Consider the following 115,343-nt stretch of genomic DNA (forward strand, 5'->3'; position numbering starts at 1 on the left):
TGCGATCAGTGCTGCGGTTGAAGATTACCTGAATAAAAAATAAGTTTTTAATTTAACGATTGAATTAAATAGCAAACGAGATAGCAGAAATGGCAGTATCAATCACAGAACAGGGCGCTAAGCGTGTAAATGAATTCCTTGCAAATCGTGGTAGCGGAATGGGTGTTCGTCTGGGTGTTAAAACGACCGGTTGTTCTGGTATGGCATATGTTATCGAGTTTGTTGATGATATTAATGCAGACGAAGATGAAACATTTGAAAGCAATGGTGTAACTATTGTTGTTGATAAAAAAAGTCTGGTTTATATCGATGGTACTGAAATGGACTTTGTTAAAGAAGGTTTAAACGAAGGTTTTGCTTTTAATAATCCGAATGAAAAAGATGCCTGTGGTTGTGGTGAGAGCTTTACCGTTTAAACCATACTTACTGTTTTCCTATTAGTTAATCTAAATGCCACATGTCTGATTCAATTTTTAATCAAAATTATTTTGAAATATTTTCTCAGCCGGTTTCTACGCAGCCGGATGTTAATTTATTGAAAGAAAAAAACCGTGAATTACAGCAGCAGGTTCATCCTGATCGTTTTGCTAATAGTTCAGATGCTGAAAAGCGTCAGGCAATGCAGATAACTTCATTAATTAATGAAGCATTTGATACCTTGAAAAATCCGGTTAGCCGGTTGCAGTATATGCTCACCCTTAAAGGTGTTGATATGAATGGTGAAACGGATACTGCAATGGATGGTATTTTTTTAATGGAGCAGATGGAGTTGCGTGAAGAAATTGCAGATGTTCGAAGTCAGGCTGATCCGCTTGAGGTATTAGATGAAATGACAGTAGAGCTTAAGTCGAGATCACTTAAGTTGATATCTGATTTTGAGCTTGTGTTTCAGAAAGATGAACTCGATAGTGGTAGAGAGATTGTGCGTAAATTACAGTTTTTAAATAAAGCTCAAAAAGAAATAAACGAAATTTCCGAAAAAATAGAAGATGAACTAATTTAATGGCCTTATTACAAATATCTGAACCGGGGCAGTCGACAAAACCTCATGAACATAAGTTTGCCATTGGTATTGATTTAGGTACAACTAATTCTCTGGTTGCTTCTGTTAGAAGCGGTAAGGCTGATACATTTCCGGATGCTTCAGGTAATCATTTATTACCGTCTGTTGTTCGTTATACGGCAGACTCAATTGTGGTCGGTTCTGATGCTAAAAAGAATCAGATAGAAGATCCGCTTAACACTGTATCCTCAATTAAGCGATTAATGGGGCGTGGTTCAGAAGACTTAATAACTCAGTTTGAAAATTTAAGTGCAGTAATGCCTTATGAGTTTGCGGTAACAGACTCTGTTGTACCAAAAATAAAAACCGCTGCTGGTGACAAAACAGCGGTTGAAATTTCTGCAGATATTTTAAAAACATTAAAGTATCGCGGTGAAAAAACATTGGGTGATGAGTTGGAAGGTGCGGTAATAACGGTACCGGCCTATTTTGATGATGCACAGCGTCAGGCAACAAAAGATGCTGCAACACTTGCTGGTATTAATGTACTGCGTTTATTAAATGAACCTACAGCGGCAGCTGTTGCTTATGGCCTTGATACCGGTGCTGAAGGTATTGTTGCTGTTTATGATCTAGGTGGTGGCACATTTGATATTTCAATTATGCAGCTTAAAAAAGGTGTGTTTGAAGTATTATCTACCGGTGGAGACAGTGCATTAGGTGGAGATGATTTTGATCACGCTATTGCCGAATGGATAATAAAACAGTCGGGTGTTAAATCTGAAGATTTGAGCGCCGGGTTATTACGTCTTATCCTGAGTGAATCCTGTAAAGCTAAAGAAGCTTTAAGTGAATCGGATAATGTGCAGATCGAAATAAAGTTTTCAAAAGAAAATATCTGGAATGGCGCTTTAGATCGAGATAGTTTAAATGCACTTATTGATCCATTAATTAAAAAATCACTTATGTCATGCCGGCGAGCATTAAGAGACGCTGGAGTTGAAAAAGATCAGGTTGTTGATGTTGTTATGGTTGGTGGATCAACACGTGCATTACGAGTAAGAGAGCAGGTTGGAAATTTTTTCGAAACAGACCCTAAAGTTGATATCGACCCGGATCGCGTTGTTGCAATAGGCGCTGCGATTCAGGCAAATGCTTTAGTTGGTAATGATTCTGAAGGTAACCTGTTGTTAATGGATGTATTGCCATTATCACTCGGCATAGAAACCATGGGTGGTCTTGCTGAAAAAATTATTTCACGTAATACACCTATCCCGGTTTCAAGAGCACAGGAATTCACTACGTATAAAGATGGACAGACAGCGATGGCTGTTCATGTTGTGCAGGGTGAACGTGAGCTGGTTGATGATTGTCGATCGCTTGCAAAGTTTGAATTACGTGGCTTCCCTTCACATGTTGCGGGAGCTGCACGAATAAGAGTAACATTTCAGGTAGATGCGGATGGTTTGTTAAGTGTATCTGCCAGAGAAGAAGTGTCGGGTATTGAAGCCAGTGTTGAAGTTAAGCCTTCCTATGGATTACAGGATTCAGAAATTGAGTCTATGTTAAAAGCCTCCATGGAGTTTGCAGGTGAAGATAAAGACGCACGTAGCCTTCGTGAGCAACAGGTGGAAGCTGATCGTGTGCTAGAAGCGATAGATTCTGCAATGGCGGATGACGGTGAAGAAATGCTTGGGGCTGATGAGCGAGAAAGAATACAGGCTGTTCGAGTAGAGCTGGAACATGCCAGACATAATGCTACTGAAACACAGGAGCTAAAAGATGCCATGGAAAAACTTGAAAAAGTAAGCGCTGATTATGTTGCTCGCAGAATGAATGCCAGTGTACAGAAATCGATGGCTGGACATCAGGTGGAAGAGTTTAAGTAACCTGATGTATTTTAGTTAAACCAGATAATAGAACATTTTATATTTAAAGAGAGATTATAATGCCGCAGATTATTTTTCTGCCACACGAAACACTCTGTCCTGAAGGTGCTGCATTTGATGCTAAGCCAGGGGAAACGGTTTGTGATGCAGCTTTACGTAATGATATTGAAATTGAGCATGCCTGTGAGAAATCATGTGCCTGTACTACCTGCCATGTTTATATACGTGAAGGTATGGATTCATTAAATGAGAATACAGATGATGAAGACGATATGCTTGATAAGGCATGGGGTCTTGATCCTGACTCTCGATTAAGTTGTCAAACTGTAGTGGGGGATACTGACCTGGTTGTTGAGTTACCCAAGTACACCATTAATATGGTCTCAGAAACGCATTAAGTAATTATCAGGAGTTAAAAATGAGCTTAAAATGGATAGATACCCTGGATATCGTATTAGATCTTGATGAAAAGCACCCTGATGTCGATCCGCAATATATCCGTTTTACTGATCTTCATCAGTGGGTATGTGATTTAGAGGAGTTCGATGATGATCCTGAAAAATCCAGTGAACAGATTCTCGAGGCAATTCAGATGACCTGGATTGATGAGAAGGATTAATCTGGTAGCTGTTTACTACTGTAGGAGTGATCTTTAGCTGAAAAATAAAGGCAGTCCGAATCGAGTCGAAAAGCAGCTTAGGTGCTTCACCATCGGGGATAGAACGATGCTTTTTGGCGCTCTGTCCCCTTATTGATGCCATCAAGAGTTGTTGAAGTTGTTCAAAGCTCTGCTAATTCGATCCGAATTACATCCGGGGTCGGAGCTTAAAAAACAAGGTCCAACCCCGGGCTCTATCAAGCATATGTGCATACCACGTATTATTATCGTTAATATCTTTCATATATCACAGAAAACATCACTAAAATCAGTGTTTTATCTAATTAATCGTTTATAATACTCTATTTATATATTAAACGGCTTAGAATCGCCCGAGAATACTGTGAGCACACCTGTAAATTTCCCGCATATCGAAAAAACCAATCTGATGGGGTTAAACCGTCAGGATATGGGCGAGTTTTTCGAAAAATTAGGTGAAAAGCCTTTCCGTGTTTCTCAGGTTACTAAATGGATTCACCAGTTAAATGTCTCTGATTTTGATCAGATGACAAATCTCAGTAAAAAATTACGCGAACAGTTAAAAGAAAAAGCCTGTATAAAGTCACTGGATATAATTGAAGATCAGATATCTACGGATGGTACGCGTAAATGGGCGCTGGGGCTCGAAGATAATAATCGTATTGAAGTTGTTTATATACCTGAAGATGACCGGGGGACACTTTGTATTTCATCTCAGGTTGGCTGTGCACTGGATTGTAGCTTTTGTTCAACTGCCAGACAGGGCTTTAGTCGAAACCTGACGGTTGCTGAAATTTTATCTCAAATCTGGTTAGCTACTCGTTTACTGGATGAAGAGAAAAAGCCTGGTCGTAAAATAACCAATGTTGTTTTGATGGGCATGGGTGAGCCGCTTTTAAACTTTGATAATGTTATGAAAGCAATAGATGTGATGCTCGATGATTTTGCGTATGGTTTAAGTAAACGTAGAGTTACAGTAAGCACGGCGGGTGTTGTGCCTGCTATGGATAAACTTGCAGAACGTCATGATGTGCAGCTGGCTATCTCATTGCATGCAACTCGTGATGAATTGCGCGATGATCTTGTACCTATTAATAAAAAATATAATTTAGAGAAGTTAATACCGGCATGTCAGCGTTTTATGGAAAAACGTTCACCACGTTCAAGGTTAACGATTGAATACGTTATGCTTGCAGGTGTAAATGATACAAAACAGGATGCTGAAGATCTGATTAAAGTGCTCGACGGTATTTCTGTTTTGATAAACCTGATTCCATTTAACCCGTTTCCGGGCTCGGGTTATAAAACATCATCAAATAATGCAGTACATCGTTTTCAGGATGTATTAATGAAAGCCGGTTTGATTACAGTAATCAGAAAAACACGTGGTGAAGATATCGATGCAGCCTGTGGTCAGTTAGTGGGTAAAGTTGAAGATAAAAGCCGACGAGAGAATAAATTTAAAGTACCTAGAATTGGAATGAATACATGATGCGGATGAAGTTTTGGTTTGTGGTTGTTTTGCTTAGTTCTTTGATGGCGTGTGCTTCAACACCGAAAGAGCTGGAAAAAGAAAAAAACGATAAAGAAGCAGCAAGAATTAATGTGAAACTGGCTTCGGGTTATATAAGGCGTGGTGACCTACAGTTTGCACTTGAAAAATTAAAAAAAGCCATTGAGTATGATGATCAGTATGCACCGGGGTTTACATCATTAGCAGTATTAATGACCATGATGGATCGACCAGTTGAAGCAGAAAACTACTATCTTGAAGCTTTAAATATTGATCCCAGAGATCCAAATTTACATAACAATTACGGTACCTTTTTGTGTGGTATAAAAAAATACGATGAAGCAATTGATGAGTTTGAAGCAACTCTGCGTAATCAGTTTTATAAAACACCAGAAGTGGCTCATGCAAATATTGGTTATTGTATATTACAGAGTGAAAAACCCGATTATAAAAAGGCTGAAAAACATCTGCGTAAAGCATTAAAAAGAAAACCTAATATGCCTACCGCTATGTTAGCCATGGGTGAATTAGGTGTGGCCACGAAAAATTATTTAATGGCCAGGGCATATACACAGCGTTTACACTCAATTCAAAAACCTACGTCTGCTAGTATGTGGGTACAAATTCAGGCTGAACATGCATTAGGTGATAAGAAGTATTTTTTACAGGTCTCACGCAAATTACTTGATCAGTTTCCGGATTCAAAAGAAGCCGATAAGTTAATGGAGTTGTCTAATTTATGACGGATAAAAACACAGCTTCAGATAATGTTGAAAATGAAGTGAATGATTTGTTACAAAAAAAGGATTTTGGTTCAGAGTTAAGAAAAGCAAGAGAAAAATCTGGAATGTCTATTTCTGATGTTGCAGATAGTTTACTTATATCTGTTGATATTATAAAAGCAATTGAAAATTCACAGGCTGAAGCCTTGCCCCCTTTAACGTTTACACAGGGTTATATACGAAGTTATGCTCGTATGTTAAATGTTTCAGCTGACGAAATCATTAGTGATTATGCGCAAGTAGCCCCGGATTCTAAACAGTCGTTAACGCCTAATTCTGTATTGCCAGTACAGAAATCCAGTAATGATGCATTGATGAAAATTATCAGTTTTAGTTTTGTGATTTGTGGGCTTATTGTTCTTGTTTTCTGGTTATCTAAAGCTGATTTTAATAATATTGATACGAACATAAAAGATAGTTTGCCTGTATTTAATTCTCCTGAAAAAGATGTAGAGCAGGAACAGATAATAGATATAAATCTAAAAGAAGATCAGGTTTCAGAAGTGATTGAAGTGCCGGATGAAAATGTTGAAGCCGGGGAAGTATCAAAAGAAGTGGCAGTAGAAACATCAGTGATTCAAGAGCAGGTTGACTCTGAATCGCTTGCAGTCGATATTCAGAAAGAACAGAGTCAGTCAGAACAGCATACCATTACTGAATCTATTACAGATGAATTAGTCTTAAGTGCACTGGGTGAATCATGGTGTGAAATAGAAGATTCAACGGGTAAGAGAATGTTTTATCAGTTGCTTAATAGAGGTCAGGAAATCAGATTATCTGGTGTTGCTCCATTTACTGTCTTTTTGGGGAATGCGCCTAAAGTTCGTGTTGAAATTAATAATAAAATAGTCGATTTCGAGAGTTTAATAAATAAAACTAGTAATATTGCCAGCATAGAGATTAGTAAAAATGCTGCAGTAATTAGTTTATCTAATCGTTAATAATAATTGTATGACAAATAAAACAAAACCCGCAAAAGTAAATAAGATTCAAAGTATCAGGGGTATGCATGATGTACTTCCCGAACAGTCGCCACTTTGGCAATTTTTTGAATCGACTGTAAAAAAACTATTACAAAGTTATGCTTACAGTGAAATTCGTATGCCTGTCGTTGAATCTACGGATCTTTTCTGTCGCTCTATTGGTGAGGTTACCGATATTGTTGAAAAGGAAATGTATACATTTGAGGACCGTAATGGTGATAGCCTCACTTTGCGTCCTGAGGGAACGGCAAGTTGCGTGCGTTCAGGTATACAACATGGCCTGTTTCATAATCAGCAACAACGACTCTGGTATATGGGGCCAATGTTCAGGCATGAACGTCCACAAAAAGGGCGTTATCGCCAGTTCCACCAGGTAGGCATTGAAACATTTGGTATGTCGAGTGCTGATATTGATGCTGAGCTCATATTGATGTCTGCACGGTTATGGAAACTTCTGGGAATTAAAGATGTACGGCTCGAACTCAATACATTGGGTACATCCGAGTCTCGTGCAGCTTATCGTCAGGTTCTTGTTGATTATTTGAATCAGCATAAAGAAATTTTAGATGAAGATTCTCTGCGTCGACTGGAGTCTAATCCATTACGTATCCTGGATAGTAAAAACCCGGCTATGCAGGAGATGATAGACGCTGCTCCTGATCTGATGGATTATCTGGATGAAGAATCTAAGGATCACTTTAAACAGTTAACAACAATGCTGGATAATGCCGGTATTGAATATAATATTAATTCACGGCTTGTAAGAGGGCTTGATTACTATTGCAAAACCGTATTTGAATGGGTGACAGATTCATTGGGTGCCCAGGGTACAATTTGTGCTGGTGGCCGATATGATGGTCTTGTTCAGCAGCTGGGTGGTAGAGAAACACCAGCAGCAGGTTTTGCAATGGGAATAGAGCGTATACTATCGTTACTTGAAGATGCTGGCATGCAGGTAGATAATACGCCAGATATTTATATAGTATTGCAGGGTGATGATGCGCAACTTCAAGGCTTGTCGTTTGTCGAATCACTGCGTGATCAATTACCTGATATTAATATTCAGACAAATTGTGGTGGTGGTGCTTTTAAAGGCCAGATTAAAAAAGCCGATAAGTCAGGTGCAAAAATAGCACTGATAATGGGCGATGATGAGGTGGCTAATAATACCGTAAGTATTAAATTATTACGTGAAAAAGCTGAGCAAATTACTGTTACACACTCTGAGTTGGTAGCAGCAATAAACAAAATTTTATAAATTTAAATATTAGAGATAATTATGGATTACGAAACTGAAGAACAACAACTTGAAGCTATTAAAAAATGGTGGAAAGAAAATTCAAGTACAGTTGTTATGGGGATTGCAGTTGGTGTGGCATCTATATTTGGCTGGCAGTTTTATCAGACTGATAGTATCAACCATACAGAACAGGCCAGTGTACTTTATGAGCAGGTTTTGATTCAGTCTGAAAACCCGTCAAAAATAAATGATCAACTAGCAAGTGTTAATCAGTTAGAAGCTGAATTTAAAGATACACCTTATGCAAGTTTATCTGCGCTGATTATAGCTAAGCAGCATATTGCTGCTGGTCAGGATGATAAAGCACAGCAACAGTACCAGTGGGTTATCGAGAATGCGAATCAGGATGAATTGAAATATCTTGCAAAAATCCGACTGTCACGTTTATTGCTTACAAATCAGCAGCACGACAAAGCTTTAGTCCTGCTAAATGAAACATATCCAGAAAATTTTAATGCAATGGTGATGGAGCTTAAGGGCGATGTGTTATCGACTCAGGGCAATAAAGCTGAAGCAAAGAAAGCATATCTGGAAGCATTGTCATTTAGTAAATCACCTAATCGATGGTTGCAGCTTAAAATTGATGATATTGGTGGTAGCGCCGTAGATTCTAAAGCATCAACAGGTACTGAACCGTCAGCATGATTCGTGTAATTATTGTTTTTCTAAGCGCTTTTCTTGTTTCAGCCTGTGGTGATTCTGATAACTCTGAGCCACCCGCTGAACTTGTTGATTTCGAAGAAACGCTTGATATCAATGAGTTGTGGAGTGTTGATACCGGAAGTGGTGTAGATCAACTGTTTGTTAAGTTATTTCCACTCATACTTGATGATAAAGTTATTGTAACTGACCGAACGGGTTATGTTTCTGCTTACGATTTAAATTCAGGTGATAAACTCTGGGATACAGAGCTTAATCTGACAGTTAGCGGTGGTGTTGGCGGTAATAACACTCATTTAGTTATAACAAGCCGCAATGGTCATGTTATTTTACTCAATTCTAAGGGAGAATTAATCTGGAAGGTCGATGCTTCTTCAGAGGTGTTAATGCCTGCACAGATTGCCGGTAACTTAATAATAATACGTTCTGTTGATGGAAGAATATCTGGATTAAGCCTGGCAGATGGAAGTGAAAAGTGGACTTATAAACGTGATGTTCCAGCATTGAGTTTACGTGGTAATAGTGTACCGATTATTAAACAGGGTTACATATTTAATGGTCTTGATAATGGTCGTCTGGTAACGCTTGATTTATTAGACGGGCATACCGTTTTTGATCTGGCTGTAGCATCTCCTAGTGGACGATCTGAATTAGAGCGCCTTGTTGATATTGATGGGCATGCGGAGATAGTGCGCGATATACTATATATGAGTAGTTATCAGGGGCGTATTGTCTCTATTGATATTAGAAGAGGGCAGTTAAGCTGGAGTCGTAAACTGTCAACTTATAGTGGAGTTAGTCATTCAGGTTCCGGTTTGTTTATTAGTGATGATAAAGATTCTATCTGGAGTCTGGATTCAACAAATGGCGCTACATTATGGAAGCAGGATAAACTAAAAGCACGGGCGATTACCCGTCCGATTGCTATAAAAAACTCTATTGTGGTTGCCGATTATGAAGGTTATCTACATTTTTTATCTCCTTTTGATGGACATTTTCAGGCCAGAATCGAAACCGATGACTCGGGTATCATTATCCCGCCTATAGAGCATAATGGGCGTTTGTATGTTATTACTCGTGATGGAGAGTTATCTGCTTTTGAAATTGAAGCAATACAGGATTGAAGTATAAAAGTCTGACAGCCTTTAGCTAAACCCTGTTAAGGTGATTTGCTATGTAATGGTAAATACTGGCTGCATCAATATTTTTTGCCTATAATCTTTAAAAATCGAAGTATATCCAGTTGAATCAACTTCTAACTGATTTGTTTGTCTGGATTAATAATAATTATAAAAGGATAAATATGAGCACAAAAAAAATCAGTATCTCTGAAATATTATTATGGCTATGTGTCTTAGTTTTAATAATGATCTCTCTTACCCCCTTTGCGCTTGGTTTTAAAATAAAATCAGATTATGCCGCATTAATTAATAACCTTTCTGACGTGTCGCAGCTAGATTTTGAACTGGTTCAATATGAGCAAGGGTTATTTTCATCTGAAGCAATATTGGCGGTCACTATTCCAAATATGCCGGAACAGATTCAGTTTAAAGAGCAGATTATTCATGGGCCTGTTTATTTTGGTTTATTGAGTCAGGGTAAATCTCCACTGGCTGCAGCAGTTGTGAAAGGTCAGTTAGATGTTTCTCCATCTCAACAACCAATGATTGAGAAAATATTCTCTGATAATAACCCGCTTGTATATCAAACTATCATTGATTTTTCTGGTGAGGTTAATGCTCAGTTTTATATTCCTGCTGTAGATACTCAGTTTGAAGATGAATTTGGCCCTGTGAATATTCAGTCTGGTGGTCTTATTATGAATGAACATTTTTCATCTATAACTGGCCAGATCAAGGGTGATATTCAGATTCCAGCATTTAAGGTTAAATCTGAATTATTAACCATGAGCGCTGAATCTATAGCAATGAGTTTTTCAGGTGCTATGGGTGGCAATGACATCATGATGGGTGATTCAGTTGTATCAATGAGTTTACTTGATATGGATTCCGGTGATGATCAATTTGCTTTACGTGATTTGGTTGTACGATCTGTATCTTCTGAGAATGCAGGTTTGATTAATTCTAATAGTCGAATAGAAGCGCGTGAGTTACTGGCATCCAATCAGAAATTTGGGCCTTTAGTGTTAAATATCAGTGTTAATGGTATCAATGCTGAAAGCTTAAATCAGTTACAGGAAATTCAGGCAGACGTTGATGAAAAGCTTCAACAGGGTTTACCGCCTGAGCAGGTTAATGCCATGATGACTGGACAGATTATGGGTATAGTTCCAGACTTAATAAAGCAGGCTGAAGTTAAAATTAATCCATTAAGTGTGAATAGTGAGTTGGGTAAACTGGAAGCAGATCTGGATTTTACTCTCGATGGAATTGATTCAGATACACCGGCCGATCCTGCATTTTTACTGGGCGCAATCAGTCTTGATTTTAATGTATCAATTGATGAGACGTTATTGAAACAGTTTATTACCTGGGAGCTTGAAAATAACCAGCAAACAGATGTCTATCTTGGTTCTGAGTTAAGTAAAAAAACAGAGTCTGAAGTGCCAGTAGATCAGAAAGTATCTGAAAACATTCAGGGTATGTTAGACGAGAACTGGATAGTCATGAATGAAGGTGTTTATCTGACTAAAATTAGCATGCACCAGGGTGAATTGATTATTAATGATAAAGCGGTTGATCCAATGCAACAAATCATGTCTACCATGGGTGGTGGAGCGACTCCTTAATAACATTGATCATTGCTGTGTTGTCAGGATATCTAACGGATTTGATATAATTCTGATTCAGTCACTAATATACGTTAAAATACAAACAAGGGGCCTGTTACAGGCCCCTTGTTGTTTATTGTTATCTTCTGGAAAAATTCTATGTTACCTGTAATTGCGCTTGTTGGACGTCCCAATGTTGGAAAATCCACACTGTTTAATGTATTAACGAAAAGCCGTGATGCGCTGGTTGCAGATTACCCGGGTTTAACACGTGACCGTAAATATGGTCATGGTCAGTACAATGAAAATAGCTATATATTGATTGATACGGGTGGTTTAAGTGGTGAGTCAGAAGAGATTGATGAGCATATGGCTCGTCAGACACTGTTAGCAATAGACGAGGCTAACATCGTCCTGTTTATGGTTGATGGCCGATCAGGTATTACCGCTGCGGATGAGGGTATTGCAAGGCAAATTCGTCGCCTTGGTAAAAATATACATCTGGTAATAAATAAAACAGATGGTATTGATGTTGACACCGCTCAGAATGATTTTGCCAGTCTTGGCTTTCCAGAATCTTATCCTATTGCGGCTGCACACAAAAAGGGTGTAACACAACTGGTTGAGAATTTACTCGCTGACTGGCCTGAATGGGAAGAGGATCTTGATAATAAATATAGTGGCATCCGGGTGGCCATTGCAGGCAAACCGAATGTGGGTAAATCGACTCTAATTAACAGAATGTTAGGTGAAGAGCGTGTTGTTGTGATGGATATGCCCGGCACAACGAGAGACAGTATCTATATTCCTTTTGAGCATGATGGCCAGGAATATACATTGATTGATACAGCAGGTGTAAGGCGTCAGAAGAAAGTTAAAGAAACCGTTGAAAAATTCAGTGTGATAAAAACATTGCAGGCTGTTGATCAGTCAAATGTAACAGTCATTATGATTGATGCAAGAGAGGGCATAACTGATCAGGACTTACATCTTCTTGGTTATGCGATAGATTCTGGTCGAGCACTTTTAATTGTGGTTAATAAGTGGGACGGTATTGAAGATTATAAAAAAGATGAAATAAAGGAAGAGCTGGAGCGCCGCCTTAGTTTTGTTCAGTTTGCGGATATTTATTTTATATCTGCTTTACATGGATCGAATGTAGGTCTTCTTTACCGGGCAATTAATAAAGCGTATGCGTCTGCCTTTAAAGATATGTCTACCTCAGAATTAACTCGTATTCTTGATAACGCGGTACAGGCACATCAGCCACCGACTATGAGGGGGCGACGAATTAAATTACGCTATGCGCATCAGGGGGGTAAAAATCCACCTATCGTAGTCATTCATGGTAATCAGACTGATTTATTACCCAAGTCTTATACCCGATACCTGATGAACCATTTTATTGAAGCTCTAAAGCTTATTGGTACACCAATGAGAATGGAGTTTAAAACCAGTGATAATCCTTATGCGAAGCGATCTAATCCTCGTGCACCTGCTAAAAAACCTGGAAAAACACCTTTTAAGAAAACAATTAAGAAAAAAAATAAGGTAAAAACCAGAGAGCATGCCCGCCATAAATAATTATATTCGAATGTACTAAGTTGTTTTAAATCAACATGTTACCGCTTCTTTGTGTAAAGTATTTTCAATAAAAGCGTTAGTGTTTTGATTTATTATGAATATATATTATGTAATGCTTATTTGACCTATTCTATTTTATTATCTATATTCGGATTAATTCTAATAATTTCAGATGTATACAGACTCTTTTTAAATACTAAATTAGTATTTGATAAATAACAATAACGAGGCTATAGAATGAAAAGAGCAATAATTCCGGTTGCCATCGCGGCAGCATTAAGCTTTTCACAACAGGCTAATGCCCTTGAATGGGATGGATTCTTAACAGCGGGTTTTTCAGTGCATGATCAGGAAGATGCAACTTATCTTGATACCATTACAGATGATGTACGTTTTGATAATGACTCAAAATTCGGTTTACAGGTGACAGCTGATGTTGCTGAGAATATGCAGGTTGTAGCTCAGATTTTAGCTGCAGGTTCAGATGAAAATTTTGATCTTGATGTTGAATGGGCATATCTAGACTGGGTTTTTAACGATACATTTAGTTTGCGAGGCGGTAAGGTAAAAGAACCAGTATTTTTGATATCAGATTATATAGAAGTGGGTTATGCATATCCCTGGATTCGACCACCTCAAGAGGTTTATCGAAACAATCCAATAAACACAATTAATGGCTTAGAAGCGCTTGTGCAAATGGATGTTGCTGGAATGGGATTAACTATTCAGCCATATATTGGTTCAAATACTGAAGGTGTTCCAGGGACTAATGGAGCAGTACAATTCGAGGCTACAAATTTTTATGGTGCTGCTATTCAACTAGCATCTCGTACCTTTACTTTTCAGGTCAGTTTATTACAGACGGACGTAGAAACAATTAATGTAAGCGGTAATCCAGCATTTAATCCTTTTGCAGCTGTTGGTGATGCGCAGTTAATTAGTGCTGGCCTTTCTACAGATATAAACAACTTTGTAGGTTATGCTGAATTTGTTACACGTGATATTTCAGATCAGGCGATGGAAGCTATCTTCCCTGATCAGGATGCCTGGTATGTAACAGTGGGTTATCGTATGGGTAATTTTATGCCTCACTTAACGGTTGCTAATTCTGAAGCCGAGCCTCTAGCTTCACTTGGTGCTAACCCTGGTGTATCTCAGGACTCAGTCACACTAGGATTACGTTACGAAATTAATGACAGTGCTGCATTTAAATTCGAAGTTCAGTCAATTGAGCCTGATCTAGCAGCCGGTAGTGTTGGTTTACTGAGTAATACACCGACTGATTTCGTACCAGGTGACAGTGTGACTTTAATCAGTGCAGCGGTTGATGTTATTTTCTAAATAACATTGATTAAAATAAAAATTATTATAACGAAATACAGTTAAGTAGAACTCTCCATAAATGACTATGGAGAGTTATCACGAAAAGGATTTCAATTGTTTGTGGAATATGTGATATATGCGAACTCTATTTATCTCCATTTTTAAAATAAGCCTGATTTTTGGCTTGTTAGTGCCAGTAACTTCATTTGCTGAAATGCCTATTTATTTCTCTGATGTATCTGCTGGTATCTTTCGGTTTCAGATAAAACTGGCTGAGCAGGGTAACCCTGAAGCACAATATAAAGTCGGTGAAATGTTTGAAATGGGCACGGGTGTTTCTAAAGATGCTCAGAAAGCCCAGGTCTGGTTTGAGAAGGCTGCAGCTCAGGGACATAAAAAGTCCGGCTATAAGTTACTCTATCTTGAAATTCAATCAAACGGTTTAAATGATTTTACCAAGTCTCAATTAGGTAAATTGCGACAGGAAGCTGCTTCTGGTAGTGCTAATGCGCAGTATTTTCTGGGTAAAATGTACTCTGCAGGGGTGGGTGTTCCTAAAAGTCTGAATAATGCCTTAACCTGGTTAAATAAAGCTACGTTTAATGGTGTACCTGAGGCAGAGCACGAAGCAATAAGTGTAGAAGAGGAATTAGCACGCATAAGAGAAAGAGAAGCTAAAAAACGTGCAGGTGCGCTAGAAGCATCTAAAAAACGTAAAGCTGAAGATGCGCGTCTAAAAGCAGTAAAACAAAAAGAAGACGAAAAGAAACGAAAAGCGGCAGCCGCAAAACGTAAATCTAATAAAGATGCTGAAGCAAGACGAACGTCTGAACAACGTAGGCGACTTGAAGAAGACAGAAAAGCGATTGCTGATGAAAAAGCCCAGTTAGAAAGAGATCGTCGGGCTGCAGATGCTGAAAAAGCCAGAAAAGCTAAAAAAGAAAAAGATGCAAAAGCAAAAGAAAAAGCATCATTTGAGTCTGATCCCTGTAAAGGTAAGTCAGCCAGGTTCCTGTCTACCTGTAGGTAGGTAAGCATTTAAAACGTTATAATTAAAAAGGGTATCGTAAGATACCCTTTTTTGTGGCTTGCATAACAAGTTTTAATATCACTCATTTAGAATATGTTACTCATATTAAATTACCTGTATTATGTGCTTTTATCTAAAAAGTCCTTTCAAGACACTCTCCTATGTCAAAAAAGAAACAATCAGTACGTAAAAATAGCCCTAAAAAGAAAAAATCAAAGAAACCCCAGAAAAGAACAGGAATATTAAAGTTAGTTTCAAACAGGTATTCAGTTTCTTTTTTTATAATTCTGCTGCTTGCCTTTGCAAGTTATCTTGTATATCTGAATATTAAAATTACAGATAAAATGTCTGGCCGTATCTGGTCGTTGCCTTCCCATGTATATGCTCGCCCTTTAGAGTTATATCAGGGTAAATCTATATCTATCAAACAATTCAAAACAGAATTAAAGCAAACAGGTTATATACAGGTTAGTAATCGACCTACAAAGGAAGGTCAGTATCGCATTTTAAATAATTCTCACTTTGAATTAATTAGTCGTGATTTTGCATACTGGGATGGTTTACAAAAATCTCAGGGAATTAGATTAAGCATTTATAACGATCAGATAAGTGCTTTACATAAACTTTACTCAGATGAAAGTCTGGCTCTTTTTAGAATGGAACCAGTCAGAATTGCAGGTATATATCCTTCTACCAAACAGGATCGACAGTTAATTAAACTGGATGAGGTTCCTGACGATCTTGTACTTGCTTTATTAGCTGTCGAAGACAGGCGTTTTTACCAGCATTGGGGGCTGGATCCGCGTTCAATCATAAGGGCGATGCTGGCTAATATTATGGCTGGAGGAACAGTGCAGGGTGGAAGCACACTGACACAGCAATTGGTTAAAAATCTTTTTCTATCACCTGAGCGAACACTAACAAGAAAAATTAATGAAGCCTTAATGGCTTTATTGTTAGAAATTAATTATGACAAATCTGTGATTTTAGAAACTTATATAAATGAGGTGTACCTAGGGCAGAATGGTGCACAACAGATTCACGGTTTTGAACTGGCTAGCCAGTATTATTTTGCGAGTTCATTAAAAAAATTAAGACGTGATCAAATGGCTATGCTGGTAGGGCTTGTAAAGGGGCCTTCATGGTATGCACCAAGGAGACATGAGAAAAGAGCCAAAGAAAGGCGTAATCAGGTTTTAAAGTTAATGCTTGAGCAGGGGGCATTAAGTCAGGCTCAATTAAATAAATACGTTGCCTTAAATTTAGACCTTGCCAATAAACCACGTTTTTCAGCTAATAAGTTTCCTGCATTAATTGATCTTGTTAAGCGTCAGTTAAAACGTGATTATGATGATAGTGATTTAAAATCATCTGGTTTGAAAATATTTACCAGTATTGATCCGCTGATACAGGCTAAGGCTGAATCGAGTGTAAGTCGTGTAATCAAACAGTTAGAAAAAGATAACAAATCGGTTTCAAATTTACAGACGTCCCTGATTGTAGCTTCAAGCCAGCAGGGTGAAGTTCAGGCAATGGTTTCAGATAGAAAGCCTGACTATCCCGGTTTTAACCGGTCTTTAGATGCTGTACGTCAAATCGGTTCATTAATTAAACCGGCTATTTATTTAACAGCTTTGCAACAACCGGAAAAGTATACTCTGGCAAGTTCACTCGATGACAGTCCATTACACATAAAAACGTCTAAAGATAAAATATGGTCACCGCAGAATTACGATAAGAAATTCACCGGTGATATTTTGTTAATAGATGCACTTATAAAATCACGAAATGTACCAACAGTACGTCTGGGTCTGGATGTGGGGTTGTCAGATATATCTGATACATTACATAATCTGGGTGTTAATAGAAAAATTCCTGCTTATCCGTCTATGACATTGGGTGCGTTTAGTTTGTCACCTTTTGAAGTGGCTAATATGTATCAGACATATGCTGCAAATGGATTTAATGTTCCATTAAAAGTCATACGTGAGGTGTTGAATAAAGATGCATTGCCTTTAAAACGTTATCCATTAAAATCGAAAAAAGCAATAGATGAGCGAGCTGTTTTTCTGGTTAATCATGCTCTTCATGAAGTTACTCAATCAGGAACAGCAAAGTCTCTTGCAAATACATTACAGCCATCTGTGGCTGGTAAAACAGGCACAACAGATGATTTGCGTGATAGCTGGTTCGCCGGTTTTTCTGATGATAAATTAGCTGTTGTCTGGATAGGTCGAGATGATAATGGTAGTACTGGGTTAACAGGTTCATCTGGAGCGCTTAGAATCTGGGCTGACCTGTTCAGTCATCTGGATACACAAAGCCTGACTCTAAGTCCGCCTGAAGGTATTAATAATCAATGGATTGATGGGATAAGTGGTGGTTTATCTAATAAAAATTGTCTGGGTGCGGTAGAATTGCCCTTTATTCAAGGGTCAGAGCCTACAGAGAAAGCCGAATGCAAATCAGCCGGATTTATCGAGCAAATCAAACGTTTCTTCAATTAAAGTCTATTTTACTGTTTGTATTATTTCAGTCAGCATTGATGTGCTTGCCCGGTTGCAGTCCGGTGTCAACGAATGTGAAATCAGTTAATAGTATTTTGCCAGTATCTGATAGTAGCAATTTGCCAGAAGTGATTAAATCATTACTGTCGCAGTCCGATGTGCAATATACAAAAAATGATTTGTCAGGTGCATTAGTGACCCTTGAAAGAGCGATTCGTATTAATCCTCGTTATGCCGAAGTCTGGTCTCGTATGGCGCAGGTTTATTTAAAACAGGGTGATTATGAACAGGCGAAGCAACATGCTAAACGATCTAATAGCGTTATTAAAAATAATATACGGTTAAAAGACTTTAATAATCAAATTATCATTCAACAATCAAATAACATAATTCAGGAGCAATCTGGTGAGTAAGTCTTCTGATCTATTAAGTGAGCAGGGTGTGTTTGCAGAGCTGCTTGATGGTTTTACTGCTCGTTCTGGACAGCAGGCTTTAAGCTCTGCGATTGAAAAGGTTATTGATAAAAAGAAAGTGCTCATTGCGGAAGCGGGTACGGGTATAGGTAAAACATTTGCTTACCTGGTTCCGGCAATTATTTCGAATCGTAAAGTAATTATTTCTACTGGCACAAGACATTTGCAGGATCAGTTATTTCATACAGATATTCCGCTGGTAAAAAAAGCCTTAAAAATAGATTTACCCTGTTCTTTATTAAAAGGACGTTCAAATTATCTGTGTAAATATCGTCTCAATATTGCGCACCAGCAGGCATTTCTAACGCGTGAAACACAGGATCATTTATCAAGAATTCGACAATGGTCTAAATTAACTTATAGTGGTGATCTGGCAGAAATGTCAGAGATTTCTGAGGATGCCAGAGTCTGGCCTATTGTCACATCGACTCCTGATAATTGTCTGGGGGGCGAATGTACTGATTATTCAGAGTGTTTTGTAGTTAAAGCACGAAAAGATGCTCAGGAAGCAGACGTAGTGGTTGTTAACCATCATCTTTTATTGGCTGATATGGCAATAAAAGAAGAAGGCTTTGGTGAATTATTACCTGCGGCTGAAACTTTTATTATAGATGAAGCGCATCAGTTACCAGAAGTTGCTTCTCGTTTTTTTGGAAAAGGATCAAGTAGCAGACAGATAAATAATTTGATTAGTGACTGTATAGCTGAACAGGTAAAAGACGCACCTGAAGTAACAGAAATTCGTGATGCCTGTGATGAATTAAAAACGAAAATGGCTCAGTTCCGGCTTGCTTTCGGAACAGATAATCAACGCGATAGCTGGGCTAAAATAAGGTATAAACCTGCTCTGCAAAAAGCCAAAGAAAACCTTTTAAGTGATTTTCAGAATCTAACGGATATTCTTCAGGATGTAGCAGATAGAGGAAAAGGCCTGGAGCAGTGCGCTGTTCGATGTCTGGAAATTTTTCAGGCATTTAATGCTTATGGCGAAGAAGCATCTGATGAAATTACATCAATTTTCTGGTACGAAACATACAGCAAAGGTTTTGTTTTACATTCTACTCCTATCGATATAGCTGCATTATTTAAACAACAACGAGATGCTTTACCCGGTAGCTGGATTTTTACTTCTGCAACACTGGAAGTTGGTCATGATTTTGATCACTTTGCTCAGCGTTTAGGGCTTGATTCATATGAGCAAGGTAACTGGAATAGTCCCTTTGATTATCAGCAACAATCATTACTGTTTTTACCTGAAGATTTACCTGAACCTTCGAATTTCGATTACACAGAAAAATTAATACAAAAGGCAATACCGGTATTACAGGCTAGTAAGGGACGCGCATTTTTATTGTTCACCAGTTACCGTGCACTTAATGAAGCCGCTAAACTATTAGAAAGAAAAGTAGATTACCCAATTTTAATTCAGGGTAGTTTACCCAAGCACCAGTTACTCGAAAAATTTAGAGAGCTGGGCAATGCTATTTTACTTGGTACGAGTAGTTTCTGGGAAGGTGTTGATGTTAGAGGTGAGGCATTGTCTTGCGTTATTATAGATAAATTACCTTTTGCATCCCCCGGTGATCCTGTCATGCAGGCGAGGTTAGAAGGTATTCGTAAGCAGGGTGGCAACCCCTTTATGGATTATCAGTTACCTCAGGCTGTGATTTCCCTTAAGCAGGGTGCGGGACGATTAATTAGAGATATGAAAGATTATGGTGTTCTTATGATTGGTGATAACCGTCTTAAAACTAAACGTTACGGAAAAGTGTTTATTGAAAGTTTACCTGATATGCCACGTAGTAATCGATTAGAAGATGTTCAGGCATTTTATCAATCATGGGATGATAGTTAATTGTTATTGAGCCTTTAATAAGTGACTGGTAAATATATTTCATTCCAATTAATGCGTATTAAGAGATATTAAATAAATTATGAAAATTCTGGCAATTGATACTGCAACAGAAGCCTGCTCAGCCGCGCTTTATATTGATGGGGTCATTACTGAAGAATATCAGCTGGCTCCCAGGGATCACACCAAACTCATCCTTAAAATGGTTGAGTCCTTATTAGAGCAGGCAGAGCTTAAACTGACAGATCTGGATGCCCTGGCTTTTGGCCGAGGGCCCGGGTCATTTACAGGTGTGCGAATTTCAACGGGTGTTATTCAAGGGCTCGCTTTCGCCAGTGATCTTCCCGTTTTACCCGTTTCTACTCTAGCTGCTTTAGCACAACTTGCTTACGACAATCATGGTTATAAAGCAGTGCTCTCAGGAATAGACGCAAGAATGGGAGAGATATACTGGGGGAATTACCAGTTAGGCGAAAATGCTTTAATGGCATTAACGGGTGATGAAAAAGTGTCCCCGGCACAAAACATTAAATTACCTGTAGATGTATCGCACAAATGTTGTGGAGCGGGTAGTGCGTGGAAGAGTTACTCCCGCGAGTTAAATGAGACGCTGGGTGATCAAATAAATGATACTTATGCTGATTATTTACCCAGAGCATCTAGCATCACTAAACTTGCTGTAGAGGCATTTAATCAGGGTCTGGCGGTAAAGGCAGCTGAGGCATTGCCGGTATATTTGCGTAATGATGTAGCCAGGAAAAAAGCAGATCAATAAAATGACTGGTTGAGCATCCGTCTATGGATGAAAAAGTCAATATAAGGTAATATACCGCGCTTTCATACCAGCTAAAAATAAATTCGATTTATGCTAGAAATAAACCCGATACAAAACATGATTACTGATCTATCTGCTCGTACAGATGATCTCAGGGGGTATCTTTGACTTTGATACCCGTAAAGAAGAGCTAGACGAAGTAAATCGTGAATTAGAGCAACCTGATGTCTGGAATGATCAGGAACGTGCTCAGTCCTTAGGTAAAGATCGCTCAAGACTAGAAGCAATCGTACTTACTATTGTTAATCTTGATAATGGTCTGTCTGATGCCGCTGAACTTCTGGAAATGTCGGTCGAAGAGAATGATGAAGACAGTATTGAGTCTGTCTCACAAGACCTTGCTCAAATGGAAAAAGACATAGAAAAGCTTGAGTTCAGGCGTATGTTTTCAGGTGAAATGGATCATGCAAATGCTTTTCTCGATATTCAGTCAGGCTCAGGTGGTACTGAGGCTCAGGACTGGGCAGAAATGATTTTACGTATGTATTTACGCTGGGGTGAAGCTCATGGTTTTAAAACAGAATTAATAGAAGTGACAGCAGGTGATGTGGCGGGAATAAAAGGTGCTACTATCAGTTTTCAGGGTGATTATGCATATGGCTGGTTACGTACGGAAACCGGTGTACATCGGTTAGTTAGAAAATCACCATTTGATTCAGGTAGTCGCCGTCATACTTCTTTTGCTGCGGTATTTGTATCACCTGAGGTGGATGATGATATTGAAATAGATATTAATCCGGCTGATTTACGTATCGATGTCTATCGTGCATCAGGTGCGGGAGGTCAGCACATTAATAAAACTGAATCAGCTGTTCGTATCACGCATTTACCGACCAATGTCGTTGTACAATGTCAGAATGACCGATCACAACATAAAAATAAAGCCAGTGCGATGAAACAGCTTAAAGCAAAATTATATGAGCGTGAGTTGCAGATTCGTAGTGGTGATCAACAGGCTATAGAAGATAATAAATCTGATATAGGCTGGGGTAGTCAGATTCGTTCTTACGTTCTTGATTCTTCAAGAATAAAGGATTTACGCACAAACGTTGAAACCGGAAATACACAGGCTGTACTTGATGGTGGAATTGATATGTTTATAGAAGCAAGTTTAAAATCTGGCTTATAAATTTTACGCTATAACAATTAACAGAAAATATTAAATATTATGACTGACGAAAATAAAACCGAAGAAACACAACAAGACGAAAACAAGTTAATTGCTCAGCGTCGTGAAAAATTAACAGAAATGCGTGAAAATGGTAACGCGTTTCCTAATGATTTTCGTCGTGATAATTTAGCCGCAGAATTACATGCTGAATATGACGGTAAAACTAAAGAAGAACTTGAAGCGTTAAATATAAACGTTAAAGTTGCTGGCCGTATGATGGCAAAACGTATTATGGGTAAAGCCAGTTTTGCCCAGTTACAGGATATGTCTGGACGAATTCAGTTGTTCTTACAGCGTGACTCTTTACCTGAAGGACTCTATAACGAAGGTTTTAAGAAATGGGATATCGGCGATATTATTGGCGCTGAAGGTGTATTGTTTAAAACAAAAACAGACGAGCTTTCTGTTAAGTTAACTAACATACAGTTGTTAACAAAATCATTGCGCCCTCTACCTGAAAAATTTCATGGTCTGTCAGATCAGGAAACCCGTTATCGTCAGCGTTATGTTGATTTAATTATGAATCAGGAAGTGCGTGATACTTTTCATATGCGTTCAAAAATTGTAACTTACATACGTCGATTCTTTGAAGATCGAGGTTATATGGATGTAGAGACACCCATGTTACAAGGTATTCCTGGTGGTGCGACGGCAAGACCATTTGAGACACATCATAATGCGCTTGATATGCCTATGTTTATGCGGATTGCGCCTGAATTATATTTAAAGCGTTTAGTGGTTGGTGGCTTTGAGAAAGTTTTTGAAATTAACAGAAACTTTAGAAACGAAGGTGTTTCGACGCGACATAATCCTGAATTTACCATGCTTGAATTTTATCAGTCGTATGCTGATTACAACGATCTGATGGATATAACTGAAGCGTTATTACATGGTCTGGCAAAAGATGTAGTAGGTAAAGCGAAGATAGAGTATCAGGGTGATGTGTATGACTTCGGTAGTAAGTTTACACGTCTCTCAGTTTTTGATTCTATTCTAAAGTATAATCCCGAGCTCAAAGCATCAGATATTGACAATATGGAATCGGCTCGTAAAGTGGCTGAAAATCTCGAAATACCATTAAAAGATATTTATGGTCTGGGCAAGGTTCAAATTGAGATATTTGAAAAAACAGTTGAACACCGTTTAATGGATCCAACGTTTATTACTGAATACCCAACTGAAGTTTCACCACTTGCACGTAGAAATGATGATAATCATTTTATTACAGATCGTTTTGAGTTTTTCGTAGGTGGTCGAGAGATTGCAAATGGCTTCTCGGAATTAAATGATGCAGAAGATCAGGCTGAGCGTTTTAAACAGCAGGTGGCTGAAAAAGATGCGGGTGATAATGAAGCGATGCATTTTGATGCAGATTACATTCGTGCATTAGAACACGGCTTACCTCCAACAGCAGGTGAGGGTATTGGTATTGACAGGTTGGTTATGTTGTTAACTGATTCACCATCAATACGTGATGTTATTTTGTTCCCTCATATGCGAGCAGAAGTATAACGGATTTGTGTAGTGTCTGAATTTGATCTTATCAATCATTTTTTTAAATCCACTACAGTTAATCGTGCTGATGTTTTATTAGGTATAGGTGATGACTGTGCAATACTTTCACCACCTGATAATAAAAAATTAGCTGTTTCCACTGATACATTAATAAGTGGTGTGCACTTTCCAGAATCAGCAAGTGCGGAAGATATCGGTTATAAATCCCTTGCAGTTAATTTAAGTGATTTAGCTGCAATGGGTGCAGAGCCTGCATGGGTGAGTCTTGCAATAAGTTTACCTGAAGCAAATAAAGTCTGGTTAAAAAACTTTATATCAGGTTTTAATGAACTTGCTGAAAAGTTTAATGTTGCTTTAATTGGTGGAGATACAACACAGGGCCCGTTAAGTGTAACGATAAATGTCACTGGCTTTGTAGATCCAGATAAAGCACTAAAAAGAAGTAATGCCAGTCCTGGTGATTTTATTTTCGTAACAGGAGATATAGGTGATGCCCACTTAGGGCTTAAATCGATTTTAAATGATAATTTTAATAATCGACTTACGAATCAGCAGATATCATATTGTGAAAAAAAATTAAATCGACCACAACCAAGATTTGACGCAGGAAACCAGTTAAAGACATTTTCAGCTTCTGCTATTGATATCTCAGATGGTTTATTGGCTGATTTGAGTCATATATGTAAAGCTAGTAATGTGGGGGCGGTGTTAAATATTGATAAAATACCTGTTTCTGACGCTTTATTAAATTATTATCAGGATAAACCGGACTGGCATAGTGTGCTTACTGCGGGTGATGATTATGAGTTATGTTTTACCTGCCCGAAAAGTCAGTCTTTTGAGATGCAAAAAATCATGAAAGAAAATAATGTCACTGTTAGTTGTATAGGTGAGATTTCCGAAAATACTGAAATTATCTGTAAGTTAAATAATCAGAAATTAGATTTTGAACAAACTGGATATAATCATTTTTAATGAAAAATAATATAAAGATTCCGTTTTCATATATGAAAAACCCGGTGCATCTTGTTGCTGTAGGTTTTGGTTCAGGTTTAATGCCAAAAGCGCCAGGTACATTTGGAACGCTTGCAGCAATTCCTTTGTATCTAGTGATTAGCCAGTTTGATTTATGGTTGTATCTGGCACTTACCGTTATCGTAACAGTGTTAGGTGTATTTATTTGTGATTACACAAGTAAAGCCCTTGGTGTTCATGATCATTCAGGAATTGTGATTGATGAAATTGCTGGATATTTTATTACTATGATTGCAGTGCCATTTGACTGGTTATGGATTGTCGTTGGTTTTGTGCTTTTTCGATTTTTTGATATCTTAAAACCCTGGCCTATATCGTGGTTAGATAAAAATCTGCACGGTGGACTTGGTATTATGCTTGATGATGTTCTAGCCGGATTTTTTTCATTATTATGTTTGCATATTATTATTTCTATTAGCTGATGTTAATAAGTATGAAAATAACTAAATTCATTTATTTAATGTGTGTTTTTCTTTTAAGCTTTTCTGTTTTAGCCGCAGATAAGATTGAAGTACAGGCATTAATGCCCGGTATGGTCGTATTATTGATTGATGATAGCCGTGTAACATTAAAAACTGGCGATCAGTCACAGGGTGTAAAACTAATATCTGCAACGTCTAAAATAGCAGAGCTTGATGTTGATGGTGTTAAAAAGTTTTATCAAATGGGTACAACTGTTAGCACTAGCTTTAAACAACGAGAACTAATAACAGAAAGAATAGTGCTTAATAAATACGGTATGTTCAAAAGTTTTGGTACCATTAATGGGCAATCGGTAAAGTTTCTAATAGATACAGGTGCAACTAGTGTAGCTATGAGTGCTAAACAGGCACGTAAACTCGGTATTCAATATCGTATTGAAGGATCTGAAACAAGAGCAAATACGGCTTCAGGTATAGCTAAAGGCTGGTTGGTTACGCTTAAATCAGTTCGATTAGGTAAGTTGCTTGAGCGTAATGTTCAGGGAATGGTGATTGATGGAGATTATCCTCAAGAGGTTTTGCTGGGTATGACTTTCCTAAATAGAATGAAAGTCGAAAATGAGACCGGTATTATGAAAATTACGCGTAAAAAGTAATCGTGAATTTTTTAATTTATTAAGCAGGTTTAGCTTTCAGTTTTAAATCGTAACGTGTTTTTATACCCTGATAAAGTCCGCAATAAATAATGTTCATTGTTGAGATAACAGGAATAGCCACAACCATTCCAATAAAACCAAATAAATTTCCAAATATTATAATACCCACAATAACAACTAACGGGTGCAGGTTTACTGCATTTGCGATTACGGCTGGAATAACAATTACATTATCAATTATCTGAGCAATCAGTATAACGGATATGGCTGCGCCAAGTAGCCATGGTTCGAATGGCACATGACCTAAAGCGAGTAGTGTGGGTAGAACCATCGCAAGTAAAGGACCGACATAAGGTATAAGGTTGAGTACACCAGCAACCAGGCCAAGTAAAAACGGTGAGTCAAGACCTATAATATAAAATCCTATTGTCGTTACAACACTCATGATGCCTGACTGAATCATGATGCCACGTATATATTCCTGTAGTTGGTGAGCAACTCTGTAATATATTAACCAGCCAAGTTCAAAACTTGAGTTAGGCAGCTTATCCAGTAAGTTATTTCTGAAGTTTCTAAAGTCGCGTATTAGAAAAAAAGTAAAAATAGGAACAAGTATTAATAAAACAGAAAAACTGATCAGCATATTTGAGCCTTCAACTATAGCCGTTTTACCCAGATCATTTGCCTGATTAAAAAAATGCTCAGTCAATCCACTTGATTGCATTTCAAGACCTAAAGATGAAATGATATGCTGACTAAAATCATTGCCCATGGTTGTTATGGTTTGCCATACAACAGGTAGTTGAGATTGTAGTGATGACAGTTGTGCTGTTAAATTAGGTAATATTAAAGAAAAACATATGCCACCGATGGCTACCAGAATTAATAATACACTGAGTGATGCTGCATTGCGTGATAAGCCATGCCGTTCAAAAATTTCTGAGATAGGTTCGAGTAAAGCATAGAGTGTAAATGAAATAATGATTGGTAAAATTAGAGATGCTAATAAAATTGCCAGTATTGCGATAACACTGCAAATCAAGCTAAATACAAACAGAGTTCTACTTAATGGATGTTGTGTAAGTGTTTGTATCATTTGATCTAATTGTTTTGTAGGGAGAGTAATATATTAGTATGACGTAACCTTGCAGCTAATACGGTTGCAATATTCAGCATAAATTGTGCGCCGCTTTTTGGTGATCGCTTAACCCATTCTTCAAGGTCTGAGCGCAAAAAGAAGATAAGTTCGGAATCTTCTGCTGCAATTGCATCAGCGGTTCGAGGTTCATCTATGATCAGCGCAATTTCACCAAAGAAATCACCTGAGATTAATTCAGCTAGTAACTTGTCCACAGCTTTGATTTCTATGCCGCCACTTCTAATTAGGACAATACTGGCTCCAATATCTCCGCTATTAAATACCAGTTCACCTTTTTTATAATGTCGAGGATGCATGGTTTTAACCAGTTCACGACATTCACGTTTAGTTATTTTGTTAAAAAGCGGAGTCGACATCCACATATCGGTTACTTCAGATGTACGATCTTGTTTGTGTCGAAACAGGTTTTGCCAGAAAGGGTGTTGTGAGCTCATTTAAAATTTATTTTTATTATTATCGGTTACTAGAAGTATATATAAGTGTAGCAGGTCTAAATTTAAATATTATCTGAGGTTCACAGACAGGGGGAGTACTTTTAAATAACTTCCTGGCCATTATCTTTTAACATTCTACAAAGCTGAATCAGGGGTAATCCAATTAATGTATTTGGGTCATCGCCACGCATGCTTTCAAACAGACTTATGCCAAGTGCTTCAGATTTAAAGCTTCCTGCGCAATTATAGGGCTCTTCACGTTTTAGATAGTTGTCAATTTCACTATCTGTTAATTGACGAAATTTAACAATAAATGGATCACAGATAGTTTCTGAATGACCTGTTTTGCTATTGAATAAACATAAACCGGTATAGAAGGTAATAGTTTGACCAGATGCTTCTTTTAACTGCTGAAAAGCAACTTCATATGAACCTGGTTTGTGTAACACTTTGCCGTTTAGCGCAGCGCTCTGGTCTGATCCAATTATAAGCGCTTCTGGAAATTTAGAGCTTAGTGCTTTAGCTTTACCTTCAGATAAGCGTTTAACCATAGCTTCAATCGATTCATCTTTTAGAGGCGTTTCATCAATATCTGGTGAATCAGTGTCAAATTGCAGGTGTAATTTCTCCAGCAATGCTTTACGGAAAGGGGAGCTTGAGGCTAAAACGAGTTTCATGATGATTTATGGCTTTGTTAAAAAGACGGCATAATACCCTGTCTAAAACTATGATTATAGTTCTTGCAGTGAGTATCTTTACTTAAGTTGATATTTTACACTCTTTTATGATATTTGGGCCGTATAGGCAGGGGGGCAGAGTAAAAATTGACTCCGTGCCCGGTTATGCGACACCGATAATGAAGTATTTAATTATTACACCTCTACTCATACATACTTAATACAACTTGTAATTTGATTGTGATTTAATCAATTGAGGCTTATCAATAAACTAGATTTGTAAAATAATCGGAAATGCTTGAAAATAAAGGGAATTTCTTTGACAGCAGGGCGATTTATAGATAGAATCGCGCGATTATTATGAACCAGACACTACCTGTCCATCTGAACTTCGCTCAAAAAGCCAAAATTGGTTTCGAAATTCAGGGAAAATTGCCTATTAAGCAGCTAAAGAGGCTTTCTGAGTCTTTGTTGTCTAATGATGGGGATCTGACGGTTGAACTTAAGTTTGATCGAATTGGTCCGGTACCATTTATTGTTGGTCATATTACTGCACAGTTAGAGCTCAAGTGTCAGCGCTGCATGCAGTCAATGGCACACCCGGTGGATTTACATTTCAAACTGGGTATGGTTCAAAAAGAAGAACAGATAGAAAAGCTACCTGAAGATATGGAGCCCTATCTGATTGAAACGGATAACAACCACTTGCCCGATATGCTGGAAGAAGAGTTGTTATTAGCATTGCCTTTAGTGGCTATGCACGAATTCGATTGCTCTGATTACCTGCAAAAACAGGTGTTAGAGCAACAGGATGAAGTAGAAAAACCTGAAGAGAAGGAAAATCCATTTTCCGTACTCAAGGATCTACTTTAAGAAAACTATTTAAGTTATTGATTTATGTGGTAATTATTACTACTAATTTTTGGAGATTGAAATGGCAGTACAAAAGAGCCGTAAAACACCTTCTCGACGTGGTATGCGTCGTTCTCATGATGCACTAACAACTGCTGCGTTATCAGTTGAGCAAACTACAGGTGAAACTCACCTGCGTCATCATGTAAGTCCTGATGGCTATTTTAAAGGTCGTAAAATTGCACCTGCTACTAGTGAAAGCTAAGTAGTAGTTGTTGTTCGTTACCCGGTAAACAGTTACCGGGTAACGTGCTTAAGTCGTGTTATTTTAAACACGCATGTAGAATCGAGCGTTCGAGTCGGTTTTCACATATTAACTAGCGCATAACAACTATGCATCGTTTTAGCTAATTCGCTAATGACGAATATATATCTTACTAATTAGAGACTTTATGCCTGAATCCCCAATTATTGCTATTGATGCCATGGGTGGTGATATCGGCCCGGAAGTAACTGTTGCAGCTGCTGGTCGAATACTCAAACAGCGTCAGGACGTTAAGCTCATCCTTGTCGGTCTCGAAGACAAGATTAAAGCTGAATTATCCAGACTTAATTTACAGACATCTGATCGGTTGATGATCCATCATGCCTCAGAACTGGTTGGAATGGCTGAAGCACCTGCTCTTGCGCTTAGAAAAAAGAAAGATTCATCAATGCGAGTTGCCATTAACCTTGTCAATGAAGGTAAGGCGAATGCTGCTGTAAGTGCTGGTAATACAGGCGCTTTGATGGCGACGGCTAAATTTGTATACAAAACACTGCCCGGAATTGATCGTCCCGCTATTATGACAACCCTGCCTAATACGAAAGGTCATACTCATATGCTTGACCTGGGTGCGAATGTTGATTCCAGTGCCGAAAGTCTGTTTCAGTTTGCTGTAATGGGTTCAGTGACGGCATCTGCTGTAGACAATGTAGAAAACCCACGTGTGGGTTTATTAAATGTTGGTGCTGAATCTATGAAAGGTAATGCTCAGGTTAAAGCTGCAGAACCTTTATTACAGAATAGTGACCTTAATTACATTGGCTTTGTAGAAGGTGACGATATTTATAACGGTTCGGTGGATGTGGTAGTCTGTGACGGGTTTGTGGGTAATGTATCACTTAAAAGTGCCGAAGGTGTTGCTAAGATGATAGGTCACTTCATGAAGCAGGAGTTTAAGCGTAATTTGCTTACCAAAGTTATTGGCTTAATCGCCATGCCTGTTCTGAAGTCGTTTAAACAGCGAGTTGATCATAGACGATATAATGGTGCGAGTTTGTTAGGTTTAAAGCAAATTATCATTAAAAGTCATGGTGGAGCGGATGAATATGCTTTTGGTAATGCAATAAATGTTGCTATTTTAGAAGCAGAAAAATCAGTGCCTCAATGTATCGAAAGTCACCTTGGTGATTTGTTACAAAATAAATAGATTTTAGAGGTCTCTCTTAAAAGATCTTAATTAACAGGATTGAACGCCTGTCTTAAACACAAGAGCAAATATTTTGAAAAATGCACGAATTACTGGAACCGGAAGTTATTTACCTGAACGCATTATGACTAATGCGGATATGGAAAAAATTGTAGATACTACAGATCAATGGATTCAGGATCGTACGGGCATTAAACAAAGACATATAGCTGCAGATGATCAAACAACCTGTGATCTTGCAGAGCAGGCTGCAATAAAAGCAATGGAAGCTGCGGGCGTAACTAAAGATGATATCGATCTTATTATTGTCGCAACTACAACGCCTGATCAGGTGTTTCCAAGTGTTGCCTGTTTACTACAGAAAAAACTCGATATACACGGTTGTTGTGCATTTGATGTTCAGGCGGTCTGTACTGGTTTTGTTTATGCGTTAGGCATTGCGGATAACTTTATAAAAGCGGGGACTTCTAAGTGTGCGTTGGTTATCGGGGCAGAAACACTCTCCAGAATACTTGACTGGACTGATCGTGGAACCTGTGTGTTATTTGGAGATGGTGCCGGCGCAGTTATTGTTGAAGCGAGTGAAAAACCGGGTATTTTGTCTTCACATCTTCATGCCGATGGCAGTTATGAGCATTTATTGAATGTTCCAAATGGAATTTCGAAAAATCAGGACCGATTTAGAGCAGAGGGTGCACATATCACCATGAAAGGAAATGAAGTTTTCAAGATGGCGGTAAACACATTGGGGCGCATTGTTGATGAAACACTTCAGGCTAACAATATGCAGAAATCAGATATTAACTGGCTGGTACCTCATCAGGCAAATATTCGAATTATTAATGCCACAGGTAAAAAGCTGGGCTTAAATCCTGATCATGTTGTTGCTACAGTAGATAAACATGGTAATACTTCTGCTGCATCAGTTCCATTGGCATTAGATACTGCGGTAAGAGATGGTCGAATAAAAGAGGGTGAAGTTGTCATGCTGGAAGCATTTGGTGGTGGTTTTACCTGGGGTGCTGCACTGGTACAGTGGTAATGAATTTCGAGGGTATAATCCCTGTTATTCAGTGCCAGAATATCGAAAAAACGCTGGATTTTTATCAGCAGGCTTTTCGATATATTATAATTAATAAAACAGAAAACGATACAGGCCTGCAATGGGCTTATATTAAATCAGATAATACGTATCTGATGTTGCAAAAAAGCATAAATTCAGCAGAATCAGCCCTCATTGATAAAATCATATTACATTACTATACTTCTGATGTAACAGCTCAGCACCAGTTTATGGCCGCTAGAGGGTTTAACGTTGGTGATATGGAAGACACAGCGTATTATATAAGACAGTTTTATATTAAAGATCCTGAGGGAAATAAGATTGCAGTAGGGCAAGATTTAAAAAATAAGCAATCATGATGTTTTAATTAAACCAGTGTAATTAGAGAGTATTTATGAATAAATTTACTAAAGTATTAGTTGTATCGTCAATTTTGGCTAACCTGTCTGCCTGTGCGGCATTTACAGAAGTATCTTCCAGTACTAGTTCAACTTCAGATGCTGTCACACCTGATGTAACACTAAATGAATTCGTTAATAAACGTTATGTTGCAATTCGACATGATGCAGCGAATGGTGGCGGTGAAAATCTTGATGCACTTGCTCAGTTATTAGGTGAAAAAGATAAAAGTGCTTTCGCTGATCGAATGCAAACAAACTTTGATAGTATTTTTAAGAATATAGATCAGCCATCAGAAATTCTGGTTAGAATTGAGTTGCAGATGGATATCAAAAAGAGTTAAGTAGTATTTTAGGGCCCGGCGGCATAAAAAATTATGCCGCTTTCGGGTTTTGTGTATGTTTCTGTCATACGCATAAAATGCCCTTAAAGTATAACGCAGTGTAATTAAGGGAGTGGGCATTGTTTAAATTTCAACAAGATGAAAATGCAAAGAGTGCAAATCAGTATCTAGATCAGGATATTAATCGAGGTCTGGCATTACTCGTCCTGATCACAGTATCAATTGTTGGTACAAGCTGGTTGTTTTCATTACCTGTTTACTTCGATATAAAAATTGCAGCACAGATACTTCCGGTTCTGTTCTCATTAACTTTATTATTCACTGTCACTAAAATACAGCATCCGTTATTTAATAAAATTGCACCTGTATTCGCATATTTATTTGTATTTTTCAGCTGGTCTTATGTGATTTTTCTAAATTCAAATCTTAGCCCTGTTGAGCTTGATTCGAGTGCTATTAAGAGCGCTTTAGGCGTTCAGTATTTAGGGGCTTCTTATTCTGTTTATCTTCTTGGTTTGTGTTTTTTGATATTCTGGTTAGGTCGTTATTTTAAATATAGTCTTTATTTGTCATTAGTTTCTGTAGCTTCACTGGTCACGCTTTTGTTGTTGTTTACGGATGCTGAAATTCTATATTTGCTGGCACTTGTCTTGTTGTTTGTTTCAAGCGCTGTGTTTTCTGCGGTAAGTTTATCAGGCATTCAAACTGATGTGAGTGAAACGGATATTCAGACATATAATGAGTCTATTGAAGATACACCTACAGACGATTACTTTCTTCCTTCTGAATTAAAAGAACGAGAAATTAAACCTGAATTAGATATAAATACTTTGCCTTTAAATGAGGCATCTATCACCCATGACTGGGAATTAATATTAAGAGAGCTTCACACGGAGTTGAAAAATACAACTGATGTTGATCAGCTGTTTAAAAGCATGCTTATTTTTTTACACGGTGCGATGGAGTTTGATGCCGCAGCTGTGGGAATGCTTCAGGATAAAAGTATCAGGAAGATTGCTTCTTTAGGTGATGATGAGTATTTACATGCAAAAGCACTTAACTGGACTAATCAGAGAGTTAAAGAGATCTTTTCCCTGCGTGAACCTAAGTTAAGTACTCAAACGCATTTGAGTGCGGATACTGAAAGTGTTACAGATCCAATGCATCGTCTGGATATACCTGTTATTTCAAATAATAAAGTGGTTGGTCTGGTCACTCTTTTTAGAGATGAATTTGTATTCGATATACATGATGTAAAGCTTGCTGCAAGTATTGTTTTTCATAGCATGATTGCATTGAGGCAGGCTCGCTTACAGGATGAGATAAAACGTTTATCTAGTTCATCGGCAGAATCGAAGTTGACACTTTACAGTCGTGAACAGTTTGTCACTAAAGTTAAACCGGTATTTGAAAAGCTATCCAGGCCTCGCGAGTGTTCCCTGTTTATAATTGAGCTTGATAATCTGGATTCCGTGATAGATACCCAGGGTAGAGATGCGGGTGCTCTGTTATTTAAGTCTGCATCTAAAATTGTGATGTCGCATTTAAATCAATGTGATGTGTTTGGGCGTTATGGTAAAGAAGGGTTTATTGTTCTGCTGGATGAAACCGATTTGATGCATGCAAAAGAAATAGCAGAGAAAATAAGAGTTAAAGTTTCACAGTTGAAATTAACATATCAGGATAATGTTCTGTCTACAACAGTTAGTATTGGTTTAACAATTGTTTCAGACCCGGATGAAGGTTTGCCTTCATTAATGCGTAAAGCAGATATGGGTTTGTTTGTAGCAAAAGAAAATGGTAGCAACACAATAAAAGTGAGTTTGTGATTAACAGCTGTTTATACGGAAATATTATATTTCTGAATCCATCTCCATAAAGTTGTTCGATTAACGCCGAGTATTTTTGCAGCTTCTGCTTTGTTTCCGTTACAGCTTTGCATGGCGTTTTGTATTTCATTTATGGTGTTTTCTTCATCGTCTGAAATTTTTATATACGTATTCATATCGGAACAGTATTCGCGAATATCCTGAGGCAGGCTTTCCGGAAAGACAATGCCGTCTTTAGCGCAGATAATTCCATGTTCTACCGCATTTTCAAGTTCACGTACATTTCCCGGCCATGGGTAGTCCATCATCATTCTCATTGAGTCCTGATTGCACTTCATATTATTCGGATAACCTCTGTCGCAAAGTTGAGCGCAGAAATGTTCTATCAAAACTGGAATATCTCCAGGTCTGTCTCGAAGAGAAGGCACTGTTAGGGCTATTACAGCCAGACGGTAATATAAATCAGCGCGAAATTTTCCACTATCGACCATGTCTCTTAAATTTTTATTTGAAGCGGCGATAATTCGGACATCAACTTTAATGGTTTTATCTGATCCAACCATTTCAAATTCCTGTTCCTGAATGGCGCGCAATAGTTTTGCCTGAAGATGAAGTGGAATTTCTCCGACCTCATCAAGAAATAGGGTGCCTTTGTTAGCGCTTTGAAAACGACCTAAACGATCAGAGCTGGCTCCGGTAAAAGCGCCCTTTATGTGCCCGAATAATTCAGACTCAAGTAAAGCATCAGGTATAGCCGCGCAGTTAACTTCTATAAACGCTTCTTTGCTGCGCTGGCTTTGATTGTGTGTTAATCGTGCTAGCTGTGTTTTGCCTGTACCCGATTCACCCTGTAATAATGTAAAGGCATTAGTAGGTGCTATTTGTTGTATTCGACTGATTATTTCAAGCATCTGGGGGTCTTTGCTCGAAAGTTTTGCGCCACTTGGATTGAGTACTGATTGAATATGATGAGAATCGGTCTTGTCACTAAAAAGAAGTAGTCTCTTTCGGTCTTTTGAATCTGTATCTGATATCAGACCGCTGGTTATTTCTATAACTTTATAAGTATCGCCGTGTTTAATTCTTTCTTCAAATGTAACAAAATTACCGCTAGGTTTACCAGCGGCATCAACCTCACCAGAATCAATTGCTGCTCTAAGTAATGACTTTTGAAGGTTAAATTTGCCAATATCGTTTAACTTTTCAAGTTCTGTATCTTCTTTTATATCCAGTAATTTTTTAACTGCATTATTATAAAAGAGTATTTTACCTAACTGGTCGGCAACAATAATGCCTTCGTCTATATATTGAATAACAGTTTTTGCTAAGGGGGCGAAGTCGAATTTATTTTGCTTTGTCATTTGAATACTTCTCGATTTTACTCTATATATTTATATCTGAACTATGAAGATAGGTTATTTGCAACATATTGCAACATGTTGCAACGATTGATATCACATTTCGTGTTAAAATCATCGTCTTAGCGGTAGGGCATCAGAATATGTTGCATGCTGCATGGAAGATTAAACAGCATATTATTTTATATGTAACAAAAACAATGGGTTATATAAATGGCATATTAATTGCTTGATATAAACCATTTTAAAAATGAATAAAGGTGAAAAAGAATGAGTATGTTTACTGAAGAATGGATGAACAAATATAGCGAAGCCTGGAATAAAGAACCTGGTTTAGCTGATGCGCTTAAACAGATTAATTTCAACTCTGTAATCGGATATGGCCTCGACGGAGATGCAACACCTATTGGTTATATTGATGTGCAGGATGGTCAGGTTGTTGATTCAGGCGCATATGACGGTCAGGAACTTAACTGGGACTTACGTGCAACTCAAGCTAACTGGGATAAATGGACGAAGAAACCTCTGGGTATGATGGGTCTTGGTATGGCTTATACAACTAAAAAATTAAAATTTAATGTAGGTGATTACGGCGCGATGATTAAAGATCCTCGTATGGCTGGACCTTTCATTAAAAGCTTCGGTTTATTTGGAAAAATATAACTAACCAGCTAACTACTTACGTTTAAGGATGAGCGTATTGAAATAAGCTAGTTCTTTAAATTTAATAAAGAACTGGCTTGTGTTTAAAAGCAGGGAGCTATAACTTGTAAAAATGAGTTTTATAATGAGTATAAAACCGTAAATATGCCTCAGAATGTGACCATAATGAAAATGAAACGAATTTTTAAGTTAGCACTAATTTCATCACCACTTTGTATCTCTCCCGCTTTAAATGCTGCAGATACAGGTTATTATCAGAATTTTTCTACCAATTCAGTTAATCAGCCAAACGCGAATTCACAGCAAACACAACAGGTGTTTCAGGCGCCAGCAGCTTATTACAGTCAACGATATCAACAAAATTCTACAGGACCACAAATTGTCGCTGTTTCAAATATTAAAACCGGTGCACATGTAGTGCTTGGTGGCAGTGTTGTAGCAGATAAGGAAATTGTGCTAACAGCACAGATTTCAGGTCGAGTTGAATACATTGCAGGTGAAGAAGGTGACTGGTTCGATGAAGGTCAGATTCTGGTTGCACTGAATCACGATAGTATTCTTGCACAAAGAGAACAGGCAGTCGCTAACTTATATAGAACAGAAGCATCATTAGGCAATGCGAAGGTAAATTACACTAAAGAATACTGGGCGCCGCAGGCCTATCGTGATTACAACAATCAGAAGAATAAATTATATGGACCTATGCCAGCTCCAGCGGCAATGCAGGCACAGGCACCTGCAGCTCCAGCACAACAAAGTTCAGGTATGGGTTACTTTCCAACTATGTTTGATAGATTTATGGGAATGGGTGGCAATCCTATGCCAGCTCAGGCGCAGGCTCCAGCACCGATGCAGCAGCAACAGCCACAACAACAGCCTAAGCAGCAGGTTTTTAATCTTGAGTATCCCAATACCCAGTTGAACCCATGGATTCACCGTGATCTTGACAGATATACAAGTGAAAATAATATGAACATGGCTAAAAGTAATATTATGGCTATGCGTTCTAAGGTAAATGAAATTGATACACATTTACGTGATGCTCGTTCAATTAGTCCTTTTGAAGGCGTAATCGTTCAAAAGCTCGCAGAAATTGGGGATACAGTACAACGCGGTCAGTCGTTGGTTAAATACTCTGATACACGTGCACTTCAACTAGAAGTAGAAGTCCCAGCACGACTGGTATCTTCTATTGAAGTTGGTACGGTTGTGCCTGCAAAGCTTGATGTTGGAAACACATATATTGATGTGCGTGTAGTTCAGATCTTTCCTACAGCCAATAAGCAGAGGCATACAGTAACTGTTAAGTTTGAATTACCAGAAGGCGCACCTGGTGCACCGGGTATGTATGCTGAGGTTATGGTTCCTGATTTAAATACACCAATAAACAGCATGCCTGTAATACCTTCATCATCTATTGTTCATCGAGGAAGTTTACCTGCAGTTTTCGTTCTAAATAATGAAAACAAGGCTGAGCTAAGGCTCGTTAGGCTTGGGGATCAGGTAGATAATCAACATGTAGCTGTTCTTGCAGGTGTTCAACCGGGTGAAAATATTTTTGCTCACCCGCATCCGGGTATGAGATCCGGATGGACGTTAGAACAATAAGCGACGGCACACGATAAACGCATTGCATATCTGTGATATTTCATCATTAAACGGATTGTTTAATTACCAGAGCTTCTGGACGGTAGTCTTCGCCCTGGTAAATACAACTGATGAAATTAGTGCAGTAAAAATAAGCTGGAAAATAATTAACTGAGTTACCAACATGTCAAATGAAATAAATAATAATGAGAAATCTGGTGATATTGAACTGGATGAAAAAAATCTGGGAATAGCCGGTCGAATTACCCGTCAGTTTATTAACTCTCCAGTAACCCCCTTATTGATGGCTGCTTTTCTCATCATTGGTATCATTGGTTTAATGTTTACTCCGCGTCAGGAAGATCCAAAAATTTCTGTACCAATGGTTGATATTTTTGTTAAGTATCAGGGAGCGTCTGCTGAACAGATAGCAAATCTGGCTATAAATCCACTGGAAAGAATGATCAGTGAAATTCCAGGTATTCGTCATGTTTATTCAGCGAGCCAACGTGGATCAGGTATCGTTACCGCTCAGTTTTATGTTGGTGAAGACCTCGGCGAGTCTATAGTTAAAATTCACGATAAAATTCAGTCAAATTTAGATGCTATACCTCCCGGTGTTTCTATGCCGTTAGTGAAACCGGTTGGGCCAGATGATGTGCCTGTTGTTACAGCAACAATCTGGTCTGAAGATCCTTCAATTGATGATGCTATTTTAAGAACTTTATCTCTAGATATATTACAGAAGCTGGAACAGGTTCCAAATTCAGGTAAAGGTTTCATTGTTGGCGGACGTCAGGATCAAATTCGAATTGAAGTATCACCTGAACGATTAAATGGTTTTGGTATCAGTGTTCAGGAAGTTGCTAATACGATTAAAACGGCAAATAGTGAATTATCAGCCGGTAACATTGAAGGCGGCAATCGTACTTTTAATGTTTATACCGGATCGTTTCTAAATAATGCACAGGATGTTGCAAACCTTGTTATTGCAGTAAGAAATGGCTCACCCGTTTATGTTCGTGATGTGGCTCATGTATATCAGGCACCTGCTGAAACATCACAGGTTGTTTCATATGCAACAGGTCCAGCTTTCGAAGGAGAGGGCCCTCGTACTGCCGGATCGCAGGCGGTTACTATTGCAGTTGCTAAGAAGCTTGGTACAAATGGTGTGTCAATTGCCAGGTCGCTTATTGCCAAACTTGACTCCTTAAAAGGTCATCTGATTCCTGATAATGTGCAGGTCAGTATTACGCGTGATTATGGTAAATCGGCTAACGATAAAGTTAATGAGTTATTACTCGCATTATTTGAAGCAACAGTAGCTGTTTCCATATTATGTCTTATTGGTCTGGGTATACGTGCAGCATCGGTTGTTATTTTTGTTATTCCTGTTGTTATATTAATGACAATCTGGGGTGCGTGGATAATTGATTACACTATCGACAGGGTAAGTTTATTCGCATTGGTATTTACCATCGGTATTCTGGTTGATGATGCGACGGTAGTTGTGGAAAATATATTCAGGCGGTGGTTAAAAGCAGGTGAAACATCTACCAATATTGCAATAGATGCCGTTAGAGAAGTGGGTAACCCGACTATCATGGCAACACTTGCTATTATTGCGGCCTTACTTGCAATGGGGTTTGTTAGTGGTCTTATGGGACCTTACATGCGCCCAATACCTGTATTAGGTTCAGTTGCAATGTTTCTTTCTTTGCTTGCCGCTTTTATATTTGTTCCCTGGTTTGCAATGCGCTTACGTCCGGATTTAGATGCTCTAAGAAAAGCTGAAAAGAAAGAAGAAAGACAAATTGCATTAATAGGACGTTTTTATGAGCCACTTATAAATCCACTTATTAATAATAAATTTATAGGTAATATCTTTTTATTCTCGTTAATCGCTTTAACGGTTATTTCATGCTGGTTGTTTTCTATTCAGGCAGTAACTGTGAAAATGTTACCGTTTGATAATAAGCCAGAGTTTAATGTCGTTATTAATATGCCAGAAGGTACAGCGTTACCAGTGACGGCGAATTTAACTTCTCGTTTAGCTGCAAAACTACAGGATATTCCGGAAATTACTGCAATGCAGACTTATGTTGGTACTGCATCACCCTTTAATTTCAATGGTATGGTAAGGCATTACTATTTACGTAAACAGCCCTGGCAATCTGATATACAGGTAATGTTACTTGATAAAGATGACCGTGAACGTCAAAGCCATGAAATTGCAGTTAATGCACGAGAAATATTACAACCGATTGCTGATGAGTTGGGCGCAAAAATTCAGGTAGTTGAAATGCCACCTGGTCCACCTGTGTTACAGACAGTCGTAGCAGAAATATATGGTCCGGATGCTGATACTCGACGTCAGGTTGCTAAAGATATGACAGATATTTTTATGCAGGCAGAAGGTGTCGTTGATGTAGATAACTATATGACAGACGAGTATGACTACTGGCGTTTTGAAGTAGATACTAAAAAAGCTGCACGTAGAGGTGTATCAGTCACAACGATTAATCAAACCCTTGCAATGGTGATGGGTGGTTATCAGTTAGGTGATGTTAAAAAAGGAAAACTTTTAGAGCCAACTTATATTGTTATTCAAGCGCCAATGGGTGTTCGTTCAGAAATAAATCGCCTGGGCAATATGCCAATAACGGGTGTTAATGGTGAGTCAATTCCATTGACTGAGTTAGGGCGTTTCACGCGCGCTACTGAAGATCCAATTGTTTATCACAAAGATTTACGTGATGTTGAATATGTAACAGGTGAAATGACAGGCCGTTTAGGTGCGCCTATATACGGTATGTTTGCGGTTGAAGATTTACTGGCTAATTACGTAACTCCAGATGGTCAAACAATAACCGGAATGCCTATGGGTCTGCTTGGGCCACCAGATGATGACTTTAAATCAGCTTTTGAATGGGGTGGTGAGTGGACTGTAACCTATGAAACTTTCCGCGACATGGGCGGTGCGTTTATGGCTGCCATGTTACTGATTTATGGTTTGATTGTGTGGGAGTTTAAGGACTTTACATTGGGTGGTCTGATTATGGCACCAATCCCATTAACCTTGATTGGTATCATACCCGGTCACATGATTACAGGCGCAGAATTTACAGCAACATCAATGATTGGCTTTATAGCACTCGCCGGGATAGTCGTCAGGAACTCGATTTTACTGGTTGAGTTTGTCAAACATGAAGTATCAGAAGGCCGTGAAATAAAAGAAGCAGTAGTTAATGCAGGTAAGGCACGTATGCGCCCTATACTGATAACTGCACTTACTTTAATGGCTGGTTCATACATGATACTAGATGACCTTATCTTTAAAGGCATGGCGGTAAGTCTGTTGTTTGGTGCAGGTGTTGCAACAGTATTAACGTTAATCGTTATTCCTTTAGGTTGTATCAGTATTAAGAAACATTTTTACCATTGTTGTGATGTTAATGGTGAAATCATTGTTTACCGTGATGAGCCAGAAGAATACAAATTACCATTATGGATGAGTCTTTATTCTTCCGTTATAAATGGAGCAATGTGGTTATTTTATATTGGTCGCATGTTCGTGATGATGGTTAAAATGGGATATGACAACGTATTTGGTGGTACACCAGATTATGTTTCTGAGCCCGCAGTTGAGACTCCACCAACACCAGAACCTGAACCTGAAGTAAAGCAGGAGAAGAAAGCTGAAGAACCTGTGACTGAAAAGAAAGAGTCAACAGAAGAAGAAAAACCAGTAGCTAAAAAAGCAGCTAAGAAAAAAGCAGCGCCTAAGAAAAAGGCTGTGAAGAAAAAAGCAGCTCCAAAGAAAAAGGCGGTAGTGAAAAAACGCAGGGGTATCAAGCTAAAGGATGACTCTGATGATAGTGATTCAGGTAATGAAACTAATGACAATGATTCAGATGATAAGTCGTAGAGATACGAATTTATCTGTTAATAAAAATGAGTTCAGTAGGATAACGTTATGAAAGTTACAAAAATATTCTCTATAGCAGGTTTGATGCTGATTAGTACTCAGCAAAATGCAACTGTTGTTGAAAGTAATCAGATTATGCCACCTCCTGGGCCATATAAATCTATTATGAGTAATACGCCACCTGCATTTGTGCCTTTTGGTTCACGTCAGGCGCAGGCAAACCCTCATCAGCAGAATGTTATGCCTCAGAACTTCAGTCGATTTCCTGCAAATGTTCAGCATGTACCTCAGCAAAAAGCACAACAGCCAGAGTGGGTGTTAAAAAAACAGCAGGAAAATAAAGGCAGCATTGAAAAAATGCTTAAAGAAAATGAACAACGTAATAAAGAAAACGAAAAACGCTTTACCGAGTATTTAAAAAAAGCCGAAACGATTGCTGCTAAACGCAATGAGGATAGTAAGAAATGGCTGACTGAAAACAATCAGAAAATGAAAAAATACTGGGAACAAGAGTTTGAAAAATTTGCTGAGAATCAGAAAAAGCAAATTGAAAAAGCAAAAGATCTTCCAGAGTGGATGAAGACAAGTATGTTGGAGCAACAAGCGAAACAGCTGGAAATGATGAAGAAAAATCCACCAGTTCCTAATCAAAATGTAGCCGCACAAAGTAACCAGTTTGAGGGTGCTCCGCGACAAAATAGCATGACTCAGTCAATGCCTATGAACAGGGCGCCTGTTACTGGTCAGTTTAATCAGCAACAAAATAGAATGATAATGCCACCTCGTCAGAATATGAATCCACAACAGGTTTATAATCGCAATAATTTCACAAATCAGGCACCACGACAAATGCCTCAGAGGTTTAATCAGGCAAATCAGCCATTAACAAATCCTGGTTATGGTGCCCCAATGAATCCGCAATTTGGACCAGCTCCAATGCAGCAGTTTTCAAGGCCACCTGTATTTAATCCGTATAACAGATACCCTCGATAGTTAATAAGGTTCTAAGAGAAATTTATGAGTAAACTTAATATACAGCTTATTGCGATATCTGGTTTTGTAGTGAGCGCATTATTCCCTGTAACAGGATCAACCAGAGAAAATTTTTCAATATATGATCATTCCAATCATAATCATGAAGGTTCGATGCATGATTTGAAAAAATGGAAAACGGGTTCTAATTTTACCCCTCAAAACAGGTTTAAATATAATACGGTCATCACGAAGGAATATGATACGAGTAAATTTGCACAAACCGAACCGCAAAGAAGATCTGTAAATCCATGGAAAATTAAACAACAATCTAATAATAGTTTCGAAACTATAAATGCTGCTCGTCCATGGGGTAGTGTTCCAGAAAAGTTTTCTACTAAAACAGCGAAAGAAAAAAAGAAAACTGCCGTTAGTAATGATGTGCACGCAAATCAGCAGCCAAAATATAAACCGTTTGGTAATGATAATTTATTGTTGAATCAAAATAGAAATCCAAATCTTGTGCCTATACTAGGAAACTATCCAACCTTTACTGACCCGGGTGGATTTTCCCCTATGTATTCAAATCCAGGTTATGGCTACGGCAACGGATATGGATATGGTTTTCCAAATTACAGACCTAATTTGGGGTATTTAAGACCTTTCAGGTGGTAATGATTTATTCTAAATCATGAATTGATTTAGTTAGCGCATGTTGAACTTTCCGCGACATGTTTGATTAGAAGACTAAACTCTTCAGGAAACAATTAGAGTAATTAAACTGAGGACTTTATGATGAAAAAAGTATCTAAGATTGTATCTGCAGTAGCTTTATTAGGCGCATTATCAGCTCCAATGGTAGCCGATGCATGGTGGGGCCCATTTAATAATAATGGCTGGGGTAATAACGGCTGGAATAATAATAATAACAACGGCTGGAATAATAACGGCTGGGGAATGGGCGACTTCCTTGGTGATGGTGCCTTTGATTTTAATATGAGAGGCAATGGCCGCGGTAATGGCTATGGCAATGGTTATGGTAATAACTCTTATAATGGTAATAACCGTTTTAATGGTTACAATGGCTATAATGGTTACAATGGTTATAACGGCGCACCATATGGTTACGGCGCACCTTATGGCGGTGGTTACCCAGGTTATGGTTACGGTCCTGCACCAGTACCAGCACCTGCTCCAGTTCAGTAAGTATTATTTCAGGTTTGAGAGCACAGGGAAGTGCCTCTCCTGATATATTAAAATTAAATGTATTTTCAGGTAGACAAACGTTCATGATTTTTAAATCCTTGATATTGTCAGTAGTACTAACGGTTTTAACCGTTAATAGTTTTGCGTCGATCGCAGATAAAGAATTTTCAGCTGATGCGGTTGTTACAATCCCGGGTCAGCCTTCAACTACAAGCAAGTTGTTTGTATCTAAAAATGTAGTGCGTACTGAAATACAAACTCGTGATGGCATTATTATTGATATTGTTTATCCTTTCGAAGGAAAGCTTGTAAAACTGAATACAAAACATCAACAATATATAGAAATGCAGATCGAAAAACAAAATCCCGATCAAATTACTAATCCCTGTAATCGGATTAAAACTGCAAAGTGTACCTTGTTAGGTAAAGAGCTAATTGAAGGTAGAGAAACTCAGAAATGGCAAATTGTCGCTGTTAAACAGGGAAAAAATGTTAGAACGCTTCACTGGGTTGATGCTAAAAGACAGCTTGCTATACGTGAATTTTTTAATGATGGCTCAATGGCTGAAATGAAGCTTGAGACTAAAGAAACAATTAATGGACGCAACACTGAGCGATGGGTTCGTACAATTAGTCGCCCTGATGGATCAACTGTTAGTTCATATCAGTGGTACGATCCACAGCTGGAAATTTCAATAAAAGAAGAATTGCCAGGTGGTTATGTTAGAGAATTAAAGAATATAAAAGTAGGGATTCAGAAGAAGACAATTTTTAATGTGCCTGATAATTATAAAATGATGCGTCCTGAGCAATTGCCTTCAAGTGGGGCATCTCAAAGACCAATGCATCAGACACCTGCAAACTCGTCACAACAATACAGGTAGCTTTACATTGATTACAGTTATTGCAAATCTAAAGGGTGGTTCTGGTAAAAGTACAGTTTTATTTAATCTGGCATTATGGCTAAAAGAGCAGGGCGAGTCAGTGATTACTTTTGATCTTGACCCGCAGGGAACATTATCTGATGTTGCTGATGTGAGAAAAGATGAAGAGTTAGAAGTGCTTGACGTTTTGACCGATATCAATGAAATTGCTAATCATCTAGATAAGAATGTACTTATAGATGTTGGTGCCTCAAATATGAATGATATGAAAGCGGCAATAAAAGCTGCTGATCGTGTCCTTATACCTGTTTCACCAAGTCAGCCCGATTTATGGGCAACACAAAGGTTTTTGAAAATTGTAAAGGAAAGTGTTAACGAAGATAAGTCATTAGAATTACTGGCTTTTGTTAATCGAGCAGATACACACAGAATGGTGCGCGAATCAGATGAAACTGAGGAGGCACTTAATAGTATTAAAAGTATTGAAGTTATACCTCATCGGCTTTGTCAGCGCACTATGTTTAGACGTACTTTAAGTGAAGGTATGTCTATAAATGAAATAGCACCAAATAGTAAAAGTGCTAAAGAATTTAATACACTAGCAACAGCATTGTATGCTGATAAGACTTAACTGGAGTCACAAATGACAAGCTTACTTAAAAAACTAATCTGGTTGATAATTTATTTATTACCTATACTTGCGCTAATTTATTATCGCGCATTTATTTTTACAGCTGATTTCAATCAACCAGTAGACAGAGTTGTTAACGATTTTTCACATGCAATTGGTTTTGAAATTCCATCTTATAAACTGGCTAACAATGAAAAGTCTTTGTATAACAAATATGTAGATGATACTGCACAAGCTAATATAAATTCTGCACCTCAAAACCGAAATCCCAGATCTTTTAATAACTACTCTTACCCATCTTCAAGTGGTTCTTCTCTTACAGGTGGTCCGGGTATGCAGCCACAAGCTGCTTATATGGCGGAAGCTAAAGCTCCAGTTGATGAAAGTGATTCAGGTATAGATCAAATTATAACGGCTGTAAAAGAGACAATGAATGAAACGCTGGAAAGTTTTGTTGAAGAGAATGAGCAGCAGAGCTCTTCAGCTGAATCTTCTATGTTAAATGAAAAGGAACTTTTGTTTAAAGCCCGTCTTGCTTATTGGAATGGAGATTTAAAAACAGCTGAGACTACGTACATCCAGTTAACAGAGATGGCAATTGACGATCCTAATGCTTATGGAGAATTAGGCAATTTATATTATATGCAATCTAAATGGAAAAAAGCGAGTGATGCTTATTATCATGCAGCGCTAAAATTGAATAAAGCAAATAATGCGTATCAGGCACAGCATTTACTTAGAATTATTCGTGGCCTTGATACAGAAACCGCAGACAAATTGCAAGCTGAGTTAAATCAGACAAGTTGATCTTATCAGCTAAATAATTTAGCTAAATACAACAGAGATAGTAATGAACGAAGACCATAAGCCTAGAAAGATCAAGAATGTACGTGAAGTAATAATAGAAGCAATTGAATGCGAACCGGGTATATCTGGATGTACTGCTGACCCGGACACATGTCCGAATTCACCTGATTTGTGTGATAAAAAATTATCTATGTTTGGGTATTATGACGACACTATTAAAGAAAGTGTCGAATCAATACTGAGTAAAAGTTTAGATGACCTGACAAAAACATTTACAGCAAGTGCTAAGCGCTGGGAATTAATTGTATATCCTGCCATGTTTAGTTTTGTTGTGCTCGCAATTTATGGCTTCTTCCTGATATTTAGTCTGACTAAGGATATTACAACTGTTTCAACTGAGATGGTTAATATGAGTAAGAATATGACATCAATGTCCAGGGATGTACATACAATGACATTGATTATGCAGGATCAGTCGATGCATATTAGTGAAATGAATAAGAATATGCGTAATATGTCATCGTCAATGAATCAGATGCGTTACGACATGTCCAATATGAATAATAATGTTTCTAGACCAATGAATTTTATGAATTCATTTGCACCCTGGTAGTTCGCAAATTCAAATAATTATAACCTGTCTATGGTTGTAGAATAATATATTTATATACGGCTCTACAATCATAGATAGGATTTTATAAAATTCAGGAATCCAGTTGAGATCGATCTAACATATCTTTAGCATGATCAATCGTTTGTTTCGTGATTTCTATACCACCAAGCATTCTTGAAATTTCATCAATACGTTGTTCCATCTCCAGAGGAATAATTTCGGTTCGAGTTTCTTTGCCATCGCTATGTTTATATACCTGCATATGATGGTGAGCCTGAGATGCGACCTGAGGTAGATGTGTAATGCAAAATACCTGTCGGCTTTCTCCCAACATACGTAAATGTTTACCAACAATTTCAGCGATACCACCACCAACACCGCTATCAACCTCATCGAAGATTAATGTAGGAATGCGACCCTGTTGAGCAGTGATCATTTGAATAGCTAAACTAATTCTAGCGAGTTCACCGCCTGATGCTGTTTTTGCAAGTGCTTTAAAAGGCTGGCCAGCATTAGTGCTTACCATGTATTCAATTTGATCTGATCCGTTTATAGATGCATTATTGGTTTCTGATAACTGAATTTTAAATTTACCACCTGACATACCCAGAGTCTGCATTGATTCACTTATCTGTTTGTTAAGTGTTTTGGCAGTTTTTGTTCTTGAATTAGTTAATTTAATTGCCAGATTTTTATACTTCTTATCAAGTTTAATAACGTCACTTTCAAGTTGGCTAAGATTTTCATCAGCATTCTCCAGTTCGTTGAGTTCTTTGGTTAATGAATCGGATAACTCAATTAACTGATCAGGTTCAATATGGTGTTTTCGAGAAAGGTCATGAATAATTCCTAAGCGTGTTTCAATCTCTGAAAAATATTGAGGGTCGCTGTTTAGATTATCTTTGTAATCCCTTAGTAAGCTGGCTGTTTCTTCTATTTGTACCATTGCTTCAGATAACATTTCAAAAGCAGGTGAGAGGCTGTCGTCTGTTGATAACATGGATTCAATTAAGTTCGCCTGTTTTGAAAGCTGTAGATAAATACTGGAATCCTCTGAATCATATAAATTTTCTAGTGCGGTAGAGGTGTTATCGTTTAACTTATCGGCATTAGCTAAGGTTTGATGTTCGCTTTGCAGTGCTTCTGTTTCTCCTTTGTTTAAAGATAAATCTACAAGTTCAGAAACCTGGTAACGTAATAAATCAACGCGGTCATTTTTATCTTTACAGGCTTCCTGTAACTCAATTAGTTTATCTTTTTTAGTGTTCCACTCATTAAATACTTTTCTAATATCATTAAGTAATTTAGCATGCTGAGCATAATCGTCTAATAACTGTCGTTGCATGTTGGGTTTCATTAATGACTGGTGTTCGTGCTGGCCATGTATATCAACTAACATTTCACCTAGTTGACGCATATCCTGTAAAGGTACCGGTGTTCCATTAATGAATGCTCTCGATCGTCCATCAGAGCTTAATCTACGTCGTAATAAGCAATCACCATCTGCATCTAGTTCTTTATTCGTTAACCAGGTATCTACATCAGGTAGTTGTGTAATATCAAACTCGGCACTGATTTCTGCTTTACTTGAACCGGCTCTAACACTGTCAGAATCTGCGCGGTCACCCAGTAGTAGTCCGAGTGCGCCTAGTAAAATTGATTTTCCAGCACCTGTCTCACCGGTAAGTGTAGTAAGCCTGTCTTTAAAATCCAGATCGAGATGATCAATAATTGCAAAGTTACGAATACGGATATGATTAAGCATTATAGTTGCTCGCTCCAGTGTAGTTTTGCACGTAAAATTTCGTAATAGTCATAACTTGCAGGATGGATTAAGTGAATGTTCTCTTTCTTTTTCTTCACAATGATTTTGTCACCAGGTTTAACATCAAAAGCGGTTTGTCCATCAAACGTTACTTGTGCTGTCGACTGCTTGCTTTCACCGATAACAACTTCTACTTTGCTATTAGAATTTATAACAAGTGGGCGATTAGTTAATGTGTGAGGGCAAATAGGCACGATAACCATAGCATCAAGAGTTGCATGCAATAATGGTCCACCGCTTGATAATGCGTATGCAGTAGAACCAGTTGGAGTAGAAATAACAAGGCCATCTGAACGTTGATAGTTTACAAACTGATCATTTACATAGGTTTCAAACTCTATCATTCGTGCTACATCACGAATGTGTACAACCACATCGTTAAATGCATCAGCTTGAGAAATTATTGTACCATCACGTTCTACCTGTGCTTCTAGCAGAAATCGACATTCATTTACATATTGCCCCTGCAATATTTGATCAAGGTGTTGCAACATGTCATCTGGTGAAATGTCTACCAGAAAACCGAGTCGCCCCAGATTAATGCCCAGTATAGGTATGTTATGATCAGCTAGAGATCTTACCGCGCTTAAAAAGGTTCCATCTCCACCTACGACAATGGCAAGGTCAGACTGTCCTGCAAGATTAGCCCGATCTACATAATCAGCATCATTGATTATACCTTCTGTGCTTTTGTCAAAAACAATTTTGCATCCTTTCTGGCTAATAAAATCAACGAGTCTCTTAACTGTGTCGATGACAGCTTCGCTTTTGTCTTTAGCAATAATGCCGATTGTTTTTATTTTTATAGTCATTGTTAGTTACTATTATCTGTATCAATGTTTATGAGATTTTTCAGCTAACTCATATAAAAGTTCTAAAGCCTGTCTTGGGTTTAAATCATCTACCTGGATTTCCTGCAGTTGTTCAACAATCGGGTGTGGATTGTTATTAAATAATTCAAGTTGCCCGGTTGACTGCTCAACAAAAACTTCATGGGTACTGGCAGACTGCCTTTCTAATGTCCGCAATTTCATTTTAGCATTTTTTATAACTGTTGCAGGTACGCCAGCAAGTTTTGCTACCTGTAAACCATAACTTTTATTTGCCGGACCATTTTTAACTGAATGCATAAATACAATATTTTCACCGTGCTCTATAGCATCAAGATGAACATTTTTAACGCTTTTAATTTCATCAACCATTGAAGTTAGTTCAAAATAGTGAGTTGCGAATAAAGTAAATGGTCTGGTTTCTAAAGCCAGACTTTCTGCGCAGGCCCAGGCCAGTGATAATCCGTCAAAGGTGCTGGTTCCTCTACCTATTTCATCCATTAATACCAGACTTTTTTCTGTTGCGTTATTTAATATATTTGCAGCTTCAGTCATCTCAACCATAAATGTTGAACGACCAGAAGCCAGGTCATCTGTAGCTCCAATTCTTGTAAATATACGGTCAATTGATCCAATAATGGCTTTTTCAGCTGGTACATAACAGCCAATGTGTGCCATTAATACAATTAAGGCTGTTTGACGCATGTATGTCGATTTACCGCCCATATTAGGGCCGGTAATAATAAGCATGCGTTGCTGATCATTTAACTTGCTGTTATTTGGTATGAAGCTATTTTCCGTCACCATTTCAACTACGGGGTGTCGTCCAGCTGTAATATTTATAGCAGGGTGAGTTTGAAATTCCGGCTGACAGTAATTCAAAATATCAGCACGCTCCGCAAAACAGCTAAGTGTATCCAGTTCAGAAAGACCTTCAGCACAAAGCTGTAATGGATTTAAACTTAATAATAATTTATCAAGAAGTTCATCGTAAAGTGATTTTTCACGACTCAATGCACGTTCTTTTGCGCTAAGCACTTTATCTTCAAATGATTTAAGTTCAGGTGTGATAAAACGTTCAGCTGATTTTAATGTTTGACGGCGAATATAATCATCGGGGACATTATCAGACTGTGCACGTGATATTTCTATATAAAAACCATGTACCCGGTTGTATCGTACTTTTAACGTGTTGATTCCGGTACGTTCTTTCTCACGAATTTCAAGATCAATTAAAAACTGGTCTGCATTTTTACTGAGGTTTCGTAGTTCATCTAATTCAGTATCATAACCTTCTGCAATAACACCGCCATCTCTAAGTACAACAGGTGGATTTTCTTTTATAGCTGACTGTAATAATGTTACGGTATCCGGATGTTCACTGATTAAACTGGATAGTTCTGATAATCGACTAGAGCTTAAAATAGTTAACTGTTGCTGAATAAAAGGTATTTGTACGAGTGAATTACCCAGTGTGAATAAATCTCTAGGGCGCGCTGATTTTATTGCAACACGACTAATAATTCTTTCTATATCACCAATGTGTTTCAGCTGGTTCTGTATTTCTGAGTATTCTCGATTATCTAAAAGTGCAGCAACTGCATCGAGACGTGATTTTAATTGTGACTGGTCTCGTAAAGGGCGATTAATCCATCGGCGTAAACAGCGACTACCCATAGCGGTGCTGGTTTTATCAATTACTGAGGCTAATGTATTCTCGTGACCACCGCTTAAGTTTATTTCGAGTTCAAGGTTTCGTCGGCTAGCAGCATCGAGCAAAACGGAGTCTTCACTGCGTTCAACACGTAAACCCTGGATGTGAGGAAGCGTTGTTCTTTGTGTGTCTTTAACATATTGCATTAAACAGCCGGCAGCTAATACAGCCTGCGTCATTTCTTCACATCCAAATCCGCTTAAATCTTTAGTGCCGAACTGTTCAGTTAATAATCGTGTGCAGGTATCAACCTCGAAATACCAGGGAGGTTGTCGACGTAAACCTTTAACTGTGGCAAGTTCTGTATATAAAGTATCGTCCTCTGAAATAAGAATTTCAGAGGGTTTGATGCGTTCAAGTTCAGTGAGCAACTGTTCATGGCTGCCAAGTTCCTGAACAAAAAAACGACCAGACCCTACATCTAAGACAGAAATTCCGATGACTTCTTTGAAGGAAGCAATTGACATTAGAAAGTTGTCACGGCGCTCTTCCAGAAGGTTTTCATCAGTTACTGTGCCAGGAGTGATAATTCGTACAACCTGACGTTCTACTGGGCCTTTTGTTGTTGCAGGGTCTCCAGTTTGTTCACATAGTGCAACTGATTCACCTGCTTTTATAAGACGTGCAAGGTAGTTGTCTGCAGCATGGAAGGGAATTCCACACATAGGAATTGGTTCCCCCTGTGCTTTGCCTCGGGCTGTCAGGGTGATATCAAGCAGCTGAGACGCCTTACGTGCATCGTCGAAAAACATCTCGTAAAAGTCACCCATTCGATAAAACAGTAGAATATCAGGGTGATCAGCCTTTATTCGCAAAAACTGCTGCATCATAGGTGTATGTTGGCTGGCAGTAGAGGCCTTTGTGGCGGTTTTTGTGGCTTTTTTTACAGGTGGATCGAGTAATGTTTCAGTCGCTTCAGTCATGGTGTAAATTCTACTGTTTACAAGCGCTTAGCGCAAAGCTAAACATCGAATATTTTATGTTTTCTGGTAGAGGGTTGCGCATTGTTCAGCAGCTGGCTGATGTGTTACATTTGCCTCAAATTGTAAATTGGAAAATATATGAAATCTATCACTTTAGCTGGCCTTCTATTCTGTGTTGCATGTACACCTGTTATATCGTCTGCAGATGTAAGAGAGGCCACCTCAAAAGATCTTGATATGAGTAACCTGATTGATGTTAAAGACAAAAAGAGGCGTTTTTTTGATTTTATGCGTCCCATTGTTATTGATGAAAATAACAGGGTATTAGAATTAAGGAAAAAGCTAGTAGAAGCAGGAAAAAATAACAGTCAATCATCTTTTGTGATTAAGGCAGCGAGTGATTACAGTGTTGACTGGGAAGCGGGTAAAGAAGACTGGGATAAATTACTTGAACGTGTCGATGCGATTGCACTTGAAGTAGCACTTGCACAAAGTGCCAATGAATCGGCCTGGGGGCAGTCACGATTCGCAACAAAGGGAAGTAATTTCTTTGGTCAGTGGTGTTATCGTAAGGGCTGTGGAATTGTACCAAAACGTCGTGATAAAGGTACTAAACACGAAGTGGCTAAATTCAGTAGTGTGAATAAATCGGTACGTAGTTATATTAAAAATATAAATACGGGACGTGTGTATGCGCCATTAAGGAAAATACGTAAAAAGAATAGAGCCGAAGGAAAAAAACCGGATGCCATTGCTCAGGCCGGTGGTTTGATTAAGTATTCCCAACGAAGAGAGGCTTATGTAAAAGAGATCAGGGCTATGATTCGTTATAACAAAAAGTTAATGCTGGGTGAATAATAATTTACATTACATAAGTTCAAGTTAAAGCTATGCTTATAGTGAATTTCGTAGATACTTTAATATTGTGATTATGACTGAAAATGAAATAACAGAACTTATTGTTCAGCTTATACCCGATCTGATTGGTAATAAGAGGATGATAGCAACAGCGGAGTCCTGTACAGGTGGCTGGATTGCTAAATCTATAACTGATTTTGATGGTAGCTCTCAGTGGTTTGATGCTTCTATAGTTACTTATAGTAATAAAGCGAAAGTAGAATTACTCGGAGTAAAACAGAATACGCTAGATACATATGGAGCTGTTAGTCAGGCGGTCGTAAAAGAGATGGTGCTTGGTCTGCTTGATCGAACTAATGCAAATATTGGTATTTCAATAAGCGGTATAGCAGGGCCGGGAGGTGGTAGTGATGGTAAGCCCGTTGGTACGGTCTGGATTGCCTGGGCAACACCGGGGGTCTTAATTGAGTCAGTTCGATTTCAATTTTCAGGAGATCGTAATCAGGTCAGGATGCTTGCTGTATTAGAGGCGTTTAAAGGTATTCAACGACTTTTGAGGTCTGATAATTAACGTTCCAAATTATAAACAAAAACGCCTGTTTTTCGCTTTATGGCCTGATGATCAAGTTAGAAGTGAAATATCTCAGGTATATTCAGCGTCGTCCTATGCTCAGGCTGAAGGGCGTTCAGTTGTTCCTCAAAACTTGCATCTAACATTACATTTTTTAGGTAATGTGTCTTTAGAAACCTGTGAGTGTGTTTCTAATATGGCTTCAAAAATTCAGCTAGAAACGTTTAATTTAAAGTTAGATAATTTCGGTGTTTTTAAAAAACCTAAAGTTTTCTGGATGGGGGTTACTGATATCCCGCAACCTTTAATGCGGTTATATATCGACCTTGGTGAGCAATTAAAGGACTGTGATTATCGGATGGAAAAGCGTGTTTTTACTCCACATGTAAGTTTGAAAAGAAAAATTAACAACTTTGAGCTTAAAGAAAACCCTTGTTCTATTGTTAACTGGCGAGTAAATCGCTTTGCACTGGTAGAGTCAAGGTCTACAGAAAATGGAGTTAATTACCGACCGATAGAGTACTATAAAATTTAAGCGCATCTCTTTTTAAGTTAAGAATATAATAGTGGATAATTTTAAATGAATTACATAAATGCCCAGCCTGCATACTGCTCAATCTCTTCTCGATTACTCACTATTAACTGGTAAGCGCTAGGATTCAGTGAATAGTTTTCTGTTGTATCCACTTTCATCTGTTGTAACAGGTAACCGACTAATGCACGCCTTACCTGTATTTCGATGACATCATCAAGCATGTTGTAATCATAATTTAAAGCCAGACGTTGTTTTTTGTATAAACCTGGGTGTGGTTTGAGTTGTAAACTTACATATTCCATCCATTCATCATCATAACTCTGGCTCGATTCGGCTTCAATTTCCAGTTTTTCTGCTTCGGTAATTCTTGATAAAACATAATCCCTGAAATCAAAATGCTCGTGATCATAGGCTCGAACATGCCAGCGAAGACCATTATTAACTAATGCGTGAGGCTCTATGATTCTGCTTCGTTGTTGATCGTCTCTATGGCTTAAGGAGTGGTATTTAATTTTTAACTGACGTTTGTTTTTCATGGCTCGAATTAACTGGGCCAAAACAGGTTTCTGTGGAAGGCGAACAGGAAAGGGCATGTTTTCAACGCTAATTCCATATATGGGCTCATTACCTGATGGGTTATCAATTGATAGGAGGTTCTGCGAAAACATGGGTAATACGGACTGCGGGCTTAAATCGGCAAATACCTCATCAAATTTGCCAGACGGTACAAAGCTAAACAGGCTTGGGTTGTATTCAAGATTTTCCGGTGCAAGGTCATTATAAAGCTTAAGATCTTTGGTTGCTGCGGGATCCGATATGCCATAGGCCTTAGCTAACATACTGCGGCTGATATGGCCGAGGTAGTAAGCCATGATTTCTATAAATTGTAATCTCTGGCGTGTCGCAAATTTTATTTCGTGTAGCATTTTGACGTTATCAGCCATATATCTCTCTTAATTCCTAAGCTGTACTTATAGTTTAGGTGCTCATTATAGAGCGTGCTTTAATTTATTTTTATTAATCAACTGGATCAATGAGTGGAATAGTCTTTTTCTATTGATGATAAATATAATATACCTAATACTTTTTATCAACATGATAAAAAGTATTGACATAGTAAAATGTATCCGCTAATCTACAACTATACCGCAACGCAGTAATCGCGTTATGTAAATAAATTGAAGCTAATTAGAAGAATTAGGGGAATATAGATGGATGACAATAAGAAAAAAGCATTAAGTGCCGCATTAAGTCAGATTGAAAAGCAGTTTGGTAAGGGCTCGGTTATGCGTATGGGGGATTCAGTTAATTCAGAAATTGAAGCCATATCGACAGGTTCTATTGCTCTGGATGTTGCTCTGGGTATAGGTGGACTTCCTAAAGGGCGAGTTGTTGAGATATATGGTCCTGAGTCATCAGGTAAAACAACATTAACTCTTCAGGTTATTGCTGAGGCTCAAAAGGCAGGTGGTACCTGTGCCTTTGTTGATGCAGAGCACGCTTTGGATCCGAGTTATGCTGAAAAGCTGGGTGTTAATGTTGATGAGTTACTTGTTTCGCAGCCTGATACCGGTGAGCAGGCACTTGAGATTACCGATATGCTGGTGCGCTCTGGTGCGGTAAGTGTTCTGGTTGTTGACTCGGTTGCGGCATTAACACCTAAGGCAGAAATTGAAGGTGATATGGGTGATTCTCATATGGGGTTGCAGGCTCGCTTGTTGAGTCAGGCTTTGCGTAAGTTGACGGCCAATATCAAGCGCTCAAATACACTGGTTATCTTTATCAATCAGTTACGTATGAAAATTGGCGTTATGTTCGGTAATCCTGAAACTACTACCGGTGGTAATGCGTTGAAGTTTTATTCGTCTGTGCGTTTAGATATTCGTCGAATTGGTGCGATCAAGCGAGGTGAGGAAATCATTGGTAATGAGACCAAGGTGAAGGTGGTAAAAAACAAGGTGGCACCGCCATTCAAGACCATTAACTTTGAGATACTTTATGGGGAAGGAATTTCCCACGAGGGCGAGATTATTGATATGGGGGTCAACTGTAATATCATTGATAAAGCGGGTGCCTGGTATTCATATAATGGAGATCGCATTGGTCAGGGTAAAGATAAAGTGCGTAAGTTCATGAAGGATAACCCTGCTATTGCTGATGATATTGAGGCGAAAATTCGTGCCGAGTTGATGCCGAGCAAGGAAGAAATTGCTGGGCAGGCTAAGAAGAGTCAGGAAGTGCCGGAAGCAGTGGAAGAGAAATAAAAAGACTTAACGCAGAGACGAGGAGGCGCAGAGAAAAGATTGATGTTTGTTGGTTGTGTAGCGCAAGCAATAATCAGGGTTCTGCGTCTCTGCGTTAAAGGGGGGTAGGTAATGTCACGTTCAATAAATGAAGTTGCCGTCGCGGCACTCTCTCGTCGCGAGCACTCTATTCTTGAAATACGTCGAAAATTAAAGTTAAAAAGCTTCGAAGAAGACGAGATTGATGCCTGTATTGAAAAGTTAATTAATAATAATTTGCTCTCAGAAGAGCGTTTTACTGAAAGTTATATTAATATGCGCAAACGGCGTGGTTATGGTCCCGGGCGTATTGCTCTGGAGTTACAGGAAAGAGGCATCGATGAGCTTCAGTTCGGTGATTTTCTGGATAGAAATAACCCTGACTGGCATGATGTGATGCGGCAGCAGTATTGTAAAAAATACGGAAATCGGCTTGCTGATGATTATGCTGAAAAGGTTAAACGCGCCAAACACCTGCAATCACGAGGTTTTCCTTTAGATTGGATATTTAAACTGAATTCTATGGATTTAGATGAGTATTAATGCCATTTAAATCAAAGATTTAACAATATAAGTTAATGTAATTTAATATGAAGACAACAGCCGAAATTCGACAACAGTTCCTAGATTTTTTTAGTAGCAAAGGACATGAGGTAGTTGCCTCTAGCTCACTGATCCCGGGTAATGATCCGACTCTTTTATTTACCAATGCGGGCATGGTGCAATTTAAAGACGTGTTCCTCGGTCAGGATGAGAGGAGTTATGTAACAGCAACGAGTAGTCAGCGGTGCGTGCGTGCTGGTGGTAAACATAATGATCTTGAGAATGTGGGTTATACCGCACGTCACCATACTTTTTTTGAAATGCTGGGTAACTTTAGTTTTGGGGATTACTTTAAGCGTGAAGCAATTAATTATGCCTGGGAGTTTTTAACCGAGGTTTGCGGTTTGCCAAAAGAAAAACTCTGGGTGACTGTTTATGCGGATGATGATGAAGCGGCTAAAATCTGGCTTGAAGAAATTGGTATAGATAAGAATAGTTTTTCTCGTATAGGTGATAAGCCGGGTGGTAAGAAAAACGAAAGTGATAATTTCTGGTCTATGGGTGATACAGGTCCCTGTGGTCCCTGTACCGAAATATTTTATGATCATGGAGAGAATATTCCCGGTGGGCCTCCAGGTACACCTGAAGAAGATGGTGATCGTTATATAGAAATCTGGAATCTGGTTTTCATGCAGTACAATAGGGATAAGTCAGGCAAGATGGAGCCATTGCCGAAACCTTCTGTTGATACGGGTATGGGGTTAGAGAGACTGGCTGCAATTTTGCAGGATGGTCATAGTAATTATGATATTGATCTATTTCAGGCTCTCATTGGTGCGGCTGCAAAAGAAACCGGATTTAAAGATTTAACTCACAGTTCGCTTAAGGTTATAGCTGACCATATAAGATCCTGTTCATTTTTAATTGTTGATGGTGTTCTGCCGTCTAATGAAGGGCGAGGGTACGTTCTTCGTCGAATTATCCGTCGTGCTTTAAGGCATGGACATAAACTTGGCCAGAATGATTTATTTTTTCATAAACTGGTTAAACCACTGGTTGAGCAGATGGGTGTTGCTTATCCTGAGCTTAAGAAAGCTCAGAAACAGGTTGAAGATGCTCTGAAGTTAGAAGAGAAGCGTTTTGCTGAAACGCTGGATCAGGGAATGAAAATTCTTGAAGACAGTATTGAGTCTATTAAAGACGGATTAATACCGGGTGAAATGGTTTTCAAATTATATGATACCTATGGTTTTCCAGTTGATTTAACAGCTGATATTGCGCGTGAGCGTGAGTTAAGTCTCGATATGCCGGGTTATGAAGTTGCTATGGAGGCTCAGCGAGAACGAGCCAGATCTGCAAGTAAATTTGGTGTTGATTATAACGACTCAATTGATACTGATTCAGTAACAGAGTTCACCGGTTATGATTTATTAAAAGACCAGTCTGAAGTGGTTTCACTATTTAAGGATGGAGAATTGGTTGATTCAGTATCAACGGGTGATGACGCTATTGTTGTTTTAAAGCATACGCCGTTCTATGCAGAGTCTGGTGGTCAGGTGGGTGATACAGGTTTGCTGGTTAATGATAGCGCTGGTTTTGAGGTTCTTGATACGAAAAAACAGGGTAAGGCGTTTATTCATATTGGTTCTGTTACAAAAGGTGAATTAAAAGTTGGAGAGAGTCTCAGCGCTGAGATAAATACAGTACGCCGTGATGCGATAATTCGTAACCATTCAGCAACACATTTAATGCATGCTGCGCTGCGCAGTATTTTGGGAGAGCATGTTCAGCAAAAAGGTTCGTTATGTGACGATCAGCGATTAAGGTTTGATTTCTCACATAATGAAGCGATTAAGCCTGATCAGTTATTTGAAGTTGAGCGCCTGGTTAATCAGCAGATCCGTTCAAATTTAAATACTGAAGCAGAAGAAATGGCGATTGCAGATGCTAAAGAAAAAGGCGCGATGGCATTGTTCGGTGAAAAATACGGTGATGAGGTGCGTGTTGTAGCAATGGGTGGTTTTTCTGTTGAGCTTTGTGGTGGTGTTCATGTGGGTAGCAGTGGTGAAATCGGCTCGTTTAAAATTGTTGCTGAAAGCGGGATTGCCTCAGGTGTGAGGCGAATTGAGGCGGTTACAGGTATTGCTGCGATTGAGTACTCGAACAATCAATCTAATAAAATCAATAAGATATCTTCACTTCTTAAAGCAAGTAATGATGAGATTGAAGATAAGCTTTCACAGGTTTTAAGTAAAATAAAAGCTCAGGAAAAGGAAATTGCTCAGCTTAAGTCAAAGATGGCGACACAAACAGGTAAAGACTTAACAGCGGATGCGGTTGAGATTGATGGAATTAAAGTACTGGCCGTTAAACTTGAAGGTGTAGATAGTAAGTCTTTGCGTGACACTATGGATCAGCTTAAAAATAAACTGGGATCTGCAATTATTATTCTAGCCACAGCAGATGACAAAAAAGTCAGTCTCTGTGCTGGTGTAACCAAAGATCAGACAGGTCGTATTAAAGCCGGTGATCTGGTTAATATGGTTGCCAGTCAGGTAGGTGGCAAAGGTGGTGGACGGCCGGATATGGCAATGGCCGGTGGCAGTCAGCCTGAAAACTTGCAGAAAGCTCTGGACTCGGTAACAGACTGGGTTGAACAGCAGTTATAATGATCTGCAATTCGCAATATTTATGCTCGTATGACATAATTCGCCACCTTATTTAAGGTGGCTTTTTAGTAGATAGAAAACATGGCTTTAATAGTACAAAAATATGGTGGTACCTCAGTCGGCACGATTGAGCGTATACAGGCTGTTGCTGAGCGTGTCATTGCGACGCGTGACAGGGGTAATCAGGTTGTGGTTGTAGTTTCGGCAATGAGCGGCGAAACAAATAGGCTAATTGGCCTTGCAAATCAAATAGATAAGAAGCTTTCTACACGTGAAATGGATGTTCTTGTATCCACTGGTGAGCAAGTAACTATAGCTCTTTTGACAATGGCGCTACACGCAAAAGGTGCTGATGCCAGATCTTATACCGGTGCGCAGATCAAAATGCTTACTGATAATATTCATGGTAAAGCGCGAATTAAAGATATTGAATGCGATAATATGCAGAATGATCTTGCTGCAGGAAATATCATTATTGTGGCTGGATTTCAAGGTGTAGATCACGATGGCAATATAACTACGCTTGGACGGGGTGGTTCTGATACCACAGCTGTTGCAATTGCAGCAGCACTTAAAGCTCATGAATGTCAGATATATACAGATGTGGATGGTGTTTATACAACGGACCCAAGAGTAGAGCCTAGAGCGCGAAAACTGGACCGTATAACATTTGAAGAAATGCTGGAGATGGCTAGCCTGGGGTCAAAAGTTTTACAGATACGTTCGGTAGAATTTGCTGGTAAATATAATGTTCCTTTACGCGTATTATCTTCTTTTGAAGAGGGTGAAGGGATTGGTACATTAATAACAACAGAGGAAGATGAAATGGAACAGGCCGTAATTTCCGGTATTGCTTTTAATCGGGACGAAGCTCAGCTGACCATTTCTGGTGTGCCTGATCAACCCGGTATTGCATCGCAGATTTTAGGTTCAATTACTGAAGCGAATATTGAAATAGATATGATAGTACAGAATGTGGGTGAAGATGGAACAACCGACTTTACATTCACGGTACATCGTAACGATTACCCTCAGGCTATCGAACTACTTGAAAATACTGGTAAAAAGCTAGGCGCTAAAAAAGTCAAAGGTAATGACTCTATTGTTAAAATTTCAATTGTCGGTGTTGGTATGCGATCACATGCTGGTATTGCGTCAAGTATGTTTGCTGCATTAGCGAGAGAAGGCATTAATATTCTGATGATTTCTACTTCGGAAATTAAGATTTCAGTGGTTGTAGATGAAAAATACCTTGAACTAGGTGTAAGGACTTTACACAGTGAATTTGGTTTAGAGCAAAAAACTGCATAAAAAAGTGAACGCCATCACAATTTAGCTGTGTTAATATTACAGTCTGGTGACAGGGTACAAGGATTAGTGACTCTAGTTGCCGTTGGTGATTGAAACTAGGAGTAGTAAAAATGTTAATTTTAACCCGCCGAGTTGGCGAAACACTAATGATTGGTGATGATGTATCTGTAACAGTACTGGGTGTCAAAGGCAACCAGGTTCGTATTGGTATAAATGCACCTAAAGAAGTCTCTGTGCATCGTGAAGAAATTTACGAACGTATTCAGAGAGAGCAGGAAGGCCAGAACGCCGGAAACTCAGCAGGCTAATATTTTTAGCAATATGGGCTTTACCTGAGACTAAATCGCAGGTATTCTACGCCCCATCGAAACCGCCGCTTTTTGCGGCGGTTTTGTTTGAAGTTTAAAATGAATTTGTAGAGCTGATTAAATTGTCTGGAACAGTTTGAACATGATGACCGCTTTATGGCGTCATGGCCCGTAAGAGGGTGTAGGACAGGAGTCCAGAATAAGGTGCACAAATAAGTTAGAAGTACATAATGCTTTTAAGAAAGAATTGGAGAGCTGGCCGAGTGGCTGAAGGCGCACCCCTGCTAAGGGTGTATATTGGAAACAGTATCGAGGGTTCGAATCCCTCGCTCTCCGCCAAATTTAATTAACTTAATCTTTAATTATTCGATTAAGTTAGATCAAGTTTTTTATCTTTAGTTTTAGTCATGAAAAAAGCAGCTACCAACCTATAATATAGCTGCTTTTTTTCTCTAGCAATCTTTTTAGTAATATAGCAATTCCTATGCTGATCGCTATTGTGAAGACCGTTCTTATTGCAAATATAATAATGCCAGGTAAAAAATCTATATATTCAATAAGTGAAAAACTATCGATAAATAATATAACAAATGAATGTAGGAAAAATATCGCAAAACTTATTGATGCTAAATATTTTAACAGTGGTATTTCTATATGATCGATTTTTTGCAGTAAGGATAAGATAAAAAATATCAATAATATTTTTTGGATAATGAGAATATCTATTCCATTGTAAGAAAATATTACTTTTTTAGTAAAATTATAATAAAATCCATAATATGTTATTTGTATGTACGATAGTAATAATACGGCTAAGCCTAAGATATAAGCTTTGTTTTTAATGAATTTTAGAATGATCACTTTCTGCAGAGAAAATATAATGCCCAATAAATAAATGGGTAAAAAGTATATAACTGAGTGTATTGTAAAAAGAAAATATGTTGTACGGTAAGCAATTTCATGTGAAGGTCTATGAATAATCATAGAAATAGCTAACATTATAATAAAAATAATAATTTGTTGTTTTATCGATAGCTCTATATAGAATAAAAATATAGGCGAAATTAAAAATATCACCATTATGAAAGGTATATACCAATAAGCTAATAGAGTGTTGCCAGTCCATAGATATTTTGAAAATAGTATAAGGCTATTAAATATAGTATTTGTTTCATAAATAAGATGATGAGGTTGTAGATCTAGAAAGCTTAAAATAAAGAAGAAGCCAATAAAGCTTAGTAATAAATATGGAATTAAAAGCGCTTTAGATTTTTTTACAATAAATCGTTTGTAGTTAAAGTTTTGGTAAAATACAAAGTGAAAGAAAAAGCCTGATATAAATACAAAAAATGACGTACCGCCAATAATTATATTTGCGATCATCATTTCCGGGATTGTATTATTCATACTCCACGGTTGAAAGGAGTGCCCAGCCACAATTAGAACAATAGCTATTGCTCTAAAATAACAGAAGTAATTTAATCTCATTAGATATCCATGTCATATTTAAGTCATTTGGGCATACTACCCTAGATAATGTATTATAAAGAAATAATTAAATTGTTCTATATTAAGCCTCGGTTATTTATAATTGATTTAATTGCTAATCTATGAGGTTTAAGTTAGGAGAACTGGATCTAATGGGAATTAATTTTATGTTATTACTTTTTATATAAAAAAATCATTGACGTAGTGGGATAAATTCTACATAATTCACGCCCTCAGAAGATCAGCGCCTGTAGCTCAGCTGGATAGAGTACTCGGCTACGAACCGAGCGGTCAGGGGTTCGAATCCCTTCAGGCGCACCATATAAAAAAAGCCTCCCTAATTAATTAGGGAGGCTTTTTTATGTCGTGTATTAAATGAATTTGATGTGAGTCACGATATAAGCTATTTTAACAATAGTTCTTGGTCTTCAGGTTGGTCAAGAGCTGCTAATTAAGATATGTTTATAAGCGACCATCTGCTTCACCTGCTTCTAGTAGATACTTGACGTCATATATAACAGAATTGTCTTTGCAGAGTGCTCTAAGTCCTTTTGCGCCCATTTCAGCAAATTCTTTATGGGCTACTGCAATAATAATCGTATCGTAATAACCTAACTTAGGTTCTTTGATGACATCTAGGCCATACTCGTTGATGGCATCCTGAGCATCCACCCAAGGGTCGTAAATATCTACATTTGCGTTATATGGTTTCAATTCACTTAAAATGTCGACTACTTTAGTATTTCTAAGGTCAGGACAGTTTTCTTTGAAAGCCAGACCTAAAACAAGAATGTTAGAATCGACAATATTAATTCGTTTTTTAGCCATTAATTGTGATGTCATAAGTACAACATGGGCGGCCATGTATTCATTGGTGTGGCGACTTGCAGGAATAATAGCAGGTTCAAAACCTGTTTCCTGAGCTTTGTGCACTAAATAGTAAGGGTCAACACCAATACAGTGACCACCAACTAAGCCGGGTCTGAAGGGAAGGAAATTCCATTTAGTACCAGCAGCTTCTAGAACATCAAGTGTATCGATATTTAATCTTGAGAAGATTAAGGAAAGCTCATTAACAAGTGCGATATTTACATCTCGCTGCACATTTTCAATTACTTTAGCAGCTTCTGCTACTTTTAACGTGTTAGCCTTATAAGTACCTGCTGTAATGACTGATAAATATAATGAATCTACAAAATCAGCAGTATCAGGCGTAGATCCAGAAGTGATTTTAAGTATTTTAGTTACATGATGTTCTTTGTCGCCTGGATTGATTCGTTCAGGGCTATAACCAATAAAGAAATCTTGGTTGAATTTTAAATTAGAGGTTTTTTCTAATGCGGGTACACAAACTTCTTCAGTTGCACCAGGATATACTGTTGATTCATATATTACGGTATCGTTATGTTTAAGAACCTTGCCTAATGCTAGGCTTGATTGAATTAAAGGTGTTAAATCTGGTTTTTTATTTTTATCGACAGGTGTAGGTACGGTGACTACGTAAACATTACAATCTGCTATTTTTTCTAGGTCAGCCGTATAACTGAGAGATTTAGGTGTTTTAAGTTCTTCTTCAGATACCTCTAAGGTACTGTCTTTCCCCAATAGCAACTCATCAATACGAGGATGATTAATATCATACCCAATAGTTTCGTATTTTTTGCCAAATTCGACGGCAAGAGGTAGACCTACATAACCAAGTCCAACTACACAAATCCGTGTATTTTCTAAATCAAACATTCTTAAAAGTCCCATATAATTTAATATTCAATTAATAATAACTGATGGAGGCGGGTGGAGCATTAAGTTTATGAAATAGTTTATGTAGAAGAAAGTAATATATTAGTTAAATGATAAAAAATTAGTTACAATGTGGTTTGTTATTTACAAAATCATATTGTCTCACATCATATATTAAGGAATTAATCACAAGCTATGTTAAGGATATTTGGGCACTATATACCCACAAGTATAGTTTTACTTATGATTATTGAACTAATAGTGCTTTTTATGTCTGTTTATGCAGGTGCCTATGCCCGTTTTTTTGATTCTTCTAACATCACTTCAGAACTTAGTTTATTGCAACCTATCAATATAAAGGCAGGTGTATTTGCTGCGATTATGTGGTTAAGCATGGTGGCAACAGGGCTACATGCTAGAAATAATGTTGATGATTTTTCAGCCATAATGATCCGTATTTTCATTAGTTTTATCTTAGGATTAGCTTTAATTATTGCTACCTACTATATATACCCCAAGGTATTTTTAGGTCGTGGTGTCTTTGCTTTCTCATTAATAATTGCTTTTATTGGTATTCTATTTACACGGACACTATTTTATAAAATTGATAACCATAACGCATTTAAGCGTCGTTTATTAATCTTAGGCACTGGTAATAAAGGTAAAATGCTAGAAGGCTATAAAGACTATGCTATGAAAAGAGGTTATGACATAGCAGGTTTTATAAATGTTGATCAAAATGAAGTGCTCATTAATCCAGATAATATCCTTACTATAGAATCTACCTTATTAGATCTTTGTATTGATAATGATATAAGTGAAATAGTACTAGCTATGGATGATAGACGCGTTGGTTTTCCTCTATCAGGCTTACTAGAATGCAAAATGAAAGGCATTGTAGTTCGTGAAATTTTAGATTCATTGGAGCGAATAACAGGACATATCGAATTAGATGCCTTGCATCCTAGTTCAGTTATCTTTTCTGACGGTTTTACAAACGCAGTATCTATCAGTTATATCAAGCGAATATTCGATGTCTTTGCTAGTTTATTGATTTTATTATTAGCCAGTCCAATTATTATAATTACAGCTTGTGCAATTTGGCTGAGTAGCTTTGGACGAGACCCCATTTTTTATAGGCAGATACGCTTAGGCTTGTGTGATGCTCCTTTTGGTGTATTAAAATTTCGAAGTATGAAAACAGATGCTGAAAAAGATGGGGCTCAATTTGCCAGTAAAAATGATTCTCGAGTCACTATCATTGGTGCTTTCATAAGAAAAACACGAATTGATGAATTGCCTCAACTTTTTAATGTGCTTAAAGGTGATATGAGTTTTATCGGCCCACGACCTGAAAGACCTCAGTTCGTTTTAGGTTTTGAGCAATCTATACCTCATTATTCTTTGAGGCATACTGTAAAACCCGGTATAACGGGTTGGGCTCAAATTTGTTATCCATATGGTGATACTGAAGAAGATACAAAAAACAAGCTTCAATATGATTTGTACTACATCAAAAATTATAGCTTGTTCTTAGACATGAATATTTTATTTCAAACAGTTCAAGTCGTATTATTTGGTCAAGGAGCTAGGTAATTTTCTACTATAGCAATGGCTATTGTATTGATAATCGTGCTTTTAGAGGGTTATTACTAGTTCTTTTCCAATAAGTGACTTCACCATTTTTAAAATGTATTTCTGATTTTCCGTAATACCATATATCACCTTTTATTTTAGTTGGTGACCCCTGAATAAAAATTACCTCTCCTAATGTAGATCCATATGAGAAATATTGATCAATTACAGTATCCTTTACATTAACGGGCTCTGCTTTATTGGTATTTATAGCAATTGGAGCTGCAATTTTTGTTTCTGTTATGTCATTAGAAGTATTGATTTGATCGTGAGTTTCGAGCATGTCATATTCTGAATTATTTATTGCAACGTACATAGTTGTAGGCATAAGGATCAAAACAATTGCTGCATAAATGAGTTTTTTTGAAGATGATGTTTGTGTAGAGAGAGTAGTGCTCTTGTTTTGAGTCTTAGTATTTGTAGGTTTAGATGATGCCTCTTGTCTTGTTGTAGGCTCTTTATAAGCTTTATTGGTGTTTAAATCTTTAGAGTCTGTTTTAGGGGCCTCTGGTAGCTTATCAATAGGTAATGAGCCATGTTTACGATAATAAGTGCTTAATGCTTGATATGCATTATTAATGATCTTGATTTTTTCATCAGTCGAAGTTGTGTGTTCTATTTGCTTTTCAATTTTATCCGGGTGATATTTTTGGACGAGTAGCTTATAAGACTTGCGAACCTCTTTCCAAGAGCTGGTGGTTTTTAAACCAAGGGTTCTATAATGTTGGTTGAATTTCATGTATTCGATAATGATTTAACATCAATAATTTTGACTGTGATTATATTATAGCATTGGCTACTAAAATAAAGAGGCATTAATATAAAACGAAATGATTATGTGCTGCATTTAGTGATTTGTAATGTATTGAGTTTGTACAGTCGATTTATATAACAGAGCTTATTTTTAAGCAGGTTAGCTATAAATAAAATTGATACCTAATGACTTATATTATTTGAAATGTTAGCTATTAGGTCGTTGTTTTAGTTAAATAAACATATTAATACTAGATTAAATTATATTTACTAATATTCATAACTAATAAATAACTTTTATATAGATTTATGAGCAAGTAGTTTGTAAAATACCATGTTCTTATCACGCTGATAGTTTGATTAAGGACAGATTGAATATTATATTCGTATATTGTAATAGTCTAATGTTTATAAGTTAAGGCATTTTAATGGAGAAAAAAAATGTATAGAGCCATATTGGCAGCTGTATCAACTTTTGTGTTATTTTTATTATTAACTGGATGCGCCTCAAATGCATATGTATCTGTAAATTCAGAAACACTGAAAGAGTTAAACAGTGCAAAAACGGTACAAATTTATCATATCGGTGTTGATGATACGGTTAAAATTAATGTATGGCGAAATGCAGAGTTATCAGTAACTGTTCCTGTTAGACCTGATGGTAAGATTTCTATGCCACTTATTGGTGATATACGTGCAGCTGGAATGACACCTCAATCAGTCGCTACTAATATAGAAAAGAAATTACAAAATTTTGTTAGAGATCCAAATGTTACTATTATGGTTACTGGTTTGAAAAGCAACGAGTACTTAACTCGATTGCGTATAACTGGAGCTGTTAAAAATCCAAGTTCACTTAATTTTAGACAAGGTATGACGGTACTAGATGCCATCTTAGCCGCGGGAAGTGTAAATGATTTTGCAGCACCTAATAATACTAAACTCTATCGTAAAATTAAAAATAGACCGCGTATCATTAATATTTATCTAGGCGATATTCTGTATAAAGGCGAATTGGAGACTAATATTGAATTAAGACCAGGTGATATATTAACTGTACCTGAGCGTTTGTTTTAATCGTGGAGTTTAATATATGAATTTGCCAATTGAAGACGTTATTAAGTTAGTAATTGCAGAAGCATTTGCTCGTCGTTATATATTTTTTGTACTTTTTTTAATTATTAGTCTTACACTACTATCTGTTGGATCTGTTTGGCCTAAACGTTATTCAACATTTAGTATTATTCAGGCAAATGACAGCAATATTTTGCAGCCATTAATGAAAGGCACTGCCGTTGCAACCACTTCAACTGCTTATGTAAAAAATGCTGAAGAAATTATCTATGGTGAGGAATTTTTAAACAAAATATTACCTCAGACTGATTGGTTAGTTACAAAACGTTCAGACATAGAATTAGCAGAAATCAAGAAAGATCTTAGACATAGGTTAAGTGTTAGAGGTATTGGAAACAATACTATAAAAATTGAATATCATGATACTGATCCGATGCAAGCATTTGTTATTACTAAAGGTGTTTCTGAATTATTTGTAAAGATGGGTGAAGAATCAAAAATAACTGAAAGTCAATCTGCTTATGATTTTATAGAAAAACAAGTTAATGAATATTTAGAAAAGCTAACAACGGTTGAAGAAACACTTAGAGAATTTAGATCAAATAATCCAGGAGCACGCCCCGGTTTAGAGACTGAAGTTTCCGGTAGAATCAGCCGAATCACATCAGATATAGAGAGAACGCGCTTAGAAATACGTGAAACAGAAATTAGGCGTGATTCACTGCAAAAACAATTATCTGGTGAAGCAGCAATTACAATAAGTCAATCAAGAGAAGGTCAGTATCGAGCTAAAATAGCAGATCTACAAACACGTCTTGAAAATTTAAGATTAGATTATAAAGATACTTATCCTGATATTGTAAGAATTAAACATCAAATTGAGGATCTTAAACAGTCTATGAAGAATGAAATGCTCGTGCGAGAAGAAGCTAAAAAACTTGCAGGGTCCACTAATTCTCAATATGTTGATGAAGCTATATTACTTAATCCGTTGTATCAAAAATTACGTAGTGATGCTTCTACCACTCAGACTAAAATTGCTACATTACAAGCACGCATAACTGAATTAAGTAAAATGCTCAATAATGAATATAAACGAGCTAAAGAAATTCATGGAGGTGAAGCAACATTATCAAAGTTGACGCGTGATTATCAAGTGAATCAGGAAATCTATCAGGATCTTTTAAGAAGAATGGAAAAAGCCCGAGTTTCAAGAAACTTGGATAAAGAAAATCAAGGATTAACATTTAAAATTCAAGAACCAGCTAAAATACCTTTAATACCAACAGGTATTCGTTTTTTGCATTTTATGGTAGCTGGTTTAGCGCTTGGTATAACTGCGCCCTTCGCTTTAATCTTCATTATGTTGCAGGTAGATCCACGTTTAAGATTTTCTAGAGTCATACAAGCTGAAATGGAAATACCTGTTCTCGCAGAGATACCAATGATTACAACTAAAAAAGAAGATCGTAGCTTAAAAGTCAGTTTAGTTATCTTATTATTTGGTTTTTGCATTATATTATTTATATATGGTTATGTTGGTTGGATTAAATATACGGGGCAAATGTAATGAGTAAGATAGAAGAAGCATTAAATAAAGCTAAAAAGTCTCGTGAAAAAGGTTTAACGGCATATAAAGGTAATTTAAAAGCATCAGATATTAGTGAATTGGTGTCACCTGATACTATGGGTGGTGAAGTTTTGAGAAAGTCTGCTGCGCAAGATATAGCTTTAATGGATAGTGGTGATGAACTGAATGATGATAGCCTTTCAGAATTAAAAGTTATTTATTCTGGAATGCAAGATAATAAAATAGCCAACACGTATCGTGACTTACGTACAAAACTTATTCAGAAAAATAAAGGAAAAAACTTTATTATTATGGTTACTACATGTAATGCTGGTGAAGATACTGCATTAACATCACTTAATATTTCAGCTGCTTTTTCATTTGATGAAAGTAAAACTTCATTGTTAATCGATTGTAATTTAAATAATCCAAAACTTGACGATTTATTGAAAATGAATGCAGATGCAGGTTTAACTGATTACCTTGAAAATGAATCTATTGAGGTTAATAAAATAGTACATAAAACAGGTATAAAGCGCCTTAAAGTAATACCGGCAGGTACATCACGAGAAACAGCTACAGAATACTTTACGTCGTTACGAATGAGAAAATTAATGAGTGATCTATTACATAGATATGATGATAGATATATCTTTATAGATGCAGCACCTATTACTGAATCTGCTGATACTCGTATTCTTGTTGATTTATGTGATTATGTAATATTAGTTGTACCTTATGGAGTTACCACAAAAGGTAAAATTGAAGAGGCTAAAGAAGCAATTGATAAGGATAAAATGCTAGGTGTTGTATTTAATAATGTGCCCAAAATACCTAAATTTAGGATGCCTAAAGTTTTTAGTTTTTAGTCATAGTTCAGGGAAAAAATACTATGATTAATTTAAAATTTAAAATTTATTTTTTATTATTAATAAGTATATTTAATATATCAAATGCTGCTCAGGTTGATTATTTTGCAGGTGGCTCGGTTACTCAATATGATAATATTGAGTTAGAATTTATTCCTAGAGAGGAAACAGCCGTAAGTTTAAATACAGGTATTAAAGTTTTTGAAGATTCGGCTAACTTATCTTCTAATGTAAGATTTGCCTTTTCATCCATAGATTACTTAAATGATGTTACTGAAGATGAAAATATTGGTAAGTTATTTGCTAACTTTGTCTGGAGGGTATCCCCAGGACAATTTGAGTGGCACCTGGATGAGGTGTTTACACAAACGGTAATTGATGTATTAGAAAGCGATGCACCTTCAAATAGACAAAATATCAATTTTATCTCTACAGGCCCTGATTACACGATTAGAGCTAATGCAAGAAATAATATTATTTTTAAAGGCAGGGTTCAAAAGTATAACTTTGAAAAAGATAAGGATAACTCGCGAGCGAGATTAGACTCAGTTTGGTTACATAAAGTTAATTCATCATTATCTTTATCTGTTAATTCAAATGCAGAACTTGCAAGATTTGAAAATAATGATGTTAATACTGATTTTACTCGTTTTGATGGATTTTTAAGTCTTGATTATGATCGTGGTCTAAATAAGATAGAGCTTGAATATGGAACAAGTCATATAGGTAAAAGAGGCGAAGACGATTTCGATAGTAATCGTTATTTAGTTTCAATTATTAATAAAAGAACTAAAACATCACAAGTAGCATTTACTTATATAAGTAAACTATCAGATACAGGAAGGCAGGCAGCGAACTTAGGTTATATTGAAAATATTGGCGATACAGTGTTAGATTCAGTAGCTAATACTGTGTTTGTTGATGAAACAATTCAAATGCAGTATTTAAAAACATACTCATCAGGCAAAGTTACATTTGAACTAAGATCACGACAACGTGATTATGTTATTCAAGATGATTTAGATGATGAAGCTGTAAGCGCCGTAATTAAAGGTGTAGAGTTTCTGCATGGAGCCAATAGTGTTGGTTATGGGATAAATTATACTAATAAAATATTTCAAGATCCTGTTTTGGCTAGAGAAGATGATAATTTTACATATTCATTAAATTACTCTCATTATGTTAGAAGAAATATTAGATTTAGAATCGATATAAGATCTCTTGAGAGAGAAAGTACAGTTAGTAGTGAAGCATATGATGATTTGAGAATCACCGCTTCGCTTGTTTACACATCATTGTAAGGAACCAATTATGTATTTGGAGTTTTTTGGGCTAAAAGATTTTCCTTTTCGAATAACGCCTGATACAGATTACCTGTATATGAGTTCTGCTCACTCAAGAGCAAAAGCATATATGGAATATGCTATATTTAATCGCGAAGGATTCGTTGTAATAACCGGTGAAATCGGTTCAGGTAAAACAACACTTATAAAAAAACTTTTATCGGAACTAGATGAAAATGTACTGGTAGCAAAAATATTTCAAACACAATTAAATGAAATTGAATTACTTCAAGCTATTTTAGTTGAGTTTGGTATGAATCCGTTTAGTGCCAAAAAAGTTGAACTATTAACTATGTTGAATCAGTTTTTAGTTAATAGTTATCTTGAAAATAAACAAGTCTTATTAATAATAGATGATGCTCAAAACTTAAGTAAAAGAGTATTGGAAGAAATAACATTACTCTCAAGTGTAGAAACTCAAAAAGAAAAAATATTACATGTTATTTTAGTTGGTCAGCCAGAATTAAATGCTAAGTTAGAAGCAACTGATATGGAGCAGTTATTACAAAGGGTAAGTTTGCGATATCATGTGCGAGCTCTGACACTTGATGAAACCCATGAATATATTGTGCATCGTTTAAAAATTGCAGGAATTAGAGAGAAGATATTTGATGCAGATATAGTTTCAAGTATTTTTGAATACTCAGGTGGGATACCTCGACTTATAAACACTTTATGTGATACATGTTTAACATGTGCATTCGCTGATGATATTAAATATGTTAAGCAAGATGAATTCAAAAGTGCTATTGGTGAATTACAGTGGGTAAAATATAAGGATAAAAAAAGAAAAGCTGATAGTGTTTGTTTAGATGAAAATACAATTACTGAAAGCCTTTATGATGAGGAAGATTTGATTAATTATACAGCGGATGATAAAAAGATTGAAGATGTTGTAAATGGAGCTTATATACCAATTGCATCTAGAGCGCTAGTAGAAATATCAAGACAACTTAAACGCATAGCAGATCACTTAGATACTACTAAATAATATTTTTAAAGTGAGCGGTAATAAATGAATTCACAAATAACTAATGCTTTTACTGTTGATGTTGAAGATTATTTTCAAGTTGAAGCTCTTTCAGGAGTTGTAAATCGATCTGATTGGGGTAAGCATAAATGCCGAGTAGAAAAAAATACACATAAAATCCTTTCTTTATTAGATGAGTCTAATCAAAAAGGTACTTTTTTTACACTAGGTTGGATTGCTGAACGTTATCCTAATTTAGTTAAAGAAATAGCAGGTCTCGGGCATGAAGTAGCATCACATGGTATGAGTCATAAGTTGATATACACACAAACGGAAGCTGAATTTAGAGAAGAAACTTTTAAAGCTAAAGCTATTGTGGAAGATATTATTCAGTGTGAAGTTAAAGGATATAGAGCAGCTACTTATTCTATAACTAAAAAATCATTGTGGGCTTTAGACGTACTAGTAGAGGCAGGATTTAAGTACGATTCAAGTATTTTTCCAATGCGTCATGATAGGTATGGTATACCTAGCGCAGATCATCTACCTGGTATTATTACCACACCAAACGGTGGAGATATTATAGAATTTCCAATATCAACAGTGAAAAATTCACTGTTTACCATGCCAATTGCCGGGGGTGGATATTTCAGATTATTTAACTATTTCATAACTAAATGGGGGCTTGCTTCTATTAATCGTAATAACAATCCCTTTATGTTCTATATTCATCCATGGGAAGTTGATTTTGAACAACCTAGAGTTGATGGTTTGAGTCGGTTTTCAAAATTTAGACATTATAATAATTTAGAGGTATGTGAAAGAAGACTACAAAGTCTTTTATCTGATTTTAAATTTGATAGTATGAACGCCGTTCTTGATTCGATGACCTTATCCAGAACTAAGTACTAATCAAATGCATATTTCTCAATTGTTTTAACAGCAACTTCTGTAGCCGAGCCAATATTAAACAAGGTAGCATTTTTTAGTTCAGTTCTGGCTTTTGATATTTCTTCGGGTTCATTTTTAATAGAAAACAAAACAGATTCTAATTGCTCTGGTGAATCTAACTGATAAGTTGCAGCATATAAAGGGGCAATAAATTCTTCTGCATCGAAGGATTTTAAAATACCTTCTTTCATATATGTTATAATTGGTTTATCAAATATTAAATATTCATAAGTTACAGAGCTAGCATCACCTAAAAGTATATCAATATACGGCATTAATTCATAAACTGAATGATCAATAGAATAAGAAATTTGTACACCTTTTGATTTTATTTGATTGATTTTTGTATTCCAGTCAAATCCATTGCAATTTTTAGGTTGTAAAAGTAATGGGTGAGGTCGAATAATAACGTTATAATTATTTAGGGAAGCTAGTTCATCAAGAATTTGATTGTTCATTGAAATTAATTCTGGATATTTTGACCAACTGGGTGCATATAAAATTGTTGGCTTAGATGGAGCTAATTTTATAGTGTGGGGTAGTGCGGATTTGTTTGATAATAGTTTGTCAGTTATAGGTAGGCCAATTTTTTCAACCACGACGGTTGGGTCTACAAAGTTTTCTAGTACTTTTTGTGTGGTTGGGCCGACAGAAAATAATACGTTGTAATTATTTATTTCTTTATTTTTTATATATGACATTTTTGGGCCTGCGCCATGAAACATACATATTGATATGTCGTTTATAAACCATGTAGGGCAGCGCTCTATTTCAGTTGTTATTAATACGTCAAAAAGATTAAACCAATCATGCCAAAATTTTTTAAATGACATATAATTAACATTAGGTATTATGTCGTCTGGTTTGATTCCAGGCCATCTTATTATGCTGATTTTATAGCGAGGGTCTTTTAATATTTCTTTGACTATGGGCTCAAGATGATAAAAGTGAAATTTTTCACAAGCATCAAAAATAATGTGAACTCTTTTATCAAAAAAATATGGAAATAAATTGGACAGATGTTTTATGCATTTTTTAGTAATTATTCTTTTGGTATCTGTCATGTTAAATCTCCATAAATTTTATTTAGGATATAATGTACACTCTTATTATAAAGCATACTGCCTAAAATAGGTATAGTAATCGTATTACAGTTTTATTAATTTGAATTTTACATAGTAGGTATTAGGGTATGGATATAAGTGATTTAGAATGTGATTTAAACAGCTATAATTTAAATGTTAGATCAAAAGCATTGCTTGAATTAAATTCATATCTAGAGCAAGGTAAATTTGAGGTTGCATCAAAAAATGATTGGATAAATTTACACTGTCATTCGTTTTATTCTTATAATGGATATGGAATGTCTCCATCCTCAATTGTATGGAAAGCAAAAAAGTTAGGTTTAAGTATGATAGGGCTTGTTGATTTTGATACGCTTGATGGTGTAGATGAATTTCATGATGCAGGAAGGATGCTTAAGATTAAAACAATAGCTAGCATGGAGACTAGGGCTTATATTTCTAAATATACAGATATGGAAATTAATTCGCCGGGCGAGCCTGGAATTGCATATCATATGATTTCCGGATTAAATTCAGGGGTTAACACACATTCTGATCAATATTTATCAAGTTTATTTTTAAATAAATCACATGATAGAAATAATATTATTATCAATAAAATTAATTCGATTTTAACTAAAATCCCTTTGAATTATACAAAAGATGTGTTGTCATTAACTCCTAACAATAACCCTACTGAACGACATATTTGTAAAGCATATAGATTAAAATCCGAAAAAGTATTTAAAGATAAAAATGAAAGGCTTCAATTCTGGTGTGTATCGACATGCTCTGATCTCTCTACAGTTAAAGAAATATTTGATAATGATTTAAAATTAGAGGCATTTATTCGATTGAAACTAATGAAAAAAGGAGGTATTGCTTATCAACAGCCTTCGCCAGATAATTTTCCTAATTTATCGGATGTGAATCAGTATACTAAATTACTTAATGGTATTTCAGTTATGGCTTGGGTTGATGGTATGAGTCCGGCAGAAGCTCATATAGAAGATTTAATTCAATATCATTTGTCGCTAGGAGCAAAAGGAATCAATATTATTCCCGATAGAAATTATAATATACAAGATAAAGAATTAAAGAAAAGAAAAATAGATGAGCTTTATAAAGTTGTAGGTATTGCAGAAGAAAATAATATACCAATAATGGTAGGTACCGAGCTTAATGCACCAGGATTAAAGTTTGTTGATGATTTTAGTTCTCCAGAGCTTACGCCATTACTGCCAATATTTATAAAAGGTGCAGAGGTATATTATGGCCATACAATAGAGCAATCCAATTCAGGGCATGGTTATTGTAGTAAATGGTCAGAGAGGACATTTAATAATAGTAGTGAAAGAAACTTATATTATAGAAATGTTGCTAATAACTATATTTTTTCGTAACTCAAGTCTCAATATGTTTCAAGTATTTATTAAGATCATCAGGTGTGCCTATACCATGCATTTGTGTTTGCTTGATATTATAAATCCCTATTTTTAAATTATTTTCTATACAGTAATTATATACTGGGCATGTATAGAATTCATTGTTTACTCTGTCATTATTTATTATCATGTCAATTGCGTTATCTACAAAATATTTACCTTTGCTAAATAAATAGATTCCAACAGTAGCATATTTAGATATGGCTTTCTTTTCTCTTACTTCTACGACAAGTTTATTTTCATTAATTCGAGCAAATGACCACTTGGGATCTTTTAGTTCGTCTATAAATGTTAATATTGATCCATCCAATTTTCGATTAAAGCAATCATCAATAAAATTTTTAATATCTAATTCAATAATTTGATCAGAATTAGCAATTAGTAGTGGTTCTTTATTGTTTATATATTTGCGTGAAAATAAAACAGTTGAGGCTGTCCCTTCAGTTAAATTATCAATTGCAACGAAAATAACATTAAATTTTTTTTTAATAGAATTTATAAGAAGACTTTCATTTTCTATATCTTTTTTTCTAGCAATTAATATATATCTAGCATCATGAAATGTTAAGTTTTCCAGTACACGTGCAATCATAGGAGCGCCATTTACATCAATAAATGGTTTCGATTTAGTATATCCGGCATTAGAAAATCGACTGCCAGCACCAGCCATTGGAATTACAACATTAAGCATAAGCGTTCTTTAATTGATTATTCAAAGTCGACATTATAATCAATATTACTGTTTTTTGATGATATATGTCAATAATTTATTCAGTTATCAATAGTTTATTTTTTATCAATAAAGTGATATTATTTTATTGTTTTTCAAGAGTATTTTATTGACTTTTGTTGTTAATGTATTGGTATAGGCAGTATGATAAAAAGTAAGATTAAAGCAGTTATTTTTGATATGGATGGAGTGCTAATTGAGGAAAAAGGTTGGCATTATGATTCATTAAATAAAGCACTAAAGCTCTTTGGTCAAGAAATTAGTCAATATGATCATATTGTTACTTATGATGGGTTGCCTACAATTAAGAAGCTGGAGATGCTCAGTATTGAGCGGGGCTTACCTGAGTCGTTACATAATTTTATTAACAATATTAAGCAGCGATATACAATGGATATGATATATACACGCTGTAAACCGACTTTTAATCATCAATTTGCTTTGTCACAGTTAAAAAAAGATGGTTATAAGTTGGGAGTTGCTTCTAATTCAGCTAAAGGTACAGTAGATACCATGATGAGAAAGTCTGAATTAGGTCAATATTTAGATTTTGTTTTTTCTTATCAAGATGTAAGTAAGCCAAAACCTGATCCTGAAATATATTTAAAAGGTATACAATTTTTAGGCCTTTCGCCGAAACAGTGCGTGATAGTTGAAGATAATGAAAATGGTATCAAAGCAGCTAAAGCATCAGGTGCGCATGTATTGCAAGTGCTTAGTGTTGATGACGTCAACTATCAAAATATAACCAATAAAATTAAGCAAGTTGAGTCTTAAATTATGATTAATGTATTAATACCAATGGCTGGTTCAATTACTTACGACGGTAATCAATATGCTTATCCTAAACCTTTAACTGAGGTAAAAGGTCAGCCAATGATACAGGGCGTTCTAGAGGATTTAAACGCTATTAATAAAAGCATTAATTATATATTTGCAGTTAATGAAGCAGACTGTAAACAGTACCATATTGATAATGTATTACAATTGTTAACGAATAATAGTGTTGAGATTATTCGAGTTGTTGGTGATACAGCAGGATCAGCCTGTACAGCATTACTAGCTATAGATTCAATTAATAATGATACGCCTTTAATTATCTCCAATATGGATCAAAAATTTGATTGTGATTTATCAGAATATATTGATGCCTTTAAACAAAGAGATCTCGACGCAGCAACAATATGTTTTAATTCTGTTCATCCTCGATGGTCATATGCATTAACAAATGATGACGGTCAAGTTATTGAAACTTCTGAAAAGCGCCCGATTAGTCATAATGCAATTGCAGGTTTATTTTATTTTAAACATGGAAAGGATTTTGTTAAAGCAGCAATGCAATCTATATATAAAGATGCCAGTGTGAATGGTAGTTATTACATTGCACCTGTTTTGAATGAAATGATCTTAGATGGAAAAAAACTTGGAATAAGCTTAGTTGAAAACGATAAATATCATACGTTTTATTCGCCTCAATTACTTGAAGAATATAATAGAATATCTTAGTGGTTAAACGCTAGTATTCGATAAGCTGGTATTAAACAGCAGGTATAAGATTGACTTTAATTTACATATACTATATTAAATTATTTATTGCGCCTCAATGGTGGTTAGAGCCTTTTATTGGTATTCGTGTTGATTTGATTTTGTATCCGGTATGGTTGGCTATAATTTCTATGTCTAAGAATAAAAAATATTTTTATACAATTACGACTATAGATAAATATTTCATATTCTTTGTATGCTGGTTGCTCATATCTATTGCCCTCAATACTAAAAATGAATTGTCGATGCAACATGCAACGCAATATATTCTTTGGTTGTTGATGTATAAACTATTTCAAGCAACAGTTACCGATTTTGAATCTTTAAAAAAAGCTGTAACGGCTATGTGTGCTGTTGTTTTTTTATTAGTAATAGAAGGAATCCAGCATAAATTAAGTTTTGATGGACTGGGTTGGGCAGGTCAAGGTTTAGGTTGGGTGCAGAAAGAGGTTCTTGCTCAAGGTGGTACAGGGAGAACTCGATGGGTTAGTATTTTTGATGGCCCTGGCGTATTCTGTATTGCATATACAACTGCATTACCTTTTGTAATGCGTTATATGTTTATACCTACTTCTAAATATATAAAAATCTTATCTACTGCATTATCAATTGCATTTTTAATAGCAATTTATTTCACTGGCTCGAGAGGTGGTTTTTTAGCCACTGTTTCAATTCTAACATTATTTATCATGTATAAATCTAATATATCTATTAGTAAGTTATTAATAATATCAGCTGTGTTAGTTGTATTATTTTCGTTAGCGCCATCACATTTAACTAATGTTAAAGATTCAAGTAATTCAGCTCAGCATCGTGTTGATATGTGGGGTAAAGGTGCTGATATGTTTAGGTATCATCCAGTGCTCGGAGTTGGGCGAGGAAATTATAAAAGTTATAGTTATTTACTAATAGCACATAATTCAATGATTGAAATTATGGCTGAGACAGGTTTTCCAGGTGTGTTTTTTTGGGTCGCTCTCATATATCTTGCGTTTAAAGGTTTATATTTAGCCCATAAAAATGAAGATAAACGAGATAATAAAATGTTTATTACCTCTATTGCAATTAGTCTCGCTGGCTATTTAGTTAGTTCAATATTTGTTACAGCTGAATTTGAAACGATGTATATGCTTATCGCTTTTGCTGCTATTGCTTCTGCGAATGAGCATAAAACATTGGTTTTTTCCGCTATGGAAAAAATATACTTAGCAGGGTTTATTATTTTTTTATATCTCTTTATACGGTTATTTGTAGGCATGTATTTTGGTTGATTATCTTGTATACATAATTTAAGTAGAGATATGCATAATTAAAATTTAATCGAATATATTGGATATAGGCTTTATGCTATTGGGTATAAAAGGAATAGTCATTAATAATTTACAACAATAATAAGCATAGTTTTTATTAGAAAATCTATCAAATATACTACCTTTATTTTGCTTTTTATATGATGGATTTATATTGCTATTAGCGCTCTCTATGTGTAAAAAATTAATCATATTTTCCCACTCTTTAGCATCAAACATGCTTTCATATTTCATATAATAGTATGGAGAGTTTGATTTTTTTAACTTTTTAATTAGGCTTTTAAATCGATAGCTGCTTCGTAAAGAATATCCAATAAACTCTATCATTGAGAACGACACCTTCTTGCCTCTCTTTTTATTTAATTCTTCTTGCTCTTTACTTATGGTGTCACCAGAGTTCCAAATTCCTGTTTTTTGAGCAATTTTTAAAGATGAATATTGTGCAAGTTTGTTAGTTCTTTCAAGTAAAACTATTGGGGTTTTCTTTTCGATTACATATTTTAGGATTTCTTCATTATGATCAAAGAATAGCTTAAATCCGATTAATTTAGAGTTTCCACGTTGTAAGTAAGTTTGTTCTACAACCTTTGATAAGAATTCTATAGGGCTACTTTGACGTTGCTGAAGGGTAGGAATACTGTCACTTGTAACGCTGCTATGAATATTATCTGGATGAAATATTTCACCTTGACAGCTTACGTTATCAATCAATTCGAGTTTATGTGTTAACACAGTCGAACCTGTTCTTGGTTCGCTAATAACAACAAAAATATTATTATTTTTATCAAACGTCATTCAGAGATTCCTTGTGTGTTTATTGCTATAATAAGTTAAAATTATTTAATTGAACATTAAAGTTTTATAATAATCTTATCCATAAACCGATCTTTCATCAATTATTAAATACAGAATATTAAAAGGGTTCTTATTATGTATAAGTGGATGTTAATGCATATTTTACACGTCTTTCTATTTATTAGTAATGCCTATTCTGCCGAATATTTCGTTTCAAAAATAGGTGATGATGAATTTGTTGGATCTAAGCTATTACCTTGGCAAACAATTAATGAATCGATTAATAAATTATCACCTGGTGATATATTAAATATTGCGGATGGTATTTATACTGAAAATATAGAGCCTACTGTAAGTGGTGAAGTACAAAAGCCTATATTAATACGTGCAACCAATCCATTTAAAGTAATAGTTGATGGTAATGGTAAAAATAGGGCCCTCTATATCACAAAAGTCAGTTATTTAAGCTTCGAAGGTATGAAGTTTCAAAATTCAGGTGATAAAGCTGTTTTACAGGTAAGTAGCTCTGATGGTCAACCTGCGGAAGGAAATACAGAAACTCATCATATAATACTAAGAAAAATTTCTGTTAAAGGATCATGCTTAGATAAAAACTGCAGTGGTTTACTTATTGCTAGATCTAATGATGTTTTGTTAGAGGATTCGTGGGTCTATGGCGCAGGTCGTTATACCTTATCCGTTTATGGTGACAGGAAGGTAACAATACGTAGGGTTGTCGTAAGGTGGGATCAATGGGATGGTCATAAATATAAAAAGAATGATCCTAGGAATGCTATAGGTATTTACAACAGTCATAATAATCTAATTGAAAATGTAATTATTCTTGATGCAGGTAAAAAACCCAGTGGTGCAGGAGGTGATAAAGGTGCATTGCTTATTGCAGGTGGAGCAAATAGAGATACCTCAGCATTTATAAATTCAAGTAATAACCGATTCTATGGGTTAATAATACATAATAACACAGGTTTAGCTATTTCGTTATCTTCTAGAGTAAAGGCGCACGATGGTAATTATTTTGAGAATGGGGTTATTTATGGAAATTCAAAACGTGCTATAACAATCAATAAGTTAGTAAAAAATACAACATTTAATCATATGACTTTAGCTAATCATCCTGATGAAGCATATGCAAATTGGTCTAAAGAATCTGAAAATACGGTATTAACTAATAGCCTTATTATGAATAATGAAAAAAAGGCCTTTATAGGTGATTTAGACGAAAGCTATAATATTGTTTACAGAAACAGACCTAATTATTCAAAGAATGAATCATTAGGTAAAGAAACGATAGTGGCTGATCCTAAAATATCATCAATATTTAATAATAACTCGAAAATTTTAAAGAAAAGAGTTGGTTCTGATGATAAGCCTCGTGGGGCTAACCTAATGAAACAGTATCATAATGGTGTAGAGACTAAAACTAATTTATGGCCGTGGCTGTATGAAGATGAAATATATAAAGATTTTTGTGCCCCAATGAGCTTAATTCAGCTTGATAGAATAGGGAGTAATACATCGTCTTGGTGTGATTCCAAGCTATCATTGACAAATTATTTGCATAGATAATTGACTCTAAGATTAATTTGATCTGTATCTGACAGTATCAAGCAGATTAGTGAATAAATATGTAAAATTATAGTACAATCAATGGTTAGAATTTAAGGTAGAATTACTATTCTAGGTAAGATTTATATTTACATTGCAAATTTTTCATTATATGGAAATTGAATATTAGACTTACAATTAAAGTTTATAAGATTAAGGGTAGGGGATTAAAAAATGTGTGGCATTTGCGGGATATTTGGGTTTGATAAATCTATAGAAATAAATAATGCCGATATTTTATCAATGAATAATGAAATGATTCACCGAGGTCCAGAAGCAGAAGGTGAATATTGTCATAAACACGTTGGTTTAGGGCATAGACGTTTAAAAATCATTGATCTAGAAGGCGGCGTGCAGCCAATGTTTAGTCAAGATAAATCAATAGTGGTTTCTTTTAATGGTGAAATATACAACTATAAAGAAATAAAAGATAGACTTATACAGAAAGGGCATGTTTTCTCTACGCACTCAGACACTGAAGTAATAATTCATGCATATATAGAATATGGTATTAAATGTGTCGAACAATTTAGGGGGATGTTTGGCATAGCAATCTATGATCATAATATTGATGAGTTATTTTTAATACGTGACCGCCTGGGTATTAAGCCCATATACTACATTTTAGAAGACCAAAAATTAATATTCTCATCTGAAATTAAGCCCATATTAAAAGTTATCAAAGCTAAGCCTGAAGTACATATACCTTCTATTGATTTTTACATGTCTGTTGGTTATGTCCCTGGTGAACAAACATTGTTTGATAATATTAAAAAGCTTTTACCTGGCCATTATTTACATATTAAAAATAATAAATTTGAAATTAAGGAGTATTGGGATCTTGATTTAAATCAGGATCAGTTTAAAGGTAGTTTTGAAGAAGCTATTGAAGAATTTGATAAATTGGCTAAAGAGAGCATTGATCTAAGAATGATTAGTGATGTTCCATTAGGTGCTTTTTTAAGCGGTGGATTAGATTCCAGTGCAATTGTATCTTATATGTCAAATTTATCGGATACACCCATTAAAACATTTTCTGTCGGCTATAAAAATGACCCTGAGTCAAGTGAATTAATTTATGCAGAACAAGTCGCTAAATATTTTAAAACAGAACATACCGAATATATTTTAGAGCCATTAGATTTTTTTAATTCACTTGATTTGTTATTAAAATATACAGAAGAACCGATTGTCGAAAGTGCTGCCGTTGCTTTATATCAGTTATCTAAAAAAGCTAAAGAAGAAGTAACTGTTATATTGTCGGGTGAGGGTGGAGATGAAATATTAGCAGGCTATCCTTTACATCAAATCATGCCCAAAATTAATAAAATTCATAATTTTGTTAAATGGTTACCAATGTCAGGAATGTCTAGAACTAATTTTCTTAATACAGAAAAAAAGATAAAGTATTTTGATTGGGTTAATCAGCCACTAAATAAACGTTACCAAAGTATATCTAATGATGTGACTTTTGGCATAAAACAAAAAATGTATTCATCACCTGCATTCTTAGATTATAATAATAAAACGGCAGATCATTTCGAGGGACTATTTAATAAATTTGAAAACAGAAGTGATTTATCAAAAATGTTGTATACAGATATAAAATCTTGGTTACCAGATGACTTGTTAGTGAAAGCAGATAAAATGACTATGGCGGCATCATTAGAATTACGCGTACCATTGCTGGATCATAAGCTAATGGAGTTCACTTCTACTCTACCTGATAAATATAAAATAAATGGGAAGCAAGGTAAGCATTTGTTAAAGGTAGCTATGGAATCTAGATTGCCAGAAAATATAATATATCGCAAAAAGAAAGGCTTCCCGGTTCCAATTTCAAACTGGTTTAGAACGCATTTATATGATCAGGTATATGATATTTTAATGGATACAAAAACATTATCTCGAGGATACTTTACTAAAAATTATGTTGAGAATATTCTAATAAAGCATAAATCAGGTTTTGAAGATAATAGTAGAAGAATTTTTTCACTTGTTAATTTAGAGCTTTGGCATAGAAAGTTTATTGATTGTTAATAAAAATGGTTTAAATACATGAAGGTTCTATTAGTAACTAATCTATTTCCAACACCAGTTGATCTTGAGCGCGGGGTTTTTACACTTCAATTAGCTAAAGAATTAAATAAGATATGCGATTTAACAATTGTATGTCCATTGCCTTGGTTTCCTAAAATTAAAATGCTTCGATTTTTAGATAAGTGGTATCAGTTAGCTAATGTTCCAGAGAAGTATGAAATAGATGGCCTAACGGTATATTCTCCGAAATATTTCTTACTACCTAAAGTTTCTGAATCATTTCATGATGTACTAATGGGGATGCGCCTAGAGCCATTTATTAAAGCACTGCATAATAAACAAAAAATCGATGTTATTAACTCTCATTGGTTGTATCCAGATAGTGTTGCAGTTGATCGCGTAGCAAAGAAAATAAATGTTAAGCATATAGCTACAGGTCTTGGTTGTGATATTAATGATAGCTTAACTCAGCGCTCAAAAGCCGATAAAATATTAAAAATGCTTCAAAATATTGGTGGTGTTACAGTTGTCTCAAGTCGCTTAAAACAAGTGTTAGTATCAAATGGAATTAAAGAAGATAATATAAAAGTTATACTAAATGGAGTTGATGTAAATAAATTTAAACTACTAGATTCAGATATTAATAGAAAAAAATTAAATTTAGATAAAAGTAGTAAAATTATACTTTATGTTGGTAGGTTAAGTTTTGAAAAATCTATTGATTCATTAATCAATGCATTCCATAAAATTCATCATACAAATATAGAATTATTACTAGTAATCATTGGTGATGGACCTGAGCTTGGATTTTTACACGAAATAGTTGAAAGTTTAGGCTTAAATAAAGTAGTAAAATTTATTGGTAAAGTGTCTCATGATGAAATTAATTCATGGTTTTCATCAGCAGATATCTTTTGTTTGCCGAGTCTAAGAGAAGGGTGTCCAAACGTTGTTCTTGAATCACTATCATCTGGCTGTCCTGTAGTTGCTAGTGATGTTGGTGCATTGCCTGACTTAATAACAAAAGACTCCGGCTTATTGTTTGAGCCTAAGAATATAGATGATATAAGCAATAAGTTGACGTTAGCATTAAATCATAAATGGAATAGAAAATTAATTCATGACTCGATGAAAAGCTTTACATGGGAAGAAGTCGCATCACAATATTTTCAGGTTTACTATGATGAATGAAATTATTGAGTCATATTCATGAAACATATCTTACATGTAATACAATCACTTGAATTTGGTGGAGCTGAAAAAGTAGTTGTTCAGCTTTCAAATAAATTGTCTATAAAAAATAGAGTATCTATTTGTGTAACTAAAAATAAAGGCGAATTATGTGAGCAATTGAATGAAAATATAAAATTATTTTCACTTAATATGGGTGAAGGCAATAACCCTATATTAGTCACTAAACTTAAACAGTTAATTTTAGATAATGATATAGATATTATTCATTGCCATGATTGGGGTGTTTATATAGAAAGTGTTTTAGCTGCTAAATTATCTAAACGTGCAAATGTTATATTAACGGTTCATGGGCCTTATACCGAGTATTCATCTGGTATTAAATCTAAGTTAAAAATCTACCTTAGACATATTGTAGAAAGATTTATATCAAGATATGTTTTCAAAATTGTAACAGTATCTAATTCGATTAAAAAATATATAATCAATGATATAAATATTAAAGAAAATAAAATGTGTGTAATTCATAATGGAGTAGAGGGCTATGAGTATCATCAAGATGATACTCTGGTTAAATGTAGAAAATACATTACAGTAGGTCGAATAGCATTGGTAAAAAATCATATTCTAATGTTAGATGCATTTAAGCTGTTGGCGGATAAATATAGTGATGTATCATTAACTATTGTGGGTGATGGTCCTGAGTTCAAATCAATTCAAAAATACGCTGATAATATTGGAGTAACTTCGGTCGTTGTATTTACAGGATTTAGAAATGATATCGAATATCTATTAAAACAACATGATGTTTTTTTACTCTCATCTAATTATGAAGGTATATCAATTGCTGGTCTAGAAGCTATGAGTTTAGGAATGCCAATAATTTCAACAGATGTAGGCGGCATGTCGGAAATGATTAAACATAATGAAACTGGCTTATTAGTTAATAACAATGATGCTTCCAACTATATGTCGGCTTTAAATGATATTTATGTGAATGAAAAAGCATTTTATAAAATGAGTTATAATTCAAGGCAGTTGTTTTGCAAAGAATTTCAAGAAGATGTAGCTCTTGAAAAGTATAATAAACTTTATAATCATGAAATTTAAATAATTTAAATTATGGAGATATTAAGTTGAGTATATGGTTGGTTGTTTTTATAGCTAGTTCATCATTGTTCATTATTAATTATTTTATTTATCCAGCTATTGTCATCATAATGGCTGGATTCAAGGAAGATGTTGATGTTGATGTTGAGTATGAGCAATATTCTAAATCAGTTAGTTTTATTGTTGCAGCATATAATGAAGAAAAAGTTATACGTAATAAAATTGAAAATTGTCTTAAACTGGATTACCCAAAAGAACTTCTTGAAATAATAATTATATCTGATGGTTCAGATGATAGAACTTCAGATATAGTAAAAGAATTTGAGAGTGATGGAGTCATTAGCCTTCATGAAGATCAGAGAAAAGGAAAGTCAAATGCATTAAATAGAGCAGTTAAATATTCCTCAAATGAAATTATAGTTTTTTCTGATGCTAATAATGACTTTTCAGTAGATGCAATTAAATATTTAGTATCAAGTTTTGATGATTCACAAGTAGGCTCAGTTACTGGATCTAAAAAGATATATACTTCATCCGATAGGCAATCAAGTCAGGGTGATGGCTTGTACTGGAAGTATGAATCTAAAATAAAATATGCTGAATCTAAACTTGGATCAATTACTGCTGCAGATGGTGAGATTTTAGCTGTAAGGCGAAAATTATTTGAACCTATAGATCCAAAATTAATAAATGATGATGCTGCTATTACATTTAATGTCTTAAAAAAGGGTTATCGTGTTATTTATAACTTGAATGCTGTTGCATATGAAGAGGCATCAATTGACATTATCGATGATTTTCACGTAAAAGTACGAATGACTACAGGTGGTGTTCAAACACTTTTTACTGAAGCTAATTTTTTATTCAATCCCTTTAAAGCTTATTCGTGGTCTTTTTTTATGCATAAAACTCTACGATGGTTTGCACCGTATTTTATGATATTAATATTTATTAGTAATTTATTATTACTTGAATATAATTTAATGATATTAATTATGACTGCTCAAATTATTTTTTATATCTTAGCTGCTATAGGTTGGTTAAAAAGAGCATCTGAATCATTATCTAGTATTTTATATGTTCCTATGTATTTTGTATCTATGAATACTGCTCTATTCATAGGTACTTTAAAGTATTTTATAGGAAATAAATCAGTAATCTGGAAAAAAGCGGATCGATAATTATGAGTATATTTTTATATTTATCAGTATTTATATTTCTCGCATTTCTTATATTATATATATTAATACGTTCAAGGAATATGCAGTATTGGATTGGTTCTTACATTAAGAGTTTATTCCTGAATAAAAAGAAAGCCAAAATTAAGCATGTATATTTTAGTTTTGTTGATCACTATGAGCCTTATTATCAACAAGTAACTGAGAGTGTTGCAAGGGGACTTGTAGATGATTGGGTAAATGCGTACCCTAATATTGCCAATAAGCATAAAGACAGTGATGGAAATGTACCTCAGCACACTTACTTTTATCCAATAGAAGAATATGACAAATATGTATTAGATAAAATAAGTGAACTATGTAATTCAGGTTACGGTGATGTTGATATTCATCTGCATCATGATGATGATACTGCTGAAAACCTTACGAAAGAGCTGATAGATTTCAAGAATTTATTATACAATGAACATAATTTATTACGTAAAAATAAAGCCGGCGAAATTGTATACGGTTTTATACACGGCAATTGGGCATTAGATAATTCCAGGCCTGATGGTCGTTGGTGTGGTATCGACAATGAGTTGGATATATTAATTAATACCGGTTGTGTATTTGATATGACATTACCATCGGCACCAAGTGATACACAAACAAAAATAATCAATAGTATTTACTATGCTAAAGAAGATGGACATGCAAAATCTCATGATAAAGGTCGTAATTTAGAGTCTAATATTACTAAACAGGAAGTTTCTGAGCTATTAATGATTCAAGGTCCATTAACCTTAAACTGGAAAAATCGTAAATTTGGCCTAATACCTAAAATTGAAAGTGGTGAGCTATCTGGTGATTCGCCACCTAGTGAGACACGTATTAAATTATGGGAAGAGTGCGGGATATCAATTAAAGGAGAAGAGGAGCATATATTCATTAAAGTACATACTCATGGATTACAAAAACCAAATATGAATATGCTATTTGATAATAATGGATTTGATTTAATGTGGACAACTCTTGAAAATAATTATAGAGATACTAATGACTGTGAATTGCACTATTTAACTGCCTGGGAAATGTATGAAAAAATTAAGCACCTTGAAAATACACACTAGCATTGACTTTATATTATGAGAATATTGTATCATCATCGAACACAGGGTCGAGGTGCAGAAGGTGTTCATATAGTTAGTATTGTTAAAGCTCTTGAATCACTTGGGCATGACGTTACAGTATTATCTCCCGCTGGAGTTAATCCTTTAAAGAATGCTGGAAATGCACCTGTTGATAAATCTGATGTAAAAACAAGTGGTATAGATAGTGTATGGAAGTTTATCAGCAAAAACTTACCTAATTTTATATTTGAATTTATTGAAATTTTTTATAATATTCCTGCCTCAATTAGATTAGAGAAGGAATTATCAAACAATAATTACGATATTATTTATGAGCGATACGCATTTTATTTGGTTGCTGGTGCTATTAAAGCTAAGAAATATAAAATTCCATTTGTGCTTGAAGCAAATGAAGTAAGCGGTATTGAGGATAGAGCGCGAAAACAGATTTTTAAAAAACTATGTGATTCATTTGAAAGATTTTTATTTATACGTTGTTCTTCAATACTAACGGTATCATCATTTCTTAAGCAGAAAATCATAAAACAAGGCGTATCTACGGATCTAGTTCACGTAGTACCTAATGCAATCGATGTAACTAAATTTCATCATAATATAAAAAATGATGATTTAAAAAATAAATTTAATATAGGTAGTAGTGTTGTCATTGGTTTTGCTGGTTGGTTTGATGATTGGGATAGACTAGATTTACTGATAGAAGTCTTTAACGGTTTAACTAAGAATTACCCTGTAAAGTTATTGTTAATAGGTGACGGTGAAGTACTGAATAATGTTAAGTCTAAAGCAAAAGAATATAAAATTGAGTCAGATATAATATTAACTGGTGCAGTTGATCGTTTAGATGTTCAGCGTTATCTATCATTACTTGATATAGCAATTATTACACACTCAAACGATTTTGGATCACCTGTTGTTATGTTTGAGTTTATGGGTTTAAAGATACCAGTTATTGCTCCAGATTTAATGCCAATATTAGATGTTTTAGAAAATGATAAAACAGCATTAATTTTTAAGGCCCTTGATATGAAAGCATTAAAATTAAATATTATAAAGCTATTAGAAGACAAAGATAAACGTAATCAAATATCATCTGCTGCTTATGTTAAATTGATTGATAATCATACATGGGAAAAAAATGCACAAATGATTATTTCAACAATTTGAGATCAGTAATGAAATCACTTATTAAAAATATAATTTATTTTTTCACACCTAATTTTTACAATAAATTTCATTCTTCAAGTAAAGATATATATATTACTTTTGACGATGGGCCTAGTTCTGATAATACATGTGTGATATTGGATGTTTTTAAGAAGCATAAAATGACAGCGACGTTTTTCTTGATTGGCAGTGAAATGGAAAAACATCCCGATATTGTTAAAAGAATTATTAATGAAGATCATGCAATAGGCTACCACTCATTTTCTCATAAAAGCTTGAAATCTATTTCTTTTTTTGAGTTTATTGAAGATCTAAAATCTGCAAAATTATTGTTTAATAAGTATTCTATAAAAAATAAATTTTACAGACCACCATATGGTGATCTTACAGTATTTAAATTTTTATGGATGATAGTTACAGGTTGGAAGATAATCATGTGGTCACATGATAGTCGAGATTCATTTGATGATAAAAATATTGTATTAGAAAGTATACTGCATGAAGAAATTCAGTTTGGAAGCATTCATCTGTTCCATGATGATTATGATGATACTGCTGAAATAATGCCAAAAATATTAGAGCATTACTCTAATAATGGTGTTAATTGTGCAAAGATACACATTTAAATATTTATTAATTTTGATGAGAATTTATGAGTAATAAAAGTGATATAGGGCGTTTTTTTAAGCATTCGGGTATTTATGCTTTCGGTAATATTTTAAATAGAATAGGTGCGTTTTTATTGTTACCTATATATACAACTTATTTAACTGTCGCTAACTATGGTGCTTTAGAATTATTTTATACTATATCTGCCGTTATTAGTGGCATATTAGCTGTTGGTATAGCGCATGCAACTTTACGATTTTATTTCGAATATGATAAGCAGACTGACCGAAATGCTGTAGTAAGTACCAATTTAATTGTTTCAGCTTTAATAGCTCTTGTTGGAGTGTCAATCGCTTTTTATTTTGATAATAAAATTGCAGCTTTTGTATTTGACACAGTTGATGATAATGTATTAATGGGCTTATATATTGTTTTAGCAACAATGGTTTTAGAACTCTCATCACAGGTTTGTCTCGCTTATCTAAGGGCTAGAGAATTATCTGTGTTTTATGTGCTTTTATCATTTGTAAAACTGGTCATTCAGGTATCAATCAATAGTTATTTAGTCATTGTTGAGGGCATGGGTATAGTAGGCATATTAGCTGGTAATTTTGTAGCTGTTTTTATAGGCTGGTTAATGCTTATTTGTTATACGTTATATTGCTGTGGCTTTCAATTTCACTTAGATAAGATGAAAAGCATTGTTGTTTATAGTTTTCCTTTCCTATTGGGTACATTAGTAAGTATTGTTGCAGTAAATGCAGATCGATTTATGTTAAATATGTTTATGGGATTGGAAGCAGTAGGTATATACGCATTAGCCTTAAAATTAACTCTTCTTATTGAAGTGTTAGTTGCTGAACCATTTAGTAAATCATATGGTGCATATAGGTTTTCAATAATGAAGAATGATGATGCTGATCATACTCAAAAACGTATAACAGGTTATATGTCTCTTATTGTATCAATAGTATTGATATTAATAGTATATTCATCGCATGAAATTATTACACTTATGTCAAGCCCAGAATTTTATACTGCGGTTACAATATTACCTGTGCTTATTTTTATTGGTGGATTTAAAGTATTTACATATATATTTCAAACAGGAATTTTGTATAAAAAAGCGACTAAACATATTTTCACATTAAGTGTCATTGGCTGTATATCAATTATAATTTTAAATTATATTTTTATAAATGCATATGGTTTGATTGGAGCGTGTATTGCCAAAGTTCTAGCTTCTGCCATTGTGTTATTTTCTACAAATTATATTTCTCAAAGATATATGAAGATTGATTATGCATATTTTGATTTATTTAAAGTCTTATTTATTACTATTTTATTTATCGTGTTAGGTGTGCTTGCAAATGATTTAGACTTTTGGGTAGCCATTGGCAGTAAACTTGTATTATTTGGATTGTTGATTATTACTTTGTTTTATTCTGGAGTTCTTAATAAAACTGATAAAGAGAAAGGTTTCAATTTTATTAAATCACAGATTTCAAAAAATAAATAGATTGGATTACATATGCAGAATATCGCAAATAGTGGATGGCTTTATCAAATTGGCGATGTGATTTTTGGCGACGTACTAACCATAAATTGTGATAATTTAAGTGATGTATTGAATGTATATTCCAAGAGCATATATAAAATATCTGAAGCTACATTTAATATTAAAAATAATGTGTTTTCTAAAATAAGCAATAAAAAGTATGATTGTATTATTGTTAATGCTGTTGATAATGGTAATGAAAATCCTGAGTTTATTGAATATTTAAATAGTTATTTAAAAATAAACGGTATTATTGCTGTTGTTGAAATTAATGATACCAACTTTAAAAATGTTTTTACTTATAAATATTTCTATAATGTTTTAAGAAAAGTTATTAATAGTTCTGAAGGTGATAATTTTGATGGCTATTATATGCAATCTATATATGGAAAAATAAATCAAGTATTTTACTCTAGTGGTTATAAGTCTGTTAAAAACCCATTTCTTTTAAAAGAAAAGTTAAGGCAGATTTATTTGAATAAGTATTTATATCCTTTGTTTAGCTCGTTAGTTCTTAAAATATATAATACTTCAAATTTTAAACATAAAACTGTATTAGAAAATATTATAAATAATATTAATTCAGATTTAAATTCGGATATTATTTTCAAATCGGTAACTAAGTATCTAGTTATTCCATATAAAGTGTTAGCTACAGTAAAAGACATTGAAAATAATGAGTATATTTTCTTATTATTAAGGGGAGCAGATAAGAATGTAAGGGCAAATATAGAATTAGAGATGATCAACTATCTCAATGCTGAATATCCTATGCTATCTAAGTACTTGTCAAAATCAATTATTAGTGGTATTTATAAAAATGTAGAATATATAATCTATAAGAAAATACCGGGAGTTTCTATAGATTCATATTTTACTGATTACAATATAGCTGAACGTGCAGCATTCGATATGTTAGTGTCGATTGGTGAAATGAGTGCGCAATCTAATCAAGATAATGTTTTAAATAATACTACTAAAAAATGGTTTAATTCATTAAAGTCATATGAGAATGCTAATCCCGAATATAGCAATTATTTAGATACTTTGTTTGAATCTTTAACGAAAGAAGTCAATGAAAACATATGTGATTTAGTTCTATTTCATGGGGATTATAAAATTGAGAATTTGATATACGATCCTCTTAACTATGAAGTCAATGGTATTATCGATTGGGACTTATCAGAGAAACAACATCTGCCAGGCTTAGATTTATTATATCTTATCTTCTACACTCGCAGAATTAAAAATTCAACTTCTTTCATTTCTGAGTGTGAAAATGTTTTTTTAAAAGAAGGGTTTTCAGACAACGAACAAGCGTTGTTGGATGAATATTTTATTAAGTTTGATATAAGTATGAATATGTTCAGAGTTATCAAATTATTTTTTATTCTACATCATTTTTCTTGTCGTGAACGTACAGGATATGAAGTTGCTTGGCTTACTGATTTATTTAATAAAATTTGGAATGTTAACTAAATAACATTATTAAATTAGTATTTGTCTTAAAAATATAGAGAGTTTTATGTCGATATTAGAAAAAAAACCTTTAGTTTCAATAATTATTCCCGCTTATAATTCGGAAGAATTTATTGGAAGAGCACTTGATAGTGTTTTTTCACAAACGTATAATAATTATGAAATTATTGTTATAGATGATGGTTCTATTGATGAAACAAGCAATATAGTTAGGTCTTATGAACAAAATATTGTTTATTTATACCAAGAAAATGCAGGTGTATCAGCTGCAAGGAATGCAGGTATATCTATTGCTACTGGTGAATTAATAGCTTTATTAGATTCGGATGATTTATGGTATCCAGATAAACTTGAAATACAGGTGAATGCATATCTGAACAACCCTGAAGTGTCATTAATACATACAGGAATTGATAAGTCTCCAGATTTTAAAGGTTATGTTCCTATAGTAAATGATGATTTAATACCTGTAATTAAAGAATTTGAAGCTGTATTTAAAGATTCTAATTTAAAAACATCTAGTATAATGATACCTAAAAAGGTTTTAGATGATGTGGGGCTTTTTAATGTTGAATTACCAACTGCAGAAGATCGAGACCTTTTTCTAAGGTGTTCATATAACAAGTTGGTTATATTTATACCTCAAATACTTGTTTTTTATCCTATCTTTAATGGTTCACTAAGTGATGAATTGCGATCTTATCAGGATAATATAGATGTTATAGATGCATTTATTAAATGTCATCCAGAGTTCCTTCTAAACAATAAAACTCTTGTAAATAATGCTAAGTCATTAATTTATTATGAGTACGCAGATGATTTATGCTTTAAAAATCATTGTTTTGAATCAATCTCTGCAGCAATTAAATCTATACGTTATAAATTTAATACTGCGTCAATCTTAATAGGAGCCAAGGCTTTTTTTAAGATTCTATTACTATCATGTAAGAATAAATAGTATAAATAGTATAAATTTTATTTAAAAATAGCTGGAAACGATAGCATAGCTTTAAATCTATGCATATGTGTATAACGTTCTACATGCAATCTTTTAATTTCATAAATATTCTTTAGTGGTAGTCTTTCACTGCCGGATACATAAGATAGGCCTAATTTGTATCCGGCTATTTTACATTCTTCTATTACATTTTCATTGAACTCATTAGTGCCACCAACAGGATAGGCTATAGTGTCTATTTGTCTATTTATATGGGCTTCGATTTCATGTTTTGAATGTTGGATTTCATGAGTTAATTCTTTAGCTGTAAGTTTTGATAAAATAGGATGGCTTACTGTATGTGAGCCAAATTCTATATCATTATTACTCATTTCTAAAACTTGAACCCAATTTAGGGAAGAAGATTTATTTTTATCATCATCAAATATTTTTACATCTAATATGTTTTTCATTTCATTTAAACAGTTTATTCTCGATTTATTATCTAAATTTTTTAGATATCCAAGTATGTTTTCTGTAGTTTGTCTTTTACTGAATATTTCTTCACCTATGTCGAATGAGGTGTTATCAATACTAAATGTTATATTTTTATGATCAGTCTTATATATGTTGTATGCCACCCAATCAAACCAAAATACTTTGTTATTGCTTATATATTCAGTTGAAAGAAAAATAGTAGCTGGTATTTTTAGCTTTTTCAATATGGGGTATGCATTAGAATAGTTATCAAAATGTCCATCATCAAAAGTAATTACAACTGGATTTCTTGGTAAGCTATAGTCATTGCTTAGGCTGTCTATAAGGTTTTTTAGTGATATAGGATTGTAATGAGATTTTACATAATTCATTTGTTCTTCAAAATCAAACTTATTAGCACTAATCAATTCAGGATCAAATGGGAATTTTTCTTCATTATCTAAGTTATATATTCTATGATATGCTAATATTTTTATTGATTTAAATAATGTGTTATCAACTGTATTTAATAGTTGTAACAACTTTAGATTTGATAGTATTTTTGCCAGTAGATCTTTCTTATTCATATTTTATTAAACTTTAATTATATTTATTGAGATTTACGACTTTTCAATTAGTCTATTATATATATCTTCGCATTTTTCTTTTATGCTATCTTGCAAAGTGAAATTGACTTTTTTAGATACAGCATTTGATCTGATTGCATTGCAATAAAATGAATAATACGGCAGGTTTAGAAATTTACATGTTTTAGAGATCTCTACATCTGGTTGACTAACTAGTTTTTCATAATTTATAAGTATCACGTTTTTATTGTCTTTAATATCCCAATATATACTATTTCTCACTATCCAAAATAGACCGTAAGCATCGGCATCAGATAATTCTTCTAATTTAAATTGTTGTATAAATTCATTAATATCTTTAGGTATTGATTCATTAAGCCAGTTTTTTATATTTTTATCAAAGAATGGTTTAATATAATCATGTGAATTATATTTATAATAATGTAAGTGTGAATCTATAACATCTTGATAGTGTCTAAACATCCATACTGATTTACTATTCGAATATTGCTTCAATAAATTATTGGCATGTTGACTTTCATATAATGGTTTAATAGCCATATAGTTGAATAATTCATTATTTAATATTCTATCTACGTCTTGCTGTGGTTTTAACCTATGATGTTTTTCAGTAGAAACATCATAAAAATATGGCTCATCACCTTCACCATGGTATTTTACCGATGGATCTAAGCTAATAATATTTTGAATAATAGTTGTACCTGATCTTTGACATCCAAATATAAATATTACTTTAGTAATTTTCGTTATAGATAAAATAGATAGGATCATTTCTCTTAATTTATTTACTTTATATGATGAATACCATGATAGTTTTAAGTTTTTTATATTTATCATTATCTTAATTGTTCTAGCTGATTTTCATAGATTATAACTGTTTATCAGTGATCATGTCATTGTTAAGTGCTCTTATTATTTTTACTAATAAAGCACAAAAAAGCCACCTAAATATTAATTTAGGTGGCCATATTGATCATTATTTGACTAATTAAGGTAAAGGTGTAGGAGCCACATCACAAATATTAGCAGGACATGCTAAAACTGTGGTTGATTCCCATAGATATCGGGTTAATGATTTACCTGAATCACACCAAGCTGACGAGTTACTGTCAGTTCTACCATAGTCTGATAGAGAGTTAGGATCACAAAAATCCTCATATATTTCATCTTCAAACATCCAGGGCCAAAGTTTCTCAGTTGACTCTACACCGTTGTAATATCTATATATTGCATTAGCGCCCCTAGGTTTATTATTTGATCCCAGGTTTGAATTAAGAAGTGTTGCTGTATCATTGGTAAATACATACTCAAGGTTTGGATCAATGACAAGAGAAGTATCACTAGAAGTATTGTTAGTGCTATTTCCGTATAAAATATTATACGTTTCAGTTACTTCACCTGTGATTGCATTAGAGCCGCCATTATTTAATATAAGGCTATTCTTTAATACATTTCCAGATGTTTCACTAGAAAAGTTACCGTAACCACCTTCAGGGTGACCAAATACAGTCATGTTATTGAATGTTGTATTTTCAACTCTTTTGTTTATGGTTAAACCTCGGCGACTGTTATTAAAGATAACGCCATTTTCAAAATGATTTTGATTGTGCGGAGCACTGCGTCCAGATAACGAAATAGCTAAACCTATATTGTTATGAATCACTAAACCATAAAAACGATTGTTTTCTGAGCCAGTGAATGGTGCTGTATCACCATTATCACCACCAGCTAATAATAATGCCCCTTTATCTCCACCAACACCGGGTGGTCTATAACCTGAGTCAATAATAACTACATTTTCAAATAAGCTATCATGAGTATTATAAACACCAAGTGCATTACGTGGATCATCGGGTTTATAATTTGCCCCATACCATTGATCCCAACGAATTAGAACACGACGCAACGTTATATTACGGCTACCATATATTGAAGTCGTATAACGCCCAGCTCCAAATACCCACGCATCTTCAATCAAAACATCATTTGATCGACCAATCAGAATTCCATTACAGTTATTATTTAAACATGATCCTTTTACTGATATTTTGCGTAAAACAATATGATGAGTATCAGTATTACCTGTTGCAGGCTGTCCATCTCGACTATTTACCTCAAGTACAGCTCTTTCTCCCGAATTTTGAAGTTTAAAACCTTCAAATTCTAGATAGCTCACTTCAGTTATATCCAGTGCAGTTCCGACGCCTGAGCCATCAATGGTTACTTGTAATGGATTTACTGCTCGTACATATATTGGGGCAGATGATAAACCACTAACTGTTGGTGTTATATTTTCTCTATATATACCATCAACAACATTCAGTGTTTGACCTGGGCTAAGTTTATTTATTGATGTTTGTAGCGTTTTCCAAGGAGCGCTTTCACTACCAGAATTATTATCATTACCACTATTTGAAACAAAATAACCTGATAAACCTGAAGAAACATAATTAGCAGTAGTGATTAATAGGGTATTACTATTTGATGTGTTATTTACCGAATCAAAAGCAATAATTGAATACTGGAAAACACTACTTGGTTGTAATGCAGTATCACTATACGAGGTTTCAGTGGTGGTAGCTATTAATGAACCATTACGCATAATGCGATAGCCACTCAAGCTAATATTATCAGTTGATGCTGTCCATTGAATACTAATACTAGAACTTGTTGGTTGTGATGAACTGCTTAGTACGGGAGCACTAGGTGCTTCATTATCTGAAATAGATGCAGTAGTTGTAATTGATAGTGCATTACTACTTGCATTGTTTCCAGCGTTATCAAATGCTGAAACAGTATATTGATAATTAGTTGATGGTTGTAACTCTGTATCTGTGAACAATAGTTTTGTAGTTGTCGCAATCTGTACACCGTCTCTATATATTTTATAACCTGCAACAGCAATATTATCAGCAGAAGTGTCCCATAATAATTGTACTGATGTACTTATTAAACTGCTAGATGAGTATCTTAGGTTTGTTGGAGTACTTGGTGCTAGCGTATCAGTATCGATAGGTAGCTTATTATTATCAACACTAACATCTTGATCTGTACAATTAACACCTGTGGTGTTACTAAGATATTGGACACTCAATTTAGCAGATTTATTTTCATCTAAATCATGTGATACAGCAATTCGTTGACCTTCGCCTGTAATTGAAAATGTAATATAATTACATTGATTCCATTCAGCCTTATCTATTAACGGTTGAAGTAAAGATTTTATTTCAGGAGTTTCTTGTATTTCATTAGTCTCATTTACTTCTGACCATTCTAAAGGTTGCCATTTGATGGAATTATTTAAATATTGACGTTGACTTATATTATATTGTTGCGTTGAAAATGAAGAGGAATTACTACTATCTTCCGCTGTAATATTTAAATTTGCAATTCCATAAGACTCTTCATCTGTTGTAAATTGAATACTGGCACTTTCTATAATTGCATCTTTAGGTATACCAATTTGAAAACGAAGTGCAACTAACTGAGTTCCACTATAGCTATCATAAATCATTTCCATATCACTACTAGACAAATCAATTGTGCCATTCGTATGCTCTTCAGCATCATCACTTTTATCTTGAATACTTATGTTGAATGACTGAGGTTTTTGAGAATAATTTTGTGGCTTATCTGTGTATTCAGATGTAGTACCTGAACAACCTTGTAGTATCACTAAGCTAGCGATGCTTATGTAATGCCAAAATAAAGAATTTTTCATGGTTTTTTACCTAATTTCATGTGGAAGGTTTATACAAACATATATATTTGAGTAACAATCAATATGACGTTATCAATTAGGTATAATCATTTTTCTTTAACTAACGAATGTAATTATAGGGTGATAGGCTTATATAACTGTGAACAGTTTCATGTTTACTACCCGTTCAGGTCATTCGACTATATAATGGTTTAATTATGTGATGTGACTCACGATTTTCCGTATATATTAAATTGCTAGATGAGTTTAAAAATAGAATTAATTTGAGATTAAGGTCATTACTGAAATATATTGACTTAATCAGCAATGCCATTTGACGGTCGAAACTATAAAGGACTTTATTTTACTCTATAGAGCAGGTAGGTTTTTCAGCATCTAAGTCACATATATTATTAGGGCAGGTTTGATTAGTTGATGCCTCGAATAAATAGCGAGAAAGTGTAGCACTAGAATCACACCATTTAGCGGAGTTTGCTCCTGTACGGCCTAACTCATTCAATGTGGTTTGGTCACAGAAATCCTTTTTGATTAGATCTTCATATAACCAAGGCCATAAGTGTTGTTTAGACTCAATACCTCCATAATAGCGAAACAATAGGTTTGCTCCTCTTGCTTTATCATTATCACCAGGATTATTTAACAAAGGAACGGTATCATTTTTAAAGACATAGAGTAGCTGTGGGTCTATTGATATTGATTGCTCACCTAGAGATCCATTATCATTATTACCAAAAACAACGTTGTAATTATTCGTGACTTCTCCAGAAATAGCGTTTGATCCATTGTCTAAAATAAGGCTATTTTTTAAGATATTACCTGTTGTTTCGCTAGAAAAGTTACCATAACCACCATCAGGGTTATTAATCACTGACATATTATTAAATGTGGTGAATTCAACTCTTTTATTAATGGTAAGGCCTCGTTTAGTATTGTTGTAAACAATACTATTTTCAAAATAGTTAAGATTATGTGGTGTACTGCGTCCAGATAAGGCTATGCCATGACCATTATTGTTATGAATCACCAAGCCATAAAAACGATTGTTTTCTGAGCCAGTGAATGGTGCCGTATCACCATTGTCACCACCAGCTAATAATACAGCGCCTTTATCACCAGCCGTACCTGATGGTTTTTCACCGGCATCAATAATGACTATATTTTCGAATAAACTATCATGTGTATTGTATATTCCCAAAGCCTGTCGTGGGTCATCAGGTTTATAATCAGCACCAATCCATTCATCCCAGCGTATAACGACTCTTCTTAAGTTTATATTACGGCTACCATAGATTGAAACGGTATATCGACCTGCACCATAAATCCATGAATCGGCAAATAACACGTCATTAGATCGAGCTATTAGTATCCCATTACAGTTTTTATTCAAACATGAGCCTTGTATTGCCATTTTACTCATAAATATATGATGTGTATCTGTATTACCTGTTGAGGGTTGCCCATCACGACTATTTATTTCTAGGGTTGCTTTTTCACCGGCATTTTGTAAACGAAAACCTTCAAAGTATAAGTAGCTAACTTCAGTAATGTCTAGGGCAGGACCTTGAGAATCACCATCTATGACTACTTTAAATGGGTTTTCAGCACGTATAATTATAGGGTCCGTACTATTACCACTAATTGTAGGTTTTACATTTTCTAAATAGAATCCATCGGCTATTGTTAGAATATTACCAGGTTTAAGTTTCTCAATAGATTTTTGAATACCTTTCCAGGGCGAGCTTTCAGAGCCATCGGAGTTGTCATCACCGGTAGTAGATACAAAGTATTCGGTGTAATTTGAGGGCAGGTCACATAGAAACGCTTCTGTGGGAGAGTTAAAGAGATCCGCCTCTGTGGGAGAGTTAAAGAGATCCGCCTCACCAGTACAAGCGGTTATGAGGATTCCTACCACTAGTATTGACACTCCTAACTTTACTGCATAATTAATCATTTAAGATACTCCTGCCAAATTTACATATTTAATATAAATCAGTCTTATATTGTATGTATTTTAGCAAAGTAATACCATCAAGATATTAAACATCTCTTAGTCACTGAGAAATATGATCATGTTTTGTTATGTGTCGCCAATCCTTAATATAACTATATACTAATGCTGGATAGGGTTTAACTATTAAATTTATTTATATATTTAATGATGTAAATACATATTTTTAACTTATACATAAGATATAAAAATTTATGTAATTTTGACCATATTTACATTAAATAAAATTGAAATTATGATTCGTAAGATGTATATACCTTTAAGTCCTATGCAAGCTCTTAAGTTTCTATCCACTATAATCATAATATTAACACATATTGTAGCCTATCTTGATTACCTAGTATCAGCGTTTTTCAAGGTAGTTGTCGTTTTTATCATGCAGCTTCTTTGCTTACTTTCTCCGGGTTAAACTCAACAGAGCATATATAATCCCTGTTTCTTGTCGATCCAGGTCATCTAAATGAATTTTAATGGACTTCCCAGGGTTTGCTAGACGCCTAATAGCTTTAAAATGTAACTCTATGAGGGGTGTTTATGAACAGCAGCAAACGATACACAGGCGAATTTAAAATAGAAGCCGTTAAGCAAGTCACAGAACGAGGTTATTCAGTTGCAGACGTGGCTGAACAATTAGGTACAACCACACACAGTTTGTACGCTTGGTTAAAACGCTACGGAGAAAGAGCCCTCAGCAAGCCAATAAGGCCACAAAATACTTTAGCAACGACCCCGGGTAAAGTGCCCCTTTATCCGTGAGCATCGAGATGAGTTTTCAATACGATCGATGTGCCAAGTTTATATAATTAATCGCAGTGGGTTTTATGCCTATTTAGAAAAAACATTCTCGGAGCGTGCACTCGAAGACCAACGCTTATTAGCGTCGATTAAAACGTTTTATATCGTCAGTGGTGCAACCTACGGTAGCCCGTGAATTCACAGGGATTTACGTGAAATTGGGCTTTTCCTGCAACACCAACAATATAGCTGTTTTTTTGAAGCTTTATCTTCCCGTTGCAGCTATTTTTCCACTGTTTATTTGATCTGCTGATTACTTAATTACATTGTCGTCACTTGGCATAAGTAGTCCTTTATCCATCTTTAGTTAAATATAGTTGATGGAGTAGTTATAACCTCTTTGACTACCAGTCTGAGTGACTAATTATATGGTGGTAATAGCCTTATTAAAGCTTGTTCTTTAAGTTCAGTTGGTATTTGTTTTCCAAGCATAATTGCCTACGGTCCTATGCAAAATAAGGCGAAAGCTATTTTCGCACAAAGAGTGAATCATTGATCAATATCTTTTATAAGTGCATTGGTATGAATATTTAAGCTATTATATAAAAAATATCATGTGATGCCGGGTTGTTATTTGTATATCTATAACCTGCAGATACGAATGACGGAATAGCGACCATAGTCGTTACAACGGGTGAAATATGAACTTTACTTTTATCAACTTTTTTATTATTTCTTAAAGATTTTAAATCCGATATAAATTTTATAGACCACGCAATTAAAAAATAAGGTATTGAGCCCTAATAAATATTGTGTAATCGAATTAAGTTATTATAGATTTTAAAGAATGGAAGTATTCATGGTAAGGTAATGTCGAAATTAGAGATAATCGGTCAAATTCCGATTGTTTTATTTCGTGAGGAATAGATGTTCGTGAAGTTATTATTATTGAATTCGTCGATTCTATATCTAAATAAAATGCATTTTCATTAAATATATTAGATAAACGATTAAAACCTGGGTATGAATATACATCATTACCAAGATGATTAAATACAGCAACACCTGTACCTGAAAGTAAGTCATGTATATTATTGAAAGATGACGAAACATCGACGGTAATATCTATGTCTGTATTCGAGGTTAGAAATACATCGACAATAATTAAATCATATTCATTTTCGTTTGATAACTTCAACCAGTTATCTGCTGAATCATTAAATATAGTAAAGTGTTCATCAGTTTCTGGAAGTGAAAAATATTTAATTGCTACTTCTGTGACTTTTGGTCGTAACTCAACCGCATCAATAATAATATTCGGGTGATAATTGTACAGGTATTTTACTATGGAACCTGCACCCAAGCCCAGTACAAGAACTCGTTTTGGCTTTATCCAGCATAATGGTAAAGTCATTGCCTGAGCATATTTATGCACGAGAAAGAAAGGGTTACATAATAAATTAGCTGATTGTTGTGTTTTGTTTCCAAAGTGCATAGCCCTGATCTGTTGCATATATTCAATAACTTCGATCGAACCATACTCATCAGATGTTTGATAAATTAGTTCTCCGCTTAACATAGTACTACCTCTACAATAAAACTACATGGTTTTGTATTTAGTGGTCTTCGTATTTTCTTCTGTAGATTTAATTTCATAGGGCGTGGCTAAAACAACAACACCAACTAAAGGGTGGTCTATATAATGTATTTCACGGCTGCGCATTCTTCGCTCATCAACAACAGGCAACAACATGGATTCAATTTCACCGTTATTATCATGAGGCATTATATATTTTAGATTTACATTAAAATGTAAATATCGGCTCATTATAAGTTTTACATTACCGGTTACATAAGGCTCTATATTATCCGTAGAAAAAGATGTATCTGTCTTTTCTAATTCAATACTGGTTGAATTATTTATATTACTATCAATCGGAATGTTGAAGGCGTGCTTACGATCAAGACCTGTTTGTTTCCAGCGCTTAGTTACTAATATTTTATAATTATGGTTGTTTCTAAGGCGTGCAACATTAGCTGATAATTTAGAGTCATCCCAGCTTAACTGTTTATATTCTGGATCTTTATCTACAGCTTTTTCTTCACTCTCTTTTTTATTATGTAACATGTCGTTATAACTCCAGTCTTCTGACTGCAAATAACGAGCTTTAGCATCTTCAAAAATAATTAGTTCAACTTCATAGCCTGTTTCTCTGGCAAATGATACTGATATTAAAGATTGAAATATTAAAATGAAGAATAATCGTGTAAAAAATATTTTCATTAAGCTGCTTCCTGTAGCATGAGTGAATTAAGTATGTCGTGTAATATTTTTACTCTTTGTTCACACTCTGTGGTCTCTTTATAAATAATCAAGGTATTAGTTCCGTTTAGCTTATATATTTGCGGTTCAGATTGTATCAACGAAATAAGACGTGCAGGGTCTATATTGGCATTCAAATTAAAAATAATACGAACCAGTGAATCTACAGCTGTAATTTTTTCAACACCTATGCACTGAGTTAATAACTTTAATGAGGTCACCTCAAAGAGGTTTTTAGCAATATCGGGTAATAAACCGAAACGATCTATAAGCTCTACTCGAACCTCATCAAGCGCATGCTGGTTAGGGGCATTTGAAATACGTTTATAAAGAATCAAGCGAGTGTGAATGTCATAAATATAATCATCAGGAAGTAGTGCGGGGACACCCAAATCAATGGTAGTGCCTTGATGTATTGGTTTATCAAGGTCAACGGTTTTACCCGATTTTAGGGCTTTAACCGCTCTATCTAACAGTTCAGTATAAAGGCTAAAGCCAATTTCATGAATCTGACCGCTTTGATCATCTCCTAACAGCTCACCAGCGCCCCTTATTTCTAAATCATGTGTTGCCAGTGTAAAGCCAACACCCAGATCTTCTAATGATTCTATTGCTTCAAGGCGTTTAACGGCATCCTTTGTCATAGCTTTTTTAGGCGGTGTAATTAAATATGCAAACGCCCTGTGATGGGAGCGACCCACACGGCCGCGTATTTGATGAAGCTGCGCTAACCCCAGTTTGTCTGCACGATTAATAATAATAGTATTTGCACTTGGTATATCAATGCCACTTTCTATAATTGTTGTGCTTACCAGAATATTAAATCGTTGATGAACAAAATCGAGCATAATACGCTCAAGGTCTTTTTCTCGCATTTGTCCATGCGCAAACTGTACACTGGCTTCAGGAATTAAATCCTCCAGTGTTTTGCACATTTTCTCAATTGTTTTAACTTCATTATGTAACACATAAACCTGTCCACCACGTTTTATTTCACGTAAACAGGCTTCATGTACCTGCTGATCATTCCATTCTGATACAAAGGTTTTTATTGCATGGCGTTGTGTTGGCGGTGAGGCGATAATGGATAAATCGCGTAAACCTGCAAGTGACATGTTTAATGTGCGTGGAATAGGTGTAGCCGTTAAGGTTAAAATATCGACTTCTGCTCGAAGGTTTTTAAATTGTTCTTTATGTTTAACGCCGAACCGGTGTTCCTCATCAATAATTAACAAACCTAGATTATCGAACCCAATATCTTTTTGTAATAATTTATGTGTGCCTATAATAATATCAACTTTACCATTTTTTAAATCTGCAATAACCTGATCTTGTTGTTTTTTTGTATTAAAACGAGAAAGGCATTCTATTTTGAAGGGCCAGTCTGCAAAACGGTCTTTAAAGTTTTGAAAGTGTTGCTGTGCAAGTAAGGTTGTAGGAACCAGTATTGCGACCTGTTTATTCGCATTTGCAGCGATAAATGTGGCGCGCATTGCTACTTCTGTTTTACCGAAACCCACGTCACCACAAACAACTCGGTCCATTGATTTTGCTTCAGATAAATCCTCCATAACGGAGTTAATAGCTTTTAACTGATCTTCAGTTTCTTCAAATGGAAAAGCAGCAGAAAACTGATTATATTCATCCATATTTATATTATAAGCAAGACCACCTTTGGCTGCTCTACGGGCATGAATATCAAGAATCTCTACCGCTATATCATTTATTTTTTTGGCTGCTTTTTTACGAGCTTTAGACCAGGTTTCTGTACCCAGTCGATGCTGAGGTGCATGATCTGCATCTGCACCGGTATAACGACTTATTAAATCTAATGAAGCGACAGGTACGTATAGTTTATCTCCACCTGCATATTCTATGGTTAATACTTCAGTCTCTATGTCGCCCATAGTTAACTTCTGTAAACCCAGGTAACGTCCAACACCATGCTCTTCGTGAACTACGGGTGAGCCCATACTTAAATCAGTCAGATTACCTATGATGGCTTCTGCATCACGCGTGCGTTTTCGTTTTCTTCGTTGTTGTTGTGAGCGTTCACCAAATATCTGAGCTTCAGTTAATATACAGATTTCAGGCTCGTTTAAGCTTAATCCTCTATCTATTGATGCTACTGCAATGCTCAGGTGTTCAGTGGAGTTAACAAATTCATGCCAGCTTTCAGATACATTAGGAAAGAGTTTCTGGTCATGCAGCATTTCAAGTAACATTTCCCGGCGACCAGCCGATTCAGTAATCAGTAAAATTCTGCCTGTATATTCCTTTACATAAGAAACCAGTTTTACCAGAGATGTATCCGTTCTGGTTTCGGCCAGAAATTGTGCAGGGGCTTTAAATGGTAAATCATTAGCGCTATTACCCGGAGCATTTTTCTCAGTCTGCGTTTGTATTTGAGAAAAATCCTGAACTGAATGCAGCAATTCTTCTGTATTCAGATAAAGTGATTCAGGTTTTAGTATCGGGCGTTCAATATCATGACAACGTTGTTCATAACGTTCTGCTACATCATGATTAAAATGCTCAATGGTTTGTATCAGTTCTTTCGTGGAGCAAATTATTGTGTTTTTTGGGATATAGTTAAATATCGTATTCAATTCATCAAAAAACAGGGGGAGGTAATATTCAATGCCATTAGGAATGATACCCTGAGATATTTCCTGATAAATTTTACTCGTAGTAGGGTCACCGGATAATTGTTCTCGATAACGTGTACGGAACTCACTGATTGCTTCTTTATTAAAAGGGAATTCACGTGCGGGTAATATTTCTATTGATTTAATGGCGTCGAGTGATCTTTGGCTTTCTGGGTCAAATTGTCGAATTGAGTCTATGTCTGTATCAAATAAATCTATTCTAAAAGGTAAGTCATGCCCAGAAGGGTATAAATCTATAATTGAGCCGCGAACAGCAAATTCACCGTGTTCCATAACCTGAGAAACGCACTGGTAGCCATTCTGTTCAAGACTGATGCGAAAGTCATCTAAATCTAAAGCCTGATTTTGTTTCAGCATTAGTACTTGAGATTTGATATAAGATTTAGGTGGAAGACGTTGTAATAGAGTTGATACTGGTAATATAAGAATATCACCCGACTGCATATCTGATAATTGGTACAGTGTCGTTAAACGTTGAGAAATAATATCCTGATGAGGTGAAAAAATATCATAAGGGAGTGTTTCCCAGTCGGGTAACTCCAGTATCTTGCATTTACTCGATACAAAAAAACTCAATTCATGCTGTAAAATTTGTGACTGATTAACATCTTCTGTTATGACTACTACGGGATTGGATTTTTTTAATGCCAGGTTCGCTATAGAGAATGCACGAGCGCAGCCATATAACTGCCCATACTCGTTAAGTTGTGCTTTGTCAGGTGCTGTTATTAGATCAAAATCTATTTGAGTTGAAGTCATATTTCTGGTGATATATAGAGTCTAAAAAGAATAAATGCGATATTATCCGGTAATTAAAACATAAGTAAAGTTATATGTAATGAATGAATATTATAGTTATATTAATCAATAAGATACGACTCTTTATTGATGTTATACATGATATAAGGGGCAGGTGTAATACTACGTTACATTTCTAACCTGATGATTACTTATATATAAAAATAATTTAATTCTAAATTAAAACCTTATTGCAAGGTAAGCGTTTTTAAAAAATGTTACCTTTAAAGCCATGCTTAACTATAGCTGCTTCAATAAATCATAAACAAAGAATACGCAAAGCACTTGAGTATTTCCATGCAGATAGATTAAATTATGCTGTGATTGGCACACCAAACAGGCTGGAATATGATCAGGGGTTTTTCGTAAAGAATGGTGACGGTGCTGCAGATATAAAGCCGATTTCTCATTTGTATAAATCACAGGTGTATGCAATGGCTAAGCATCTTGGGTTACCTGATGCCATATGTAATACCACACCAACTACTGATACCTACAGTCTTGAGCAGGGGCAGGATGAATTCTACTTCGCTTTACCTTATGAAAAAATGGATATTGCTCTATGGTATCTCAATAATGGTAAGACAGAAGCGGAGCTTACTGAGAAACTTAATATAACGCTTGATCAGGCAAAATATATTTTTAAAGACATTCTTTCAAAACGAAGAACAACTAAATATTTACATTTAGAACCACAGCTAATTGAAAAGAATATAATTACACAGGTTTAATATGTGAACAAGCAACGAGCAATCATTGATAAGTTTTATCAAAAATTTCAAAATTCAATGCATAGTCTTGTCCCGGCGTTGGACGAGAGGCAGCTTTTACAATTTCAGAAAGATGAATTTGGTGCTAACTCATATCAACAAAATGAAGTATTTAATCATTGGTTATATACAGGTCGTTCGATAAATAAACGTTATTATTGTTTACAAAATAATGAGGTGGTAGGGCAGCAAAGTGCGATTGTTGTAGATCTGATAATTGATAACAGGGTCTTGACAGTTGCATATGCTATTGACTTAAGAATACGTCCAGAGTGGAAAATGAAAGGTCTGGGTGTAGCCATGATAGGCTCTTTAATCAATGAATACGATGTTGTGATTGGTATGGGTGTTTCAGATGAAGCTCATAAAATGTTTAAAAGACAAGGTTGGTTTGATCTCGGTGTTGTTGATACTTTGGTTAAGCCACTGACTATGTCAGGTTTCAATGATCAAGCAATAGATGTTGGCTTAATCAGTAAATTAAAGTACATAAGTGCTTTATCTTTATCTAAAATATCTGACTTTTATTATAAGTACAATAGACCTAAAGCTGTGTTTAAAAAAGTTAAAGCTTTTACATCTGACCACGAAAGAATAATCAATGACGCTTATGATTCAAGTGCTATAAGGATTATAAAAGACAAACACTATCTTAATTGGCGTTTTATCAATTTTCCAGATAATGAGCATTATGACGTATTTGAATTAATCGAATACAATATTCCTGTTGCTTTTTTCTGCGTTAAAATGGCTTTTATTGATGGTTCTGATGTTTTAATTATTTCAGAAATACATGCAAGATTATCTGATATACCTAAAGTTGTTGATAGAATAATAGAATTAGCCAAATCATATAAAGCATCAAAAATAACATATTCAGGTCTAGATTATGCGATCCAGAAGACGCTAAAGAGCCGATGTTTCTGTAATAGGCCTTATGGTGACAGGTTCCTTGTTTACTCTAATGCTCCAGAACTTGATTCAATTTTAAAAAATAAAAACAGGTGGCGAATTACTAATGCTGATTCAGATGCCGAGTTTTGTTTATTTAATAATTAAGTAGTCGAATTTGTATTTCTATACATTAATATATGCATGAATTTGTGATAAATAGTAATCAATACTAAATACACACGTTTATATCAATTTTATATGTGCCTTTACACACATATATAGTTAAATATTATTCTTTCATTAAATAACTGCACCTGTAATAACTATTCATGTTTTACTTAAAATCAATGAAATCTGTTTTGCATATACCACGATTAAATTGTAAGTATATTAATTATGATCAATGATATTTTTTATTTTAAATAAATAAAATAAATATTGAACTAAGTTGTGCGACTAATTGTCACATCCTGATTTTTCCTTGTTTAAGCGTGATAAAGTTAAAAACATTAAAACTGAATATACTGCGTTTTATCTAATAATTTATGCGAGTTAAAGGTGTGTGTGTGACAAATTATAAAAATGAGAACGGCAATAATTATAACAATAAATCATATAAATTTAGATACTTCATACCTAGAAAAATAAATATCAGTCGAATTAGTTTGTCCTTTAAATCAATTGTTTTATCTAGTTTATTGTTTACAGTTTTTCAATTGCAGGCTGAACCAGTACTGCATCCCGCTATACCCATTTTAGATGAAAATGGTTTGCATGTGCTCGATAGCCAGAAAGCCTACAGTGCTAAAATGACCTGTGGCACAGGTGGCTGTCATGATTACGAGGCTATTACTTCAGCTTTTCATTTTGAAATGGGAAGCAAGGAAGCAAGAGATGATTTTGGTAAAAACCACGGCGTATCTACATTAGTATCTCCCGGATATTTCGGTGGTTATAATTGTATGAGTGGTAGTAACCCGGATACGCTTGCTAGTAAAGTGAACGTCAGCGAAGCAGATTTTAAAGATAAAGGTGTTGCTGGCTGGGTTCAACGTTGTTCAGGTTGTCACACAGGTGGTGGCTGGATGGAAAAAGATCGTAACGGTATTCGTTATGATGAAAAAGATCCCACAACTGTTGCTCATCTTGATGGTGATTATTTTAATCGCGGTACTGATTCAAATAACCAGCCTGCTTCTGAAGATACCATTAGCCAGTGGGACTGGAAAAAAAGTGGTGTTGTAGAAGCTGACTGTTTCCTTTGTCATGCTGATTTTTCAGCATTGGTTAAAACAGATCCAGAAACAGCGGGTAATACGGATGATGCATTTGATCATGCTGATGACATGCGTAATGATTATCTTATAGATGGTGGTTTCTTTAACTATGCGGGCACGGCCATTCTGGAATTCCTTAATCTGAATAACGGTGGTGATCCTGCCAATGACAAAACCCTGCTTATTTTTGACCGTACCGCATCAACAGACAGTAGTGATCATATGGCTCCAGACTATACGTTGAATCTGAATGCAGATGGCAAACCAATACTTCACTGGAATGCCGATGCCTTTGTTGATGGTAAAGTAGAAATCCCCATGCTTCGTTTCCCTGAAAATGAAAACTGCATGAACTGTCATAGTACAAGTAATTCACGTCGTGGTTTTTACGGTTTTGGTGAAGAAGCTAGCGCTGTTTATGATGAAGAAGGAATGCTGGTAGAAGACTATCAGGACGATGTTCATAAAGGTTTAGAATGGACAGAAAACGGAGAGACACGTCCCATTGAAAACTGTAATGCCTGTCACTCAAGAAATTACTATAACTCACTAGCGAATACAGACAATGTAGACCTTGATGCCAATCATAATTTCCTTAAGGGGAATTCTGATATGGATCTTCGTAATGATAAAGACTACAGCCCTAATGCCCTGAGTTGTGTTTATTGTCATGAAACTGCAGAGAACCCTGCAATTCCTTCCCTGGAAGGATCTGATCTTGATAAAACGATGCTTAATGCTCACCTGGAAAAATGGAAAGCCAGTGGTGATATGGCTGGTTACACAGCAGATTCATTAACGCGTATTACACAATCTCATCTAGATGTTGTTAGCTGCCAGGCCTGTCATATTAATGACAAGGTTGCACGTGGCAGAAGTATGCAAATCATGTTCCGTTACCGGCAGGAAGAGGATGGAAAATTAAAAATTGTTCCTTATGCGCAACGTGATCGTTATTACTGGAAAGATAAAAATACCAATACTATTTTAAACAAAACAGAACGTAACAGTGTGTTTGAATTACGTGGAGGCGATACATCTATGCCGGGCATGGTGATGCCATCTGATGATATGTATGGTGTTATTGTAGATCCTGAGACGGGTGCTGAACTGGCAGAAGTTACTGCGCGTTTATCGCATGGCAGTATACGTTTTGGTGACCCTGAAGGTTATGCGGGTTATCTGGCGCTACGTAATGCATATAACAAAGTATTCAAGATAAAAGGTTTTGAGAATGCAGATGCCGTGATGGTATTAACTGAATCTAACCAGTACATCATGAATCACAATACGCGACCTGCTGTTGATTCATTGCAATGTGAAGATTGTCATGCAAATACACAACGTGGTTTTAGTGCATTAGTTGCAGATGATAGCGTATTTGGTTCTGCAAACTCTGCGACTATCTTTAGCCTGCCTGACGCTCGATTAATTAGTGAAGGCATTGTTGAGCTTGATAAACCTTATATGAAAGCCAATGAGAATGAAGATGGTAGTGCAGATATTACACTTAATGTTTCTGATATTTTATATAGCACTCGCCTTAATCCTTCATTGAGTATTTTAAATGCCGACATTGCATCAGAAATGACTGGAATGGTTAACAAAGTTAGTCTTGCAGAAGCGGCTCGTCTTGCAAGTATAAGTAAGGCAGAGCATATCGACATACTCTATCAGCAATCTGGCGATGAACTATTTGTATTCGCTCCTTTATATGGAGATCCATCTGTACGCAAAGTTGCAATAATGCCGATGGTTAACAATACATCAAATCTGATATTCCCTACTTATCAGTTCAGAATTTCGCTGGCAGATAATGATGTGGTGAATACAGCTGCAAATTCTGGATTTGGTGGTTTGAATGCAGATGTGTTTTCTTTACAGGCAACTGATGCAGATGGTGTTGATGTAAGTAGCTTTGGTAACAGTAATATACTAGTTAAATTACCTTACACTGGCACTGAAAACAGTATTGAAAATATCAAACTAATTACGTCCGTCGACGGTAACGAGTGGGTAGATGTTAATGCTTCCGATATTTTGATCCTGAACCCTCAGACAGACAGTGAATATGGGTATCTGGTTTTTAAAACCAGTCATTTCAGTTTCTATACCATTACCCTTGCAGATGAAACAAATGTATCTGAACCTGTAGTGGAAGCGTCTTCATCAGGTGGTGGTTCAGCTCCCTGGTTGCTGATTTTACTTATCGGTTTATATCATTTGAGGGGTAGAAAATAAGACTAAACACTGATATCCCGTGAGGCTAGGACTTCAGTGGCTTTAAATACTATAAAGTCACTGCATTCCAGATAAAAGTATTCGGAGTAGACGGTTTTTGTTTTTAATAATTTTATTATCATGAAACAGAATAGTAAAAAATTAACATTTAATAAAATAATGCCCTGGATGGCCGGGGCGGGTTTTGCACTTGGCCACATAGCAGTAACCAGTAATTGCACATTAACAACACAAGGGCGATGTATTAGTTGTGGTAGTTGTGTTGTTGCATTAGGTTCTATCGTAATATGGGCAAAGATGAAAAAGCGCCGAGACGATTTTTATATTGGTGACTAGTGAAAGACTTAAAATTCTTCACTATTTGTACGATGATTCTTAGTTATTCCCCCAGTGTATACAGCCAGGTTTCAGGAAGGCTGGATACACTTATCGAAACAGATCAAACTGAATTTTATAACAGAAGCCTGATTGAAGAACAGGCAGAAATAAACTGGCGTAATAAGTCGGAAAATATGAATGCAGGTTTTCAGGCTGATATTAGATACCATGAACTTGATGATCAAACTCATTTGCAAGGTGAATTAGATCAACAGATTAATCAATTATTTTTATCTCATAATATACAGAATATTAATTATACAGTAGGCCGATTTGATCGTTCTGATCTGCTAGGTTTTTATACTCTAGATGGTTTGATAGCCAATTATGTTAATAAAAGCTGGACTGCCAGTTTTCATGCTGGAACTCCACGTCAACTTGAAGATTATAATATTATTGAAGTAAACAGAATCCTTGGTCTGGATTTTAACAATCAGCAGACTGGTATAAGTAATGCGATTGTCCAGAATGTAAATAGCTATTTTGGATGGCAACAGTTACAGGATGAAGTGACTCAAAATTATATCCATCTTGGAATATCAGGTAGTGGAAATTTAAACAATACAAATATAGACAATAAAAAAATATCTAAAAATAAATTAAGCCAGATTAAAATGTTTATCAATGGCAGCTATTTAATTGAAAATAAAAGTGCTGAATCAATAAATGCAGGCGTTCAATATAACGATAAAGAATTTGGACTAAGTCGTATCAGCTATACAAGCTGGAAACCAGAAGAGGCTGAGTTAAGTTTTAAAGAACAATTTTATTCAGTTTTTTCAAATAGCAAACAATCTATTTTACAGGCGGATATCTTTCATAAACATAAATGGGATCAACAATACTATGTTCGTGGTCGAAAAGTATGGCGTGAAACAGGCGGTGATGGTGTCGGACTTACTTTTGGATTTGAACAACAGGCCGTATTTGATAAAAAAACAGGGTGGATAGCTCAGTGGGATAGTCTGGCGATAAAACATGACAGTATTCACAGTCTCTACCTGAGTAGCAATAGAAATATATCTGCCAGTTTGCGTGGTCACCTTGATACAGCTTTACAATATCAAAAAAATGATACAGTAGATAACGATAGTATTGTTGCTCTGCAGATAGGTGCAGAGAAGATGATTCAATCTGATGTGTATATCGACTTCAATCTACGATACATATACAACAGTAATCTGGATGATGAATACCGATTTGGCTTTAGATTCAGTTATCGGTTCGATGATAGAGTGTGGATAAGACCATGATAAAGAGCATTTTCATTATATTGCTTTTTATGCTGTCGCTTTCATCTCAGGCTGAAACGGATAATTTGTCTAAAGTTAAAGCCGAAGTTAAAAAAGAAAAAAGTTGGTGGCAGAAACGCCATGATAGAACTGATTTATTTTATCCTCATAAAGCTCATATGGATGTTATGGAAGATGAGGGTGATGCCTGTATGTTATGCCATCCATTTAGTAAAAATAGTATTCAGGATAAAAAAGAACACGAGAAACTTAATCAGATAAACAATGAAGCACTAGAAGCTATTTGTCATGATTGTCATGTAGAAAAAATAACAGCACCATCTGAGTGTCGGCTTTGTCACCCAGATCCATCTACTGTCTGGCCAGATGATCATAACTACAACTATACATTTTTTCATGCTGAAGATGCGCAGACCAATCAGCAGGCCTGTACAGAATGTCATAAACAGTTGTCTTTTTGTACAGATTGTCATTTTAAACGTAATTATAGTGGCGGTTACTCCAGCACTAAAGTGCATCGTCTAGGTTATAAGTCAATGCATGGACTGGATGCGAGAATTGCACCCGCAGATTGTGGAAGCTGTCACCAGGTAAAATACTGCACTGATTGTCACCGGAGAATAAAATAATGTTACGTCTATTATTTTTCTCTATTCTGATTTTTGTTGCTGCCTGTAATAACGATGAAGAACATGATGAGTCGACAACAGACACGGATATTTTACTAAATACTAATC

Annotated in this window: 100 protein-coding genes and 2 tRNA genes (1 of these 102 running past the window's edge); 81 read left to right on the forward strand and 21 right to left on the reverse strand. The window is 35.5% G+C overall.

Annotated elements, in window-relative coordinates; translation table 11 throughout:
• Positions 1-89: 89 nt before the first annotated feature.
• From iscA to DIZ80_06160, 24 genes are all read left to right on the forward strand, one after another.
• Positions 90-416 (forward strand): iron-sulfur cluster assembly protein IscA, encoded by a 327-nt coding sequence (gene iscA / locus DIZ80_06045; GenBank protein RDH83700.1) that lies wholly within the window; start codon positions 90-92, stop codon positions 414-416.
• Between the two features lie 41 nt (positions 417-457).
• Positions 458-1,003: a Fe-S protein assembly co-chaperone HscB gene (gene hscB / locus DIZ80_06050; GenBank protein ID RDH83701.1), complete on the forward strand. Its 546-nt coding sequence runs from the start codon at positions 458-460 to the stop codon at positions 1,001-1,003.
• Positions 1,003-2,892, forward strand: a complete 1,890-nt coding sequence (hscA, locus tag DIZ80_06055) for a Fe-S protein assembly chaperone HscA (protein RDH83702.1) — start codon at positions 1,003-1,005, stop codon at positions 2,890-2,892. Before hscB ends, hscA begins: the two co-directional genes overlap by 1 nt.
• Before the next feature lie 59 nt (positions 2,893-2,951).
• Positions 2,952-3,290, forward strand: coding sequence for an ISC system 2Fe-2S type ferredoxin (fdx, locus tag DIZ80_06060; protein RDH83703.1), 339 nt, complete (start codon positions 2,952-2,954; stop codon positions 3,288-3,290).
• Between the two features lie 20 nt (positions 3,291-3,310).
• The gene (gene iscX / locus DIZ80_06065; protein ID RDH83704.1) at positions 3,311-3,511 is read left to right on the forward strand and encodes a Fe-S assembly protein IscX; all 201 of its coding nucleotides are present in this window, start codon (positions 3,311-3,313) and stop codon (positions 3,509-3,511) included.
• A gap of 427 nt (positions 3,512-3,938) precedes the next feature.
• Positions 3,939-5,021 (forward strand): 23S rRNA (adenine(2503)-C(2))-methyltransferase RlmN, encoded by a 1,083-nt coding sequence (gene rlmN, locus DIZ80_06070; protein RDH84110.1) that lies wholly within the window; start codon positions 3,939-3,941, stop codon positions 5,019-5,021.
• On the forward strand, positions 5,018-5,785 hold the full coding sequence (locus DIZ80_06075) for a type IV pilus biogenesis/stability protein PilW (GenBank protein ID RDH83705.1): 768 nt from the start codon (positions 5,018-5,020) through the stop codon (positions 5,783-5,785). The genes rlmN and DIZ80_06075 overlap by 4 nt, the downstream gene beginning before the upstream one ends.
• The gene (locus tag DIZ80_06080) at positions 5,782-6,765 is read left to right on the forward strand and encodes a hypothetical protein (protein RDH83706.1); all 984 of its coding nucleotides are present in this window, start codon (positions 5,782-5,784) and stop codon (positions 6,763-6,765) included. The genes DIZ80_06075 and DIZ80_06080 overlap by 4 nt, the downstream gene beginning before the upstream one ends.
• A 10-nt stretch (positions 6,766-6,775) precedes the next feature.
• Positions 6,776-8,065 (forward strand): histidine--tRNA ligase, encoded by a 1,290-nt coding sequence (locus DIZ80_06085; GenBank protein RDH83707.1) that lies wholly within the window; start codon positions 6,776-6,778, stop codon positions 8,063-8,065.
• A 21-nt stretch (positions 8,066-8,086) separates the two neighbouring features.
• Complete coding sequence (locus DIZ80_06090) at positions 8,087-8,752, forward strand: hypothetical protein (GenBank protein RDH83708.1); 666 nt, start codon at positions 8,087-8,089, stop codon at positions 8,750-8,752.
• On the forward strand, positions 8,749-9,891 hold the full coding sequence (gene bamB, locus DIZ80_06095) for an outer membrane protein assembly factor BamB (protein RDH83709.1): 1,143 nt from the start codon (positions 8,749-8,751) through the stop codon (positions 9,889-9,891). The genes DIZ80_06090 and bamB overlap by 4 nt, the downstream gene beginning before the upstream one ends.
• Positions 9,892-10,070: 179 nt before the next feature.
• Positions 10,071-11,516, forward strand: a complete 1,446-nt coding sequence (locus DIZ80_06100; GenBank protein RDH83710.1) for a hypothetical protein — start codon at positions 10,071-10,073, stop codon at positions 11,514-11,516.
• A gap of 141 nt (positions 11,517-11,657) precedes the next feature.
• A complete protein-coding gene (gene der, locus DIZ80_06105) occupies positions 11,658-13,082 on the forward strand; it encodes a ribosome biogenesis GTPase Der (protein RDH83711.1) in 1,425 nt (474 codons plus the stop codon).
• 237 nt (positions 13,083-13,319) lie between these two features.
• Entirely contained in the window at positions 13,320-14,423 is a 1,104-nt protein-coding gene (locus DIZ80_06110; GenBank protein RDH83712.1) for a hypothetical protein, read from the forward strand.
• Positions 14,424-14,541: 118 nt separating this feature from the next.
• Positions 14,542-15,435, forward strand: a complete 894-nt coding sequence (locus DIZ80_06115; GenBank protein RDH83713.1) for a hypothetical protein — start codon at positions 14,542-14,544, stop codon at positions 15,433-15,435.
• A 161-nt stretch (positions 15,436-15,596) separates the two neighbouring features.
• Positions 15,597-17,942, forward strand: coding sequence for a penicillin-binding protein 1B (gene mrcB / locus DIZ80_06120; protein RDH83714.1), 2,346 nt, complete (start codon positions 15,597-15,599; stop codon positions 17,940-17,942).
• Entirely contained in the window at positions 17,894-18,355 is a 462-nt protein-coding gene (locus DIZ80_06125; GenBank protein ID RDH83715.1) for a hypothetical protein, read from the forward strand. Before mrcB ends, DIZ80_06125 begins: the two co-directional genes overlap by 49 nt.
• Positions 18,345-20,270 (forward strand): helicase, encoded by a 1,926-nt coding sequence (locus DIZ80_06130; GenBank protein RDH83716.1) that lies wholly within the window; start codon positions 18,345-18,347, stop codon positions 20,268-20,270. Before DIZ80_06125 ends, DIZ80_06130 begins: the two co-directional genes overlap by 11 nt.
• A 79-nt stretch (positions 20,271-20,349) precedes the next feature.
• Positions 20,350-21,042: a tRNA (adenosine(37)-N6)-threonylcarbamoyltransferase complex dimerization subunit type 1 TsaB gene (gene tsaB / locus DIZ80_06135; GenBank protein ID RDH83717.1), complete on the forward strand. Its 693-nt coding sequence runs from the start codon at positions 20,350-20,352 to the stop codon at positions 21,040-21,042.
• A 90-nt stretch (positions 21,043-21,132) separates the two neighbouring features.
• Positions 21,133-22,231 (forward strand): peptide chain release factor 2 gene (gene prfB / locus DIZ80_06140; GenBank protein RDH83718.1). Its coding sequence is split into 2 segments (ribosomal slippage): positions 21,133-21,207 and positions 21,209-22,231, totalling 1,098 coding nucleotides; the frame shifts between segments, so codons are not numbered across the junction.
• Positions 22,232-22,270: 39 nt separating this feature from the next.
• On the forward strand, positions 22,271-23,785 hold the full coding sequence (lysS, locus tag DIZ80_06145; protein ID RDH83719.1) for a lysine--tRNA ligase: 1,515 nt from the start codon (positions 22,271-22,273) through the stop codon (positions 23,783-23,785).
• Between the two features lie 12 nt (positions 23,786-23,797).
• Positions 23,798-24,763 (forward strand): thiamine-phosphate kinase, encoded by a 966-nt coding sequence (gene thiL, locus DIZ80_06150; protein RDH83720.1) that lies wholly within the window; start codon positions 23,798-23,800, stop codon positions 24,761-24,763.
• Positions 24,763-25,245 (forward strand): phosphatidylglycerophosphatase A, encoded by a 483-nt coding sequence (locus tag DIZ80_06155; protein ID RDH83721.1) that lies wholly within the window; start codon positions 24,763-24,765, stop codon positions 25,243-25,245. Before thiL ends, DIZ80_06155 begins: the two co-directional genes overlap by 1 nt.
• On the forward strand, positions 25,245-25,901 hold the full coding sequence (locus DIZ80_06160; GenBank protein ID RDH83722.1) for a TIGR02281 family clan AA aspartic protease: 657 nt from the start codon (positions 25,245-25,247) through the stop codon (positions 25,899-25,901). The genes DIZ80_06155 and DIZ80_06160 overlap by 1 nt, the downstream gene beginning before the upstream one ends.
• Positions 25,902-25,920: 19 nt before the next feature.
• Here the strand turns inward: DIZ80_06160 and DIZ80_06165 are convergent, their stop codons facing one another.
• From DIZ80_06165 to DIZ80_06175, 3 genes are all read right to left on the reverse strand, one after another.
• On the reverse strand, positions 25,921-26,997 hold the full coding sequence (locus tag DIZ80_06165; GenBank protein RDH83723.1) for a hypothetical protein: 1,077 nt from the start codon (positions 26,995-26,997) through the stop codon (positions 25,921-25,923).
• Between the two features lie 5 nt (positions 26,998-27,002).
• Positions 27,003-27,494 carry a cyclic nucleotide-binding domain-containing protein gene (locus tag DIZ80_06170; GenBank protein ID RDH83724.1) on the reverse strand — a complete coding sequence of 164 codons (492 nt, stop codon included), beginning with the start codon at positions 27,492-27,494 and terminating at the stop codon, positions 27,003-27,005.
• Between the two features lie 101 nt (positions 27,495-27,595).
• Positions 27,596-28,171: a septum formation inhibitor Maf gene (locus tag DIZ80_06175; protein ID RDH83725.1), complete on the reverse strand. Its 576-nt coding sequence runs from the start codon at positions 28,169-28,171 to the stop codon at positions 27,596-27,598.
• 360 nt (positions 28,172-28,531) lie between these two features.
• On the opposite strand from DIZ80_06175, the gene DIZ80_06180 reads away from it, so the two are divergent.
• The 7 genes from DIZ80_06180 to DIZ80_06210 all read left to right on the forward strand — a co-directional run bounded on the left by DIZ80_06180 (position 28,532) and on the right by DIZ80_06210 (position 34,129).
• Positions 28,532-29,044 (forward strand): metal-binding protein, encoded by a 513-nt coding sequence (locus DIZ80_06180; protein RDH83726.1) that lies wholly within the window; start codon positions 28,532-28,534, stop codon positions 29,042-29,044.
• A gap of 61 nt (positions 29,045-29,105) precedes the next feature.
• Entirely contained in the window at positions 29,106-29,288 is a 183-nt protein-coding gene (locus DIZ80_06185; protein ID RDH83727.1) for a 50S ribosomal protein L32, read from the forward strand.
• A gap of 187 nt (positions 29,289-29,475) precedes the next feature.
• A complete protein-coding gene (locus DIZ80_06190; protein ID RDH83728.1) occupies positions 29,476-30,495 on the forward strand; it encodes a phosphate acyltransferase PlsX in 1,020 nt (339 codons plus the stop codon).
• A 73-nt stretch (positions 30,496-30,568) separates the two neighbouring features.
• Complete coding sequence (locus DIZ80_06195; protein ID RDH83729.1) at positions 30,569-31,537, forward strand: 3-oxoacyl-ACP synthase; 969 nt, start codon at positions 30,569-30,571, stop codon at positions 31,535-31,537.
• On the forward strand, positions 31,537-31,917 hold the full coding sequence (locus DIZ80_06200; GenBank protein ID RDH83730.1) for a hypothetical protein: 381 nt from the start codon (positions 31,537-31,539) through the stop codon (positions 31,915-31,917). Before DIZ80_06195 ends, DIZ80_06200 begins: the two co-directional genes overlap by 1 nt.
• A gap of 35 nt (positions 31,918-31,952) precedes the next feature.
• Entirely contained in the window at positions 31,953-32,300 is a 348-nt protein-coding gene (locus DIZ80_06205; GenBank protein RDH83731.1) for a hypothetical protein, read from the forward strand.
• Between the two features lie 119 nt (positions 32,301-32,419).
• Positions 32,420-34,129 (forward strand): hypothetical protein, encoded by a 1,710-nt coding sequence (locus tag DIZ80_06210; GenBank protein RDH83732.1) that lies wholly within the window; start codon positions 32,420-32,422, stop codon positions 34,127-34,129.
• 11 nt (positions 34,130-34,140) lie between these two features.
• On the opposite strand, the gene DIZ80_06215 is transcribed toward DIZ80_06210, so the two are convergent.
• Positions 34,141-35,490, reverse strand: a complete 1,350-nt coding sequence (locus DIZ80_06215) for a Fis family transcriptional regulator (protein RDH84111.1) — start codon at positions 35,488-35,490, stop codon at positions 34,141-34,143.
• Positions 35,491-35,757: 267 nt separating this feature from the next.
• On the opposite strand from DIZ80_06215, the gene DIZ80_06220 reads away from it, so the two are divergent.
• From DIZ80_06220 to DIZ80_06265, 10 genes are all read left to right on the forward strand, one after another.
• Complete coding sequence (locus tag DIZ80_06220; protein ID RDH83733.1) at positions 35,758-36,150, forward strand: SCP-2 sterol transfer family protein; 393 nt, start codon at positions 35,758-35,760, stop codon at positions 36,148-36,150.
• 144 nt (positions 36,151-36,294) lie between these two features.
• Positions 36,295-37,758 (forward strand): hypothetical protein, encoded by a 1,464-nt coding sequence (locus DIZ80_06225; protein ID RDH83734.1) that lies wholly within the window; start codon positions 36,295-36,297, stop codon positions 37,756-37,758.
• 163 nt (positions 37,759-37,921) lie between these two features.
• On the forward strand, positions 37,922-41,665 hold the full coding sequence (locus DIZ80_06230) for an acriflavin resistance protein (GenBank protein RDH83735.1): 3,744 nt from the start codon (positions 37,922-37,924) through the stop codon (positions 41,663-41,665).
• A gap of 48 nt (positions 41,666-41,713) precedes the next feature.
• Positions 41,714-42,658, forward strand: coding sequence for a hypothetical protein (locus DIZ80_06235; GenBank protein ID RDH83736.1), 945 nt, complete (start codon positions 41,714-41,716; stop codon positions 42,656-42,658).
• A gap of 24 nt (positions 42,659-42,682) precedes the next feature.
• Entirely contained in the window at positions 42,683-43,312 is a 630-nt protein-coding gene (locus tag DIZ80_06240) for a hypothetical protein (GenBank protein RDH83737.1), read from the forward strand.
• 120 nt (positions 43,313-43,432) lie between these two features.
• Positions 43,433-43,843 carry a hypothetical protein gene (locus DIZ80_06245; protein ID RDH84112.1) on the forward strand — a complete coding sequence of 137 codons (411 nt, stop codon included), beginning with the start codon at positions 43,433-43,435 and terminating at the stop codon, positions 43,841-43,843.
• 83 nt (positions 43,844-43,926) lie between these two features.
• Complete coding sequence (locus DIZ80_06250) at positions 43,927-44,727, forward strand: hypothetical protein (protein RDH83738.1); 801 nt, start codon at positions 43,927-43,929, stop codon at positions 44,725-44,727.
• A 7-nt stretch (positions 44,728-44,734) separates the two neighbouring features.
• Complete coding sequence (locus DIZ80_06255; GenBank protein ID RDH83739.1) at positions 44,735-45,358, forward strand: chromosome partitioning protein; 624 nt, start codon at positions 44,735-44,737, stop codon at positions 45,356-45,358.
• 12 nt (positions 45,359-45,370) lie between these two features.
• Positions 45,371-46,165 (forward strand): hypothetical protein, encoded by a 795-nt coding sequence (locus DIZ80_06260; protein ID RDH83740.1) that lies wholly within the window; start codon positions 45,371-45,373, stop codon positions 46,163-46,165.
• Between the two features lie 43 nt (positions 46,166-46,208).
• Positions 46,209-46,778, forward strand: coding sequence for a hypothetical protein (locus DIZ80_06265; protein ID RDH83741.1), 570 nt, complete (start codon positions 46,209-46,211; stop codon positions 46,776-46,778).
• A gap of 91 nt (positions 46,779-46,869) precedes the next feature.
• Here DIZ80_06265 and DIZ80_06270 read toward each other — a convergent pair whose 3' ends face one another.
• Genes DIZ80_06270 through mutS form a run of 3 tightly spaced genes read right to left on the reverse strand, consistent with a single transcriptional unit; the run spans position 46,870 to position 51,974 of the window.
• Entirely contained in the window at positions 46,870-48,543 is a 1,674-nt protein-coding gene (locus DIZ80_06270) for a DNA repair protein RecN (protein ID RDH83742.1), read from the reverse strand.
• Positions 48,543-49,415: an NAD(+) kinase gene (locus tag DIZ80_06275; protein RDH83743.1), complete on the reverse strand. Its 873-nt coding sequence runs from the start codon at positions 49,413-49,415 to the stop codon at positions 48,543-48,545. The genes DIZ80_06270 and DIZ80_06275 overlap by 1 nt, the downstream gene beginning before the upstream one ends.
• Before the next feature lie 21 nt (positions 49,416-49,436).
• Entirely contained in the window at positions 49,437-51,974 is a 2,538-nt protein-coding gene (mutS, locus tag DIZ80_06280) for a DNA mismatch repair protein MutS (protein ID RDH84113.1), read from the reverse strand.
• Between the two features lie 234 nt (positions 51,975-52,208).
• On the opposite strand from mutS, the gene DIZ80_06285 reads away from it, so the two are divergent.
• The 3 genes from DIZ80_06285 (at position 52,209) to thpR (ending at position 54,034) form a co-directional block, all read left to right on the forward strand.
• Positions 52,209-52,928 (forward strand): hypothetical protein, encoded by a 720-nt coding sequence (locus tag DIZ80_06285; GenBank protein ID RDH83744.1) that lies wholly within the window; start codon positions 52,209-52,211, stop codon positions 52,926-52,928.
• A gap of 73 nt (positions 52,929-53,001) precedes the next feature.
• A complete protein-coding gene (locus tag DIZ80_06290; protein ID RDH83745.1) occupies positions 53,002-53,499 on the forward strand; it encodes a damage-inducible protein CinA in 498 nt (165 codons plus the stop codon).
• On the forward strand, positions 53,489-54,034 hold the full coding sequence (thpR, locus tag DIZ80_06295; GenBank protein RDH83746.1) for an RNA 2',3'-cyclic phosphodiesterase: 546 nt from the start codon (positions 53,489-53,491) through the stop codon (positions 54,032-54,034). The genes DIZ80_06290 and thpR overlap by 11 nt, the downstream gene beginning before the upstream one ends.
• A 50-nt stretch (positions 54,035-54,084) precedes the next feature.
• Here the strand turns inward: thpR and DIZ80_06300 are convergent, their stop codons facing one another.
• The gene (locus DIZ80_06300; protein RDH84114.1) at positions 54,085-54,960 is read right to left on the reverse strand and encodes a WYL domain-containing protein; all 876 of its coding nucleotides are present in this window, start codon (positions 54,958-54,960) and stop codon (positions 54,085-54,087) included.
• Positions 54,961-55,245: 285 nt separating this feature from the next.
• Here DIZ80_06300 and recA point away from each other — a divergent pair, with 285 nt between their 5' ends.
• From recA to DIZ80_06330, 6 genes are all read left to right on the forward strand, one after another.
• Positions 55,246-56,298 (forward strand): recombinase RecA, encoded by a 1,053-nt coding sequence (gene recA / locus DIZ80_06305; GenBank protein RDH83747.1) that lies wholly within the window; start codon positions 55,246-55,248, stop codon positions 56,296-56,298.
• A 111-nt stretch (positions 56,299-56,409) separates the two neighbouring features.
• On the forward strand, positions 56,410-56,859 hold the full coding sequence (locus tag DIZ80_06310) for a RecX family transcriptional regulator (protein ID RDH83748.1): 450 nt from the start codon (positions 56,410-56,412) through the stop codon (positions 56,857-56,859).
• Positions 56,860-56,906: 47 nt separating this feature from the next.
• Positions 56,907-59,528, forward strand: a complete 2,622-nt coding sequence (locus DIZ80_06315) for an alanine--tRNA ligase (GenBank protein RDH83749.1) — start codon at positions 56,907-56,909, stop codon at positions 59,526-59,528.
• An 81-nt stretch (positions 59,529-59,609) separates the two neighbouring features.
• Positions 59,610-60,839, forward strand: a complete 1,230-nt coding sequence (locus tag DIZ80_06320) for an aspartate kinase (GenBank protein RDH83750.1) — start codon at positions 59,610-59,612, stop codon at positions 60,837-60,839.
• Between the two features lie 110 nt (positions 60,840-60,949).
• Positions 60,950-61,147: a carbon storage regulator gene (gene csrA / locus DIZ80_06325; GenBank protein RDH83751.1), complete on the forward strand. Its 198-nt coding sequence runs from the start codon at positions 60,950-60,952 to the stop codon at positions 61,145-61,147.
• Between the two features lie 249 nt (positions 61,148-61,396).
• Positions 61,397-61,486, forward strand: a tRNA-Ser gene (locus tag DIZ80_06330).
• A gap of 81 nt (positions 61,487-61,567) precedes the next feature.
• Here DIZ80_06330 and DIZ80_06335 read toward each other — a convergent pair.
• A complete protein-coding gene (locus DIZ80_06335; GenBank protein ID RDH83752.1) occupies positions 61,568-62,635 on the reverse strand; it encodes a hypothetical protein in 1,068 nt (355 codons plus the stop codon).
• Between the two features lie 244 nt (positions 62,636-62,879).
• Between DIZ80_06335 and DIZ80_06340 the strand changes: the two genes are divergently transcribed.
• Positions 62,880-62,956, forward strand: a tRNA-Arg gene (locus DIZ80_06340).
• Between the two features lie 141 nt (positions 62,957-63,097).
• Here DIZ80_06340 and DIZ80_06345 read toward each other — a convergent pair.
• Complete coding sequence (locus DIZ80_06345) at positions 63,098-64,375, reverse strand: Vi polysaccharide biosynthesis protein VipA/TviB (GenBank protein RDH83753.1); 1,278 nt, start codon at positions 64,373-64,375, stop codon at positions 63,098-63,100.
• 195 nt (positions 64,376-64,570) lie between these two features.
• Between DIZ80_06345 and DIZ80_06350 the strand changes: the two genes are divergently transcribed.
• The gene (locus DIZ80_06350; GenBank protein RDH83754.1) at positions 64,571-65,971 is read left to right on the forward strand and encodes a sugar transferase; all 1,401 of its coding nucleotides are present in this window, start codon (positions 64,571-64,573) and stop codon (positions 65,969-65,971) included.
• Between the two features lie 19 nt (positions 65,972-65,990).
• On the opposite strand, the gene DIZ80_06355 is transcribed toward DIZ80_06350, so the two are convergent.
• Positions 65,991-66,749, reverse strand: coding sequence for a hypothetical protein (locus DIZ80_06355; protein ID RDH83755.1), 759 nt, complete (start codon positions 66,747-66,749; stop codon positions 65,991-65,993).
• 455 nt (positions 66,750-67,204) lie between these two features.
• Here DIZ80_06355 and DIZ80_06360 point away from each other — a divergent pair, with 455 nt between their 5' ends.
• From DIZ80_06360 to DIZ80_06385, 6 genes are read left to right on the forward strand one after another with little or no spacing between them, the layout of a single operon-like run.
• The gene (locus DIZ80_06360; protein RDH83756.1) at positions 67,205-67,840 is read left to right on the forward strand and encodes a sugar ABC transporter substrate-binding protein; all 636 of its coding nucleotides are present in this window, start codon (positions 67,205-67,207) and stop codon (positions 67,838-67,840) included.
• A gap of 16 nt (positions 67,841-67,856) precedes the next feature.
• Positions 67,857-69,407 carry a hypothetical protein gene (locus tag DIZ80_06365; protein ID RDH83757.1) on the forward strand — a complete coding sequence of 517 codons (1,551 nt, stop codon included), beginning with the start codon at positions 67,857-67,859 and terminating at the stop codon, positions 69,405-69,407.
• Complete coding sequence (locus DIZ80_06370; GenBank protein ID RDH83758.1) at positions 69,407-70,276, forward strand: polysaccharide biosynthesis protein; 870 nt, start codon at positions 69,407-69,409, stop codon at positions 70,274-70,276. The genes DIZ80_06365 and DIZ80_06370 overlap by 1 nt, the downstream gene beginning before the upstream one ends.
• Before the next feature lie 23 nt (positions 70,277-70,299).
• Positions 70,300-71,577: a hypothetical protein gene (locus DIZ80_06375; protein RDH83759.1), complete on the forward strand. Its 1,278-nt coding sequence runs from the start codon at positions 70,300-70,302 to the stop codon at positions 71,575-71,577.
• A 10-nt stretch (positions 71,578-71,587) separates the two neighbouring features.
• Positions 71,588-72,610 (forward strand): hypothetical protein, encoded by a 1,023-nt coding sequence (locus DIZ80_06380; GenBank protein RDH83760.1) that lies wholly within the window; start codon positions 71,588-71,590, stop codon positions 72,608-72,610.
• A 24-nt stretch (positions 72,611-72,634) separates the two neighbouring features.
• Entirely contained in the window at positions 72,635-73,501 is an 867-nt protein-coding gene (locus DIZ80_06385; GenBank protein RDH83761.1) for a polysaccharide deacetylase family protein, read from the forward strand.
• Here DIZ80_06385 and DIZ80_06390 read toward each other — a convergent pair.
• Positions 73,498-74,604, reverse strand: a complete 1,107-nt coding sequence (locus DIZ80_06390) for a hypothetical protein (protein RDH83762.1) — start codon at positions 74,602-74,604, stop codon at positions 73,498-73,500. The two genes, DIZ80_06385 and DIZ80_06390, sit on opposite strands and share 4 nt — an antisense overlap.
• Before the next feature lie 128 nt (positions 74,605-74,732).
• On the opposite strand from DIZ80_06390, the gene DIZ80_06395 reads away from it, so the two are divergent.
• Complete coding sequence (locus tag DIZ80_06395) at positions 74,733-76,007, forward strand: hypothetical protein (protein ID RDH83763.1); 1,275 nt, start codon at positions 74,733-74,735, stop codon at positions 76,005-76,007.
• A 1-nt stretch (position 76,008) separates the two neighbouring features.
• Here the strand turns inward: DIZ80_06395 and DIZ80_06400 are convergent, their stop codons facing one another.
• Positions 76,009-76,740 carry a lipopolysaccharide biosynthesis protein gene (locus tag DIZ80_06400; GenBank protein RDH83764.1) on the reverse strand — a complete coding sequence of 244 codons (732 nt, stop codon included), beginning with the start codon at positions 76,738-76,740 and terminating at the stop codon, positions 76,009-76,011.
• A 183-nt stretch (positions 76,741-76,923) separates the two neighbouring features.
• On the opposite strand from DIZ80_06400, the gene DIZ80_06405 reads away from it, so the two are divergent.
• The 3 genes from DIZ80_06405 to DIZ80_06415 are packed head-to-tail and all read left to right on the forward strand — an operon-like array spanning position 76,924 to position 79,595.
• Positions 76,924-77,556, forward strand: coding sequence for an HAD family hydrolase (locus tag DIZ80_06405; protein ID RDH83765.1), 633 nt, complete (start codon positions 76,924-76,926; stop codon positions 77,554-77,556).
• A 3-nt stretch (positions 77,557-77,559) separates the two neighbouring features.
• Entirely contained in the window at positions 77,560-78,285 is a 726-nt protein-coding gene (locus DIZ80_06410; protein RDH83766.1) for a nucleotidyltransferase, read from the forward strand.
• Positions 78,286-78,335: 50 nt separating this feature from the next.
• Complete coding sequence (locus DIZ80_06415; GenBank protein RDH83767.1) at positions 78,336-79,595, forward strand: hypothetical protein; 1,260 nt, start codon at positions 78,336-78,338, stop codon at positions 79,593-79,595.
• Positions 79,596-79,640: 45 nt separating this feature from the next.
• Here the strand turns inward: DIZ80_06415 and DIZ80_06420 are convergent, their stop codons facing one another.
• Entirely contained in the window at positions 79,641-80,429 is a 789-nt protein-coding gene (locus DIZ80_06420; GenBank protein RDH83768.1) for a hypothetical protein, read from the reverse strand.
• Positions 80,430-80,564: 135 nt separating this feature from the next.
• Here DIZ80_06420 and DIZ80_06425 point away from each other — a divergent pair, with 135 nt between their 5' ends.
• The 11 genes from DIZ80_06425 to DIZ80_06475 all read left to right on the forward strand — a co-directional run bounded on the left by DIZ80_06425 (position 80,565) and on the right by DIZ80_06475 (position 94,475).
• The gene (locus tag DIZ80_06425; protein ID RDH83769.1) at positions 80,565-82,016 is read left to right on the forward strand and encodes a hypothetical protein; all 1,452 of its coding nucleotides are present in this window, start codon (positions 80,565-80,567) and stop codon (positions 82,014-82,016) included.
• Positions 82,017-82,229: 213 nt separating this feature from the next.
• Positions 82,230-84,095 (forward strand): asparagine synthase (glutamine-hydrolyzing), encoded by a 1,866-nt coding sequence (gene asnB / locus DIZ80_06430; GenBank protein ID RDH83770.1) that lies wholly within the window; start codon positions 82,230-82,232, stop codon positions 84,093-84,095.
• Between the two features lie 18 nt (positions 84,096-84,113).
• Positions 84,114-85,286 (forward strand): hypothetical protein, encoded by a 1,173-nt coding sequence (locus DIZ80_06435; GenBank protein ID RDH83771.1) that lies wholly within the window; start codon positions 84,114-84,116, stop codon positions 85,284-85,286.
• Positions 85,287-85,304: 18 nt separating this feature from the next.
• The gene (locus DIZ80_06440; GenBank protein ID RDH83772.1) at positions 85,305-86,396 is read left to right on the forward strand and encodes a hypothetical protein; all 1,092 of its coding nucleotides are present in this window, start codon (positions 85,305-85,307) and stop codon (positions 86,394-86,396) included.
• A gap of 26 nt (positions 86,397-86,422) precedes the next feature.
• Complete coding sequence (locus DIZ80_06445) at positions 86,423-87,577, forward strand: hypothetical protein (GenBank protein RDH83773.1); 1,155 nt, start codon at positions 86,423-86,425, stop codon at positions 87,575-87,577.
• A 2-nt stretch (positions 87,578-87,579) separates the two neighbouring features.
• Entirely contained in the window at positions 87,580-88,686 is a 1,107-nt protein-coding gene (locus DIZ80_06450; GenBank protein ID RDH83774.1) for a hypothetical protein, read from the forward strand.
• Between the two features lie 15 nt (positions 88,687-88,701).
• Positions 88,702-89,871, forward strand: a complete 1,170-nt coding sequence (locus DIZ80_06455) for a hypothetical protein (GenBank protein RDH83775.1) — start codon at positions 88,702-88,704, stop codon at positions 89,869-89,871.
• Positions 89,832-90,497 carry a hypothetical protein gene (locus tag DIZ80_06460; protein ID RDH83776.1) on the forward strand — a complete coding sequence of 222 codons (666 nt, stop codon included), beginning with the start codon at positions 89,832-89,834 and terminating at the stop codon, positions 90,495-90,497. Before DIZ80_06455 ends, DIZ80_06460 begins: the two co-directional genes overlap by 40 nt.
• A gap of 26 nt (positions 90,498-90,523) precedes the next feature.
• On the forward strand, positions 90,524-91,999 hold the full coding sequence (locus tag DIZ80_06465; protein RDH83777.1) for a hypothetical protein: 1,476 nt from the start codon (positions 90,524-90,526) through the stop codon (positions 91,997-91,999).
• Between the two features lie 12 nt (positions 92,000-92,011).
• Positions 92,012-93,517 (forward strand): hypothetical protein, encoded by a 1,506-nt coding sequence (locus DIZ80_06470; GenBank protein RDH83778.1) that lies wholly within the window; start codon positions 92,012-92,014, stop codon positions 93,515-93,517.
• Between the two features lie 46 nt (positions 93,518-93,563).
• The gene (locus DIZ80_06475; protein RDH83779.1) at positions 93,564-94,475 is read left to right on the forward strand and encodes a hypothetical protein; all 912 of its coding nucleotides are present in this window, start codon (positions 93,564-93,566) and stop codon (positions 94,473-94,475) included.
• A gap of 17 nt (positions 94,476-94,492) precedes the next feature.
• On the opposite strand, the gene DIZ80_06480 is transcribed toward DIZ80_06475, so the two are convergent.
• The 4 genes from DIZ80_06480 to DIZ80_06495 all read right to left on the reverse strand — a co-directional run bounded on the left by DIZ80_06480 (position 94,493) and on the right by DIZ80_06495 (position 101,211).
• A complete protein-coding gene (locus tag DIZ80_06480; protein RDH83780.1) occupies positions 94,493-95,518 on the reverse strand; it encodes a hypothetical protein in 1,026 nt (341 codons plus the stop codon).
• 33 nt (positions 95,519-95,551) lie between these two features.
• Complete coding sequence (locus DIZ80_06485) at positions 95,552-96,376, reverse strand: hypothetical protein (protein ID RDH83781.1); 825 nt, start codon at positions 96,374-96,376, stop codon at positions 95,552-95,554.
• 151 nt (positions 96,377-96,527) lie between these two features.
• On the reverse strand, positions 96,528-99,260 hold the full coding sequence (locus DIZ80_06490; protein RDH83782.1) for a hypothetical protein: 2,733 nt from the start codon (positions 99,258-99,260) through the stop codon (positions 96,528-96,530).
• A gap of 343 nt (positions 99,261-99,603) precedes the next feature.
• A complete protein-coding gene (locus tag DIZ80_06495; protein ID RDH83783.1) occupies positions 99,604-101,211 on the reverse strand; it encodes a hypothetical protein in 1,608 nt (535 codons plus the stop codon).
• Between the two features lie 591 nt (positions 101,212-101,802).
• Between DIZ80_06495 and DIZ80_06500 the strand changes: the two genes are divergently transcribed.
• Positions 101,803-102,024, forward strand: a complete 222-nt coding sequence (locus tag DIZ80_06500; protein ID RDH83784.1) for a hypothetical protein — start codon at positions 101,803-101,805, stop codon at positions 102,022-102,024.
• Positions 102,025-102,826: 802 nt separating this feature from the next.
• Here the strand turns inward: DIZ80_06500 and DIZ80_06505 are convergent.
• From DIZ80_06505 to DIZ80_06515, 3 genes are read right to left on the reverse strand one after another with little or no spacing between them, the layout of a single operon-like run.
• Positions 102,827-103,582, reverse strand: a complete 756-nt coding sequence (locus DIZ80_06505) for a hypothetical protein (GenBank protein RDH83785.1) — start codon at positions 103,580-103,582, stop codon at positions 102,827-102,829.
• Between the two features lie 21 nt (positions 103,583-103,603).
• The gene (locus DIZ80_06510; protein RDH83786.1) at positions 103,604-104,287 is read right to left on the reverse strand and encodes a hypothetical protein; all 684 of its coding nucleotides are present in this window, start codon (positions 104,285-104,287) and stop codon (positions 103,604-103,606) included.
• Positions 104,287-107,754, reverse strand: coding sequence for a transcription-repair coupling factor (locus DIZ80_06515; protein RDH83787.1), 3,468 nt, complete (start codon positions 107,752-107,754; stop codon positions 104,287-104,289). Before DIZ80_06515 ends, DIZ80_06510 begins: the two co-directional genes overlap by 1 nt.
• 254 nt (positions 107,755-108,008) lie before the next feature.
• On the opposite strand from DIZ80_06515, the gene nadE reads away from it, so the two are divergent.
• The 7 genes from nadE to DIZ80_06550 all read left to right on the forward strand — a co-directional run.
• The gene (gene nadE, locus DIZ80_06520) at positions 108,009-108,524 is read left to right on the forward strand and encodes an NAD(+) synthase (GenBank protein RDH83788.1); all 516 of its coding nucleotides are present in this window, start codon (positions 108,009-108,011) and stop codon (positions 108,522-108,524) included.
• A gap of 3 nt (positions 108,525-108,527) precedes the next feature.
• A complete protein-coding gene (locus tag DIZ80_06525) occupies positions 108,528-109,622 on the forward strand; it encodes a hypothetical protein (GenBank protein RDH83789.1) in 1,095 nt (364 codons plus the stop codon).
• Between the two features lie 401 nt (positions 109,623-110,023).
• Complete coding sequence (locus tag DIZ80_06530; protein ID RDH83790.1) at positions 110,024-112,975, forward strand: cytochrome C; 2,952 nt, start codon at positions 110,024-110,026, stop codon at positions 112,973-112,975.
• Positions 112,976-113,095: 120 nt separating this feature from the next.
• Positions 113,096-113,311, forward strand: coding sequence for a hypothetical protein (locus tag DIZ80_06535; protein ID RDH83791.1), 216 nt, complete (start codon positions 113,096-113,098; stop codon positions 113,309-113,311).
• A 32-nt stretch (positions 113,312-113,343) separates the two neighbouring features.
• The gene (locus tag DIZ80_06540) at positions 113,344-114,606 is read left to right on the forward strand and encodes a hypothetical protein (protein RDH83792.1); all 1,263 of its coding nucleotides are present in this window, start codon (positions 113,344-113,346) and stop codon (positions 114,604-114,606) included.
• Positions 114,603-115,235, forward strand: coding sequence for a hypothetical protein (locus DIZ80_06545; GenBank protein ID RDH83793.1), 633 nt, complete (start codon positions 114,603-114,605; stop codon positions 115,233-115,235). The genes DIZ80_06540 and DIZ80_06545 overlap by 4 nt, the downstream gene beginning before the upstream one ends.
• A protein-coding gene (locus tag DIZ80_06550; GenBank protein RDH83794.1) for a hypothetical protein crosses the window boundary here: on the forward strand, positions 115,235-115,343 show its 5' portion. The gene runs 863 nt beyond the window's last position; 109 of the gene's 972 nt are visible here — the first part of the coding sequence; its start codon is at positions 115,235-115,237; its stop codon lies beyond the right edge, outside the window. Before DIZ80_06545 ends, DIZ80_06550 begins: the two co-directional genes overlap by 1 nt.

Source organism: endosymbiont of Galathealinum brachiosum (assembly GCA_003349885.1).
In the GTDB taxonomy this organism is placed as follows: domain Bacteria; phylum Pseudomonadota; class Gammaproteobacteria; order SZUA-229; family SZUA-229; genus SZUA-229.

Excerpts from the sequence above, each read along its gene's own strand:
- iscA (RDH83700.1), top strand. The coding sequence starts at position 90 with ATGGCAGTATCAATCACAGAACAGGGCGCTAAGCGTGTAAATGAATTC.
- hscB (RDH83701.1), top strand. The coding sequence starts at position 458 with ATGTCTGATTCAATTTTTAATCAAAATTATTTTGAAATATTTTCTCAG.
- hscA (RDH83702.1), top strand. The coding sequence starts at position 1,003 with ATGGCCTTATTACAAATATCTGAACCGGGGCAGTCGACAAAACCTCAT.
- fdx (RDH83703.1), top strand. The coding sequence starts at position 2,952 with ATGCCGCAGATTATTTTTCTGCCACACGAAACACTCTGTCCTGAAGGT.
- iscX (RDH83704.1), top strand. The coding sequence starts at position 3,311 with ATGAGCTTAAAATGGATAGATACCCTGGATATCGTATTAGATCTTGAT.
- rlmN (RDH84110.1), top strand. The coding sequence starts at position 3,939 with ATGGGGTTAAACCGTCAGGATATGGGCGAGTTTTTCGAAAAATTAGGT.
- DIZ80_06075 (RDH83705.1), top strand. The coding sequence starts at position 5,018 with ATGATGCGGATGAAGTTTTGGTTTGTGGTTGTTTTGCTTAGTTCTTTG.
- DIZ80_06080 (RDH83706.1), top strand. The coding sequence starts at position 5,782 with ATGACGGATAAAAACACAGCTTCAGATAATGTTGAAAATGAAGTGAAT.
- DIZ80_06085 (RDH83707.1), top strand. The coding sequence starts at position 6,776 with ATGACAAATAAAACAAAACCCGCAAAAGTAAATAAGATTCAAAGTATC.
- DIZ80_06090 (RDH83708.1), top strand. The coding sequence starts at position 8,087 with ATGGATTACGAAACTGAAGAACAACAACTTGAAGCTATTAAAAAATGG.
- bamB (RDH83709.1), top strand. The coding sequence starts at position 8,749 with ATGATTCGTGTAATTATTGTTTTTCTAAGCGCTTTTCTTGTTTCAGCC.
- DIZ80_06100 (RDH83710.1), top strand. The coding sequence starts at position 10,071 with ATGAGCACAAAAAAAATCAGTATCTCTGAAATATTATTATGGCTATGT.
- der (RDH83711.1), top strand. The coding sequence starts at position 11,658 with ATGTTACCTGTAATTGCGCTTGTTGGACGTCCCAATGTTGGAAAATCC.
- DIZ80_06110 (RDH83712.1), top strand. The coding sequence starts at position 13,320 with ATGAAAAGAGCAATAATTCCGGTTGCCATCGCGGCAGCATTAAGCTTT.
- DIZ80_06115 (RDH83713.1), top strand. The coding sequence starts at position 14,542 with ATGCGAACTCTATTTATCTCCATTTTTAAAATAAGCCTGATTTTTGGC.
- mrcB (RDH83714.1), top strand. The coding sequence starts at position 15,597 with ATGTCAAAAAAGAAACAATCAGTACGTAAAAATAGCCCTAAAAAGAAA.
- DIZ80_06125 (RDH83715.1), top strand. The coding sequence starts at position 17,894 with ATGCAAATCAGCCGGATTTATCGAGCAAATCAAACGTTTCTTCAATTA.
- tsaB (RDH83717.1), top strand. The coding sequence starts at position 20,350 with ATGAAAATTCTGGCAATTGATACTGCAACAGAAGCCTGCTCAGCCGCG.
- lysS (RDH83719.1), top strand. The coding sequence starts at position 22,271 with ATGACTGACGAAAATAAAACCGAAGAAACACAACAAGACGAAAACAAG.
- DIZ80_06155 (RDH83721.1), top strand. The coding sequence starts at position 24,763 with ATGAAAAATAATATAAAGATTCCGTTTTCATATATGAAAAACCCGGTG.
- DIZ80_06160 (RDH83722.1), top strand. The coding sequence starts at position 25,245 with ATGTTAATAAGTATGAAAATAACTAAATTCATTTATTTAATGTGTGTT.
- DIZ80_06165 (RDH83723.1), bottom strand. The coding sequence starts at position 26,997 with ATGATACAAACACTTACACAACATCCATTAAGTAGAACTCTGTTTGTA.
- DIZ80_06170 (RDH83724.1), bottom strand. The coding sequence starts at position 27,494 with ATGAGCTCACAACACCCTTTCTGGCAAAACCTGTTTCGACACAAACAA.
- DIZ80_06175 (RDH83725.1), bottom strand. The coding sequence starts at position 28,171 with ATGAAACTCGTTTTAGCCTCAAGCTCCCCTTTCCGTAAAGCATTGCTG.
- DIZ80_06180 (RDH83726.1), top strand. The coding sequence starts at position 28,532 with ATGAACCAGACACTACCTGTCCATCTGAACTTCGCTCAAAAAGCCAAA.
- DIZ80_06185 (RDH83727.1), top strand. The coding sequence starts at position 29,106 with ATGGCAGTACAAAAGAGCCGTAAAACACCTTCTCGACGTGGTATGCGT.
- DIZ80_06190 (RDH83728.1), top strand. The coding sequence starts at position 29,476 with ATGCCTGAATCCCCAATTATTGCTATTGATGCCATGGGTGGTGATATC.
- DIZ80_06200 (RDH83730.1), top strand. The coding sequence starts at position 31,537 with ATGAATTTCGAGGGTATAATCCCTGTTATTCAGTGCCAGAATATCGAA.
- DIZ80_06205 (RDH83731.1), top strand. The coding sequence starts at position 31,953 with ATGAATAAATTTACTAAAGTATTAGTTGTATCGTCAATTTTGGCTAAC.
- DIZ80_06215 (RDH84111.1), bottom strand. The coding sequence starts at position 35,490 with ATGACAAAGCAAAATAAATTCGACTTCGCCCCCTTAGCAAAAACTGTT.
- DIZ80_06220 (RDH83733.1), top strand. The coding sequence starts at position 35,758 with ATGAGTATGTTTACTGAAGAATGGATGAACAAATATAGCGAAGCCTGG.
- DIZ80_06225 (RDH83734.1), top strand. The coding sequence starts at position 36,295 with ATGCCTCAGAATGTGACCATAATGAAAATGAAACGAATTTTTAAGTTA.
- DIZ80_06230 (RDH83735.1), top strand. The coding sequence starts at position 37,922 with ATGTCAAATGAAATAAATAATAATGAGAAATCTGGTGATATTGAACTG.
- DIZ80_06235 (RDH83736.1), top strand. The coding sequence starts at position 41,714 with ATGAAAGTTACAAAAATATTCTCTATAGCAGGTTTGATGCTGATTAGT.
- DIZ80_06240 (RDH83737.1), top strand. The coding sequence starts at position 42,683 with ATGAGTAAACTTAATATACAGCTTATTGCGATATCTGGTTTTGTAGTG.
- DIZ80_06245 (RDH84112.1), top strand. The coding sequence starts at position 43,433 with ATGAAAAAAGTATCTAAGATTGTATCTGCAGTAGCTTTATTAGGCGCA.
- DIZ80_06250 (RDH83738.1), top strand. The coding sequence starts at position 43,927 with ATGATTTTTAAATCCTTGATATTGTCAGTAGTACTAACGGTTTTAACC.
- DIZ80_06260 (RDH83740.1), top strand. The coding sequence starts at position 45,371 with ATGACAAGCTTACTTAAAAAACTAATCTGGTTGATAATTTATTTATTA.
- DIZ80_06265 (RDH83741.1), top strand. The coding sequence starts at position 46,209 with ATGAACGAAGACCATAAGCCTAGAAAGATCAAGAATGTACGTGAAGTA.
- DIZ80_06270 (RDH83742.1), bottom strand. The coding sequence starts at position 48,543 with ATGCTTAATCATATCCGTATTCGTAACTTTGCAATTATTGATCATCTC.
- DIZ80_06275 (RDH83743.1), bottom strand. The coding sequence starts at position 49,415 with ATGACTATAAAAATAAAAACAATCGGCATTATTGCTAAAGACAAAAGC.
- mutS (RDH84113.1), bottom strand. The coding sequence starts at position 51,974 with ATGCAGCAGTTTTTGCGAATAAAGGCTGATCACCCTGATATTCTACTG.
- DIZ80_06285 (RDH83744.1), top strand. The coding sequence starts at position 52,209 with ATGAAATCTATCACTTTAGCTGGCCTTCTATTCTGTGTTGCATGTACA.
- DIZ80_06290 (RDH83745.1), top strand. The coding sequence starts at position 53,002 with ATGACTGAAAATGAAATAACAGAACTTATTGTTCAGCTTATACCCGAT.
- DIZ80_06300 (RDH84114.1), bottom strand. The coding sequence starts at position 54,960 with ATGCTACACGAAATAAAATTTGCGACACGCCAGAGATTACAATTTATA.
- recA (RDH83747.1), top strand. The coding sequence starts at position 55,246 with ATGGATGACAATAAGAAAAAAGCATTAAGTGCCGCATTAAGTCAGATT.
- DIZ80_06310 (RDH83748.1), top strand. The coding sequence starts at position 56,410 with ATGTCACGTTCAATAAATGAAGTTGCCGTCGCGGCACTCTCTCGTCGC.
- DIZ80_06315 (RDH83749.1), top strand. The coding sequence starts at position 56,907 with ATGAAGACAACAGCCGAAATTCGACAACAGTTCCTAGATTTTTTTAGT.
- DIZ80_06320 (RDH83750.1), top strand. The coding sequence starts at position 59,610 with ATGGCTTTAATAGTACAAAAATATGGTGGTACCTCAGTCGGCACGATT.
- csrA (RDH83751.1), top strand. The coding sequence starts at position 60,950 with ATGTTAATTTTAACCCGCCGAGTTGGCGAAACACTAATGATTGGTGAT.
- DIZ80_06335 (RDH83752.1), bottom strand. The coding sequence starts at position 62,635 with ATGAGATTAAATTACTTCTGTTATTTTAGAGCAATAGCTATTGTTCTA.
- DIZ80_06345 (RDH83753.1), bottom strand. The coding sequence starts at position 64,375 with ATGTTTGATTTAGAAAATACACGGATTTGTGTAGTTGGACTTGGTTAT.
- DIZ80_06350 (RDH83754.1), top strand. The coding sequence starts at position 64,571 with ATGTTAAGGATATTTGGGCACTATATACCCACAAGTATAGTTTTACTT.
- DIZ80_06355 (RDH83755.1), bottom strand. The coding sequence starts at position 66,749 with ATGAAATTCAACCAACATTATAGAACCCTTGGTTTAAAAACCACCAGC.
- DIZ80_06360 (RDH83756.1), top strand. The coding sequence starts at position 67,205 with ATGTATAGAGCCATATTGGCAGCTGTATCAACTTTTGTGTTATTTTTA.
- DIZ80_06365 (RDH83757.1), top strand. The coding sequence starts at position 67,857 with ATGAATTTGCCAATTGAAGACGTTATTAAGTTAGTAATTGCAGAAGCA.
- DIZ80_06370 (RDH83758.1), top strand. The coding sequence starts at position 69,407 with ATGAGTAAGATAGAAGAAGCATTAAATAAAGCTAAAAAGTCTCGTGAA.
- DIZ80_06375 (RDH83759.1), top strand. The coding sequence starts at position 70,300 with ATGATTAATTTAAAATTTAAAATTTATTTTTTATTATTAATAAGTATA.
- DIZ80_06380 (RDH83760.1), top strand. The coding sequence starts at position 71,588 with ATGTATTTGGAGTTTTTTGGGCTAAAAGATTTTCCTTTTCGAATAACG.
- DIZ80_06385 (RDH83761.1), top strand. The coding sequence starts at position 72,635 with ATGAATTCACAAATAACTAATGCTTTTACTGTTGATGTTGAAGATTAT.
- DIZ80_06390 (RDH83762.1), bottom strand. The coding sequence starts at position 74,604 with ATGACAGATACCAAAAGAATAATTACTAAAAAATGCATAAAACATCTG.
- DIZ80_06395 (RDH83763.1), top strand. The coding sequence starts at position 74,733 with ATGGATATAAGTGATTTAGAATGTGATTTAAACAGCTATAATTTAAAT.
- DIZ80_06400 (RDH83764.1), bottom strand. The coding sequence starts at position 76,740 with ATGCTTAATGTTGTAATTCCAATGGCTGGTGCTGGCAGTCGATTTTCT.
- DIZ80_06405 (RDH83765.1), top strand. The coding sequence starts at position 76,924 with ATGATAAAAAGTAAGATTAAAGCAGTTATTTTTGATATGGATGGAGTG.
- DIZ80_06410 (RDH83766.1), top strand. The coding sequence starts at position 77,560 with ATGATTAATGTATTAATACCAATGGCTGGTTCAATTACTTACGACGGT.
- DIZ80_06420 (RDH83768.1), bottom strand. The coding sequence starts at position 80,429 with ATGACGTTTGATAAAAATAATAATATTTTTGTTGTTATTAGCGAACCA.
- DIZ80_06425 (RDH83769.1), top strand. The coding sequence starts at position 80,565 with ATGTATAAGTGGATGTTAATGCATATTTTACACGTCTTTCTATTTATT.
- asnB (RDH83770.1), top strand. The coding sequence starts at position 82,230 with ATGTGTGGCATTTGCGGGATATTTGGGTTTGATAAATCTATAGAAATA.
- DIZ80_06435 (RDH83771.1), top strand. The coding sequence starts at position 84,114 with ATGAAGGTTCTATTAGTAACTAATCTATTTCCAACACCAGTTGATCTT.
- DIZ80_06440 (RDH83772.1), top strand. The coding sequence starts at position 85,305 with ATGAAACATATCTTACATGTAATACAATCACTTGAATTTGGTGGAGCT.
- DIZ80_06450 (RDH83774.1), top strand. The coding sequence starts at position 87,580 with ATGAGTATATTTTTATATTTATCAGTATTTATATTTCTCGCATTTCTT.
- DIZ80_06455 (RDH83775.1), top strand. The coding sequence starts at position 88,702 with ATGAGAATATTGTATCATCATCGAACACAGGGTCGAGGTGCAGAAGGT.
- DIZ80_06460 (RDH83776.1), top strand. The coding sequence starts at position 89,832 with ATGGGAAAAAAATGCACAAATGATTATTTCAACAATTTGAGATCAGTA.
- DIZ80_06465 (RDH83777.1), top strand. The coding sequence starts at position 90,524 with ATGAGTAATAAAAGTGATATAGGGCGTTTTTTTAAGCATTCGGGTATT.
- DIZ80_06470 (RDH83778.1), top strand. The coding sequence starts at position 92,012 with ATGCAGAATATCGCAAATAGTGGATGGCTTTATCAAATTGGCGATGTG.
- DIZ80_06475 (RDH83779.1), top strand. The coding sequence starts at position 93,564 with ATGTCGATATTAGAAAAAAAACCTTTAGTTTCAATAATTATTCCCGCT.
- DIZ80_06480 (RDH83780.1), bottom strand. The coding sequence starts at position 95,518 with ATGAATAAGAAAGATCTACTGGCAAAAATACTATCAAATCTAAAGTTG.
- DIZ80_06485 (RDH83781.1), bottom strand. The coding sequence starts at position 96,376 with ATGATAAATATAAAAAACTTAAAACTATCATGGTATTCATCATATAAA.
- DIZ80_06490 (RDH83782.1), bottom strand. The coding sequence starts at position 99,260 with ATGAAAAATTCTTTATTTTGGCATTACATAAGCATCGCTAGCTTAGTG.
- DIZ80_06495 (RDH83783.1), bottom strand. The coding sequence starts at position 101,211 with ATGATTAATTATGCAGTAAAGTTAGGAGTGTCAATACTAGTGGTAGGA.
- DIZ80_06500 (RDH83784.1), top strand. The coding sequence starts at position 101,803 with ATGAACAGCAGCAAACGATACACAGGCGAATTTAAAATAGAAGCCGTT.
- DIZ80_06505 (RDH83785.1), bottom strand. The coding sequence starts at position 103,582 with ATGTTAAGCGGAGAACTAATTTATCAAACATCTGATGAGTATGGTTCG.
- DIZ80_06510 (RDH83786.1), bottom strand. The coding sequence starts at position 104,287 with ATGAAAATATTTTTTACACGATTATTCTTCATTTTAATATTTCAATCT.
- DIZ80_06515 (RDH83787.1), bottom strand. The coding sequence starts at position 107,754 with ATGACTTCAACTCAAATAGATTTTGATCTAATAACAGCACCTGACAAA.
- nadE (RDH83788.1), top strand. The coding sequence starts at position 108,009 with ATGTTACCTTTAAAGCCATGCTTAACTATAGCTGCTTCAATAAATCAT.
- DIZ80_06535 (RDH83791.1), top strand. The coding sequence starts at position 113,096 with ATGAAACAGAATAGTAAAAAATTAACATTTAATAAAATAATGCCCTGG.
- DIZ80_06540 (RDH83792.1), top strand. The coding sequence starts at position 113,344 with ATGATTCTTAGTTATTCCCCCAGTGTATACAGCCAGGTTTCAGGAAGG.
- DIZ80_06545 (RDH83793.1), top strand. The coding sequence starts at position 114,603 with ATGATAAAGAGCATTTTCATTATATTGCTTTTTATGCTGTCGCTTTCA.